The sequence below is a fragment of the Pseudoalteromonas sp. TAP-3C genome, from assembly GCF_059888565.1.
In genome coordinates this window covers 2,477,501-2,592,843 of the sequence record NZ_CM187618.1, presented here as the reverse complement: position 1 = coordinate 2,592,843, position 115,343 = coordinate 2,477,501, and the positions used below count along the sequence as shown (strand labels likewise).

General features: G+C 40.4%; 104 protein-coding genes, 2 tRNA genes, 1 other RNA gene and 3 pseudogenes (2 of these 110 running past the window's edge). 76 read left to right on the top strand and 34 right to left on the bottom strand.

Features of this window, described 5'->3' with window-relative positions:
* The 3 genes in view from AC6H44_RS12150 to AC6H44_RS12140 are tightly spaced (each overlapping or abutting the next) and all read left to right on the top strand, a layout consistent with a single transcriptional unit that may run on beyond the window.
* Positions 1-1,280, top strand: the 3' portion of a protein-coding gene (locus AC6H44_RS12150) for a TolC family protein (protein ID WP_500735778.1). 130 nt of this gene lie to the left of the window's left edge; only the last 1,280 of its 1,410 coding nucleotides appear in the window; its start codon lies beyond the left edge, outside the window; its stop codon occupies positions 1,278-1,280.
* Positions 1,277-2,473, top strand: coding sequence for an efflux RND transporter periplasmic adaptor subunit (locus AC6H44_RS12145; RefSeq protein ID WP_500735776.1), 1,197 nt, complete (start codon positions 1,277-1,279; stop codon positions 2,471-2,473). Before AC6H44_RS12150 ends, AC6H44_RS12145 begins: the two co-directional genes overlap by 4 nt.
* Positions 2,470-5,553, top strand: coding sequence for an efflux RND transporter permease subunit (locus AC6H44_RS12140; RefSeq protein WP_500735775.1), 3,084 nt, complete (start codon positions 2,470-2,472; stop codon positions 5,551-5,553). The genes AC6H44_RS12145 and AC6H44_RS12140 overlap by 4 nt, the downstream gene beginning before the upstream one ends.
* 165 nt (positions 5,554-5,718) lie before the next feature.
* On the opposite strand, the gene ssrS is transcribed toward AC6H44_RS12140, so the two are convergent.
* Positions 5,719-5,902: non-coding RNA, 6S RNA (ssrS, locus tag AC6H44_RS12135), on the bottom strand.
* 226 nt (positions 5,903-6,128) lie between these two features.
* Between ssrS and AC6H44_RS12130 the strand changes: the two genes are divergently transcribed.
* From AC6H44_RS12130 to alr, 18 genes are all read left to right on the top strand, one after another.
* A complete protein-coding gene (locus AC6H44_RS12130) occupies positions 6,129-6,692 on the top strand; it encodes a UPF0149 family protein (RefSeq protein WP_500735773.1) in 564 nt (187 codons plus the stop codon).
* Between the two features lie 36 nt (positions 6,693-6,728).
* Positions 6,729-8,051: a Xaa-Pro aminopeptidase gene (gene pepP / locus AC6H44_RS12125; RefSeq protein WP_500735771.1), complete on the top strand. Its 1,323-nt coding sequence runs from the start codon at positions 6,729-6,731 to the stop codon at positions 8,049-8,051.
* Positions 8,052-8,065: 14 nt separating this feature from the next.
* Positions 8,066-9,253 (top strand): 2-octaprenyl-6-methoxyphenyl hydroxylase, encoded by a 1,188-nt coding sequence (gene ubiH / locus AC6H44_RS12120; RefSeq protein WP_500735769.1) that lies wholly within the window; start codon positions 8,066-8,068, stop codon positions 9,251-9,253.
* A complete protein-coding gene (locus AC6H44_RS12115; protein ID WP_500735767.1) occupies positions 9,250-10,416 on the top strand; it encodes an FAD-dependent monooxygenase in 1,167 nt (388 codons plus the stop codon). Before ubiH ends, AC6H44_RS12115 begins: the two co-directional genes overlap by 4 nt.
* A gap of 424 nt (positions 10,417-10,840) precedes the next feature.
* Positions 10,841-11,182, top strand: coding sequence for a 30S ribosomal protein S6 (rpsF, locus tag AC6H44_RS12110; protein WP_008110420.1), 342 nt, complete (start codon positions 10,841-10,843; stop codon positions 11,180-11,182).
* Positions 11,183-11,225: 43 nt separating this feature from the next.
* Positions 11,226-11,543, top strand: a complete 318-nt coding sequence (gene priB, locus AC6H44_RS12105; RefSeq protein WP_008466122.1) for a primosomal replication protein N — start codon at positions 11,226-11,228, stop codon at positions 11,541-11,543.
* Between the two features lie 12 nt (positions 11,544-11,555).
* Entirely contained in the window at positions 11,556-11,783 is a 228-nt protein-coding gene (rpsR, locus tag AC6H44_RS12100; RefSeq protein WP_002962753.1) for a 30S ribosomal protein S18, read from the top strand.
* Between the two features lie 36 nt (positions 11,784-11,819).
* Positions 11,820-12,272: a 50S ribosomal protein L9 gene (rplI, locus tag AC6H44_RS12095; RefSeq protein ID WP_500735764.1), complete on the top strand. Its 453-nt coding sequence runs from the start codon at positions 11,820-11,822 to the stop codon at positions 12,270-12,272.
* A gap of 234 nt (positions 12,273-12,506) precedes the next feature.
* A complete protein-coding gene (locus AC6H44_RS12090; RefSeq protein WP_500735762.1) occupies positions 12,507-12,947 on the top strand; it encodes a type IV pilin protein in 441 nt (146 codons plus the stop codon).
* A 3-nt stretch (positions 12,948-12,950) separates the two neighbouring features.
* Positions 12,951-13,400, top strand: coding sequence for a GspH/FimT family pseudopilin (locus AC6H44_RS12085; RefSeq protein ID WP_500735761.1), 450 nt, complete (start codon positions 12,951-12,953; stop codon positions 13,398-13,400).
* Positions 13,397-13,798 (top strand): type IV pilus modification PilV family protein, encoded by a 402-nt coding sequence (locus AC6H44_RS12080; protein ID WP_500735759.1) that lies wholly within the window; start codon positions 13,397-13,399, stop codon positions 13,796-13,798. Before AC6H44_RS12085 ends, AC6H44_RS12080 begins: the two co-directional genes overlap by 4 nt.
* Positions 13,795-14,319: a prepilin-type N-terminal cleavage/methylation domain-containing protein gene (locus AC6H44_RS12075; RefSeq protein ID WP_500735758.1), complete on the top strand. Its 525-nt coding sequence runs from the start codon at positions 13,795-13,797 to the stop codon at positions 14,317-14,319. The genes AC6H44_RS12080 and AC6H44_RS12075 overlap by 4 nt, the downstream gene beginning before the upstream one ends.
* Positions 14,319-16,064, top strand: a complete 1,746-nt coding sequence (locus AC6H44_RS12070) for a DUF7305 domain-containing protein (RefSeq protein WP_500735757.1) — start codon at positions 14,319-14,321, stop codon at positions 16,062-16,064. The genes AC6H44_RS12075 and AC6H44_RS12070 overlap by 1 nt, the downstream gene beginning before the upstream one ends.
* A gap of 178 nt (positions 16,065-16,242) precedes the next feature.
* Complete coding sequence (locus tag AC6H44_RS12065) at positions 16,243-16,794, top strand: RNA polymerase sigma factor (protein WP_500735756.1); 552 nt, start codon at positions 16,243-16,245, stop codon at positions 16,792-16,794.
* On the top strand, positions 16,781-17,266 hold the full coding sequence (locus tag AC6H44_RS12060) for a hypothetical protein (RefSeq protein WP_500735755.1): 486 nt from the start codon (positions 16,781-16,783) through the stop codon (positions 17,264-17,266). The genes AC6H44_RS12065 and AC6H44_RS12060 overlap by 14 nt, the downstream gene beginning before the upstream one ends.
* 10 nt (positions 17,267-17,276) lie before the next feature.
* The gene (locus AC6H44_RS12055) at positions 17,277-18,215 is read left to right on the top strand and encodes a DUF4097 family beta strand repeat-containing protein (protein ID WP_500735754.1); all 939 of its coding nucleotides are present in this window, start codon (positions 17,277-17,279) and stop codon (positions 18,213-18,215) included.
* A 113-nt stretch (positions 18,216-18,328) separates the two neighbouring features.
* On the top strand, positions 18,329-19,708 hold the full coding sequence (gene dnaB, locus AC6H44_RS12050; protein ID WP_500735753.1) for a replicative DNA helicase: 1,380 nt from the start codon (positions 18,329-18,331) through the stop codon (positions 19,706-19,708).
* Positions 19,708-20,787, top strand: a complete 1,080-nt coding sequence (alr, locus tag AC6H44_RS12045; protein WP_500735751.1) for an alanine racemase — start codon at positions 19,708-19,710, stop codon at positions 20,785-20,787. The genes dnaB and alr overlap by 1 nt, the downstream gene beginning before the upstream one ends.
* A 71-nt stretch (positions 20,788-20,858) precedes the next feature.
* On the opposite strand, the gene AC6H44_RS12040 is transcribed toward alr, so the two are convergent.
* Positions 20,859-21,098, bottom strand: coding sequence for a DUF2960 domain-containing protein (locus AC6H44_RS12040; RefSeq protein WP_004588463.1), 240 nt, complete (start codon positions 21,096-21,098; stop codon positions 20,859-20,861).
* 100 nt (positions 21,099-21,198) lie between these two features.
* Between AC6H44_RS12040 and AC6H44_RS12035 the strand changes: the two genes are divergently transcribed.
* From AC6H44_RS12035 to AC6H44_RS12025, 3 genes are read left to right on the top strand one after another with little or no spacing between them, the layout of a single operon-like run.
* Positions 21,199-21,450 (top strand): hypothetical protein, encoded by a 252-nt coding sequence (locus AC6H44_RS12035; RefSeq protein WP_500735749.1) that lies wholly within the window; start codon positions 21,199-21,201, stop codon positions 21,448-21,450.
* Positions 21,451-21,480: 30 nt separating this feature from the next.
* The gene (gene pnuC, locus AC6H44_RS12030; protein WP_500738430.1) at positions 21,481-22,104 is read left to right on the top strand and encodes a nicotinamide riboside transporter PnuC; all 624 of its coding nucleotides are present in this window, start codon (positions 21,481-21,483) and stop codon (positions 22,102-22,104) included.
* A gap of 3 nt (positions 22,105-22,107) precedes the next feature.
* Positions 22,108-22,911 carry a phosphotransferase gene (locus tag AC6H44_RS12025; protein WP_500735748.1) on the top strand — a complete coding sequence of 268 codons (804 nt, stop codon included), beginning with the start codon at positions 22,108-22,110 and terminating at the stop codon, positions 22,909-22,911.
* Here AC6H44_RS12025 and AC6H44_RS12020 read toward each other — a convergent pair.
* Positions 22,908-23,090 carry a helix-turn-helix domain-containing protein gene (locus AC6H44_RS12020; protein ID WP_500735747.1) on the bottom strand — a complete coding sequence of 61 codons (183 nt, stop codon included), beginning with the start codon at positions 23,088-23,090 and terminating at the stop codon, positions 22,908-22,910. The genes AC6H44_RS12025 and AC6H44_RS12020 overlap by 4 nt on opposite strands.
* 235 nt (positions 23,091-23,325) lie before the next feature.
* Here AC6H44_RS12020 and AC6H44_RS12015 point away from each other — a divergent pair.
* Positions 23,326-23,400, top strand: a tRNA-Arg gene (locus AC6H44_RS12015).
* Positions 23,401-23,630: 230 nt separating this feature from the next.
* Positions 23,631-24,851 (top strand): HD-GYP domain-containing protein, encoded by a 1,221-nt coding sequence (locus AC6H44_RS12010; protein WP_500735745.1) that lies wholly within the window; start codon positions 23,631-23,633, stop codon positions 24,849-24,851.
* Here the strand turns inward: AC6H44_RS12010 and AC6H44_RS12005 are convergent.
* On the bottom strand, positions 24,811-25,134 hold the full coding sequence (locus tag AC6H44_RS12005; protein WP_500735743.1) for a hypothetical protein: 324 nt from the start codon (positions 25,132-25,134) through the stop codon (positions 24,811-24,813). The genes AC6H44_RS12010 and AC6H44_RS12005 overlap by 41 nt on opposite strands.
* 281 nt (positions 25,135-25,415) lie before the next feature.
* Here AC6H44_RS12005 and AC6H44_RS12000 point away from each other — a divergent pair, with 281 nt between their 5' ends.
* On the top strand, positions 25,416-26,717 hold the full coding sequence (locus AC6H44_RS12000) for an outer membrane protein transport protein (RefSeq protein WP_500735742.1): 1,302 nt from the start codon (positions 25,416-25,418) through the stop codon (positions 26,715-26,717).
* Between the two features lie 115 nt (positions 26,718-26,832).
* Here AC6H44_RS12000 and AC6H44_RS11995 read toward each other — a convergent pair whose 3' ends face one another.
* The 3 genes from AC6H44_RS11995 to pepA all read right to left on the bottom strand — a co-directional run bounded on the left by AC6H44_RS11995 (position 26,833) and on the right by pepA (position 31,874).
* Positions 26,833-29,685 (bottom strand): valine--tRNA ligase, encoded by a 2,853-nt coding sequence (locus AC6H44_RS11995; RefSeq protein WP_500735740.1) that lies wholly within the window; start codon positions 29,683-29,685, stop codon positions 26,833-26,835.
* A gap of 58 nt (positions 29,686-29,743) precedes the next feature.
* On the bottom strand, positions 29,744-30,190 hold the full coding sequence (locus tag AC6H44_RS11990; protein WP_500735739.1) for a DNA polymerase III subunit chi: 447 nt from the start codon (positions 30,188-30,190) through the stop codon (positions 29,744-29,746).
* Positions 30,191-30,362: 172 nt separating this feature from the next.
* Entirely contained in the window at positions 30,363-31,874 is a 1,512-nt protein-coding gene (gene pepA, locus AC6H44_RS11985) for a leucyl aminopeptidase (protein ID WP_500735737.1), read from the bottom strand.
* A gap of 303 nt (positions 31,875-32,177) precedes the next feature.
* Between pepA and lptF the strand changes: the two genes are divergently transcribed.
* Together lptF and lptG are read left to right on the top strand one after the other, a co-directional pair.
* Positions 32,178-33,290, top strand: coding sequence for an LPS export ABC transporter permease LptF (lptF, locus tag AC6H44_RS11980; protein ID WP_500735736.1), 1,113 nt, complete (start codon positions 32,178-32,180; stop codon positions 33,288-33,290).
* Complete coding sequence (lptG, locus tag AC6H44_RS11975) at positions 33,287-34,354, top strand: LPS export ABC transporter permease LptG (protein WP_500735735.1); 1,068 nt, start codon at positions 33,287-33,289, stop codon at positions 34,352-34,354. The genes lptF and lptG overlap by 4 nt, the downstream gene beginning before the upstream one ends.
* A 108-nt stretch (positions 34,355-34,462) precedes the next feature.
* Here lptG and AC6H44_RS11970 read toward each other — a convergent pair whose 3' ends face one another.
* The gene (locus AC6H44_RS11970; RefSeq protein WP_500735734.1) at positions 34,463-34,963 is read right to left on the bottom strand and encodes an RDD family protein; all 501 of its coding nucleotides are present in this window, start codon (positions 34,961-34,963) and stop codon (positions 34,463-34,465) included.
* A gap of 271 nt (positions 34,964-35,234) precedes the next feature.
* On the opposite strand from AC6H44_RS11970, the gene AC6H44_RS11965 reads away from it, so the two are divergent.
* A tRNA-Leu gene (locus AC6H44_RS11965) sits at positions 35,235-35,319 on the top strand.
* Positions 35,320-35,537: 218 nt separating this feature from the next.
* Here AC6H44_RS11965 and AC6H44_RS11960 read toward each other — a convergent pair.
* Genes AC6H44_RS11960 through AC6H44_RS11950 form a run of 3 tightly spaced genes read right to left on the bottom strand, consistent with a single transcriptional unit; the run spans position 35,538 to position 38,179 of the window.
* A complete protein-coding gene (locus tag AC6H44_RS11960) occupies positions 35,538-35,894 on the bottom strand; it encodes an ATP-binding protein (protein ID WP_500735732.1) in 357 nt (118 codons plus the stop codon).
* Positions 35,881-36,822, bottom strand: a complete 942-nt coding sequence (locus AC6H44_RS11955) for a sensor histidine kinase (RefSeq protein ID WP_500735731.1) — start codon at positions 36,820-36,822, stop codon at positions 35,881-35,883. Before AC6H44_RS11955 ends, AC6H44_RS11960 begins: the two co-directional genes overlap by 14 nt.
* A gap of 7 nt (positions 36,823-36,829) precedes the next feature.
* The gene (locus AC6H44_RS11950; protein WP_500735729.1) at positions 36,830-38,179 is read right to left on the bottom strand and encodes a sigma-54-dependent transcriptional regulator; all 1,350 of its coding nucleotides are present in this window, start codon (positions 38,177-38,179) and stop codon (positions 36,830-36,832) included.
* Between the two features lie 345 nt (positions 38,180-38,524).
* Here AC6H44_RS11950 and AC6H44_RS11945 point away from each other — a divergent pair, with 345 nt between their 5' ends.
* Positions 38,525-39,775, top strand: a complete 1,251-nt coding sequence (locus AC6H44_RS11945; RefSeq protein ID WP_500735728.1) for an HlyD family secretion protein — start codon at positions 38,525-38,527, stop codon at positions 39,773-39,775.
* Positions 39,776-39,792: 17 nt separating this feature from the next.
* Positions 39,793-40,530, top strand: coding sequence for an ABC transporter ATP-binding protein (locus tag AC6H44_RS11940; RefSeq protein ID WP_500735727.1), 738 nt, complete (start codon positions 39,793-39,795; stop codon positions 40,528-40,530).
* Between the two features lie 21 nt (positions 40,531-40,551).
* On the opposite strand, the gene AC6H44_RS11935 is transcribed toward AC6H44_RS11940, so the two are convergent.
* A complete protein-coding gene (locus tag AC6H44_RS11935) occupies positions 40,552-41,757 on the bottom strand; it encodes an IS4 family transposase (RefSeq protein ID WP_500735106.1) in 1,206 nt (401 codons plus the stop codon).
* Between the two features lie 88 nt (positions 41,758-41,845).
* On the bottom strand, positions 41,846-42,154 hold the full coding sequence (locus AC6H44_RS11930) for a hypothetical protein (RefSeq protein WP_500735726.1): 309 nt from the start codon (positions 42,152-42,154) through the stop codon (positions 41,846-41,848).
* Positions 42,155-42,369: 215 nt separating this feature from the next.
* Here AC6H44_RS11930 and AC6H44_RS11925 point away from each other — a divergent pair, with 215 nt between their 5' ends.
* Positions 42,370-43,359: a fatty acid desaturase gene (locus tag AC6H44_RS11925; RefSeq protein ID WP_500735724.1), complete on the top strand. Its 990-nt coding sequence runs from the start codon at positions 42,370-42,372 to the stop codon at positions 43,357-43,359.
* Positions 43,360-43,410: 51 nt separating this feature from the next.
* On the top strand, positions 43,411-43,662 hold the full coding sequence (locus AC6H44_RS11920) for a TIGR03643 family protein (protein ID WP_500735723.1): 252 nt from the start codon (positions 43,411-43,413) through the stop codon (positions 43,660-43,662).
* Positions 43,663-43,836: 174 nt separating this feature from the next.
* Here the strand turns inward: AC6H44_RS11920 and AC6H44_RS11915 are convergent.
* Positions 43,837-44,121: pseudogene (locus AC6H44_RS11915) on the bottom strand (MFS transporter); the annotation flags it as partial.
* Positions 44,122-44,151: 30 nt separating this feature from the next.
* Here AC6H44_RS11915 and AC6H44_RS11910 point away from each other — a divergent pair.
* From AC6H44_RS11910 to AC6H44_RS11895, 4 genes are all read left to right on the top strand, one after another.
* A complete protein-coding gene (locus AC6H44_RS11910) occupies positions 44,152-44,292 on the top strand; it encodes a VWA domain-containing protein (protein ID WP_500735722.1) in 141 nt (46 codons plus the stop codon).
* 87 nt (positions 44,293-44,379) lie between these two features.
* Entirely contained in the window at positions 44,380-44,643 is a 264-nt protein-coding gene (locus AC6H44_RS11905; protein WP_500735721.1) for a helix-turn-helix domain-containing protein, read from the top strand.
* Between the two features lie 2 nt (positions 44,644-44,645).
* Entirely contained in the window at positions 44,646-45,182 is a 537-nt protein-coding gene (locus AC6H44_RS11900; RefSeq protein ID WP_500735720.1) for a HipA N-terminal domain-containing protein, read from the top strand.
* Entirely contained in the window at positions 45,160-45,684 is a 525-nt protein-coding gene (locus AC6H44_RS11895) for a HipA domain-containing protein (protein ID WP_500735719.1), read from the top strand. Before AC6H44_RS11900 ends, AC6H44_RS11895 begins: the two co-directional genes overlap by 23 nt.
* A gap of 25 nt (positions 45,685-45,709) precedes the next feature.
* On the opposite strand, the gene AC6H44_RS11890 is transcribed toward AC6H44_RS11895, so the two are convergent.
* Positions 45,710-47,779, bottom strand: a complete 2,070-nt coding sequence (locus tag AC6H44_RS11890) for a TonB-dependent receptor (RefSeq protein ID WP_500738428.1) — start codon at positions 47,777-47,779, stop codon at positions 45,710-45,712.
* Positions 47,780-47,834: 55 nt separating this feature from the next.
* On the bottom strand, positions 47,835-48,491 hold the full coding sequence (locus tag AC6H44_RS11885; protein ID WP_500735718.1) for a YoaK family protein: 657 nt from the start codon (positions 48,489-48,491) through the stop codon (positions 47,835-47,837).
* A 290-nt stretch (positions 48,492-48,781) separates the two neighbouring features.
* On the opposite strand from AC6H44_RS11885, the gene AC6H44_RS11880 reads away from it, so the two are divergent.
* From AC6H44_RS11880 to AC6H44_RS11870, 3 genes are all read left to right on the top strand, one after another.
* A complete protein-coding gene (locus AC6H44_RS11880) occupies positions 48,782-49,993 on the top strand; it encodes an MFS transporter (RefSeq protein ID WP_500735717.1) in 1,212 nt (403 codons plus the stop codon).
* A 65-nt stretch (positions 49,994-50,058) separates the two neighbouring features.
* Positions 50,059-51,138 carry an endonuclease/exonuclease/phosphatase family protein gene (locus tag AC6H44_RS11875; protein WP_500735716.1) on the top strand — a complete coding sequence of 360 codons (1,080 nt, stop codon included), beginning with the start codon at positions 50,059-50,061 and terminating at the stop codon, positions 51,136-51,138.
* Between the two features lie 81 nt (positions 51,139-51,219).
* Entirely contained in the window at positions 51,220-51,594 is a 375-nt protein-coding gene (locus tag AC6H44_RS11870; protein ID WP_500735715.1) for a hypothetical protein, read from the top strand.
* Positions 51,595-51,663: 69 nt separating this feature from the next.
* Here AC6H44_RS11870 and AC6H44_RS11865 read toward each other — a convergent pair whose 3' ends face one another.
* Positions 51,664-53,040: an NAD-dependent succinate-semialdehyde dehydrogenase gene (locus tag AC6H44_RS11865; protein ID WP_500735713.1), complete on the bottom strand. Its 1,377-nt coding sequence runs from the start codon at positions 53,038-53,040 to the stop codon at positions 51,664-51,666.
* Positions 53,041-53,240: 200 nt separating this feature from the next.
* Between AC6H44_RS11865 and AC6H44_RS11860 the strand changes: the two genes are divergently transcribed.
* The 6 genes from AC6H44_RS11860 (at position 53,241) to AC6H44_RS11835 (ending at position 60,158) form a co-directional block, all read left to right on the top strand.
* Positions 53,241-54,290, top strand: a complete 1,050-nt coding sequence (locus AC6H44_RS11860) for an NAD(P)H-dependent flavin oxidoreductase (protein WP_500735712.1) — start codon at positions 53,241-53,243, stop codon at positions 54,288-54,290.
* Positions 54,291-54,635: 345 nt separating this feature from the next.
* A complete protein-coding gene (locus tag AC6H44_RS11855) occupies positions 54,636-55,970 on the top strand; it encodes a sigma-54-dependent transcriptional regulator (RefSeq protein ID WP_500735711.1) in 1,335 nt (444 codons plus the stop codon).
* 18 nt (positions 55,971-55,988) lie between these two features.
* On the top strand, positions 55,989-56,201 hold the full coding sequence (locus AC6H44_RS11850; protein WP_500735709.1) for a histidine kinase: 213 nt from the start codon (positions 55,989-55,991) through the stop codon (positions 56,199-56,201).
* 23 nt (positions 56,202-56,224) lie between these two features.
* Positions 56,225-57,709 (top strand): sensor histidine kinase, encoded by a 1,485-nt coding sequence (locus AC6H44_RS11845; protein ID WP_500735708.1) that lies wholly within the window; start codon positions 56,225-56,227, stop codon positions 57,707-57,709.
* On the top strand, positions 57,710-58,171 hold the full coding sequence (locus AC6H44_RS11840) for a response regulator (RefSeq protein ID WP_500735706.1): 462 nt from the start codon (positions 57,710-57,712) through the stop codon (positions 58,169-58,171). It begins immediately after the preceding gene.
* Between the two features lie 25 nt (positions 58,172-58,196).
* The gene (locus tag AC6H44_RS11835) at positions 58,197-60,158 is read left to right on the top strand and encodes a response regulator (RefSeq protein ID WP_500735705.1); all 1,962 of its coding nucleotides are present in this window, start codon (positions 58,197-58,199) and stop codon (positions 60,156-60,158) included.
* Positions 60,159-60,173: 15 nt separating this feature from the next.
* Here AC6H44_RS11835 and AC6H44_RS11830 read toward each other — a convergent pair whose 3' ends face one another.
* The 3 genes from AC6H44_RS11830 to AC6H44_RS11820 are packed head-to-tail and all read right to left on the bottom strand — an operon-like array spanning position 60,174 to position 63,861.
* The gene (locus tag AC6H44_RS11830) at positions 60,174-61,175 is read right to left on the bottom strand and encodes a LacI family DNA-binding transcriptional regulator (RefSeq protein ID WP_500735704.1); all 1,002 of its coding nucleotides are present in this window, start codon (positions 61,173-61,175) and stop codon (positions 60,174-60,176) included.
* Position 61,176: 1 nt separating this feature from the next.
* Positions 61,177-62,511, bottom strand: a complete 1,335-nt coding sequence (locus tag AC6H44_RS11825) for a glycoside-pentoside-hexuronide (GPH):cation symporter (RefSeq protein WP_500735703.1) — start codon at positions 62,509-62,511, stop codon at positions 61,177-61,179.
* Between the two features lie 15 nt (positions 62,512-62,526).
* Positions 62,527-63,861 (bottom strand): GH1 family beta-glucosidase, encoded by a 1,335-nt coding sequence (locus tag AC6H44_RS11820; RefSeq protein ID WP_500735701.1) that lies wholly within the window; start codon positions 63,859-63,861, stop codon positions 62,527-62,529.
* A gap of 249 nt (positions 63,862-64,110) precedes the next feature.
* On the opposite strand from AC6H44_RS11820, the gene AC6H44_RS11815 reads away from it, so the two are divergent.
* The 3 genes from AC6H44_RS11815 (at position 64,111) to AC6H44_RS11805 (ending at position 68,757) form a co-directional block, all read left to right on the top strand.
* Positions 64,111-65,376 carry a sugar MFS transporter gene (locus AC6H44_RS11815; RefSeq protein WP_500735699.1) on the top strand — a complete coding sequence of 422 codons (1,266 nt, stop codon included), beginning with the start codon at positions 64,111-64,113 and terminating at the stop codon, positions 65,374-65,376.
* A 16-nt stretch (positions 65,377-65,392) separates the two neighbouring features.
* Positions 65,393-67,909 carry a glycoside hydrolase family 3 protein gene (locus AC6H44_RS11810; RefSeq protein WP_500735697.1) on the top strand — a complete coding sequence of 839 codons (2,517 nt, stop codon included), beginning with the start codon at positions 65,393-65,395 and terminating at the stop codon, positions 67,907-67,909.
* Between the two features lie 221 nt (positions 67,910-68,130).
* Positions 68,131-68,757, top strand: a complete 627-nt coding sequence (locus tag AC6H44_RS11805; RefSeq protein ID WP_500735696.1) for a fumarylacetoacetate hydrolase family protein — start codon at positions 68,131-68,133, stop codon at positions 68,755-68,757.
* Here AC6H44_RS11805 and AC6H44_RS11800 read toward each other — a convergent pair.
* The 3 genes from AC6H44_RS11800 to AC6H44_RS11790 form a co-directional block, all read right to left on the bottom strand.
* Positions 68,684-69,625, bottom strand: a complete 942-nt coding sequence (locus tag AC6H44_RS11800; RefSeq protein WP_500735694.1) for an ABC transporter substrate-binding protein — start codon at positions 69,623-69,625, stop codon at positions 68,684-68,686. The two genes, AC6H44_RS11805 and AC6H44_RS11800, sit on opposite strands and share 74 nt — an antisense overlap.
* Positions 69,626-69,750: 125 nt before the next feature.
* Positions 69,751-70,803 (bottom strand): aldo/keto reductase, encoded by a 1,053-nt coding sequence (locus tag AC6H44_RS11795; protein WP_500735692.1) that lies wholly within the window; start codon positions 70,801-70,803, stop codon positions 69,751-69,753.
* A gap of 12 nt (positions 70,804-70,815) precedes the next feature.
* Positions 70,816-71,247 carry an acyl-CoA thioesterase gene (locus AC6H44_RS11790; RefSeq protein ID WP_500735691.1) on the bottom strand — a complete coding sequence of 144 codons (432 nt, stop codon included), beginning with the start codon at positions 71,245-71,247 and terminating at the stop codon, positions 70,816-70,818.
* Between the two features lie 386 nt (positions 71,248-71,633).
* Between AC6H44_RS11790 and dinB the strand changes: the two genes are divergently transcribed.
* On the top strand, positions 71,634-72,689 hold the full coding sequence (gene dinB / locus AC6H44_RS11785; protein ID WP_500735690.1) for a DNA polymerase IV: 1,056 nt from the start codon (positions 71,634-71,636) through the stop codon (positions 72,687-72,689).
* A 109-nt stretch (positions 72,690-72,798) separates the two neighbouring features.
* Positions 72,799-74,334, top strand: a complete 1,536-nt coding sequence (locus AC6H44_RS11780; RefSeq protein ID WP_500735689.1) for a M17 family metallopeptidase — start codon at positions 72,799-72,801, stop codon at positions 74,332-74,334.
* Positions 74,335-74,416: 82 nt separating this feature from the next.
* Here AC6H44_RS11780 and AC6H44_RS11775 read toward each other — a convergent pair whose 3' ends face one another.
* Positions 74,417-76,054: a methyl-accepting chemotaxis protein gene (locus AC6H44_RS11775; RefSeq protein ID WP_500735688.1), complete on the bottom strand. Its 1,638-nt coding sequence runs from the start codon at positions 76,052-76,054 to the stop codon at positions 74,417-74,419.
* A 278-nt stretch (positions 76,055-76,332) separates the two neighbouring features.
* Positions 76,333-78,558 carry a S9 family peptidase gene (locus AC6H44_RS11770; RefSeq protein WP_500735687.1) on the bottom strand — a complete coding sequence of 742 codons (2,226 nt, stop codon included), beginning with the start codon at positions 78,556-78,558 and terminating at the stop codon, positions 76,333-76,335.
* Positions 78,559-78,665: 107 nt separating this feature from the next.
* Between AC6H44_RS11770 and AC6H44_RS11765 the strand changes: the two genes are divergently transcribed.
* The gene (locus tag AC6H44_RS11765) at positions 78,666-79,064 is read left to right on the top strand and encodes an HIT domain-containing protein (RefSeq protein ID WP_500735686.1); all 399 of its coding nucleotides are present in this window, start codon (positions 78,666-78,668) and stop codon (positions 79,062-79,064) included.
* A 36-nt stretch (positions 79,065-79,100) separates the two neighbouring features.
* Positions 79,101-79,541 (top strand): protein-tyrosine phosphatase family protein, encoded by a 441-nt coding sequence (locus tag AC6H44_RS11760; RefSeq protein WP_500735684.1) that lies wholly within the window; start codon positions 79,101-79,103, stop codon positions 79,539-79,541.
* Here the strand turns inward: AC6H44_RS11760 and AC6H44_RS11755 are convergent.
* The 3 genes and pseudogenes from AC6H44_RS11755 to AC6H44_RS11745 all read right to left on the bottom strand — a co-directional run.
* Positions 79,446-79,775 (bottom strand): annotated as a pseudogene (locus AC6H44_RS11755) (IS1634 family transposase); the annotation flags it as partial. The gene AC6H44_RS11760 and the pseudogene AC6H44_RS11755 sit on opposite strands and share 96 nt — an antisense overlap.
* Before the next feature lie 18 nt (positions 79,776-79,793).
* Positions 79,794-81,413 (bottom strand): IS1634 family transposase, encoded by a 1,620-nt coding sequence (locus tag AC6H44_RS11750; RefSeq protein WP_500735683.1) that lies wholly within the window; start codon positions 81,411-81,413, stop codon positions 79,794-79,796.
* Positions 81,414-81,520: 107 nt separating this feature from the next.
* A pseudogene (locus AC6H44_RS11745) lies at positions 81,521-82,810 on the bottom strand (IS1634 family transposase); the annotation flags it as partial.
* Between the two features lie 181 nt (positions 82,811-82,991).
* Between AC6H44_RS11745 and AC6H44_RS11740 the strand changes: the two are divergent.
* Positions 82,992-83,150: a hypothetical protein gene (locus AC6H44_RS11740; RefSeq protein WP_500735682.1), complete on the top strand. Its 159-nt coding sequence runs from the start codon at positions 82,992-82,994 to the stop codon at positions 83,148-83,150.
* A 48-nt stretch (positions 83,151-83,198) separates the two neighbouring features.
* Here the strand turns inward: AC6H44_RS11740 and AC6H44_RS11735 are convergent, their stop codons facing one another.
* Positions 83,199-84,902 (bottom strand): DUF8614 domain-containing protein, encoded by a 1,704-nt coding sequence (locus AC6H44_RS11735; protein ID WP_500735680.1) that lies wholly within the window; start codon positions 84,900-84,902, stop codon positions 83,199-83,201.
* 262 nt (positions 84,903-85,164) lie between these two features.
* Here AC6H44_RS11735 and AC6H44_RS11730 point away from each other — a divergent pair, with 262 nt between their 5' ends.
* A complete protein-coding gene (locus AC6H44_RS11730; RefSeq protein ID WP_500735679.1) occupies positions 85,165-86,004 on the top strand; it encodes an HDOD domain-containing protein in 840 nt (279 codons plus the stop codon).
* Positions 86,005-86,186: 182 nt separating this feature from the next.
* On the top strand, positions 86,187-87,800 hold the full coding sequence (locus AC6H44_RS11725; protein ID WP_500735678.1) for an IS1634 family transposase: 1,614 nt from the start codon (positions 86,187-86,189) through the stop codon (positions 87,798-87,800).
* Between the two features lie 42 nt (positions 87,801-87,842).
* Here AC6H44_RS11725 and rdgC read toward each other — a convergent pair whose 3' ends face one another.
* Both rdgC and AC6H44_RS11715 read right to left on the bottom strand, forming a co-directional pair.
* The gene (gene rdgC / locus AC6H44_RS11720) at positions 87,843-88,754 is read right to left on the bottom strand and encodes a recombination-associated protein RdgC (protein WP_008111993.1); all 912 of its coding nucleotides are present in this window, start codon (positions 88,752-88,754) and stop codon (positions 87,843-87,845) included.
* A 74-nt stretch (positions 88,755-88,828) separates the two neighbouring features.
* Entirely contained in the window at positions 88,829-90,595 is a 1,767-nt protein-coding gene (locus AC6H44_RS11715; protein WP_500735676.1) for an ATP-binding protein, read from the bottom strand.
* 377 nt (positions 90,596-90,972) lie between these two features.
* Between AC6H44_RS11715 and AC6H44_RS11710 the strand changes: the two genes are divergently transcribed.
* From AC6H44_RS11710 to AC6H44_RS11645, 14 genes are all read left to right on the top strand, one after another.
* Complete coding sequence (locus tag AC6H44_RS11710; protein WP_500735675.1) at positions 90,973-91,341, top strand: response regulator; 369 nt, start codon at positions 90,973-90,975, stop codon at positions 91,339-91,341.
* A gap of 230 nt (positions 91,342-91,571) precedes the next feature.
* A complete protein-coding gene (gene thrA, locus AC6H44_RS11705; RefSeq protein ID WP_500735674.1) occupies positions 91,572-93,989 on the top strand; it encodes a bifunctional aspartate kinase/homoserine dehydrogenase I in 2,418 nt (805 codons plus the stop codon).
* Between the two features lie 9 nt (positions 93,990-93,998).
* On the top strand, positions 93,999-94,934 hold the full coding sequence (gene thrB, locus AC6H44_RS11700; protein WP_500735673.1) for a homoserine kinase: 936 nt from the start codon (positions 93,999-94,001) through the stop codon (positions 94,932-94,934).
* A 12-nt stretch (positions 94,935-94,946) separates the two neighbouring features.
* Complete coding sequence (gene thrC, locus AC6H44_RS11695; RefSeq protein WP_500735671.1) at positions 94,947-96,230, top strand: threonine synthase; 1,284 nt, start codon at positions 94,947-94,949, stop codon at positions 96,228-96,230.
* Between the two features lie 265 nt (positions 96,231-96,495).
* Positions 96,496-97,752, top strand: coding sequence for a serine hydroxymethyltransferase (gene glyA / locus AC6H44_RS11690; protein ID WP_500735669.1), 1,257 nt, complete (start codon positions 96,496-96,498; stop codon positions 97,750-97,752).
* Positions 97,753-97,859: 107 nt separating this feature from the next.
* Entirely contained in the window at positions 97,860-98,309 is a 450-nt protein-coding gene (gene nrdR, locus AC6H44_RS11685; RefSeq protein WP_500735668.1) for a transcriptional regulator NrdR, read from the top strand.
* Positions 98,310-98,311: 2 nt separating this feature from the next.
* Complete coding sequence (gene ribD / locus AC6H44_RS11680) at positions 98,312-99,439, top strand: bifunctional diaminohydroxyphosphoribosylaminopyrimidine deaminase/5-amino-6-(5-phosphoribosylamino)uracil reductase RibD (RefSeq protein ID WP_500735667.1); 1,128 nt, start codon at positions 98,312-98,314, stop codon at positions 99,437-99,439.
* A gap of 24 nt (positions 99,440-99,463) precedes the next feature.
* Positions 99,464-100,117: a riboflavin synthase gene (locus AC6H44_RS11675; protein ID WP_500735666.1), complete on the top strand. Its 654-nt coding sequence runs from the start codon at positions 99,464-99,466 to the stop codon at positions 100,115-100,117.
* A gap of 28 nt (positions 100,118-100,145) precedes the next feature.
* A complete protein-coding gene (gene ribBA, locus AC6H44_RS11670) occupies positions 100,146-101,258 on the top strand; it encodes a bifunctional 3,4-dihydroxy-2-butanone-4-phosphate synthase/GTP cyclohydrolase II (RefSeq protein ID WP_500735664.1) in 1,113 nt (370 codons plus the stop codon).
* 93 nt (positions 101,259-101,351) lie between these two features.
* The gene (gene ribH / locus AC6H44_RS11665) at positions 101,352-101,816 is read left to right on the top strand and encodes a 6,7-dimethyl-8-ribityllumazine synthase (protein ID WP_500735663.1); all 465 of its coding nucleotides are present in this window, start codon (positions 101,352-101,354) and stop codon (positions 101,814-101,816) included.
* 15 nt (positions 101,817-101,831) lie between these two features.
* Positions 101,832-102,242, top strand: coding sequence for a transcription antitermination factor NusB (gene nusB / locus AC6H44_RS11660; protein WP_500735661.1), 411 nt, complete (start codon positions 101,832-101,834; stop codon positions 102,240-102,242).
* Between the two features lie 46 nt (positions 102,243-102,288).
* On the top strand, positions 102,289-103,263 hold the full coding sequence (thiL, locus tag AC6H44_RS11655) for a thiamine-phosphate kinase (RefSeq protein ID WP_500735660.1): 975 nt from the start codon (positions 102,289-102,291) through the stop codon (positions 103,261-103,263).
* Positions 103,260-103,745, top strand: coding sequence for a phosphatidylglycerophosphatase A family protein (locus tag AC6H44_RS11650; protein WP_500735659.1), 486 nt, complete (start codon positions 103,260-103,262; stop codon positions 103,743-103,745). The genes thiL and AC6H44_RS11650 overlap by 4 nt, the downstream gene beginning before the upstream one ends.
* Positions 103,746-103,775: 30 nt before the next feature.
* Entirely contained in the window at positions 103,776-106,862 is a 3,087-nt protein-coding gene (locus AC6H44_RS11645; protein ID WP_500735658.1) for a two-component regulator propeller domain-containing protein, read from the top strand.
* Positions 106,863-106,927: 65 nt separating this feature from the next.
* On the opposite strand, the gene dxs is transcribed toward AC6H44_RS11645, so the two are convergent.
* The 3 genes from dxs to xseB form a co-directional block, all read right to left on the bottom strand.
* On the bottom strand, positions 106,928-108,790 hold the full coding sequence (dxs, locus tag AC6H44_RS11640) for a 1-deoxy-D-xylulose-5-phosphate synthase (RefSeq protein ID WP_500735657.1): 1,863 nt from the start codon (positions 108,788-108,790) through the stop codon (positions 106,928-106,930).
* 116 nt (positions 108,791-108,906) lie between these two features.
* A complete protein-coding gene (gene ispA, locus AC6H44_RS11635) occupies positions 108,907-109,794 on the bottom strand; it encodes a (2E,6E)-farnesyl diphosphate synthase (protein WP_500735655.1) in 888 nt (295 codons plus the stop codon).
* A 2-nt stretch (positions 109,795-109,796) separates the two neighbouring features.
* The gene (gene xseB, locus AC6H44_RS11630) at positions 109,797-110,039 is read right to left on the bottom strand and encodes an exodeoxyribonuclease VII small subunit (RefSeq protein WP_008110204.1); all 243 of its coding nucleotides are present in this window, start codon (positions 110,037-110,039) and stop codon (positions 109,797-109,799) included.
* A 302-nt stretch (positions 110,040-110,341) separates the two neighbouring features.
* Here xseB and pomA point away from each other — a divergent pair, with 302 nt between their 5' ends.
* From pomA to AC6H44_RS11605, 5 genes are all read left to right on the top strand, one after another.
* A complete protein-coding gene (pomA, locus tag AC6H44_RS11625; protein WP_500735653.1) occupies positions 110,342-111,109 on the top strand; it encodes a flagellar motor protein PomA in 768 nt (255 codons plus the stop codon).
* Positions 111,110-111,111: 2 nt separating this feature from the next.
* Positions 111,112-112,035 carry a flagellar motor protein MotB gene (locus tag AC6H44_RS11620; protein WP_500735652.1) on the top strand — a complete coding sequence of 308 codons (924 nt, stop codon included), beginning with the start codon at positions 111,112-111,114 and terminating at the stop codon, positions 112,033-112,035.
* Between the two features lie 152 nt (positions 112,036-112,187).
* Positions 112,188-112,673 carry a hypothetical protein gene (locus AC6H44_RS11615; RefSeq protein WP_500735650.1) on the top strand — a complete coding sequence of 162 codons (486 nt, stop codon included), beginning with the start codon at positions 112,188-112,190 and terminating at the stop codon, positions 112,671-112,673.
* Between the two features lie 67 nt (positions 112,674-112,740).
* Positions 112,741-114,681: a DNA topoisomerase III gene (locus AC6H44_RS11610; RefSeq protein WP_500735648.1), complete on the top strand. Its 1,941-nt coding sequence runs from the start codon at positions 112,741-112,743 to the stop codon at positions 114,679-114,681.
* 207 nt (positions 114,682-114,888) lie between these two features.
* Positions 114,889-115,343 carry the 5' portion of a tetratricopeptide repeat protein gene (locus AC6H44_RS11605; protein WP_500735646.1) on the top strand. It continues 403 nt past the right edge of the window, so 455 of the gene's 858 nt are visible here — the first part of the coding sequence; the start codon lies at positions 114,889-114,891; the stop codon falls past the right edge of the window.

The following is a 115,343-nucleotide window of genomic DNA, read 5'->3' as shown; positions in this document are numbered from 1 at the left end:
TAGTTGAATCAGTGGTGGCTGTAAATGATACGTGGTTTAATCAGTTAGCTTCAGCAACTATGCAGCAGCTCGTCACGCAAGCGCTTAAAAACAATCAACAACTACTGCAAAACCGCTTCGATGTAGAAATACAAAAACAACAATTAATTGTTACCGGTGCTGCTTTGTGGCCTAGCCTTGATATTTCATCTCGGGTTGGGCGTAGTAAAGACAATCGCCCAGTTAGCTATAATAACTCAAGCTCTGTCTCGCTAGCATTAGACTATGAAATAGATTTATGGGGTAAGCTTTCAGATGCAAAACGCAGAGATAATCTAAGCTACCTTGCTCAACAGGCCCGTTACGAGCAGGCCAAACAACAACTTATTGCCGACGTTGTTACTAATTGGTTTAACCTAATCAGTGCAGAGCAATTACTTGATTTGTTCAAGCGCAGAGAGGCTAACGCCAAACAAAACCTCGAAATTATTGAGTCGGGTTATCGCCAAGGTTTAAATGAAGCGTTAGATGTTTATTTAGCGCGCAATGAGTTAAATAACGAACGTTCTCGTATTGCGACTCAACAAGCAAATTTGTCCCAGTCAGTACGCAGCCTTGAACGCTTATTGGGCGAGTATCCAAAAGGATTGATAGCAGCTAATAATAAGCTACCTGTTATTAACGACGATATTCCTCTTGGTCTACCGTCCGAGCTTATTACCCGAAAGCCTGCGTTACGTGCTAGTTGGTATCAGTTGTTAGCTAGTGATGCTTCGCTCGCTTATGCGCATAAGCAGCGATTTCCCAGTTTAAATTTAGCCGCAGGATTAAGAGACAGTACCAACAGGGTGAGTGACTTACTTTCTCCATCAAGTTTAGCGTGGTCGTTAATTGGCAGTATTTCTGCGCCTATTTTTAATGGCGGCCGATTAGCAGCTAACGAGGCAATAGCTAATTTACAAACGCAAAAACAAGAGCAAGCCTATCTGCAATCTTTATATGATGCATTTGCTGATGTTGAAAATGCTATTGCGCAGCAGCAGTCACTCAAAGCCCGCTATCAAAGTACCATGCAGGCACAAGAAAACGCTTTAGCGGCAGAGCAATTATCGTTTGAACAATACCAAAGCGGTCTAGTCAGTTACACCACGGTACTAGACGCACAGGCACGCTCGTTTGATGCACAAAGCTCACTTATTGAAATTAAAAATCAATTATTGACTAACCGAATAAATTTACATGTTGCCCTAGGTGGTGACTTTGCCAAATCAATATCCGCACAGGATGAATCAGCAATATGAAACTTAATAAACAAAAAATAATTGTTCCCGCTGTTATTATCATAGTGACTATTTTCTTGGTGATATTTATTAAGGGAAACCCACCTAAAGCGTCACGGTTTGCAGCGCCGCCAAAGGCTAAAATTAACGTGGCGGTAATGCCATTACAACGCGTTGACTATCCGGTTGAAATTGACAGTTTTGGTACGGTTAAACCTCGCACTCAAAGTATGTTGGTGGCTCAGGTTTCGGGGCTGATTATTGATATTAATGAGCAGTTTCGCGAGGGGGGCTTTTTTGCCAAAGGCGATGTGTTATTGCAACTTGACGATCGTGATTTAAAAGCTGAAGTTAAATCTGCACAAGCTAATTTACTCAATGCTGAGCAAAGCTTATTAGAAGAGCAAGCGCGAGGTCGCCAAGCATTAACCGATTGGCAGCGTTTAGGGAATGAGTCGGAGCCGAGTATTTTAGTACTGAGAAAACCGCAGCTAGCAGCCACACAAGCGCAAGTGTTATCAGCCCAAGCGCAGTTAGAAAAAGCGCAACTTAATCTTGAGCGTAGTAAAATAAAAGCGCCGTATGCTGGGCGAGTGTTAAATCGTAGTGTCGATCTTGGTCAGGTAGTATCAAATAATATGCAGCTTGCAACAATATACGCCACCGACAGTGTTGAAATACGTTTGCCAATCAAAAATAAGGACCTGCCTTTTATTAATTTACCAGAGCAATACCGTGATGGGGCTAAAAACCAGCGCGGCTCTGCGGTTAATTTCACTTCAGATTTAATTGGTCAGCAGCAATGGCAAGGTTTACTTATTCGTACTGAAGGCGCTATAGATGAAACTGCTCAGCAGTTATATGTAGTAGCTAAAATCAATGACCCCTATAAATCTACCAGTGATAATCTCTATCCGATAAAAATAGGGCAATACGTAAAAGCTAAAATTAGCGGTAAAATTGCACCTCAAGTATTAGTTATTCCCAATAGCGCTATTTATCAAGGTAGCTATGTTTATGTGGTAGAAAATGGTGTATTGCAGCGTAAAAATATTGCTTTAGCATGGCAAAATGCCCAGCAAAGCATTGTGAGTAAAGGGCTTGAGGCGGGTAGCCAGCTTGTGTTAACACCTTTAGGTCAAGTAAGTTCGGGCACCCCTGTACAGGTCATGGATGATACCACTCAATTACAAACGCAAGGAGAGCACCCATGATTGCTTGGTTTACACGTAACCATGTCGCTGCCAACTTATTGTTAATTAGCATTGTGTTGGGTGGTTTATTCAGCCTATCTTCTAAATTGCCTTTAGAGGTGTTCCCTTCGTTTGTTTCCGATCGTATTAATATTAGTGTCAGTTTACGAGGCTCAACCCCAGAAGATGTTGAAAAAGGGGTTACCATACGCATAGAAGAGGCTTTGCAAGACTTAGAAGGTATTAAGCAAATATCTAGTCGCTCTTCTGAGGGGTCATCACAAGTGAGTGTCGAGGTTGATACCGGCTACGACGAACGTGAGCTATTAGCGGATATAAAAAGCCGTGTTGATGCGATTAATACCTTTCCGGCGGACGTAGAAAAGCCGGTCATTGGCTTAATTCAGCGTAAGCGAGAAGTAATAGCGGTCACTGTTTCAAGCGACTATAACGAAAAAGAAACCTTAGAGTATGCTGAGCAAGTACGTGATGAATTACTGCGTATTCCAGCTATTACTCAAGTTGAGCTCAGTGGCGTACGTAACTATGAGTTGGCTATTGAAGTAAGCCAAGACACTTTGCGCCAATACGATTTAACCCTAGCGCAAATATCCAGTGCCATTGCCAATTCAAGTTCTGATATTTCAGCGGGTAACCTTAAAACAGAAGGCGGTGACGTACTTATTCGCTCAAAAGGGCAAGCTTACCGTAAAGATGAATTTGCTAATATAGTGATAAAGAATCAAGCCGATGGCACTATTATTCGCTTAAGTGATATTGCCAGCATAAACGATGACTTTGAAGAAACGCCAGTACGTACTCGCTTTAATGGCAAACAAGCGGCCTTTATTGATGTTTATCGTATTGGCCCGCAAAGTGCGATAGAAGTGGCTGATGCAGTGAAAAATTTTATTACTTCACGACAAGCAAGCTTACCGCAAGGGTTTTATTTAAGTTACTGGGATGATGACTCAGAAGTAGTAAAAAGCCGTATTGCAACGCTCACTAGTAATGCTTTACAGGGCGGTATTTTAGTACTGGCTCTGCTTACTTTATTTTTAAGACCTGCCATCGCATTTTGGGTATTTATTGGTATTCCAGTTTCATTTATGGGGGCATTTATGGCAATGGCTGCCTTTGGCGTGACCATAAATGTGATTAGTTTATTTGGTTTTATACTGGTGCTAGGTATTGTGGTGGATGATGCCATTGTCACTGGGGAAAACGTGTATACCCATTTAAAAACCGCCAAGTCAGGGAAAGAAGCCGCTATAAAAGGAACCCAAGAAGTGGCCACACCGGTTACTTTTGGCGTGCTTACTACCGTGGCCGCTTTTTTACCGTTAGGTTTTATAGAAGGCGCGCGAGGCGCTATTTTTGCGCAAATTCCGGTGGTGGTTATTCCGGTGTTGTTATTCTCATTGATTGAATCTAAATTTGTGCTGCCTGCGCATTTAAAATATATCAAACTGCGCCAGCAAAAAGGCGAAGGTTCTAAATTAGAGCAACTCCAACAACGTTTTGCCGATGGTTTTGAGCATGCTATTTTAAGATATTACCAGCCTGTATTAGGGCTCGCGCTTCGTAATAAGCTGGCTACGGTAAGCTTATTTATGGGGGTGTTTTTAATTATCTTAACCATGATCACCAGTGGTTGGACAAAGTTTATTTTCTTTCCGCGTATCCCTAGTGAAACCGTACGCGTTAATTTAACTTTTCCTGCAGGGACACCGTTTGAAGTCACTAATAAATACATTATTGATATATCGGATAAGGCAACAGAGCTGCAGCGTAAGTATCAAGATGAAGAAACGGGTGAAAGTATTATTCTTAATATTTTAGCCAGCACTGGCGGGCGAGGGGGGGCAGCCAATTCAGGTAGTGTACGCTTTGAAATCACCCCAGCAGAACAACGAGAGTCTGATATTGGCTCGCGTGAGTTGGTAAAAGAGTGGCGACAATTAATTGGTGTGATCCCTGGCGCTGAAAGTGTTACGTTTAGGGCTGAAATAGGTCGAAGTTCAAACCCAATTGATGTGCAATTATCGGGAAATTCAATTGCAACACTGCAAACGGTAGCCGAGCAAGTTAAACAACGATTAGCGACGTATCCAAGTGTATTTGATATTGCCGATAGTATGTCTGACGGTAAAGAAGAGCTTCAAATAGAGCTCACTGAGCAGGGGCTTGCGCTTGGTTTAAACAGGGTTGATGTATCGAGGCAAGTACGTAACTCGTTTTTTGGTGTGCAAGTGCAGCGTATTCAACGCGGCCGTGATGATGTGCGTGTGATGGTACGTTTACCTATAGATGAAAGGCGCTCGGTTGCTGATTTAAAGGATATATTAATACAAACGCCGAGCGGCGGACGAGTCCCCTTATCGCATATCGCCGCGTTAGTGCCAGGACAAAGTCCCTCAACGATTACGCGTATAGACCGTTACCGCACACTTAATGTATCGGCCGATGTAGAAAAAGCCGACACCAATATGACCGTACTGCAAGCTGATTTAAAGGCTTATTTGGATGAGCTAGTGCAACAATACCCGGGTGTTAGTCACTCACTTGAAGGTGAAGCCAAAGAGCAGCGCGAATCATTTGGTTCGTTATTATGGGGTATGATATTTGTATTCTTTGTAATTTATGGGCTACTTGCCATTCCGTTTAAATCATACTTGCAACCACTTGTGGTAATGAGCATTATTCCGTTTGGCATGATAGGCGCGGTTATCGGGCATTGGATCATGGCAATGGAGCTTACCATTATGAGCTTGCTAGGCATGCTGGCGTTAATTGGGGTAGTTGTGAATGACTCGTTAGTATTGGTTGATTTTATTAATAAAAAGCGCAGTGAAGGGCTTGAACTATTGGAAGCAGTTAAAATCGCTGGTGTTGCGCGTTTTCGCCCCGTTATGTTAACGAGTTTAACCACCTTTATTGGGCTAATGCCGTTATTATTTGAAAAGGCCACTCAAGCGCAATTTTTAATTCCTATGGCGGTTAGTCTAGGCTTTGGAATTATATTTGCTACTTTTATAACCTTGTTGCTAGTGCCTGTTAATTATATGTTGATGGAGCGATTTCAAGGCTGGTTTAAATAAGTGTTAGATATTAGAAAGGCAAAGATTTAAAAGCGATTAGGCGCGAGGAATAAAATTAAAAATCGGGCTGTGGAAACGCAGTTCGATATATTTAAAGAGAAAAAGTAAGGATAAATTTAGTTATAAATAAATGCTTGAGAACCTAGAACCTAGGTTTAAAAGAAAGTGTTCCCCGAGCATGCGGTGCTCGATGTCAGTCCTGAAACCTTTAGGTTTCAGGGCGGAAATCTGCGGTTTACCGTAGGCTTCTCGGTACATGCCAAGCTTGCACAATAGTAGACGAACAGAAATCCTAGTATAAAATTTATCGGCTCAGGGACTTAATCAAGTTCCTGCACCCCAGGGAACAAATTAAGTATATAAGACATATTCTATTTCTTAAACCCCAAACGTAAAAAATTAAACTGCTTGCTCAGTTTTCCTACAAATTTAATTCTGTATTTACTTTTGAGGTTACCTTTTGAGCGTGAATAACTTTTTCAATAGCTTGCTTTTGACCTCAGTCATAGAATTTATTGGAGTTGCTTTTTATCCAGTGGTAGCATTGCCTTAATTAGCAAAGCGAAGACACCATTATGAATAGCCTACCGGATTATGAAAAAGCCCAACTTCTTTTAGAAAAAAACGAAATATTTGTATCACCCGCTGAGGCGCACGGCGTTATTAGTGGCTTACTTGCTTGTGGGCTAAGTATTGACGATAAAGAATACTTAGGTTTACTAAGCGATGTATTCAATGATGGCGAGTCGTTTAGTAACGATTTAAAACAGTTTTTTGGCCAAGTTTATCAACAAGTTGTTGAGAGCTTTAATAATGAAGAGTTTCAATTTGATTTGTTTTTACCCAGTGATGATGAAACACTCATCGATCAAGCTAATGGGCTCGTATCATGGGTAGCAGGGTTTATGTTGGGCTTTGGCTTAAAGCAAAAAGACTACGGTAAGCTGTCGGCAGATGTAAAAGAAGTGATCAGTGACTTTAGCGAAATTACGCGTCTTGACACCACATTTGAAGAAACCGAGGAAGACAGTCAAGCTCTCCATGAAGTGATTGAGTACGTACGTGTATCGGCGCTGCTGTGCTTTGCTGAACTAGGTAAAGAGCAAAACCCACAAAGCAACAAAAAAACACTGCATTAATTTAGCAACACAACATAGGTAATGGGTTAGTTATTAATGGTAGAAATACAAAAGTCAGAGTTTAAAGCGCGTCGAGAACGTTTACTTGCAAAAATGGATAATAACAGCATTGCGCTTATTCCTGCTGCAAGCGAAGTAACGCGAAGCCGTGATACAGAATACGCTTTTAGACAAGACAGTGACTTTTTTTACTTAACCGGATTTAATGAGCCCGATGCCGTGTTGGTGTTATGCAAAAATAGCGATTTACCCAGTACGTTATTTTGCCTTGATAAAGATAAGCTCGCTGAAATTTGGCACGGTCGCCGAGTTGGTTTTGATAAAGCAAAAAGTGACTACTTATTAGATGAGGCTTACCCGTTAAGTAAGCTAAATGATGGGCTATTTGATATGTTAAACGCCCAAGATACACTTTATTTTGCTCAAGGCGCGTGCCCTGCATTTGATGGCATAGTGTTTTCGTTATTAAATTCACTGCGCTGTGCACCTAAAAAAGGCAATAACGCACCAAATACCATTAAAGATATACGCCCGTTATTGCATGAAATGCGTTTATTTAAATCGCCAAGCGAAATTAATGTTATGCGTAAAGGCTGTGAGATAAGTGCCCAGGCGCATATCCGCGCCATGCGCTTTTCTCATTCAGGTGCCAGCGAGTTTCAATTAGCAGCAGAGCTACATCACCATTATGCAATGAATGCTGCGCCACATGCTGCTTACGGCACCATTGTGGGCAGTGGCGATAACGCCACTATTTTACATTACACCCAAAATAGTGACGTATTAAACAATGGCGACCTAGTACTGATAGATTCAGGTTGTGAGCTGCAAGGTTACGCGGCTGATATTACTCGTACTTTTCCCGTTAATGGTAAATTTAGTACCGAGCAAGCTGCGCTTTATACTATTGTCCTCAAAGCGCAAGAAGTGGCATTTAGCCAAGTAAAGCCCGGTGGCTACTTATCGCAGGCTAATAAATTAGCCATGCAAGTGCTGACTCAAGGGTTACTCGATTTAGGTATTTTAACCGGTGACTTTAATGAGCTGATGGCGCAAGGAGCCTGTAAAGACTATTACATGCATGGTATTGGGCACTGGTTAGGACTTGATGTTCACGATGTAGGCGATTACCGAGTAAATAATGAAGAACGTGCATTTGAGCCTGGTATGGTACTGACCATTGAACCTGGGCTTTATATTAGTAAAGACTCAAACGCACCTAAAAAATATCAAGGCATAGGTATTCGTATTGAAGATAACCTGCTCGTTACTGAATCGGGCCACGACAATTTAACGATTACTGTGCCTAAAACAATTAGCGAGATAGAAGCGTTGATGCAAAGCGCTAAAAACCCATAAGCTTGGAGATAAAAGTGGCTAAGCAGTTTGATATTGTAGTGATTGGTGGTGGTTTAGTCGGTGCAAGTTGTGCCCTGAGTTTAAGTAAAAAAAATTCTAACCTAAATATAGCCGTGGTTGAAGCAAATCAAGTAACCACCGATTACCACCCAAGTTTTGATGACAGAAGCATAGCGCTTGCACAGCAATCAGTGGAGTATTTACAAAACTTCAATTTATTTGAAGCACATGCTTTTTATGCCACTGCAATAAGAAAAGTGAGTGTTTCTGATAAAGGGCATGTTGGTAAAACCCATATACAGTGTGATGAGTTTGCTAAACCCTCACTAGGGTACGTGGTTGAAGTAAACCCATTTGGCCGAGCGCTGCATCAGCATTTAACGCAATCAAATATATCGCTTTTTTGCCCTGATAGCGTAACGGCGATAAAACAAAACGCCGATGGTAATGAACTTACATTGCAAAGCAATGAAAAACTCAGTGCTAAGTTGTTAGTGATTGCTGATGGTGCACAATCGGCAACTCGCAACTTACTAGGTTTGGGTTTTAATACCCAGCCTTATGAGCAAGGCGCGATTATTGCCAATATAGAAGTGGCTGGTGGGCACAACCATCATGCGTTTGAGCGTTTTACTCAAAATGGCCCAATGGCTTTATTACCTATGAGTAATAACCGTTATTCGTTGGTATGGTGTATGCGCCAAGAGCAGATTGAGCAGCATATGGCATTGAGTGAGTCAGACTTTTTAACTGCACTGCAAACAGCCTTTGGTTATCGTGCCGGGCAATTTATTAAAGTTGGCATGCGCGCCAGTTATCCACTGCTTTACGGGCAAGTAGAGTCGTTAACGACGCACCGAACTGTGATTATAGGCAATGCGGCGCATGCCATTCACCCTATTGCAGGGCAAGGCTTTAATTTAGGTTTGCGTGACGTACAAGTGCTAAGCGACTTAATTGCAAACAGTGAACATGATTTAGGCAGTTATACTTTTACCCGTCAATATTCAATTAAGCGCAGTGATGATATACAAACCGTAATGACATTGACCGATGCTCTGGTTCGGCTGTTTTCAAACTCATCACGGGTATTGGCGCTTGGTCGCAGTATTGGGTTATTTTCGATGGATTTATTCCCCGCATTAAAAGCCCCATTAGCAAAACAGTTAATGGGGCAAGTTAAACAAGGTACACGTTTATGAAACAAGTACAGGTTTGTATAGTGGGTGGTGGCTGCGTAGGTTTAACGCTGGCGCTAGGGCTTGCTAAAGCAAATATTAGCGTGATTGTGTTAGATGCAGCACCAAAACAAGCGCCCCCAAGTGATGATTATAGTTTACGTGTAAGCGCACTCAGTATTGCCAGTCAAACCTTACTTGAGCAGTTAAATGCATGGCCACACATAATAGCTGAGCGCGCTTGTGCGTATACGCATATGGATGTTCGCGATGCTGATAGCTTTGGAAAAATCGCCTTTAATAACGAACAACTAGAACTTGAACATTTAGGCCACATAGTTGAAAACGATATTATTCGCTTTGCGCTTATAAAAGAGCTTGAGCAGCAAAGTAGTGCCACACTCATGTTTGATACCGAGTATCAGCAAATACACCAAAGTGAGTCTGACGTGTTTATTAATTTAAAAACAGGTGAGCCTATTATTGCTAAACTGCTGGTGGCAGCAGATGGCGCAAACTCCGCGATTCGTAAGCAGTTTAATATGGCGCTGAGCTTTAAAGACTACGATCACCATGCACTGGTAGCAACAGTTAAAACTAAAGAGCCGCACGCAAATACCGCACGCCAAGTATTTTTACCCACAGGGCCGCTGGCATTTTTACCATTGAGCGATGAGCATACGCATTCAATTGTATGGTCTACTAGCCCAAATCATTGCGATGAACTCCTTGCGATGGACAATAACAGCTTTAATAAAGCGGTGATGGCTGCAATAGATGGCCAATGCGGTTTATGCGAAGTGCAAAGTAAGCGCGTCGCGTTCCCACTTAAAATGCGTTACGCCCAACAATGGATAAATGGCAAGGTGGTATTAATGGGCGATGCAGCACATACTATTCATCCGCTGGCAGGGCTTGGCATGAACCTTGGACTAAAAGATGCTGCTTATTTAATTGAGCTTTTAAGCAAAGACGCAGAAGAATTTGCAAGTACTCGCACACTGCGTGATTACGAGCGTACCCGCAAGCTCGACGCACAAAAACACATCGCCATGATGCAAGGGCTAAAAGAGCTATTTGAAGGCGCAAACCCAGTTAAAAAACTGATTCGTGGAGTAGGGCTTTCATTAGTTGATAACCTTGGGCCAATAAAACACCTGTTCGCCAAAGAAGCGATAGGAAAGTGATAAAGACAAGCGATTAGTTTTTAGCTGTCAGCTTTCAGCAAAGAAAAACCGATGTTTAGTTTAAACGTCGGTTTTTTTGTTTATAGACTTTAAAAGCTACGCTTTTCACGCGAGCAAGCTCAGCGTCTACATCGAAAATATTAAACACTTATTTTTATTTTATTTGTTGATATCAAGGGATCGTTCAGTAATCTATTCCCGAAACCCGAAACCCGAAACCCGAAACCCGAAACCCGAAACCCGAAACCCGAAACCCGAAACCCGAAACCCGATACCCTATCTATCAAAGCTTAAAAAACCTGCTTGCTTAATTATCCTACTAAGCGTAAAATGCGCGCTCATTTCGGCTTTTAAACTATTAATTCCTTGCCTTAAACCGACCGGCCGAAACGGTAAAAGGCTCTATTAACCGTAAGGAATATCCATGCGTCATTACGAAATCGTATTCATGGTTCACCCTGATCAGAGTGAGCAAGTATCTGGTATGATCGAACGTTATACTGGTTCTATCACTGAAGCGGGTGGTACTATCCACCGTCTTGAAGACTGGGGCCGTCGTCAATTGGCTTACCCAATCAACAAGCTTCATAAAGCTCATTATGTTCTTATGAACGTTGAAGCACCTACTGAAGTAATCAGCGAGCTAGAAACTACTTTCCGCTACAACGATGCAGTGCTTCGTAACTTAGTTATGCGTACTAAAAACGCGGTAACTGAAGCGTCTCCTCTTGTAAGAGAAGAGAAGAAAGAAGCACCAGCTGCTTAATTGTTTTGAGTCCTAGCATGGCACGTAATCAGCAGTTACTATAATGGTTAGCCCATATACAAATCAGCTGGTTATATCGGGGGTTGTTTGTAAAACACCCAAGTTTAGCCAAAGCCCCGCGGGCATACCGCATTGTATTTTTGTTGTAGAACATAAATCAATGCAAGTTGAAGCAGATCTTAACCGTAATAGTTATGTCAGGCTTCAGGTGGTCGCCAGTGGTAAGCAAATGCAACAACAGACTCAACATTTGCACGTTGGGCAGGCATTGCAAGTGAGTGGTTTTTTAAATCGCCACGAAGGTCGTAACGGCCTTAGCCAGTTGGTTTTGCATGCTCAGCATATAGAAAGAATTATTTGAGGAATTAATCTCATGGCACGTTATTTCAGACGTCGTAAGTTCTGCCGCTTTAAAGCGGAAGGCGTACAACAAATCGATTACAAAGATCTAGCTACTCTTAGAAACTATGTTACAGAAAGTGGCAAAATCGTACCTAGCCGTATTACAGGTACTAGCGCTAAATATCAGCGCCAGCTAGCAACTGCTATTAAGCGTGCTCGCTACTTAGCCCTTCTTCCATACACTGACTTACATAAGTAAGCAGCGGATTAACACGTTTTTAAAAGGTGTAGAAACATGCAAGTTATTCTACTAGATAAGATCGCTAACCTAGGTGGCCTAGGTGACCAGGTTGTAGTTAAATCTGGCTTCGCACGTAACTTCCTTTTCCCGCAAGGTAAGGCAGTTCCTGCAACTAAAGCAAACATTGAAACGTTTGACGCACGTCGTGCAGAACTAGAAGCTAAAATTGCTGATCAGTTAACTGCTGCACAAGCGCGCGCTGAAAAACTAGAAGCATTAGCAGAGGTTACTTTAGTATCTAAAGCTGGTGACGAAGGTAAGTTATTCGGTTCAATTGGTACTCGTGACATTGCTGATGCTATTTCAGCTGTGGGTCTTGAAGTTTCAAAATCAGAAGTTCGTTTACCTCTAGGTACTATCCGTGAGACTGGCGAGTTTGATGTTGCAATCTCAGTACACTCAGAAGTAACGGCAACTATTAAAGTTATCGTTATTGCTGAAGCTTAATTTTTTAAAATTAAGAAAAAACCGCGCTTTTAGCGCGGTTTTTTTATGTGCGATATTTATTTTTATATTATTTGAACAAATACCAAAGCCTAAAAAGTTGATTAGTATCAAAAAACATTAATTCTTATTACAGTCAAAGCCTTTGATTTTGCGTAGACTTGTGGTAAATTTTTAGTCAATGACAGCGTTGTCAAATTGATTTGTATTTACTAGACATTAAAAAGGTTACTCAACGTGCAAGAGCAAAGTAATGCGAAATCATGGAATGAAAAAGGCTTTACACTATTAGAAATTTTAATTGTTGTCGTAATATTAGGAATATTATACAGCGTAGCTTTACCCTCATACACAGCGCATATGCAGCACAGTCGACGTGCTGATATTCAGCATATTATGCTGCAGTATGGCGCATCTTTAGAGAGGATTTATTCGCGTAATGGGGGCTATCCTGCTTCAAGTAAATTTAGTACACCTGATACGCCTTACTATGCTTTTACATACACGCCTTCAAAACCAATGTCTGGTGTTAGTGCGAGTGCCGAATTTATACACAGAGCTTTTATGTTACAGGCAACGCCAAAGCGTGGCTCTGCACAAGTGAGCGATCGTTGCGGGGTATTAACGATAACTCATAACGGAACACATTCTGCCAACTCAGATAATTGTTGGAATTAATAAATGGCTAAAAATATAGGGTTTACACTCATAGAGCTTGTGATTGTGCTGGGTATTATTAGCATAATGGCAGTGATTGCTTTTCCTTCATTTAGCCAGCAAATTATGCAAGAGCGAGTAGTAACTACCGCGAATCAACTCAATAGTGTGTATAAATTCGCACGCAGTGAGGCTGTTAAGCGTAACCAACAAACAAAACTAATTATTAATGACTCACAATGGCAAGTAAAAGCGATTATTGATGGTGTTGATACCGAGTTAAAAACGTTTGCTATTGCATATCAAAATGTCAGTGCGCAACTTGTTAATTTAACTCTTTGGCCAAGTGGTGAGGTATCAGCAGCGCATCAAATATTAGTTAAGAGCAGCAATAGCAATACGATAAACTACTACTTATGTATATTAAAAAGCGGCCAAAATTGGCTGGCTGAAGAATCACAAGGATGTGTATGATAAACGAACAAAAAGGATTTTCATTGTTAGAGGTAATGCTTTCTGTGGTGATTGCAGGTATTGCTTTACTAGGGCTTGCTGCAGCACAACTTAAATCACTTCAGTTTGCTGGTAATAGTTTTAATTACACTGTGTCCCTAGTGCAAGCACAAAACACACTGGAGCGATTATGGCCGCATTTGTGCCAATTACAAACAATGCCAATACTGTTAAGTGACGCTAATTTTAAAGATGCATTATCCCCACAAATAAAAGATTACTCGCTTATATTACCTGCCACTTATGATCATGAAATGCAAATTTCAATTGCCTGGGTGGATGAGCGCATGACAGATGATGCTGAAAATCAAGTGTCGATTAACGCCAGCTTCCCTGAACTTCCTGGCTGTGTTTTATGAATATTCGTTTTAATATACAAGGTTATACCTTGGTTGAACTCATGGTCGCGTTAGCCGCAGGCGCATTTTTATTGGCGGGTGTGAGCATGTCTTACTCGGCAATTAAAAGCACCATTTTAGTTAGCAAAGAGCTAGAAAACGCACAAGAAGTCATTCGCTATACCAGCAAAGTATTTACCCGTAGCCTAAAACAAACACCAGAATTACCAACACTGAGCGAAGACAAACTTAGGCTCACTATTAAGCAGCCTGCTGGGGTTATTAGTTGCACCGGTGAGCTGACAACCAACGAGATAAATGAAATATATTATCTTGATGATAACAATTTAATTTGTGCTTTGGGCAATAATTCCCCTCAAAGATTATTAACTGGCGTTAAGGGATTAAATTTTAGTATTAATAACAATTTAGTGTCGATTAAGATAAAACCACAGCATTTACCTGAGCCGTTTGCAGCAGGATTAGTAATAGATGTTGCCGTCTCTAATGTTATTTTAAATAATGCATTGGGTGAAGTGTAATGGCTAAACAGCAGTGTGGATTTACTCTGGTAACGGTTCTTATTTTAACCAGTATGGCAAGTTTAATTGTACTTAGTTCTTTACGCGAAAACATTGTGCAAGAGCGTTTAAGTGGCAATTTTCAAAAGAAAATGAATAGCCGTTTGCTTGCAGAAAAAGGTGTGTTTGCAGAGACCAAATTATTACAGCAAGCTTTAGCTGCAAATAGCGCACTAGATATAGATGGGCTAATTAACGCAGCTGGTAATGCATCAGGGTATGGTGTGATTGGTAGCGATGCTAAATACACTGCACGTGTTTTAAAAAATGCCGCTAACGAACTTGAAATAATTAGTGTGGGGCAGCGTTATGACGGTGATGCACAAAGTAATTTAGTTGCGCGTTATAAATTGATCCCCGGTATGGCTAGCTCAACGTTTAATAATGCATTAGTTGGTTGTAAAGGGGTCACGTTATCCGGCAGTGGTACTATAGACAGTTACGATTCAAGTAAAGGTACATATGAAGAGACTAAGTCTAACCAAGGCGATGTTTCAACCGTTGATAGTGATGCTGATGTAACACTAAGTGGTCATTCACCTATTAAAGGTGATGTTCGAGCATCAGGAATTGTTTACTTGATTGGCTCCTCCCCAGTGGAAGGCAATATATACGCTAACGGTGGGGTCGATATTTCTGCAGGCGGTGGTGTTCGTGTTCAAGGGAGTGTTTATACACAAGGCAATTATAAGCATAAAGGCGGGCGTGTTTTGGGTGTCGTCCGCGCTAATGGTAATGCAGAAATGGATTCGGGTGCGCTAATTGAAAATAATACTGCTAATGGCTTAGATATTCAATATGGTGGACTAGGCGATTTTAAAAATATAAATAATCACCAACAAAATGGCGATTTTTACAGTGAACCGCGCTTTAATGTTAATCCACACGTTGATCCTGTGGCCATAGCAAGTGCAGAGTCTTTAACAAGTAATACTGCGTTGTTAGGGGCAAGTTGCGATCCGATAAGTTTACCCAGTAAAGTAAGTGACTTAATTAAAGATCAAGCATTTTTATCGTTGTTGGAGGTTGATGCAACTCAAGCCTATAAACTGACTACGAAACAAGGAGTGTATACCGCAAATGGTAATGGCACGTTAACTCCAACTCTTGGCGATGTTTTTTCATTTAGTAGCCGCTCTCAAAATCATTTAAATACAGTATCGAATAAAGAGTATATATACTCGCTTAGTGGTGTAACACTTAGTAGCAACGGGGAAATGGAAATAGCGGGTGGGGATGTCATTATGGTTATTGATGGCGATTTTAAAATGACAGGCGCTGCTAAATTAACAATAAAAAAAGACAGTAGCTTAACCATATTAACAACAGGTAAGATAAATGTAGGCGCAGGGGCACGTATTATAACCGAGCAAGAGGGGTTAACCCTAAGTGGCCACCCATCGTTATCATTTTATACCTCGTTTACGGGTACTGACGGCGTGATTTTAAATGGAGCTTCGCGCATGTATGCCGCAATTTATGCACCTTTAACAAAAGTTGAGTTAGCCGCAAGTGGTGAGTTATTTGGCACTGTGCGAGGCTCTGAAATAATCGTCACAGGCGCTGGTAATATTCATTTTGATGCGGGTTTACTAAATGCACAAAATGGTGGTGAGCTGGCATCACCTAGCCGTATTGCTTTTCTTGGTTGGTTTTACAAAGTACCAGAGAACATTAATGAAGAGCCCAACAAGCCTAGTTTTTAACTCAATAAAGTAAAAACTAGTTTAGCTTTTTTGTAAAAATATTTTTATTTCATTTAAACCTTTCAGTTACATATTACGTCTAATTAGCCAAGAAACTTAAAATTCTCAAAGATCGTATTTTCTGGGTGTTTGGGTATACTCATTTGAGAATAATAATTATAAAGGTACAACATCAGCGATGTTGATTGATGCGCAACAGGTTTTTTTACAACGAAGTGAAAAAACGTTAATAGCTAAAGTAAAAAAAGGTGATCAACACGCATTTAACGAGCTGTATACGCGGCATGTTAAAAGGGTTTATGGTTTGTGCCTTCGATTACTTGCGGATGAAGAGTATGCTCAAGATACTACTCAAGAGGTATTTGTGCAGGTTTGGCATAAAATAGCGCAATTTGATGAGCGCGCTCAATTTTCTACTTGGCTTTACAGTGTTACAAGTAATACAGCTATAGATTATCTGCGTAAGCAAAAAAGCTGGTTACAAAAAGTAATTAGTATTGAACAAAGTGGTATGGATGAGCAGTCAGCTAAAGATTGCCATGGTTTAAATGATTTAGACAAGCTAATTATTCGGCTGCCTGAGCGAGCACGTATAGTGTTTATTTTATTTGCTATTGAGGGTTACAGGCATCAAGAAATAGCAGAAAAATTGGGCATGGCTGTAGGTTCAAGCAAGGCGCAATATCATCGCGCTAAGCAGTTATTAAAGCAGTGGTATGAAAATGAATAAACTTAATTTTGATACTTATTTAAACGAGTCACTCCACACTTTGGATAAGGAGATAACCCCACAAAAAGATTTATGGACTGGCATTGAAAAGGCGATTATAAATACGCATCATCCAGTTCAAGCTCGCGCTTCACTATGGCCTAAACTTTCAGTAATGGCTGGGTTTGCAGTGATAGCATTAGTCATGGCGCAGCTGTTTATTGTGACTCCAAAGCAGCAACAAATAACACGGATGAGCGAGCAGTTTGCACAGCAAAAACAACAATTACTCGTTCAATACAAAGATAAAAGCGCACTTACTGATAATTGGCAGGTGCAACTACAAGAGCTTGAAGAGGCTGAACAAGCTATAAAACAAGCACTTAAAAGTCAGCCCCAAAACCAAGCGCTATTTTCTATGTTAGCGCAAGTATATAAACAACAACTCGATTTAATTAACAAGGTGCATGCACCGCGTTGGCAACATATTTAGGAGAAGATAAATGAAAGCAATAATAGTAGGGATCGCTTTATGGCCTATGGCGGTATTAGCGGGTGAAAAAATAGATCAACAAATTGAAGTGCCAAATAGCGGCGTTATCCATATTGAAAACCAGCGTGGTGATATTAAAATAACTGGCTGGAATCAAAATCAGTTTAAAGTGAGCGGTGAGCTTGATGATAAAGCCCAAGGCTATACGCTAAAAACACAGGACAATAAAACCCAGTTTATTGTAAAAATGCCTGAGCTTTCAAATTGGGATAATAATAATAATGGCTCAACACTAACCATTTTTATGCCAGAAAGCAGTGCATTGGAATTTGTCGGTGTTAATGCATCAGTAACCGCTAATAAATTGCAAAAAGGCACTCAAATTGATGTGGTCAATGGTGCCATTACAGTAAATGATTTAACCGGTGATATTCGCCTTACTAGTGTTAACGGTAACATTAAGGCAAAAAATCTTAATGGCAAAGTTCAGTATGAGACTGTAAATGGGTCGATTGACGATCAACAATCTAGCGGGGAAATTGGTTTTAATGCGGTAAATGGCGATATAAAATCAAATTCAATGGCTGACAATATTCGCTTAGAAAATGTAAATGGTGGGATAGACCTTACTCTTGATGCCATTAAAGAGTTGCAAATAAGTACCGTCAATGGCGAAGCTGCAGTGCGTATTAACCGCCTTTTAAGTGCCGCTGATGTGAGTTTTGAATCAGTAAGTGGCAATGCTGAGTTTTATTTTCCTGCTGATTTATCTGCTCAATTTGAGGTCGAAGCGCATGCGGGTGGTAAAATTGTAAACACCCTTACCAACGATAAAGTGCAAAAAGCTAAATACGGTCCAGCAAGTGGGGTTAAATTTACAGTCAATGCTCATGATGCCAATGTAGAAATTAATACAATTAGCGGTAACATAGCGCTTAAGAGTCAATAATCACTCATTTTAATTTAAGTTACAAAAAGCAGGAAAAGATTTCCTGCTTTGCTATTTGCACAGCCTCGTCAAGTCGATAGAATAGAGCCATTAAATTTTAGTACTGTGAAGTTATGGCCAAACCAGATAAGCAAGTCGATACTCTTAAAGTTCCTCCCCATTCAATAGAAGCTGAACAATCTGTTTTAGGTGGTTTAATGCTTGATAACCAAGCATTTGATCGCGTTGCTGAACTGGTTGTAGCACAGGATTTTTATACCCGCACTCATAAGCTTATTTTTGAGGCGATGACCACACTTGCTGAAATTGGCGATCCGATAGATTTAATCACTATTTCTGAAAGTTTAGAAAAAAATAATAAGCTTTCAGGCATTGGTGGCTTTGCCTATTTAGCTGAAATCGCTAAAAATACCCCCAGTGCTGCCAACATTGACGCTTACGCCAGTATCGTGCGCGAGCGTGCAGTAGTACGAGAAATGATTGGCGTTGCTAATGAAATTGCTGAGGCGGGCTTTAATCCTGAAGGGCGCACCAGTCACGATTTACTCGATTTTGCCGAAAGTAAAGTATTTAAAATTGCAGAGCAGCGCACAAAAAGTAGTGATGGTCCGCAAAGCATCCATAATATCCTCGAAAGAACGGTTGATAAAATCGAAGAGCTTTATCAATCACCACAAGATGGTGTTACAGGGGTAAGTACCGGTTACGCCGATTTAGATAAAATGACCACAGGCTTGCAGCCTTCTGACTTAATTATTGTCGCTGCGCGTCCGTCGATGGGTAAAACCACGTTTGCAATGAACCTTGCAGAGCATGCCGCAATGACACAAGATAAGCCTGTACTTATTTACTCATTAGAAATGCCCTCAGAACAAATAATGATGAGGATGCTGGCATCCCTTGGTCGTATTAACCAAACTAAAGTACGTACCGGTCAGTTAGATGACGATGACTGGGCGCGTCTTTCATCAACCATGGGGCTGCTCATGGAAAAAGGTAAAATGTATGTGGATGATGCATCTGGCTTAACCCCCACTGATGTACGTTCACGTGCGCGTCGTATTGCCCGCGATCATGGCGGTATTAGTATGATCATGGTCGATTATTTGCAATTAATGCGTGTACCTAGCTTGTCAGATAACCGTACCTTAGAAATTGCCGAAATTTCCCGCTCACTCAAAGCATTAGCAAAAGAATTACAATGTCCGGTTGTTGCCCTATCGCAGCTTAACCGTACGCTTGAACAACGTGCCGATAAGCGCCCAATTAACTCAGATTTACGTGAATCGGGCTCTATTGAGCAAGATGCCGATTTAATCATGTTTATTTATCGTGATGAAGTCTATAACGAAGACAGTGCCGATAAAGGCGTGGCAGAAATTATAATAGGTAAGCAGCGTAACGGTCCGATTGGTAAAGTACGTTTAACCTTCCAAGGTCAATATTCTCGCTTTGATAATTACGCGGGGCCTGCTGTAGATGATGATTACTAATGCGTTTAGCCACGGCAGAAATTAACTTAACTGCACTTGAGCATAATTTAGCACAAGTAAAACGCTTTGCCCCTAACAGCAAGGTGATGGCAGTACTAAAAGCAAACGCTTATGGCCACGGTTTAGTGACCATTGCGCAGCACTTAAATGACGCTGATGCATTTGCTGTTGCGCGTATTGACGAAGCGTTAGCATTGCGAGCTGGTGGCTTGACTAAACCAATAGTGCTGCTTGAGGGATTTTTTCATCAAGATGATTTGGCAATTTTACTGGCAAATAATTTTCAAACCATTATTCACGATGAAACTCAGCTGAAAATGCTCGAAAGTGCACAGCTGGATGCTCCACTCAATTGCTGGCTAAAAATAAATACCGGCATGCATCGATTAGGGATCGCGCCTGAACAATTTGATTGGTTTTATCAGCGGCTAAAAGCGACCCCGAATGCACAAAATAAAATAAACTTAATGACTCATTTTTCGTGTGCCGATGATGTAAAAAACACAAAAACGATGCAGCAAATTGCCTTATTCGATAATTTAACGCAGGGTATTGAGCAAGCGCATTGCTTATCGAACTCTGCGGGGATTCTTGCATGGCCGAAAAGCCATGGTGATTGGGTCAGACCTGGGCTTATGCTTTATGGTGTTTCACCTATGGCCGAACATATAGGTAAAGACCACCAATTAAAGCCTGTGATGCGTTTAACAACCAAAGTCATAGCTATTCGTAATGTAGCGGCTTATGAGCAGGTGGGTTATGGTGGGCGTTGGCAAAGTGATAAACCCACAGTATTGGCAGTGGTTGCAATGGGTTATGGTGATGGTTATCCGCGTCATGCAAAAGAGGGCACGCCAGTAATAATCGATAATCATCGCTATGGCATTGTCGGCAGTGTCGCCATGGATATGATCACTATTGATATAGGTAATAATTCGCATAATGTGCAAGTCGGTGATGAAGTCATTATGTGGGGGCCAGAGTTACCAGTAGAAGAGATTGCACAATGTGCTGATACTATATCTTACGAGTTATTATGTAATATTACACCGCGCGTAAGTTATGAGTATCAGCGCTAATATTTATTTTTAAAATACGGATTAACTTTATAGTTGTTACAATGAGTGTGATGCTAATTTAATCGGTATGGTTATTCTTTTATAAAATAAATATCGCTAAAGCCCATACGCGCAAATTCTTGATCACGAAAGTTACGTACAGCCGATGAGCCCTTAGAGGTCATTTCTATTTGGCGTACCATGTTTAAGTAATTAGTTAAATCGATGCCTTCGGCAGCCGCAATAGCTTGATACATATCGTGATATTTGTCTTTAGCGAAGTTAATCTCGCGCGGTTGGTTTTTAAAAGTGTAGGTAATTCTGCGTGCCATAATAAGCTCAGTTAAATTGAGTGTGAGTGTAATTTTACACTGTATTTAAGCTGCGTTGAATGATTAGTTGAAATCAAATAATTAAAAAGGTGAGTTTAAAATGAAATTATCAGTAGAGATCAGTAAATATCCGCTCCATCAAGATTATATCCCTTTTATTAAAGGATTTATCGACAGAATTAATGCTTATGAAGAACTTAAAGTAATTACTAATACCATGTCTACCCAAATATTTGGTGATTACGATTTAGTAATGCAAGTGATCAGCACAGAAATTAAACACTCGTACGAGCAATTTGGTAAAGCGATATTTGTGTGTAAATTTATCTCGGGCGATTTATCTCCTAAATAATCCCTTAATAAACACGGTCGTTCTGTAATGATAGATTTTATAACGCAAATACTCAGTGGTTTTACTGCCATGTCGCATTGGGAATATATTGCGGTTGCTTTGTCGATGGCGTATTTATTACTGGCCATAAAAGAAAGTTTATGGTGCTGGCCCGCGGCATTTTTTAGTACGCTTATTTATACCATTATGTATTGGAATGGCGCGTTATTAATGGAGTCACTACTCAACTTTTATTATATGTATATGGCGGTGTTTGGTTGGCTTGTATGGCGTAAAGGTAAAGCGAGTCAAGCACAGCGATTAATTACATCTTGGCCGGTAAACCAACACGTTATTTTAATTGTATTAACTACGTTAGCCTCATTAGCAATTGGTTATGTAATGCAAAACTATACGCATGCAGATTTTGCGTACCTTGATAGCTTTACTACTTGCTTTGCGGTAGTAACCACTTACTTGGTGGCTAAAAAAGTACTTGAAAATTGGCTGTATTGGATTGTGATTGATGCAGCATCTATGTATTTGTATTACGAAAAGGGCTATTACCCAACATTGGTGCTTTTTATATTTTATACCGTTATGGCAGCCTGGGGATTTAAAACCTGGTACCAAGAATATGAGCAAAGCCAAGCTAAACCAATGGCACAATTGTAGTTTATGAACCAACATCCTCAGCTAGTAAATATTTGCAATGCGTTTTTAGCACCAGAGACAATAATATCAACCCAGTACTTAGTTAACGGCTTAAGTAACGATAACTTTTTAATACGAACTAATTTTCAATCTTATTTATTAAAGTGTTATAAAACCTCTTGGCCAAAAACAGGGTTGTGTGCTCAATATCAACTTAGCAAGCAACAAGTTTGCCCTACACCCATTTGGCTGGATGAGAAAAATAAGCGGGCTGCCTTTAATTACATCGAGGGCGAGGTTGCACTGTCTTATTTGGCTACTCCTTTACTTACTAAACTGGTTAAAGTACATACATATATCACTGATGCTCAAACAATGGATATAGCCAAGGAATTACAAGCCTATGAGCATTTATTGGTATTTAAACAGTATGATAAATATATAAAAAGAACACTTAAAAGTATTGCCGATATGCCTGTAGATATTGGCTTTTGCCATAACGATTTAGTGAAAGAAAATATAGTGGTAAACTCGCAAGGCGTTTATTTAATCGACTTTGAGTACGCCCAGAAAAATGATGTCTATTTTGATCTTGCTGCGCTGGCGGTTAGTTTTAAGCTAGATACTTTAGCTAAGCAGGCCTTGCTAACACACTACCAAGCACTTAGGGTATCAGAGTCATTTTATCTATCTATGCATAAACTTAACTGCTATCAACTAGTGTATTTATCGTTATGCATTGGTTGGTATGAGCGACGCGCCATAAACAAAAAAGTTGTTGTATTGCGCGCGCAACTGGATGAACTTATAACATTAATGGGTATTTAAAGCCCACCAAAGCGTTCCGCTAGTTCTTTGTATTTTGCTACTTCATCAGCGTCAAATTGCAGTTCACCCTCTTCATCTTCAGATTTTGCGATTAATAAGCTCTCTCTTACAAGGCGTTTAACGCGCTCTGCTTTTACACCTAAAAACTCCGCAACTTGCTCTGTTGACATTAACTTCATAATTATTTCCTCGTGTTTAATCGTTCCGTACAGTGACAATAATAGATAATATGTGTCTAAAGCGTTACTGTTTTTTTACATAATATAAATAAATAGCTTTTTTTTACGTTTTGTTAAGCGATTAGTTTAAATTATAGACATGTAAACGAATCATGCTGGTATTTAGGTGAAGATATCTTTATTATTGCACCGCTGACGCATTGATATCGCGAGTTGATGTGGCGGCAACAAATGTGCTCTCGTGGTGAAATGGATATCACGTGGCCCTCCGGAGGCTAAGTTGTAGGTTCGATCCCTACCGAGAGCGCCATTTGCTTTTAAAGTTTTACTTCAATTACTGCGTTAAACTAGCGGCTATTTTTAAACAATCAGCTCCATAGCAATCTACTTTACCCTATCGAACGTAAGTTTATTATTAATAACTCGTATGATTATCAGCGTTAATCATTTACTATTATCTAGCACTCAAAAACTAGACTTTTATAGCTAAATAATGCTATTAAAAGTATATATTAATTAATTATAGAATCCCTCATTTTTATGCTAATAACCTTACCCATATCAGAACTTACTCCAGGCATGTACGTCAATAGCGTTACTAAGCAGCAGGAGAGTGTGGATGGCATAAAAATTAAAACCAGCGGCTTGGTTCGTGATAAATCAATTATTCAACGTCTGATCAGTGAAGGAGTGCTTGAGCTTCTCATTGATTTTACCAAAAGTGATGTCGCCATCCCCGCTAAATATAAAGTAAAAGATAAACCGCAAGTCGCTACCGAAAAAGAACAGCTAAAACCATCAAAAACTAAGCTAGCAATTAGTTTACGACAAGAGTTTGCAAAAGCCAGTGTTAGTTACGATGCGCACAATAGAAAACTACAAAATATTTATGGTGATTTAACCTCAGGCTTTAGCGTCAATATTAAAGCGCTTGATGAGATAAGTAATGAAATAGTCAGCTCGGTTTTTCGTAACGAGCATGCGATGACCATTCTGACTCGTATTAAAGATAAACATAGCTATAACTGGCGGCATATGATCAATTGCACCATATTTACGGCTGTGTTTGCTAAATACCTAGGTTACAAACAATCTGCTGTACACGAACTAGCAATGGGGGCATTGCTGCATGATTTAGGTCAAGCTAAGTTACCGCAAGGTATATTTTCAAAGCCCGGAAAAATTACGGGTAACGAGATGACGGCAATAAAAAAGCATGTTGCACAAAGTTTAGGGTTGTTAAAAGGTGAAAAGGGTATTACCCCTTTAATGTTAGATATGATTGTGAATCATCATGAGCGTCTTGATGGCTCTGGTTACCCGCGTGGTGTCAGTGGTGATAAATTGAGTCGTGCTGCGCGTATTATCGCTATTGTAGATGTTTATGATGCACTAACTGCAGACAGGCCTCACCAAGAGGGTGATGAGCCCATTAATGCCCTGCGTTACTTACTGGCCAATAAGCAGTTATTTGATGCTGAATTAGTGCAGTTATTTATAAAATGTTTAGGTGTTCATCCTGTTGGTACTATTGTAAAGCTGACTAACGAGCGACTCGCTTTGGTACTTGAAGGCAATCACAGCAACCCTATTAAGCCTAAGGTTAAACTATTTTATAATGCCAAGCATAACCACCATGTTACCCCAAAAGATATTGATTTGAGCTTAAATAATAATGAGATAAAAATACAGGCAAGTGTAAAACCTGCCGACTATAAAATTAATTTACCTCGGCTTTTAAAAGAGCATTTGCTCCTTTAGCTTTGCTGCATCTGCTCTTTTTATTTGTTTTAACGCCGATAAACCCGCCTAAAAAACAATTTCCCATTAACGTTAACCATAATAGTGTGCCTAACTCTGCATGTAATGCTAAGCAGCAAAAGCCTAAAGAAATAAGCGCCATGCTTATTGCCGCTAACCAATAATGATTAACGGGATTGTCACAGTTGCCTGCTTGGGTACATGCACAATAATTGGCTTTAAAAAAGAAATAAACGCTCACACCGCAAAAAATAAGCCCAGTAATAATAAGTAAAATAATCACCGTTTTCTCCCTTAGTTATTATATCTGCAGTTTAGATTGCAAAACATTTCAAGTCAACGCAAATGAGAATTAATTGCATTAGAGTATATACTCTAATAGCATACTTCTGCTCCGATGAGTTTTAAATAGTTGTTAAAATGTCGTTAAAAAACGTGTTTTTTGGCCTTTTTTAACGTTTTAGTAGAGTTTTTTATAAAAAATTAAGGTAGGGTACGGTGGTTTGAAACTCTAATAACAACACACATAGTTATCCAAACAGTAGTTTGGTTAAGGACACAACAATGAAATTTACTAAAACTCTTCTCGCAGCGTCACTGGCATTAGTTTCAGCGGATACGTTTGCAGCCGCTTTTCAACTTGCTGAGCAAAATGTATCTGGTTTAGGTCGTGCATACGCAGGTGAAGCGTCTGTAGCAGACGATGCGTCTGTGGTTGCGCGTAACCCTGCACTAATGACATTATTTAAAGAAAAACAACTCAGCGTTGCCGCTATGGCGGTAATCCCAGATGTTAGCCTTAAAGGGACAGGTAATGCCTACGGTTTAGATAACAGCGTACTAGATGATGACAGCATCGCACCTAGCGCGATTATTCCTGCGGGTTATTTCACTATGCCAGTAAACGATAAAGTATCGGTTGGTTTTGGTGCTTTTTCTAACTTTGGCCTAGCGACTGAATTTAATGATGATTACGCAGCAGGCCAAATTGCCGGTGAAACTGAAATTGTTACTGTGAATATGAATGCAAGCGTTGCTTATAAAGTATCAGAGCAGTTTAGTTTTGGTGTTGGTTTAAATGCAATTTATGCAGAAGCGAAGATTATTCGTAAGTTTGGCGTAGTACCTCCTGTAAACCCTGCTATTGCATCTATTCCTGCAAGTGCTGATGCTGTTCACCTTGAAGGTGATGACATGGGCTACGGCTTAAACGTTGGTTTAATGTACCAATTAGATGAAAATAGCCGTTTTGGTTTTAATTACCGTACAGAAACAGACATTACTTTTGAAGGTGAGTACTCGAATGAGCTACCTTCATTTATTCCTGGTGGGTTAAACGGTCAAGTTGAACTACCTGGCTCAGTTGAAATTACACTACCAGCAATTGCTGAGTTTTCAGGTTCTCATCAGTTAGATGAAAAACTAGGCGTTCACTACAGCGTATTATGGACAGGTTGGAGCAGTTTTGATTCTTTAGAAGCACAAGTAACAGCACCTACAGGTGATAAGTTTAGTGCATTTAAAAAAACCGAAGACTTCTCTGATGCCATGCGTTATTCAATGGGTGCTGATTACCAATTCAGCGAAAACTTAATGTTACGTGCTGGTGTTGCCCTTGATGAGTCGCCAGTATCACAACCGCATTTGTCAATCTCTATTCCTGATACCGATCGATACTGGTTTTCATTAGGTGGTAACTATGCGATTGATCAAAACTCAAACGTTGATTTAGGTGTGAGTGTATTACGTGGTAAAACACAAAACTTTACTGAAAAAGTAGAAAGCGAAACACTACCACAGCAATGGTCTTTTGAATCAAAAGGGCATGCAGTGCTTATTGGTGCTCAGTATAACTACACGTTCTAATTCTGCCTAGAGCCTAGACACAAAAAAGCCGCTTACTTCAAATGAAGTAAGCGGCTTTTTTTATACTTATAAATTACATGTTTACGGATAGCATAAGCCATCCGTAACGGTTTAATTATAAGCTTGCTATTTTAACTTTTTGCTCAAGTAGCTTGGTTTTAGCATCGGTGAATTCAGCTAACTTGTCATTTTCTTTAGCCAGTACCGCTGGCGGTGCGTTGTTAACAAACTTTTCGTTAGCCAGTTTGTTTTGCACTTGCGCTAGCCCTTTCTCTGCTTTTTCAAGCTGCTTATTAATACGTGCAAGCTCGGCTTCAACGTCAATTAAGCCCGCCATGGGGATCATAATTTCAAGGTTGCCAACATAAGAGGTCGCACAGGCTGGGGCGTCGTCTTTATTTTCAAGTAGGGTAAACGCTTCAAGCTTAGCCAGTGATGCTAAGAACGATTCATTTTCGTTAATTCGGCGCACATCGTCGCTCGATGCATTGGCGAGTAATACCGATAGCGGTTTGCTTGGGCTAATATCCATTTCGCCACGAATATTACGAATGGCTAAAATAAACTGCTTAACCCACTCTAAATCGTCCATTGCTTGTGCATCAACATTGGCTTGGTTATAAACAGGGAAGCCTTGGACCATAATACTGGTACCCACTGTTTCAAGCCCTGCAAGTGGCGCAACACGTTGCCAAATCGTTTCTGTGATGTAGGGCATCATTGGGTGCATTAAGCGTAATAAACTTTCAAGTACGGTAATCAGTGTATGACGTGTACCGCGCTGTTGTGCTTCATTGCCTTTAAATAATACCGGCTTAGTTAGCTCTAGGTACCAATCACAAAATTGGTTCCAAGTGAATTCGTACAGTGTATTAGCCGCTAAATCAAAACGGTAGTTATCAAGGTGCTCGGTGTAAGTTTTAACGGTTGCTTCATATTGGCCTAAAATCCAACGATCAGCTAATGAATACTGTTTTTCACTGTCGTTAAAGCCACAGTCTTGCTCTTCGGTGTTCATTAATACGTAACGACTCGCGTTCCATAATTTATTACAGAAGTTACGGTAGCCTTCAAGGCGGTTCATATCCCAATTAATATCACGACCGGTTGATGCCATGGCTGCTAAGGTAAAGCGCAGTGCGTCAGTGCCGTGGGCTTCAATCCCATTTGCAAATACTTTGCGGGTATCTTTTTCAATTTTAGCGGCAAGTTTTGGCTGCATCATGTTACCAGTACGTTTTTGTACTAGCTCTTCAAGGCCTATGCCGTCAATCATGTCTAGTGGGTCAAGTACGTTACCTTTAGACTTTGACATTTTATCGCCGTTGTCGTCACGTATAAGGCCAGTAACATACACGGTTTTAAAGGGGACTTGTGGTTTGCCATTTTCATCTTTTATAAAATGCAACGTCATCATGATCATACGCGCAACCCAGAAGAAGATAATATCAAAACCGGTTACTAACACGTCTGATGGGTGGAAGGTTTTTAAATCATCGGTATTTTCTGGCCAGCCTTGGGTTGAAAACGTCCAAAGTGCAGATGAAAACCAGGTATCAAGTACGTCTTCGTCTTGGCTAAGTGTTACGCTATCGGCAAGGTTGTTATCGCGGCGAACCTCGTTTTCATCACGGCCAACGTAAACGTTACCTTCACTATCGTACCAAGCTGGAATACGGTGCCCCCACCAAAGCTGGCGTGAAATACACCAATCTTGTATGTCGTTCATCCACGAAAAGTACATGTTTTCGTATTGCTTGGGTACAAATTGAATGTCGCCATTTTTAACCGCGTCTTTTGCAGGTTCAGCCAGTGGTGCAACACGTACATACCATTGGTCGGTCAGCAGTGGCTCAATAACAACACCAGAGCGATCGCCATAAGGAACAGTTAGGCCATGATCTTCAATTTTTTCAAGTAGCCCTAGCTCTTCAAATTCAGCAACAATGGCTTTACGTGCGTCAAAACGGTCAAGGCCATGCAGACGCTCAGGGATTGGCGCATCAAATTCAAGTTCTTTACCGTCAAAGGTGTAGGTTTCACCTTTTGTTAAAATAGCCGCGTCTTTATCGAAGATATTAATCATCGGCATTTGATGACGTTTACCCACTTCGTTATCGTTAAAGTCGTGCGCAGGGGTGATTTTTACACAGCCCGTGCCTTTGTCTTTATCGGCATGTTCGTCAGCAACAATCTTAATTCGACGATTAACAATCGGCAGTAAAATCTCTTTACCAACTAGATTTTGGTAGCGTTCGTCATCAGGGTTTACTGCCACGCCTGAGTCACCTAGCATGGTTTCTGGACGCGTGGTTGCTACTACAATATAATCTTTACCGTTTTGCGTTTTAACGCCATCAGCCAGCGGGTAACGCAAGTGCCACATATGGCCTTGCTTATCTTTGTTTTCAACTTCAAGATCGGAAATTGCGGTGTGTAATTTTGGATCCCAGTTTACTAAACGTTTACCACGGTAAATTAGGTCTTCTTTGTGCAGGCGTACAAACACTTCTTTAACGGCTTCAGATAAGCCATCGTCCATGGTAAAGCGTTCGCGATCCCAATCAACAGAGGCACCAAGGCGACGAAGTTGTTTAGTGATAGTGCCACCCGATTGGTTTTTCCACTGCCAAATTTTATCGATAAATGCATCACGGCCTAAATCGTGGCGCGTTTTACCTTCTTCAGCGGCAAGTTTACGTTCAACCAGCATTTGGGTGGCAATACCGGCGTGGTCAGTACCTACTTGCCATAATGTATTGTTACCTTGCATGCGTTTAAAACGCGTTAAGGTATCCATAATGGTATCTTGAAACGCGTGGCCCATGTGTAAGCTACCCGTGACATTTGGCGGCGGGATCATAATCGAATAGGGGGTGCCTTGGCCAGATGGTTTAAAATAGCCTTTTTGTTCCCAGTCTTGATAGAGAGACTGTTCAATATCTTGCGGATTGTAGGTTTTATCCATTACACAGAACCTTAAATAAGTACTTAAATGAGTTAGTTAGCTTTGTACGCAGTGAGCGTTAGCAATTAATATCTTGCGTGGTGATGTTGGCACCGAGTTGGCGTAGCTTTTTAAAACGCTCACGAGCGGCTTGTTTGGCGACGGGCTCTACGGGTACAAAATCAAAAACTTGGTTAAACCGACGAATAAAATCCGGTAAGTGATTGGCCAAGTTAATTAATACTTTACGATTACCAACAGGCGGTGTTGTGCCTATTTCTACAGGTGCGCCGCCTTTTGGGCCTTCGCCTTGCAAATTATGAGGTACAAAACTGTCGGCATCAAATGTCCAAATCGTTTCGTCAATGCTGTTGGCGGTTGCTTCGCTATCTACAAAAATAAAGATGCGTTGACCAAGCCGATACTGTTGCCCAGCTATTTGAGCTGCTAAAGCAAAATGATCGTCAGCTTTTGCTTGTGACTCATCTTGTTGCTTTAAAATGAAAAACTGGGCGTTGATGTTCATTGTATCGGGGTTTCCCATGACATTGATTGTGCTGTTATTAAATATACACAAATTAAGAGGCAGATTTTGCCATATAACGGGGTTTGCTTCAATTAATACCCAATAAATAAGGCGCTTTAAAAGCGCCTTATTTTATACTCTACATTGGGCTGTAAAGCCTTTTACAGGTTTGTTAGTCGTGAGTTGCTTCGTTAATGCCAGCTCGGTTTAATAAATATTGCGTAAGCATTGGCACAGGGCGACCTGTTGCGCCTTTTTTAGCGCCGCTGCGCCATGCAGTCCCTGCAATATCTAAATGTGCCCAGTTATACTTTTTGGTAAATTTAGATAAAAAACACGCAGCGGTAATCGTCCCTGCAGCGCGTCCACCTAAGTTTGTAAAGTCGGCAAACGGGCTTTCAAGTTGATCTTGGTAATCGTCCCAAAGTGGCAATTGCCAAGCACGGTCGCCACTTTGCTCTGATGCTTTTAATAAATCATGAGCAAGCGGGTTATGATTTGATAATAACCCAGTTGCATGCGCGCCAAGTGCCACAATACAGGCACCAGTTAAGGTGGCTACGTCAATCACGGTTTCAGGTTCAAAGCGTTCAACATAGGTCAGTGCATCACATAACACTAAACGGCCTTCGGCGTCAGTATTAAGCACTTCAACCGTTTGCCCCGACATGGTTGTTAAAATATCACCTGGGCGGTAGGCGTTTGAGCTTGGCATATTTTCACAACCTGCCAAAATACCAATCACATTAATAGGTAATTGCATTTGAGCAAGCGCGCGCATAGCACCAATAACCCCTGCTGCGCCTCCCATATCATATTTCATTTCATCCATACCTTCGCCGGGTTTTAATGAAATACCGCCTGAATCAAATGTTAAGCCTTTACCAACGAGCACAATCGGCGCTTGGTCATCGCCTGCACCTTTGTAGTTAATAACTGACATTACCGATTCATTATCACTACCACGGCCTACCGCCAGATAGGAGTTCATGCCCAGCTCTGCCATTTTTTCCTCGCCAATTAGCTCAACAGTGATGTTGTTAAAGTTTGCCTCAAGCTCTTTGGCTTGCTCACCAAGGTACGCCGGGTTACAAATGTTAGGCGGCATATTAGCAACGTCTTTACACAACTTACTGCCTGCTGCAATGGCTAAACCATGCTCAATGGCACTTTCACCTATGGTAAGTTCGCGGCGAGTAGGGACGTTAAATACCATTTTACGCAGCGGGCGACGGGGGTCTACTTTTTTGCTTTTTAGCTGATTAAACGTATATAAACAATCTTGTGTTGTTTCTACTGCTTGACGAACTTTCCAGTAGGTATCACGACCTTTGACATGTTGCTCAGTTAAAAAGCATACCGCTTCCATTGAGCCTGTTTCGTTTAAGGTGTTAATGGTTTTTGAAATAATTTGTTTGTATTGTTTATCGTCAAGTTCGCGCTCTTTGCCACAACCAACAAGCAAAATACGTTCGCTTAAAATATTGGGCACATGATGTAATAGTAATACTTGCCCTGGTTTGCCTTCAAGGTCGCCACGGCGTAATAAATTAGAGATATAACCATCGCTGATTTTATCAAGTTGTTCGCCAATGGGGGATAACCGGCGTGGTTCGTATACGCCCACAACAATACATGCACTGCGTTGTTTTTCTGGGCTACCACTTTTTACGTTGAATTCCATTGTCACTCCTGATTTTGAGTCATCTATAGCAACTAAGTTGGGACTAAAAATGTGTTTTCTAGTCTTTGGACCTAAATTTTTAGGGTTAGCACTAATATTAGTAAATTTTACTCGACTCTTACTGTGTATTTGAACTTTATATGCTTAAGGGCTACTAATGCAACATTATATCGTGATGTTAGGTAGGATAATTAATAGTGATGGCTTATAATATCTGCTTAATACGCATTTAAAATGAGTCAATTAACTCGTTTTCAATTTATTGTTACCATATTGAAATTCCATGTTTAACAGGGGCGAACATTGCTAATTTTCCGTTACTTGACCACTGAGGTTTTAAAATCGCAGGTCGCCGTATTTTTAACTTTGATGACAATATTTTTATCGCAAAAGTTTGTTGTAATTCTTGGTGATGCCTCCGAGGGCAGTATCCCAGCGAAACTTGTTTTCGCCATGATTGCACTGAAATTACCACAACTAGCCTCATTAATTTTACCGTTGAGTTTATTTTTAGGGATTATTTTAGCTTACAGCCGCATTTACGCCGACAGTGAAATGACAGTACTTAAAGCGTGTGGCGTGAGTGAGTGGTACGTGGTGCGCATTACGCTCATCTCTAGTGTGATATTGGCATTACTCGCCGCGGTACTTACTTTGTATATTGCGCCGTGGGCCAGCGAGCAAGAATATCAATTAAAAGAGCAAGCAAAGGCTGACGCAGGTTTATCGGCGCTTAGGGCAGGGCGTTTCCAGCAAACCGGTAACGAAAAAGCCGTGGTGTTTATTCACAGTATTGAAAATGGCGGCAAAGAACTCAATAAAGTATTCGTCGCGCAACTGCCTGACAGTGAAAAAGGTGACTTAGCCCGTTTGGTATATGCAGAGCAAGGTGTTGTTATTGAAGCGCAAAATGGTGAGCAACAGTTAGTCCTTACTGACGGTAAGCGCTATGAAACCAATGGTGAAGCGCCCTCGCTTAATCTAACTGAGTTTGATGGTTACAGCGTACAAATTCGTGAGCAAGAAATAGAACACCAACGACGTAAACTAGAAGCCGTGCCAACGCGTGAGCTAATGACAATTGACACCCCTGAAGCCATTGCACAATGGCAATGGCGCTTGGCTATTCCGTTGTCTATCCCATTGTTAACTTTGCTTGCTGTGCCCTTGAGTGTAGTAAACCCTCGCCAAGGTAAATTTGCCAAATTAGTACCTGCTATCAGCCTGTATTTAGGGTATTTCATTTTATTAAATGCAGCCAAGTTTGCAGTCGAAGATGGTAAAATACCGCCATCAATTGGGCTATGGTGGATTCATCTAAGTGCGTTGTTTATTGGTAGCTTGTTAATTATTAAAGGCCGGCCGGTAGGGGTTTGGCTCAAGGCTGTTGTGACTAAGCGGGAGCAACATGTATGATGAAAACACTGGATTGGTATTTAGGGCGTAGCATTTTACAAACCACCGGGTTTGCACTCATGGTGCTGGTGGGAATAAGTACCCTAATTAAATTTATAGAGCAGCTTAAATCGGTTGGGCGTGGAAGCTACGATATAGTAAGCGCCTTGCTGTACACTATTTATAGCATGCCAGGGGATTTGGTGGTGTTTTTTCCTATGGCGGCGTTAATTGGTGGCTTAACTGGGTTAGGTGCATTGGCCTCTAATAGTGAACTGGTAGTAATGCAAGCAGCTGGTATGTCGCGCTTACAAATTATTGGCTCGGTAATGAAAACCGCTATTTTTATGGCGCTGTGTGTAATGGCATTGGGGGAATGGGGCGCACCGGCGGCTCAATTGCATGCCAAAGAAATGCGTAATCAAGCAATTTATGGAGGAGATGTGTTTAACGCGCAGCAAGGCGTATGGGCTAAAGACGGTAGCAACTTCATTAATATTGAAGATGTTGACCAAAATGGCATGTTACGTGGCTTGAATATGTACCATTTTGATAAATCGCTAGCGTTAACGCAAATAACTAAAGCAAAAGAAGCCGTAGGGCGCGATAGTGGCTGGCTGCTGCGCGATGTAAATAAAGTCATTATTACTGATGAGTTGATTACCACTGAACAACTAGATGAAGAGTTTTACCCATCACAGCTTACTGCTGAAAAGCTCGGTGTGGTATCAGTAAAACCAGAGTCATTGTCGTTTTCAGGGTTATGGTCATATTTAGCTTATTTACAACAAAATGAGCAAGACACTAGTAGCTACGATTTAGCATTATGGCGCAAATTTATGCAGCCAGTATCTATTGCGGTAATGCTGTTAGTCGCTTTGTCGTTTATATTTGGTCCGCTGCGTACTGTGACTATGGGGGCACGCATTATTATGGGGGTTGTAACAGGAATTGTATTTCATTTAACCAATGAAATATTTGGCCCTGTGGTAATGGTGTATCAAATCCCAGCCATTGTGGGGGCGATTTTACCGAGTATTTTATTTACCGGATTTGCTGCTTATTTAATGAATAAGCGGGTGTAATTTAAGTTTTAGCTTTAATAAAAAAACGCGGCCTTTGTAAAAAGCGCCGCGTTTTTTATTCTTTAGCTTGAGATTATACCAATTCGCTTAATTAAGTATTATTGCGGATTAATCTAGTTCGCGATAAACGCGTTTATTTTCTTCTTTGGTGAGCGTAACTACTTCGGTTTTTGATAAGTAATCTTGCAGCGCTTTTTTATTTTTAAAGTCGACTAATACCACTAAATTCCCTAAACCAAGTAATGCGCTGATACTGCGTATAACGGCTTGTGGCCAGCTAATTAAACTTCCTTGGTTGGTTTGTACTTTTAAGCGCCATGCGCGCATACCAATTGTTTGCCCACTTTTCGTCCAAAAATAGCCAAAAAAGACCAAGCTAACAAGCACCAGCAGCGAGCTGCGAATACCAGAAAGTAATAGTGAATCCTGAATACGTGCAGATACATCTTCAGCGCCATTAAGGGCAATAACATCAAGGGAAATAAGCCCTTGGATAGCAAATAAATACAATACCACCGTTAGCATCGCAAAAGCGATAATAGCTAATGTGTCGTACACCAATGACGCAAAACGACGCCAAAACCCTGCTCGTGGAAACTCAGCCGACATAAATATACTCTCACTGTTAATGTGCGCGATAGTTTAGCAAATAAGCCGTTAAATACTACCTATTACGCTACGTGCTTAACTCGGCATTGGCTCAAATGTTAATGGTTGCCTAAATGTTAAGCGGTCGATCACGCTTAATACATAAAACGCTTGCCGCTTTGCTCATTGTTTGTATAATGCTAGGCAATGAGATGGAAGAGGGTACATAATCTTTCACTCTTAAGTGGTTTTTCTTTATCTTCTCGTGCTTAGAAGGTTAAAGAAAAATGATGCCAGCGTGATGAAATTGGTATACATGGGGGATTCAAAATCCCCTGCCGAAAGGCGTGCCGGTTCAAGTCCGGCCGCTGGTACCACTTTTTATAGCCCCTGCTAGATTTAGCGGGGGTTTTTTTATGCCTAAAATTTGAGCTGCCGGATTTGAGCGGCACGTGAGGTGCCGCTGTTATAGGTAAAAGTCCTGCCACTTGGTAATACTTTGTTTTTTTAATAGGTTTTCTAGGGTGGTAACTGCTTTTACAAAATATTCACTAGTTAAGCTAATTATTCTTGCGAGTATTTCTTTCGAGGCGAGCTAAACAGGTAACAACATTGTCGCGATTACGCCTTGGTGTTTTTCTTTATTCGCTATACTTAAACTACCATGATGCTGCTCTATCACGTTACGACAAAAGCTTAGACCAATCCCTTGCCCTTGTTGTTTGGTAGTGTAAAACGGTACGAAAATATTGTTGGGGTTGGCAAGGCCTTGCCCATTGTCGTCAACGGTGATGCAGTTTACTTTGCTTTGCTTGAGTATGCTTAGCGCAATTTTCACCGGTGGAGTGCTTGCTTCAATAGCATTTTTTATCAAGTTGATCATAACTTGATGCATAAACGTGCGATCGGCTTTAAAGGTTTTGGCGTTAGCAACGCAGCTAAATTCTAACATCAGGGTAAATTTCACAGACTTGTTTTAAAAATGCAGCTGTGTCTATTTCAACTATGTTGAGTGCCAGTGGTCTATTTATATCACCGTAGCGAGTGACAAATTCATTAAGATAATTACAGCGCTCACTTATTACGTTAAGTGCTTGTACTTGTCGTGGTTCGGTGAGCTTCACGGCGAGATTTTCAGCCATTGCAGTAACTGGAGTGAGTGAGTTTCGAATTTCGTGACCGAGTACGCGAATAATTTGCTGCCATGCTTGTAGTTGGTTTTCTCGAAGTGCAGAAGTGATGTCGATCATAACAATAAGTTGATGGCAGCTGCCTTGCTCTATAAATTCACTATGGCGTATTTGCCATTGCTGAGCTGTAATAACATCGCTAAATTGCCAATGCGCGTCTTGCTTTGTAAGCCCTAATTGTTCAGCGCTTGAATAGCGTAAAGTTTGCCATTGAGTCTGTTTAAATTCGTTAAATGCATTATTGGCATAGCTGAGTTTATTATGTTGATCGAGCACCATGATAGGCACATTAAAATGTTCAATTAATTGGTACACCAAAAAAACATGCTGATCATATCGCGATTTCTTTTTTAACAACTCTTCACTTAGTGAAATCAAACTTTGTTGTAATTGGTTAATACTCCCTGCCTGATAACTGGGCTTAACGAGCTGGTTATAATCTTCGTTTAAAATGGCATCTAAGTGGGCGTGATTGCGGTTAAAGCTGTTGATTACTTTTTTGTAGGTACGAATAAACAGCTTAAGGTAAATACCTAAAAATAAGATTGAGAGCCCAACTGAAGTAACAATAGATAAAGCAAAATACTGGCCAATCAAGTAGCAGCCTAATGCGGAAAAAAGAGCACTCAATAGCGCAAAGCCAATTAAGCTGCGCTCAAGCGACGATTGATAAAGGCAATTCGGTTTCATCGTGTTTTCATCCAGTAATACCGTATTTTTCTAGGCGACGATACATAGATGATTTACCTAAACCTAATAACTTAGCGGCATTAGGGATATGTCCTTGAGTTTGCTTAAGGGCTAGATCAATTAACTGGCGCTCTGCGTGCTCTAGTGTCATAAGTGGTAACGCGTTATTGTTTTGACTGTTTTGCAGGTTTAAGTCATCGACAGTTAATATCTCGGTTGTTGATAATAATATTGCGCGTTCTATCACATGGCTTAACTCGCGAACATTGCCGGGCCAAGAGTAGTGGTTTAATGCCCGTTTGGCGCATTCACTCAATGTAAGTACAGTACTTGAGTATTTTTTAGTGTGTAAATTTATAAAGTGCTCGCATAAAGGGATTATGTCTTCAATGCGCTCGCGAAGCGGCGGGATCACAAATTCCGAGGTATTGACGCGATAATATAAATCTTCTCTAAACAGGCCTTCGGCTATTAGTGTGAGAATATCGCCATTGGTAGCGCTTATTAAACGTACATTAGTTTTTTTTGTTTGACTCGAACCGACCATTTCAAACTCTTGGCTTTCGAGTACCCGCAATAGTTTTGCTTGTTGAGGCAAAGGTATATTGGCTATTTCATCTAAAAATAAACTGCCGTTATCGGCCAGCTCAAAACGGCCAATACGCTCACTTTTAGCATCGGTAAATGCGCCTTTTTTATGGCCAAACATTTCACTTTCAAATAAAGACTCAACAATTGCTCCCATATTTACTGCGATAAACGGTTGTGTATGACGCGAAGACTGCTGATGAAGCCATTGTGCTAGCTGGCTTTTACCTGTGCCATTTTCACCTGTCAGTAAAATATTAGCATCGGTTTTCGCCACTTTAGTTAACTGGCTTATTAGTTGTTGCATAGCGCGTGACTGATACACAAATGCAGATGTGTCATGATCGCTAAGCTGTTGCTGCAATTTTTGGTTTTGTTTATTTAACTTTTTAAGCGTGAGTTGTTGATCAACTAGTTTTAATAAGCGCTGGTTTTGCCATGGTTTTTCAATAAAGTCACACGCACCGTGTTGCATAGCGCGCACTGCTAGATCTACGCTCGACCATGCCGTCATTGCAATGACGGGGATATCTAATTGTTGTTTATGTAAGTGCTTTAAAAACGCCATACCTTCGTCACCCGAGGTTGTGTCGCGAGTAAAATTCATATCAAGCAAAATAAGGTCAATTGTCAGGCTGTCTTCAATCAGAGTATGTGCTGTAAAAGGCGAGTTGCATTCGAGTACCTGATAGCCGTTATCCTCTAATATAAAACGCGCGCTTAGGCGAATTTCAGGGCTATCTTCGATGATCAAAATAGTGGCAGACATAAGCTTCCAAATAGGTGAATAGGCGCAGGGTGATTGTAGCGTATAGCGATTTCTATGCCAGTGATTTTATTATTGTATTTCAGCTTGTTAGTTATTAAAAGATGGTTGTATGAGGTGTTTTATTTCGATTTCGGACTATTTGAGTCCGATTTTGAAGTTGCAGTATTAAGCATAGTGAAATCGTTAGTGCCTGAGCAGTTTCAAACTGGCACTGAGCAGTCCGGTATCGCCGCTTTATAAGATTTTTTAAACAGTTAACATCTTTAATTTATTGTATTTGTTAGATTTTAATGTTGGCACGTGTTTCGCTAATGCTTAGGTATACAAAGCATAATACGGTGCAAGATGGACATAGTAAAAACAAAAGTAGTAAAGCAGTTATCGCTCTGGCATAAGCTCGTTTTATTACTGGCTGTTATTTTAATTGTAGGAGTGATTTATCAGCGCAACAGTCAAGGGGGGGTGTCTGTATCGCGCAGTAATATAATTATTAGTGATGTACGTCAAGGCGCGCTTTCAATTACAGTTACAGGTTATGGTGAGCTTAAATCTGCGCAGCAGCAATTATTAACGGCAAAAACTCCCGCCACAGTACAGGCTATTTTATTAAAGCCTGGTGCCATTGTGAGTAGTGATTCTGTAATAGTGCAATTAGCCAATCCAGCGCTTGAACAACAGCTCGAAAGTGCGCAGCAAGAACTTAATAAACTCAATGCTAATTTACGCCAGTTAAGATTAAACAATACCCGCGAGAAATTAAACGAACTTTCTCATATGGCACAAAGCCATGCCGCTTATGAAAATGCCAAACTAAAATTAAAAGCTGAAACTAGTTTAGTTGAACAAGGGATCGTCTCAACACTTAATTATCAGCGTAGTAGATTAGACGAGCAACAACTAAGTCAGCAATTAGCGATAGCGAAGCAACGTGCAGAGCAACTAGAAGCTGTGCACATAGAATCTGAAAATATTCAGCTTGAGCAAATTAAACAACAACAAGGGGTCGTGGCGATGGCACAAACCCAGCTAGCTAATCTATCTGTTGCAGCGGGAATCGATGGCGTACTCCAGCGTTTGCCGGTTGAGCTTGGGCAAAGTGTAAACGCAGGGCAAGAAATTGCGCTTATCGGCTCGGTTGATTCACTCATTGCGATAATTCAAGTACCACAAAATCAAGTGGATGATATCCGATTAGGGCAGCTTGCCCATGTCGACACCCGTCGGGGGGTTGTTAAAGCAAGAGTCGTGCGCATTAGCCCTGTGGTGGTCAACAATACCGTAGAGGTCGAGTTATCGCTGCCTAAAGAGCTCCCAGAAAATGTTCGTCCGCAATTAACAGTTGATGCCAATATTGAGGTCGCACAGCTAAAAGATGTTACTTATATCGAGCGCCCAGCAAACGTAAAACCGCACAGTGTAAGAGATCTGTATCAGGTAAACTCACAGCAGCAAAGCGCACACTTGGTTGATATCAAATTTGGTCGCGAGGCTGGACGCTTTATCGAAATACTAAGCGGTGCACAGTTAGATCAGCAATTGATTATTTCAGATTTAACCAACCTTACTCGCAGCAATAGCGAAATTCTAATTAACTAATAAACAGGACAAAAATAATGACAGAGCAAAAAATAACGAACACCCAAGCCGATGTCGTATTAGCAATGAACGGAATTAGTAAGGTATTTGAAACACAAGAGCTGCAAACATATGCACTGCGCAGCATTGATTTGTGTATTTATCGCGGTGAATACTTGTCGATATCGGGGCCCTCTGGTTGTGGTAAATCAACATTACTTTCACTTTTAGGTTTACTTGATATGCCAACTAGCGGCGAATATTTTATTGAAGGTACAAACGTGTCTTCACTTTCGCTAAATCAGGCTGCTGATATTCGCAATTCAAAAATAGGGTTTATTTTTCAGTCGTTTAATTTAATCGACGAGCTGAGTGTGTTTGACAATGTGGCATTACCACTGCGTTACCATCACACGAAACCGAGCAAGCAAGTTACTGCTGAAAAAGTAAAGGCGTGCCTTGAAAAAGTGGGGCTTGGGCATCGTATGAGTCACAAACCTAATCAGTTATCGGGTGGGCAGCAGCAACGCGTGGCGATCGCTCGGGCATTAGTTACAGAGCCTGCAATACTATTAGTTGATGAACCAACGGGTAATTTAGACTCAAAATCGGGCGACCAAGTAATGCAAGTTTTAAGTGAGCTACACGCCGCAGGCACCACTATTTGCATGGTGACACATGATCCGCGTTACTGTGATATGGCTACAAGGCAGCTAAAGTTGCTAGACGGTGAGATGTTAGGTGCTTTGGGTATAAAAGAGCAGTTAAGTGCTTAAATCTGAGAGATCCCCACGAATTTAGCCTAAATTATCAATTTGTATAGTCAGAAGTGACAACTGGCTATACACATAAATAATGAACTGCCCATCAGGCTCATACCTAGGATCATCAACCACTTCTTTGCCAAGATAAATATAGGACAATACTCGTCGTTTTTTCTCTGTATTCGCTTGTAATGCCGCATCCCCTTGTTGTGCCGACACGGTGTACCCTATGCACCATAAGACAAACAACATTAACGCCGCTATGAGCAATAAATTATCAAACCTTTCTGCGCTTCTTGAATTTGCAAAGGCTAAACTAATGCCAAGTTTTGCATTCTTAGTGTCTCTGAAACTTTCTTCTATTTGCATACGTTGTTTATATAAAGTCACAATCCGTTGAGGCTTATCTGTAAATTGTGTAGGTAAATTAAACACAAGTAGCCAAGGCTCTTTGGCCTTTTGTTGTTGGTATTTAACCGTTGTACATTGAGATTGCCCACCCCGTTTTTTGATTTTTTTACGTCCCTTGTTTTTCCCTCTAAACAAAACACCTTGGCACGCGAAACGAACTGTTTTTCCGTAGTAAATCTGTGTCAGAAGGTGTGGTTTATCTGTTGCTTGCTCAAACCATGATTTACAATTTCGCCATGTCTCAAGGTCGCTAGATAAGGTCACATTGCCTCTGACGCGCCCAAGCCAATACCAGCCTTTATCTTCTATGGCTTTAAACCATGGCGTTCTAAAAATAGCATCAGATAAAATAATAGGCTGACAATCTGCAGGTAAACACTGTGCCAAGCTATCGAGTAAGTGTTGATGAGCCGCTTCGGTATTTAATTCGCTTTCAGGATACACTTTTTCATAGAGCGTTAACGCTCTTCCCCCCATTGGTATGCTTGCCCTGAGCACTTGAAATATTTCGCCGCCATTAATAGGTGACCAGTCAACGATAATAAGTGGGTGTTGTTGCTGGCCTACTAAGCATTCGGTCATATGCTCATAGAAACAAAGACGTTCTTGATGCAGGTTAGCATTACCAATCAAACGGTCTGCGCGTTTAATATCATGTTTTTTATCGGTATTAGAAAATGATTTTAATCCGCGGCCTAGGTAAGTGACAGTAACGCGCTGGTCACGCAAGCCTGAGTTAACAAACGTAAAGACTGTATTTAAACGTGTTTTATGAATTTCAGGGTAGGCAATGGCAATATCTTTGTGTAATATTTCGGTGGCTTTCATGATTATGAGTGAGTTTTTTTATAGTGAAAAAATTTGATCACAAATAATCATGAGAGTCTACCATTAATTTTTATTTTGTGGGGATTCGTCAGTACTCAGTAACTAAATAGCCAAGTTTATCAACAAGCGTACTTTCAGCTGACTGTGTAAAGTTATTGTCTACCCATTGGTGAATATGAGTATCATTTGCGATTGTATTAGCCAATATTTTCATATTGCTGACACGTTGGTCGATATGAGTTGCAATATTTTCAATCGTTAATTCAACTACTTTATCTGGATGAACCATATTTTGGGTATTATTTGGCGCGGCCATAGTGGCTGAGCAAAGCATTAAACTTGCTATTATTAACAAAACTTTACTGTGAGTGTTATTAATTATGTTTATATTTTTCATATACTAGGCACTTATTTTATTTGGAGTAAAAGAGTCATTTTTGCTTTTTTTAACAGCGTTTTTTGATCTAAAACACCTTAGTTAACGTTATTATTACTAAATTAAACAGCTATCATACCCTAGTTACATTTACTGCTGATAGTTTTGTATTTTGGTGTGAAATATGTTTTTACTCGGGTACTATACTCCCCATCTTAATTGCGAAAAAAAGTATCATGACTCAATTAACTGCAAAACAAAATATCCAAGCTATTGTTAAGGCGATTAAAGCGGAGGAACTAAAACTGCGTCAAAAGCATCCGCTACTTGCTCATCAAAATACTCTTGGAATGGCCATTTTATTATTATCACTTGGGGCGTTAATTGGAGTTGGTGCACTTTATTACTTTGCCATTATTCCCGCGTGGTTGTGTATTATTTTAGCGGCCATCGCTGCATCAATTTCTCATGAGCTTGAGCACGACCTGATCCATAAACAGTATTTTAGTAACCAACCTTTTTTGCATAATTTTATGATGCTAACGGTGTGGCTGATGCGTCCCAACACCATTAGCCCCTGGTATCGTCGTAAAATGCACTTGCATCATCATAAAACCTCAGGTACAGATCAAGACCTTGAAGAACGCTTAGTAGGCAATGGCATAAAAAGTCCGTTTTTGCGCGCCTTGGTGATTGTTGATGGTTTACTGGGCTTATTAATTAATGCAAAACGTTTTAGCAAAGAAATCAAAGGGTTTAGCTTTTTTAAGGTATTTAACGCAGGATTTCCGGTTACCACAGCATATTTTGTTATTTTATACAGCGTAATAATTTTTCATTTAGTGAATCTTTTCACGCCAGTTGCAGCAAATTCACCGGCGTTATTGCTTAATATAATGACTTTGTTTGAGTTTTTAATGGTGGTGTTGATTGTGCCTAATATTGTACGCTCTAGCTCGCTTAACTTTGTGACTTCGTCAATGCATTACTACGGCGGCGTTAATAACATGCTGGAGCAAACCCATGTATTAACCAGTCGCTTGTTTGCACCGTTTAACTTATTTTGTTTTAACTTTGGCCATACCCATACCATTCACCATTTTGTGCCAAATCAGCCTTTTTATTTACGCCAAATGATCAGCAAAAAAATTCTTGAAGTAATGAAAAACCATGGGGTGCGTTTTAATGATTTTGCTAGCATTAAACAAGCAAATCGTTATCAATAATTAGGTTCACTGTGAGTTAAAAAAATACATATAGATAAACTTAGGTGCAATATGCAATTAAACGATAGTGAAGTTTCTCGGATTATTGAAATGGCGTGGGAAGATCGCACGCCATTTGAAGCAATAGAAAATTTATATGGCTTAAACTACACCCAACTTGTTAATTTTATGCGCAGTCATGTTTCTAAAGGCAGCTTTAAAGTATGGCGCAAGCGCCATGCTGGGCGTACTACTAAACATTTAAAATTACGCGATCCCGCTATTATGCGCAGCCACTGTAAAACCCAGTATAAAAACCGTTAATGACCTAAACGTTTGTTGAAATTACAAGGGAAGTTGGCGTAAAGTGATACCACTTTAGTTAGTTAAAACTCTATGTAGGTAGCTTAAATGCAAATTACCGGACGTTGTCATTGTGGTGAAGTTACTTACCATGCAGAAGTTGATGAAAGTAAAGTAATAAATTGTCATGGTGATATTACGGCCACCTTCAATCAAAATGCTCGGCAACCAGCCAATCATGATATAGGTAAAAAATGAGTTTAAGCCAAGCAGTAAAGTTATTTGCCAGCCGATACTTTTATATTCAGCTAAAGGAATAATAAGCGCGGCATAACTATCCCCAAAAACACCCATCGCCAACACATAAGTAGAGGTCATTACCGCCACTTTATGCGGGAAGTCGCGTTTAATTAAACTCGGTGGCAACACATTACCTATCGCGATACCAATGCCTATGATGGCGGTGCCAAGATACAACATAGCAGTAGCAATACCCGACGTATGTTGAATATGGGGCAGCTACCACCAAGTGATGCGGTACGCGAAGAAGCCTTTATAAACTATTTCGATTATGATTACAGTGCCCCCGAGAGTATTAGCTCGTCATTTAAGGTGCACTTAACGCAGCAATATAAACAGCTATTACAGTAAAAGGTAATCTAGTTATGTTCGCTATATAGCTATATTTTTTGTTTTATACTACCATGTTCGCTATATGGCGAGTTTTTGGTGGCTTCGATGAATAGAATTGAAATAGGAAAAGCGCTTGCTCAGGCGCGCAAAACAAAGCAACTCACACAACGAGAAGTGCAAAAATTGACGAACATTAATAAAAGCACACTATCTGAAATTGAAAACGGTAAATTTACAGGGTCATTAGATATCCTTGAGCGTTATACTCATTATTTAGATTATGAATTAGCAGTAGTACCTAGGGCTTCGTCTAAACCACGGTTACCTCGTTGGGATGAATTAAACGAGCTTTTTAGTGAGGATAGCTAGTGATGGCTTTTAACCTACCTGAAAAAGTACAAAAGTTGACAGTGTGTATAGATGACAAAGAGCTGGGCGTGCTAACCCATGATGCAATACACGATTATAAGCAAACGCAAAATGAGTTTAATCTATCATTAACTATGACTGAAAAAGGCATGGATGATAGTTACCGCTCTGGCGCATTGCATCCTATTTTTGCGCAAAACTTACCAGAAGGACATAATCGTAGATACATTGCACAAAGGCTTGCTCGTTATGCCAAAGTTAACGACATGTACTTATTAGCTTTGCAAGGAAGTGATGGTATTGGCATGTTATCTTACCAAGGTGACTTTGAATTACCGCAAGTTGATAGTGTGTCACTTAATGATATTCTTACGTATTCTGACGCAAAGCCTTTATTTCCGCAGTTATTAGAAAAATACTATCTTAGAAATACCTTATCAGGCATGCAACCAAAAGTAAGCATTCCCAGTGTTGAGCGAACAGTTCACCAAAAAGATCTGATCGTAAAATCATTTGATGAAGCGCTCTTCAGATCCTGATGAAAAGTACCGAGGAAGTTACGAAACCTTATTGAAAGCAACTTATTTATACACGAATAATATGATCGAAGTTGAAAAAATGTATAAATACATCGTTTTCAGTTGTTTAATTGGTAATGGTGACGCTCATCTTAAAAATTTTGCGCTGCAGTACACGCCAGATATGAACAATATTTTTGTTTCTCCACCTTTTGATATCACTCATACATTAATCTATCCAACCATCAATAATAAAATGGCACTCAATATTTGTAAGAGCAAGGAGTTCCCAGACTGTGAGCACTTAATTAAGTTGGCTAATCAAGGTCATACCGTAATTAGGAATGCGCAAGAGATTGTTGAATCGTTAGCACAAGGGATTATCGAGTATGTTTCAAGCTCACAAGAAGTCTTGCTCTTAAGTGGTTTAAAAGAGTCGATTTTAGCTGGCGTTGATAAAGTGATGACTGCAACTTACAGCTCAAAATCATATCGCCATGACAAAAAGAAAAAGTTTGAGTAATAGCATAAACCATTTAATTCAATATTTACCAAGCGTAACTTGCTGAGAACATGATATTACGTGGCCGGCCAGGGAAGTAACGGTCGCCAGTAAAGCTGGTGTAATCGGCGCGTTCGGCATAAGCGGTATCAAATAGATTATTAATTCGCGCAGTGAGCTTTAGTTGCTCAGTGAGCTGCCAAGCTCCGCGTAAATTAATTAAATCATGACCGTCATAGCTGTGTAAGTTTTCAGGGTCGGTAAAATAGTCACTGACATGATGCCATTCAATGGCAACGAGGACGTTGTTAGTGATTTGCCAGTTAGCTTGTAGGTTGGCGATATTGCGCGGTGCTGTGTCTATGTCGTTGCCGTTAATGTTTACCCCAGATAAAACTTGCTCATGGTCGTAGGTGTGTTTGGCGTGGCTTGCCGCAAGAGCGAGTTGTATTGATTGAGTAAGCTGATAATCAAGCTCAAGCTCAATACCACGATGTCGAGTTTGACCATCATTAACAGTAAAAAAGTCACTGTCACGATAGATGGTGTTGTCCTTACTCATGGCATAAACTGATAAACCGTAGCGAGTATTGTCATACACGCCTTTAATGCCAAGCTCAGCATTGTTAGCAATTTCAGCATCTAGCTCGGCGGTGCTTTGCTCACGTTGTAATTGATACAGTTCTGCCGCTTGGGGAGCTCGGTAGCCTCTTGAAAGGTTGGCGTATACGGTATTATTAGTATTAAGCTGGTAGCTTAGCCCTAGTTTAGGCGAAAGATTGCTAAAGCTGTTTTTGGTGCTTTTTGGGCGGCTATATCGACATCCGCCAAAACCACATTCACTGCCATCTTCTTTTGTACGCCCCGCAAGCATATTATTTTGATAGTCATATTGCATATACTCATAACGTACACCTGCGGTTAAAAGCCACTTATCCAGTTGCCAATCAATAGCGGCAAAGGGGGCATATAAAGAGGCATTTACTTGGTAATTGTAATGCGTGCCTTGAGGTACGGTTGCTACTAAAAATGCAGAGCCCTGAGTGGGTTTATCTTGCGTTTGTAAAAAGTCAGCTTGGGTAAATTCACCATCAAAGCCAGAGTTAAGTTTAATATTGTCGTTTACGTAATACTGATAAAGCGATTGCAAGCCAAATCCTGTTTGGCTGTTTTTTTCAAGCGGTGTGCCGGGTAAAAAATGTTTAAAAAAATCCATGCTTTGATCGCGAATATAAGGCGTTATGGTCAGCGTGTTTTTTCCTATTTTCCAGCTAGCTTTGCTCCATGCTCGTAATGAACGAGCCTTTCTAAAAGCATCAGGATCAAAGTTTTGCTGAGCTATTGCTTTGTCTTTATAACTTTCAAAGCCATTAATGTATCCGGCAGTGTGTTGGTCTAAATTGGTATATGTAATCCCCGATATCACATTTAGGTTGTTGTTAGTGTATCGATGGCGTAGGTTTATTTTTTGTTGTTTTACGCTTTCATCGTCTCGGTAGCCGCTATCATCAGTAAAACTGGCATTAATGCCTACTCCTGAATTATCCATAGCATGGCCTGCGCGTAATTTATAACGAGTATAACCGTATGAGCCATAATCAAAGCCAAGTAAACCGACATCTTGTGTCGTATCTGGGGTGATCACGTTGATTACGCCATGCACCGCATTAGAGCCATAAAGTGCAGAGCCAGGGCCTTTTAATACTTCAATACGCTGCGCAATTTCGCTATGCGCTTCAAACAGCTCGTTAATGTTACAAAAGCCTGCTGCACGCAAGGGAATGCCATCTTCAGCCGTTAAAATACCGCCACAAGCTCCCGACCCTGAAAGCACTTGTGAGCGCAGTGCGGGTAAATACTCTTGACCATTACCACGCTGTAGATTGGCACCGGCTACGCGTTGCAGTGCTTCTTGTACGTGGGTTGGGGCAATAAGCTCAAGCTGTGATTCGCTCAACACACTGATCACTAAAGGTAATGGGGTAGAAAGCGCTTCACTGCGTGACGCTGTTGTAGTAATACGTTCAATTGATTGCGCGGTGTCTTCAGCAAAAGCGCTATTGATTAAACTTAATTGGCTACATAACAATAAGGGAGATAAGTAATCACGTTTCATCATTTTCCAGTATTAACGACTTAATGTGCTTAGAGTAAAGTGTTTTACCAATACCTTAAAGCACATTCAACCTATAAACCCGATAGATAATCGATAAAACAATACAAAAAATGCCAGGAAAAACTAAAGTGAGCACTGAGTAATGCTTAAATAGCAGCACGCCAGCGACTCCCCCTGCCAAAAAACCGGCGATAATTAATATAAATACCAAACACTTTCTGCTGTCAAATGCTTCTCTCTTTAGTGCTTTACCTATCATTAAACCTAAGTCAGTAAAAATACCGGTTAAATGCGTAGTACGCACAACAGCACCACTGTAGTTTGTAGCTAAGGCATTTTGTAAACCACAGGCGGCAGAGGCCAGTGTAAGTGCATAAGGATATGAATGCGTTAATAACAGTGAGCTGGTGAGCAGCAAAACGCCTTCAATAAATAATAAAGTGTCATAGTGTCGGCCTAGCTTAAGTGACTCTCCCGATAGCATGAATCCTGATAGCGCTGAGCCAAACATAAAGCTCAGTACTATCGCAATTAAAAACGACGCCGAATTTATATCAGACGTTAGCTCAATAGCCAATGAGGTAACTGACCCTGAAACGTGAGATATTGCTTGATGCTCAAAACCTAGTAAAGCAACCGAATTCACTATACCCGCAATAAAAGCAAGGGTAAACGCGCCATACTCTACCCATTTGGGTAATTTTGTAAACATTTTATGCTCTTTCAAAAGTTAAAGACTAACCAGCAGTGCTTGTTGGTATAAATCAGGATAATAATCCAAATACCTACCTCGAGACCCAACGCTTAGCTCAATGACATTACATTTAAGCAAAAATGTACATCATTTAATACTACACTCATCTTTTATTCTAAATTTAAAATTTATTCAGTCGATAAAAAATAGAAATGGCGCTTACAAGGAGATGTTATCTTAAATAACTAATAACGTACTGAAATGTTATACTTATGTCGATTATTTTTTTATTTTTTCATAGGAGTGATATGCAGTCATATTGGCGTTTTGTTAAACAATATTGGCCTTTGCTAAGTTTTGGTTTTATCACTATTTTTTGGGGGAATTTAGGTCAGTCTTTTTTTATCAGTTTTTATGGTGCGAGTATTCAAAATAGCCTTGCTATTAGCGCGGCAGATTATGGCTTGATATATGCCCTAGCAACACTGAGCTCTGGGTTAACTTTAATGGCTGTTGGTGGCAAAGTTGATAAGTATCCGTTAAAGCATTTTACTTTAGTGGTTGCGCTGGGTTTAATGTTTGCCTGTGGGATTATGTGGTTAACTAATTCTGTTTGGTGGTTAGGGTTGGGCTTTTTTTTACTGCGTTTGTGTGGTCAAGGGCTTTTGCCGCATATAGGCCAAACAACGATGGCGCGCAGTTTTGAGCAAGACAGAGGTAAAGCGATTAGCTTATCTGCCAGTGGTGTGCCAGTCGGCGAAGCTGTTTTACCATTAATAGCGGTGGCCTTGATTGCATGGCTCGGTTGGCAACAAAGTTGGTTTTGGTTAGGTTTAAGTATTCCTTTAATTTATATTCCACTGAGTCGTAAGCTACTCAATAAAGCGGCGCTAAAACCTATTGAAATTACAGTAACGGCGAATTCAGCTCCACACTTTAGTCGTCGTGATGTTTTAAAAGATTGGCGTTTTTGGCTTTCATTACCTGCGATGCTGGCTGGCCCGTTTCTTGTTACAGCTCTATTTATTCAACAAAATTATGTGCTAACACAAAAAGGCTGGACTACCGCTTTATTAGCGAGTAGCTTTTTAGTGTATGGAGCCACACATTGGGCAGGGTCTATGTGGTCGGGTGTGCTGGTTGACAGATATCGTGCGAAAAAACTAGTTCCCTTTATTTCGTTACCTTTATTGTTGGCAATGGTGTTATTAATGCTCGGTTATGGCCCTTGGTTGGCTCCCGTATTTATGGCTGCTCTTGGGCTTGCTATGGGAGTTGTTAGTCCGGTGTTTAATGCGTTATGGGCTGAGGTTTACGGCGTTACTCACCTAGGCGCTATAAGAGCCATGGCAACGTCATTAATGATTATTGCCACTGCTAGCTCGCCTTGGTTATTTGGTTTACTAATTGACAGCGGCATAAAAGGCGATATTTTGTTTGCTGGCTGTGCAGTTTTAATGCTTGTTGTTGCTCTGGCTGTGTTTATTGCTTATTGGCGTCCATTAAATCAACGGACTTAAATGCTTTTGCATATTGTACATTAATCACCTAATTAGGAGATTAATTTGTTTAAAAGGACTCATTAATGTTAATAGCATTGCTAGTTTATTTATTATTGCTGTTATTACTTACCTTACTACCTATGTTGTATAGCCAACACTATCTTGTTCGCAGTTGTGATTTTATTCGTTTACAAGTGTTTTATTTAGCCTGTATAGGCGGGTGTATCGCAGGTTACTTTGTATATTTAACACTCAGTGCGCCAAGTATAGCAGCCATTATTATTGTCGGTATCGTTTTAGCCATTCAAGGTAAATGGATTTACCCCTATACGTGGTTGGCAGCTAAAGAAGTCGCGCCATCGGCAAAAGGGGCTGCTCACAGTATGCGTATTATGTCGGCCAATGTATTAATGTCGAATAACAAATACAAGGTATTGATCGATTTGGTTAAAAAGCACCAACCCGATTTGCTGATCACCTTAGAAACAGACATTAATTGGCAGCAGCAATTAAGTTGTTTAGAAAGTACCTACCCTTATCGCGTTTATTGCCCCAAAGATAACCGTTATGGCATGCATTTATACAGTAAATTTAACATACTGGATGCGCAAATATGTGAGCTAATAGAAGACGATATTCCCTCTATTCATATTTTATTTGAAAACCATCAAGGCTTAAAAATGCAAGGGCACTTTATTCACCCTGCGCCGCCAAGTCCGACTGAAAAAGATTCATCACGCCCACGTGATAGCGAGCTTATAATGGTGGCAAAAGCGGTTAAAAACCCTGTTCGGCCAACTATTGTTGCCGGCGATTTAAACGATGTTGCTTGGTCACGCAGTACCCGTTTGTTTATGCAAATAAGTGGTTTTTTAGACCCACGTAAAGGGCGGGGCTTTTATAACACTTTTCATGCTAGTTATTTTTTCATGCGCTGGCCGCTCGATCACTTATTTCACTCTACAGGGTTTACTGTAAAGCGCATCAAGCGCCTTGCAAAATACGGCTCCGATCATTTTGCATTACTCACTGAGCTGGTTTACGATGATGTAAACCAAACATCATTAGAAACAAAATCCACAGCGCTTAAACAGCAAGAAATTGAAGAACTTGCCATCAGCAAAGCTGACAAACGCAAAGTCCCGAGGTTTGAGAAGAACTAGGATATTAGCAGCCAGATAAAAAATTAAAAAAGCTTCTTATTATCCGAATTTAAGTATTTTAAAAACGACAAGGATCAATCCATGACAGAGAACAATAACACCCCAGAAAATACTTTATACATAGAGGTGTCTGGTTCAGGCTTACCTGAGGTTGATGGTCTGTATGTTCCTTCAACAGCTCCACCTGCTAAATCAGAGGCGAACGTTATGTCGAGCCTAGGGTATTGGAATGGTAAAATGGCGTGGGATCGTGCTGATGGTAAAGCAGCCAGAAGCCCTGCAATATCTTACTCAATTGGATTTAAATCATGGCGAATTTGCCGCTTAGACGGGCATTTAGCTTACGAAATTACCTGTGAAGATGAATTACCGCCGACAGAACGGCAGTGGAACGTATATAAAATGGGCGTTGCGCCTGCTCCAAAAGTAGTGATTCATCACTGCGATCCACGCTAAACCACGGATAAAAAACACCGCGCTTGTAAACAGCGCGGTATTTAATTTTACTTACCTAACACCTAACACCTAGCTATAAATCATAATGCTTTTAACATTTACGAATTCGCGAATCCCAAAACCACCATGCTCTCGGCCATAGCCACTGTTTTTAACACCGCCAAAGGGGAGATTCGGTTGTGCTAGGCCATAACCATTAATGTTGATCATACCGGTATCAAAATATTTTTTAGCCAGTTCAATCGCTTTTTTCTCATCTTTGGAGAAAATGCCGCCACCTAATCCATAACGAGAATCGTTGGCGATACGCATAGCGTCGTCGTTGTCTTTGGCTTTAATTAATGATGCTACAGGGCCAAATAATTCATCGTCGTACGCAGGCATACCTGGCGATAAATTTTCAAGTATGGTTGGCGGGTAGTAATAACCCGTTTGCTCAGGGATTTCGCCGCCCACAATTATTTTTGCACCCGCATTAACCGAATCTTGTACTTGTTGATGAATATCATCGCGTAAATCTTTACGTGCCATTGGACCAAGTTCGGTGTCTTTTTCCATCGGGTCACCCATTTTTATGGCTTTAAATTGTTGGCTTAGTGCTTCTTTAAAGTCATTGTAGAGTGAGTCAACCACCACAAAACGTTTTGCTGCTACACACGTTTGCCCGTTATTAACGAGACGACCTTGTGTACAAGTTTTAACTGCTAAGGCTAAGTCGGCGTCATCAAGTACAACAAATGCGTCGTTACTGCCAAGTTCCAATACGGTTTTTTTAACATGGAGAGCGGCTTGCTCTGCTACTTTTTTACCTGTGCCATCACTGCCAGTGAAGGTAACGCCACTAATATATTGATGAGAAATAAGTGCGCTGGCAGTTTTGCCATCAACCAGTAAGTTACTAAAACAATGTTCAGGAAAACCAGCTTGTAAAAATAGCGTCTCTATTTTTTCGGCCATACCAAATACATTACCAGCATGCTTTAACACTGTAGTGTTGCCTGCCATGATATTTGCGCCACTGTACCGAATAACTTGATAAAGTGGGAAGTTCCATGGCTGAATACCTAGCAATACGCCGGTAGGGCGATAACTTATAATTGCTCGCCCACCTTGCATGTCGCGTTCTTCGTCGCTGAGCATATCGGCGCCATGTTCTGCAGTATAGCGGCAAATATCTGCACAAAGCTGCACTTCTTGAAAGCCTTGTTCGTATACCTTGCCCATTTCTTCGGTCATCAATTTAGCAAGCGCTTGTTTTTGCTCTTCAAATATAGAGGCTAACTTATTAAGGTATTTTGCGCGCTCAGTAAATGAGGTTAATCGCCATGTTAAATATGTTTGGTGAGATTTTTCGATCACTTGTTCAGCTTGAGCTTGAGAAAGCAGCGTATAGCTATTAATGACTTGCTCGGTTGCGGGATTGATCGTATCAACTGTGTTGCTCATTTTATCTCCTAACAAATTATGTATTTAATTAGGTGCAAAACTAAAGCCAGTTAGGTTAATGGCTAATAAAAATTATAACCTGCTGTTAATAATGGTTTTTATATCGATTATCAGTAAGATTTTGATGTTGTTTGTTGGTTGTTTTTGCTATGGTTCTGTAAATACTGCACGTTGTTGAAAAAGTTACAGAGAGTAGTTAGATGATACAGTCATTGTTTAATATTAATTTACCGATAGTTCAGGCACCTATGGCGGGTGTTCAAAATGAGCAGCTTGCTATTGCTGTGAGTGAGGCTGGTGGACTGGGTTCGTTGCCTTGCGCTATGTTATCGTTATCACAATTAGCAGAGCAACTTGACTTACTAATTGAAAAAACAGATAAACCATTTAATCTAAACTTTTTTTGTCACACGGTTGCTGATTACACCAGTCAACAAAAGCAGCAATGGCATAACCTGCTAGCACCTTATTTTGCAGAATATAAAATTGACCCGCAAAGTTTAACTGCAGGATCGTCTCGTCAGCCTATAAATCAAGCCGTTGTTGATATTATTGCTCCTTATAAACCAGCGGTTGTGAGCTTTCATTTTGGTTTACCTGATCCTGCAATAGTTACACAGATTAAAAGCTGGGGCGGTAAAGTGATTTCTACTGCGACTACTGTTGATGAAGCAAAGTGGTTAGAAGCTAATGGGGCCGATGCTGTTATAGCGCAAGGTTTAGAAGCGGGCGGTCATAGAGGGCACTTTTTATCAATGGATTTAAGTTTGCAGCAGCTAACGGCGGTATTGGTTGAACAATGTATCGGTGAGCTAAATATAGCGGTCATTGCTGCTGGTGGTATAGCAAGTGCTGAAGATGTTAAATATTACTTACAGTTAGGCGCGGCAGCTGTACAAGTTGGTAGTGCCTATTTACTGTGCCAAGAGGCAACAACGTCTGCGCTGCACCGCGATGCTATTTTACAGCAGCCAGCGAACAGCACGGCGCTGACAACGGTTTTTTCTGGGCGCGCTGCCCGAGGGATTGAAAACCGTATTATGCGTGAGCTTGGCACTATGCCACAGCAAGCCCCTGCATTTCCATTTGCGAGTCTTGCGCTAAGTGCATTGCGTACTAAATCTGAAGCGCAAGGAAAAAGTGATTTTTCGCCTTTATGGTGCGGGCAAAAATACATTGTTAGAGATGCTGTTAGTGCCGCTGACATTACCGATGAATTGATGTCTGAAAACCCGAAGCCCACCGTTTAAGCACATTACCAGAATAGGGCTATACCGTTGCCGATTTCCTCTTGACGATAAGTCATTACACCCCGCTAGGTTAGGCACTAAATCATAAGGGTTGTTATACGCACCGCAATAATTTTTAGCCCCGTACTGCGCGCGACCCATTTTGCCTTGCTAGCAAGTGCACTAAGCTTGACGAAATAACTTGACGCAGTCGTTGCATTAAGCAAAGCCCCTAAACAATAATCGATCGTAACAAAGTTTGCGCTGTTGATAGGAGAAAACATGGGTTTTTGGCGCTAATTTTTTAATTGCTTTATTTTGCTATTTTTGCTGCGTAGAATGGCAAAAAACACACAGGGAATTAAAATGTTAAATATACTTTTGGTTGATGACGACACCGAATTTAGTGATGTTATTTGCCATATTGTCGAATTTCTTGGCCATAATATTAATACAGCCGCCAGTTTAAAAGAAGCACATCAATGGTTTGATAATAATACTTTTGATCATGTACTGTTGGACTTTATGCTGCCCGATGGCAGTGGTTTGCATTTGTTAGATCATTTAAAAATGATTGGCCAATCACCTAAGGTCACGCTTATTTCAGGACATCCTTCGGTTAAAGGAATTTTAGCTGATATGTGTGAGCCTAACGTGTCGCATTTATTAAAACCGTTGCAACGTGAAGATTTAGAATTAGTGTTAAACGGGTCGAAAAAAACCACTAAAAAAACTAAAAAAGCTGAAATAACACATCATTTTGATACTTTAATTGGTGAGTCTGCCCCCATGCAACAGCTTTATACTATGATTGAGCGTGTGGCAAAAACGAATGCCAACGTGATGTTAGTAGGTGAAAGTGGAGTAGGTAAAGAGGTCGTTGCACAAGCCATTCATAATGCCAGTAAATGCGAAGGGCCAATAGTAGCAAGTAACTGTGGTGCATTATCGAGTGAATTGATTGGTAGCGAGTTATTTGGCCATGAGAAAGGCGCATTTACTGGGGCGATTGCACGTAAAGAAGGCGTGTTTGAACAAGCCAATAATGGCACCTTATTTTTAGATGAAATAACCGAAATGCCCATTGGCATGCAACCAAATTTACTTCGCGTGCTGGAAACTAAAAAAGTAATACGTGTGGGCGGTAATCAAGAAATTCCGACTAACTGCCGTGTTATTTCTGCGACTAATCGTTCACTTACCGACTTAGCAAGAAATAATATTTTACGCGAAGATATTTATTTCAGACTGGCTGTTTTTCCTATTAACATTCCGCCACTTCGAGATAGAAAAGACGATATTCCATTGCTGGCTAAATCGTTTTTAGGGCAGTTAAACGATGAAAATGGCACTGCTTTTAGTTGGACGAGCGAGCAACTAAAAGAGCTAAAAACATACCAGTGGCCTGGTAATGTGCGTGAGTTACGCCACGCTATTCATCGCGCTTTTATTATGAGCGACTCGCAAACGAGCACGATTACTTTACCAGATAATTTAGAGTCGCCTTTTTCGCGCGTTAATAATCAAGCGGAAAAAAGACAGGTATCAGCAGGGCAAACAATTGAAGAGGTTGAAAAGGAACTTATTTTTGCCACGCTCGATAAAGTACAAGGTAATAAAACATTAGCAGCACAAATGTTAGGGGTAAGTACAAAAACGCTTTATAACCGTCTTAATGCTTATGGCGGTATTGGTGAATAAAACAACGAGGGGGACTTGATGGGATCAACTAAACCACAGGCAAAGCCTATTAATGAATTAGTGCATGATGCCCGCGCACCGTTAAATCATATTTCAATGAATGCTGAACTTATCAAGCTAGTACTTGAAAACGATATGCCCGTTGAAAAAGCACTCGATGCACTTGATAAAATAATTGTTAATTGCCAAGCATGCAGCGATAGTTTACAACTTATCTCAGATTCAAATTGATGTTAAACGATGTAGGAAGATAAATGATTAAACGCAAACAGCAAGGCAAAGCAAATGTTATATGGGCGTTGTTTATTTTTGTTGTGTTATGCATCATTGTTGGTAATGCGTTTTTAGCAATAAAAACCATTGGAGGGTTAACGCGTACTCAGCAAAGTTTAGATAACACCCATATGCTAAGTACTGCTGTTCAACGGCTTCATCTATCTATTGTACAGGCTGAATCGGGTCAGAGGGGGTTTTTACTAACCCAAAGTGATGATTATTTAGCGCCCTATTATGATGCACTAGCGCAAATTGAATCACAAATCAATCATGTAAGTTCTTTGCGTTCAGAAATTGATGGGCAGGCTCAGCGTATAGCCGCACTTTTACTGCTAGTTGAAAATAAAATAACCGAGCTAAAAAAAACGGTAAACTATGCATTAAACGCTAAAGAGCAAAGCGCATTATTAATACTTAACTCTCATGAGGGGCTTGATTTTTATCGAGATATTCGTATTTTGGTGAATGACATTCAAGATCGCGAATTATTATTTAAAGTAAGCCATTTTTCTAAATTAGCGCAAATTAAAAAGGAAGCAAAAATTACGTTTGGTATAACGGCTGTCACGAGTACCTTATTAATTGTGGGCATGTTTTTACTTACAAGGCTAAATTTAAAAAATGCTGCTGCGTACCGTGCTGAACTTGAAATGCAAAATGAAACGTTAGCCAGTAAAGTAACCGAACGTACCCAAGAGCTTACTTTGTATTCTGATGAGTTGAGTCGCAGTAACCGAGAGTTAGAAGAGTTTGCTTTTGTTGCCAGTCATGATTTACAAGAGCCGCTTAGAAAAATTCAAGCATTTAGCGACCGACTTGAAAGCATGTTTAAAGATGAGTTAGGTGAAAAAGGGACAGATTACATTGCGCGAATGAAAAATGCTGCACAGCGAATGTCTAATTTAATTAATGATTTATTAGAATTTTCACGAGTGACAACGCGGGGTAAAGACTTTACTGATACCGATTTAAATCGCGTATTTAATGATGTTTTAAGCGATTTAGAAATAGCCATTTATGAGTCGAATGCGCAAGTTATTATTGGTGAGATGCCTATAATACAAGCGGATCCGAGCCAGATGCAGCAGTTGTTTTTAAATTTAATCTCCAATGCGGTTAAATTTAGGCACCCAACCGTGGAGCCAATTATTAACATTGATTTTGAGCGGCTAAATGAATTTAGTGACGATCTTAATCGTGAAGTGAGTTGGCATATTATTACCGTTAAAGATAACGGCATTGGGTTTTGCGCTGACTATGTAAATAAAATATTTGTGCCATTTCAGCGATTGCATGGTCGTTCGCAATATAAAGGCACTGGCATTGGTTTGTCTGTATGTCGAAAAATTGTAGAGCGTCATGGCGGCATTATTAGCGCAACAAGCACCCCAAATGAGGGCGCAACCTTTATGGTTAAACTCCCAGTGGATGCTGAACTATTCACATTACAAGCAGAGGCATAAATGTCGTTAACCAACGTGAAAAAAATTACTATTTTAATGGCTGATGATGATGAAGACGATCGCTTATTAGCACAAGATGCACTTGCTGAAAGTCGCGTCCTAAATGAATTACATTTTGTCGAAGACGGTGTGGAGCTTTTAGAATATTTAGAGCGTAGAGGCAAGTTTAAAGACAAAAGTTTATCGCCCAGACCTGGCTTAATTTTGCTTGATTTAAACATGCCACGAATGGATGGCCGCGAAGCATTGCAAGCGATTAAAGCAAATCCTAACTTAAAGGGCATTCCAGTAGTGATTTTAACTACCTCTAAACAAGAAGAGGATATGATAAAAGGTTACAACCTTGGTGCTGCGTCCTACATTACTAAGCCAGTCACTTTTGATGGTTTAGTTGATTTGATGAAAACACTGGGTAAATACTGGGTAGAGTTTGTAGAGCTACCAAGCACATTTAGCGATTAAGATTATTATCAGAACAGGAAACACTATGTTAGCAAAGGCGACAAAACTGCTACTTGTTGAAGATGACGAAGATGATTATATTTTAACGTGTGATTACCTAGAGCAGCTTAGTTCTCATGTGTTTGACATAGAATGGATAAGCTCACCTGGACAGGCAATTGAGGTGTTGAGCAAAAATCAACATGATATTTGCCTGCTTGATTATCGCTTAGGTGCTTCTGATGGCTTAAGTGTATTAAAACAAGCCATTAAAAATGGTTACTGTGGGCCTATTATTATGCTAACTGGGCAGTCTAATGATGCCCTAGATTCGGCCGCGTTAGACGCTGGGGCTGTTGATTACTTAGTTAAAAGCGAAATGAGTGGTGGCCGATTTGCTCGTTCAATTCGTTACGCACTAGCGCGTCGAGATGTAGAGGATGAGCGAGTTGAACGTTTAAAAGCAGAGGCAGAAAATCGTTCAAAAGACCGTTTTTTAGCACATTTAAGCCATGAATTACGCACCCCTTTGACTTCTATTTTGGGTTATACCGAACTCTTAATGTTAAGTGATTATAATAAACAGGCTGAAAATGAACTTGGTGTTATATACCGTAATGGCAAACATTTGCTTAGTTTATTAAATGATGTATTAGATTTATCAAAAATTGCTGTCGATAAGCTTGAGCTTAACCTTAGCAAAGTCAACCTTAATAGCTTAATGGCCGATGTTTTTAGCTTAATGCGGGTCGCTGCATTAGATAAAGGTTTGTCATTGAAGTTTGAGTCGTTAGCGCCTCTGCCATTAGTGGTTTGTGTTGACGCTACACGGCTTCGACAAATTCTCATAAATCTGATTAATAATGCTATTAAGTTTACAGAGCAGGGCGAAATTACTGCCAATGCTTGGACTGAGGTAGTGGCTGAACGAGAAATGCTATTTTTTAGTATTAAAGATTCAGGGCTAGGTATTGCGCCAGAAAAGCAAGCATTAATATTTAAACCTTTTGAGCAGATAGCCGATGTAGAATCGCGCTCTGTTGGCGGTGCAGGCCTTGGGTTAGCAATTTGCTCTGAGTTACTTAGTCGTATGCAAGGTAATATTTCTTTAGACTCCCATGTAGGTAAAGGCTCAACCTTTACCATTTCGCTGTATCCTGGCGATATAAAACAGGTAGAGCGTAATGTATTAAAGCTTGATTTAACTCCCAATATGCAACAAAAAACAACGCCGTGTCATGTTAGCGGTCAAGTATTGGTGGTCGATGATTTACGCGACTTACGCGTGTTAGTTGGTCATTTAATTGGCTCAGCAGGCGCTGATGTAGAGTATGCTGATAACGGCAAACAAGCGCTTGATAAAGTCAAAAAGCGCCTTGCACAAGGGCATGCAGCTTACGATATTATATTTTTAGATATCCATATGCCGGTAATGGGAGGTAAAGAGACGGCCATTGAGCTAAGAAAAATGGGTTATCAGGGCGCTATTATTGCCCTAACTGCGGCTACTATGAAAGGCATCGATACTGAATTATCGGCATTAGGGTTTGATGATGTTATTGCTAAACCAGTTGATTCTCTTCTATTGTATCAGTGTTTAGAGTCGACGTTAGGCAAAAAAGCTCCTTCAATGCCTGCTATTCAAACTTCATTAAAGGGCAGCAATAATAAAAAACGTTTTTTACTCGTAGAGGATGATGCCGATGCGGCGCAAATAACGCAGTTATTATTAGAAAGCCTCAACGTACATACTGATATTGCCACAAGTGTTGAAGATTGTTTGGCAATACTGAAAAAAAATACTGATTACCATAAAGTATTGCTCGATATGCATTTACCTGATGGTACCGGTTTAGAATTAGCAGCACATTTAAAAGCGCATTACCCATCAATCGAACGGGTTATTATTAGTGGTATGGAACCAGATGCTGTACATATCAGGCAGCTAGAAATCGAGCAAGTACTGTTAAAGCCGATCAACCTAGCGCTATTGAGCAAGCTAGTTTAATAACCCGGCGCTTTTTTAGTTTATATCTACCACTGATTGACGAATTACCAGTGCAGGTTCGAACAGTGTTTGAATGGGTTTAACGCTCTTTTGGTACACATGACTAAGTACCCACTGTGCTGCTACTTTACCCATTTCATCTATAGGGTAATTAATGGTGCTTAACGGTGGATAAACATGGCGGGTAAAAAATACATTATCGTAGCCTATGATTGAAAGTTGTGTGGGAAGCGCAATGCCATGCTCCCTGGCACTGACCATAGCACCGGTGGCCATTTCATCATTGGCACATACTAAAGCTGTGATGGTTGGATTTTTTTTATAAATTTCAGTAAACCCTCCATAGCCGCTATCTTCTACAAAGTCACCTTCATAGAAACTGTTTTCATCAAACTCAATGGCGTGTTCAGTAAGCGCTTGTTTATGCCCGTCTAAACGCTCTTGGGCATCTTTTTTCCACAGTGGACCGCTAATATAAGCAATATTTTTGTGACCAGATTCAAGAATATATTTAGTCGCTAAATATCCACCTTTGACATTATCAAGGATAATACAACGATCTGCCAGTTCAGGAATATGTCGATTCAGTAAAACAAACGGTGTTTTGCCTTTGCTCAGCTTTATTAAGTATTCATCACTAACGGCTTCTACGTGCAGAATAAGCGCATCACAATTACGGCTAATTAAAAATTCTATGCCTTGCTGTTCTTGTTCTGCGTCACTGTGCCCTGCGGTAATAATAACGTGTTTGCCTTGGTTTCTAAGGGTGTTTTCTATGCCACTCATCATAGGGCCGTAAAATGGACCCTTTAGCTCAGACACCAGTAAGCCAGCACTATTAGAACAATTAGAGGCAAGTGATTGGGCAATTGAGTTGGGACGATAACCTAACGCTTGCATTGCTATTGTAACCTTTTTTCTGGTTGCATCACTGACGTTTGCATTGTTGTTCATTACTCTTGAGACTGTGGCTAATGATACGCCTGCGAGTTTCGACACCTCATAAATGGTGGCCATGCTATTCCTTGTTACACATTTTTTTTGTTAAATCGGCAGTTATTTTTTTTATAGTATTATTATCTAGGCTGTATTTACTCATTATTAAGGCAACAAGTACACTGCCAATAGCAGGATAGAGAGTAAATGAAGTTAAAATACCGGTTTTAGTCGCTTCACTTAGCTCTAAATTGGGCTGGTATTGATAATAAGCAAGCAACCACCCGGCGATAGCTCCGCCTAATGCCAGTCCTAATTTGATAAAAAATACGATGCTAGCGTAAACTAAACCGGTTAGTCGCCGTCCTGTTTGCCAGACTCCATAGTCAATTGTATCAGCCATTTTTGCCCACAATAGGGGAGTCGCCATTTGGGTGAAAAAACACCATAAAAAATACACTAAAAACGCGAGTAAAACGTGTTCATTAGGAACAAAAAAAGCAAAGCAGCTAAGTATGGCAGACATATATTGCAGATAAATATAAGCCGCTTTTTTATCTAGGCGTTTACTTAAAGGCTGCGCACAAGCGCAACCTAAAATATTACCGACCATACCTAAGGTCACAAATTCGGTGATTAGGTCTTCTTTGCCAAGTACGTACTTTACGTAATAAATAGCTAAGGTGGTGCGAAGAACCATACTCGTTAATAAGACTAATGCAGCCAAGCAAAGAATTTTAAACGGCTGGTTTTGCCATAAAATAGTTAGTTGGTTTTTTAAAGATAATTTATGCGGCGGGTTAGTTACTCGCTCTTTGGTATAACGAAAGCAGATTAAAAATAAAACGACTCCTAGGCCACTCATAACCAGCATAGTGAGCTGATAGCCCAGCTCATTGTTGCCGTCACCAAACCATTCAACCAAAGGTAAAGTACAACTAGTAACCAGTAAGCCACCCAGCATACCAAATACAAAGCGATATGATTGTATAGAAACTCTTTCGTTAGGGTTGCGGCTCAGAACGCCACCAAGTGCCGAATAAGGAATGTTAATTGCGGTATAAACCAGCATAAGCAGCGTGTAAGTGACAAACGCATAAATAATTTTATGCGTGTCATTCAATGCAGGCGTAGTAAATGTAATTACACTAATAACCGCAAATGGCAGTGCAAGCCAGAGTAAATAAGGGCGGTAACTACCATATTTAGTATGAGTTGCATCAGTCAATGCGCCCATTAGCGGGTCTGTAACGGCATCAATGACTCTAACAACTAAAAAAAGAGTACCCACAACAGCCGGTGAAATACCAAAAATATCAGTGTAAAAAAAAGTTAAAAATAGCATCACGGTTTGAAAAATAATATTGCTGGCCGTGTCACCTAGGCCATACGCTATTTTTTCTTTTTTACTCAGCATAAAAGCCACTCATTATTATTTTTGGCGCTGTTTAAGAAAGTCGCGGTACGCAATTGCGCTTTGCTTTAATATTCGTTGTTGGGTTTGATAATTTACATAGACTAGCCCAAAGCGCTTTTCATAGCCATAGGCCCATTCAAAATTATCCATTAAGCTCCATGCAAAGTACCCTTGTATATCAACACCTTGTTTAACTGCATTATGAACGGCATTAATGTGAGTATGGTAGTAATCGATACGTTGTATGTCATGTATTTTACCATCAATTAACACATCAGCCATCGCGGCGCCATTTTCAGTTATATATACTTTGGGTAAAGTGTAACGATCATTCAATGAAAGTAGTAATTCATATAACCCGTGGGGGTAAATTTCCCAGCCCATATCCGTGGTTTCAATATCTGTTAAAGGAGCTTCACTAAACCAGTGTTCAGGTGTGTTTTTGTAATGAATACGAGTATAGTAATTAACCCCTAAAAAATCGATTTTTTGGCTGATAATAGCCATATCCCCATCTACAATATCGGGTTTTGCATCACAGGGTAGATCGTTAATTAACCCTGGGTAATGTCCTTTTAGTATTGCTTGGATATACCATTGATTGTGGTAATCATCGGCAAGTTCAGCGGCGCGTTTATCCGCTGGAGTTAACGGGTATGCAGGGCTAAAATTAAGTACAATCCCAGCTTCTGTCGCAGGGCAGTTTTTGCGTATCACTTGCATGGCTAAGCCATGAGCAAGTAATAAGTGGTGCGCTGCTTGACGTCCTGCTTGTTGGCTTTTTATACCGGGTGCATGCACGCCTATTTCGTAGCCTAAATAGGCGCTACAAAATGGTTCATTTAATGTCGCATAAGAGTCAACCAGTCCCTTTAACTGCTTCGTTACTGTATCTGTGTAATGAGCAAACTGATAGGCGGTATCGCGGTTCAGCCAACCCCCGTTGTCTTCTAAGTATTGAGGGAGATCCCAGTGATATAAGGTGACATAGGTTTTAATATTGCGCACTTTGAGCGCCTGTAATAATGATTTATAAAACCCTATGCCTTGACTATTCAAACTGCCATCTTGGTGCATAACGCGAGGCCAAGAAATTGAAAGTCGATAGGCATCAACAGCTAAATCAGCAACCATTTGCACATCTTGTTGCCAGTGTTTTACATGTTCGCACGCTTGGTTGCCGTTACTGTTATCTGCAATGGTATTTGGTTTGCTACAAAAAGTATCCCAAATACAGGGTAGACGTGAGTGATGGTCTCCCTCTATTTGAAAAGAAGCTGTGGCAACACCAAAAATAAAGGGGGGTTTTAAAAGAGTTGACGTTCTTGGTAACGAAATTGTTTTAAACACAATGAGACACGTCCTTAAATTTACAGTAAAAGAGCACATTACTGTGAACCGCTAAAAAATAAAAATCACGGGAAATAGCAATGTAAGCGCTTACAATAATTTTGTAAATAAATTGATAAATATTATTTGTATGTTATAAATGTAAGCGCTTACATTTGGTGTTGCAACTATTATCTGCGTTTTAAGGTTTACTGACTACGATAAAATAGAGGTAACAATCTGATAATTATAAATAATTAGAGATTTACTATGGCACATATCACACCGCCACTACCGGCAACAGAAAACAGCCAAAAACCAGGGGGTACACACACCTTTGCGTTAACATCGCTGACGACTTTATTTTTTATGTGGGGTTTTCTTACTTGCTTGAATGATATTTTAATTCCGTATTTAAAAGGGATGTTCTCCCTTAATTATACTCAGGCAATGTTGGTACAATTTTGTTTTTTTGGTGCCTATTTTGTAATGTCAATTCCAGCAGGGAAACTGGTCAGTAAAATAGGTTATCAATTTGGTATTGTTGTTGGGTTAGTTGTTGCAGCAATAGGCTGTGCACTATTTTACCCAGCTGCAGAGGCGCATGTTTACGAGTTATTTTTACTTGCTTTGTTTGTGCTTGCTTCAGGGATCACTATTTTACAAGTTTCTGCTAATCCTTATGTCAGTGTGTTGGGCCCTGCTAAAACAGCGTCTTCACGTTTAACCATGACTCAAGCTTTTAACTCTTTAGGTACAACGGTAGCGCCATTATTTGGTAGTTGGTTAATTTTATCTGAAATTAGCCAAGCTACGGCGGAACAAGTCAAATTTCCGTATTTAATGCTCAGTGCAAGTTTACTGGCATTGGCGATTATTTTTGCCTTTTTAAAGCTACCTAAACTCGGTAAAGCCATTGATAGTGAGGCTGAAAACCAAGGCGACAGTGAATTTGAAGATTTAGGCAGTGTTTGGAAGTACCGCCATCTTATTTTAGGTGCAATTGGTATCTTTGTGTATGTTGGCGCAGAGGTTGCGATTGGCAGCTTTTTAGTGGGCTTTTTAACCCTTGATCATATTGCAGGCTTACCAGAGCAACAGGCTGCCCATTATATTAGCTATTATTTTGCAGGTGCGATGGTAGGGCGCTTTGCTGGTGCTGTCATCATGCAAAAGTTGAACGCGGCCAAGGTATTAGCTTGTCATGGTATATTAGCGGGTTTGTTAGTTTTAGTTGCTATGACGGGACAAGGGACTCTCGCTATGTGGGCTATTTTATTGGTGGGATTATGTAATTCAATAATGTTTCCCACTATTTTCAGTTTAGCGCTTCAAGGCTTAGGTAAATACACCTCGCAAGGGTCGGGTATTTTATGTTTAGCAATAGTAGGCGGTGCAATTATCCCGCTATTACAAGGTGTACTAGCAGATAACATTGGCGTACAGCTAGCGCTGGTAATTCCTATTGGCTGTTATTTATATATTACTTATTTCGCGCTGTTTGGTGCAAAAAAAACAACGTTAACTCGTCTTTAAGCTTTAGGTGAATATTATGATTATTAAACGAACTTTTTCAGTTACAGCACTGATGCTAGCTGCAATAACGAGTAGTGGTTGCTCGCAACCCCTTAATAATGCAAACGAGGCGGTAGCCAAAAAAGAAATTTGGCCAACGATCAAAACGGGTATAAAAAGCGATGCTCAAATGGAGCAAAAAATCGCTGATATGCTAGATACCATGACATTAGAGCAAAAAATTGCACAAATGATCCAACCTGAAATTCGTCATATCACGGTTGAAGATATGCGCAAATATGGCTTTGGTTCATATTTAAACGGCGGTGGCTCGTTTCCAAATAATAACAAACATGCAACCCCTGAAGACTGGGTTGATTTAGCGCAAAAGATGTACCAAGCGTCTGTTGATGATTCTCTCGATGGTAGCACAATTCCGACAATGTGGGGTACTGATGCGGTACATGGCCACAACAATGTTATTGGCGCGACTTTATTTCCGCATAACATTGGTTTGGGGGCGGCGAATAACCCTGCACTGATTGAAAAAATTGCTGCAGCTACGGCGCGCGAAGTCATGGTGACTGGTATTGACTGGGTTTTTGCACCTACGGTTGCAGTCGTTCGAGACGACCGCTGGGGCCGTACTTACGAAGGGTACTCAGAAGATCCTGAAATAGTGAAGGCATATTCAGCTTCTATCGTTAAAGGACTGCAAGGTGCTGTAGATGAAGATTTTTTATCAGATACGCGCGTAATCAGTACGGTGAAGCATTTCCTAGGCGATGGCGGCACTGAGAGCGGTGACGATCAAGGTAACAATATTGCTAATGAAGAAGAGTTATTTGCACTTCATGCTCAAGGCTATATTGGCGGGTTAGGTGCTGGTGCACAAACGGTAATGGCCTCGTTTAATAGCTGGCATGGTGAAAAAATTCACGGTAGTAAGTATTTATTGACTGATGTGCTAAAAGACAAAATGGGCTTTGATGGCTTTGTTGTTGGTGATTGGAATGGTCACGGGCAAGTAAAAGATTGCTCAAATAGCAGTTGTGCACAAGCGGCAAATGCAGGTTTAGATGTATACATGGCCCCCGATGAGTGGAAGCCATTGTTTAGCAACTTAGTTGATCAAGTGAACAAGGGTGAAATTCCTTTAAGCAGAATTAATGACGCCGTTACACGTATTTTACGCGTTAAAATGCGTGCCGGTTTATTTGATAAACCAAGCCCTGCACAGCGCCCACTTTCAGGTAAAACTGAAATTATTGGTAGTCCTGAGCATCGTGACATTGCAAAGCAAGCAGTGCGTGAATCGCTGGTATTGCTTAAAAATAAACAGCAATTATTGCCATTATCACCTAAAGCAAACGTATTAGTAGCAGGTACAGGCGCTGATAATATTGGTATGCAATCAGGTGGCTGGAGTGTTACATGGCAAGGTACAGGTAACATAAACAGTGACTTTCCTGGTGGAAGCTCTATTTATGATGGTATTAAAGAAACCGTTGAACACGCAGGTGGCCGTGTAAATCTTAGTGTTGAGGGGCAATTTACTAATCGTCCAGATGTTGCGATTGTTGTTTTTGGTGAGCAGCCATACGCAGAGGGTAACGGTGATGTTGATAATCTTGAATATCAACGCGGTAGTAAAACAGATTTAGCGTTACTGCGTAAGTTTAAAGATGCAGGGATTCCGGTTGTTTCTTTATTTATCAGTGGCCGTCCTATGTGGGTAAATGCAGAGCTTAATGCCAGTGATGCGTTTGTTGCTATTTGGTTGCCAGGCAGTGAGGGTGATGCAGTTAGTGATGTATTATTTAAAAATGTAGACGGTTCAGTTAATCATGATTTTAAAGGTAAATTATCATTTTCATGGCCAAATAATTCAATAGATAATGAAAATCGCTATGATGAAAATTACAGCCCACTATTACCATATGGCTTTGGTTTAACTTACAGTGATAGCAATGTGCTTAAAGATGACTTGGTAGAGCAGACTCAACAGGCAGAACAAATTGATGATTTAGTGTTATTTGAACGGGCAGTTAAAGCCCCGTGGTCGCTGGTATTAAAAAGTGGCGATCAACAAAAGACAGTGGCGAGCAGTCGCGAATCATTGGGCGCTGTGAGTGTGCAAACATTTGATAAAGAAGTTCAAGAAGATGCCCGTGCTATTGGTTTTAATGGGCAGGCATTGGCAGGAATTAATTTAGCCACTGCATTTCCATCTGATTTACGTTCATACGTTGAAAACAACGGCCAACTGCAAATGCAAATTAAAGTAGATAAAGCAGCAACTAATCCATTATGGGTTGGTATGGGCTGTGGTGAGAGTTGTCAGGGCAAGTTTGATATTACTGATAAACTTGAAAAACAAGGTCAATGGCACACACTTAATATTGATTTGAGCTGCTTTGCAGAGCAAGGTGTTGACTTAGCACAAGTATTTTCACCTTGGCAGTTAAGTACACAAGGCGATTGGCATGTATCTATTACTAAACTAGCTATAACAGCAAATGCTTCCGAGCAAGGTCGTGTTACCTGTAAGTAGTCAATAATTTATTAATAAGCAGGTATTTAGCGTACCTGCTTATTATTTCAGAGTGCTGCACGACAACCCGCCTAATTATACTCTCCCTACTTTTTATCTCAGCCTATATAATTGATTATATTTAGCTTTGTCATAAAAACATGATAAAAATGCATTCGCTTTTGCGTTAATAATCTGAGAGTATGCCAATTAAATCCAAAGTGTAATTAATTGGTGAGTAAATGAGACAAATAAAGTTAGCTTCGCAGCACTTACACCCTTCAAAAATAGTTTGTGTGGGGCGCAATTACAGTGCCCATATTGCTGAATTAAATAACGAACACCCCGAGCAAATGGTAATTTTTAATAAACCTAATAGCGCGATCACCAATATCTTACTTGCCACTCATAACGATGATACATTGCACTATGAAACAGAGTTATGTTTTGTGATTAAAAATAAACAGCTTGCTGGCGTGGGAATGGGGCTTGATTTGACTAAACGCGCTTTGCAAAGCACCTTAAAAGAAAAAGGCTTGCCATGGGAGCGTGCAAAGGCATTTGATGGCTCCGTGCTATTTAGTGATTTTATTGAGTTAACGCCTACTATGTCATCATTTAAATTTGAATTACAGATTGACGGCAAAGTGGTTCAACAGGGTGACACAAGCCTGATGTTACATCAACCGGAACAAATACTAGCTGAAGTAAGCCAATTTATGAGTTTAGAAGAGGGCGATATTATTATGACAGGCACCCCAGCTGGCGTGGGGATGGTTAAGGTCGGTCGAGAATTCAAAGTTGCTCTTTATTGTGATTCTGGCCAGCAATGCTTATTGGAGCATCGCTGGTCTGTGGGTCAAATTTAAGCACATATTGATAATAAAGTATGTCAAAGTTTTCAATATGTTTATCTAACCAATAGCGTTGGCTTTGTTGGTATGCTGATGAGCTTAAAATACTGCTTTTTAATACCGCATTAATTTTTGTGATCGCTTGGCTTGCAAAGTTATTTGGGGCGTTAGTTGCACAACCTACAGCCCCTTGAATTAAACTATTCTTACTTTTTGCAATCGGTATACTAATAATTTCTTTTGGATTTAGTTGTTGATTAAAGTAGCTCGCCATAAAAGGGTAATCGAGCGAATAATCTAAAAAGCCATGCCTTAATCGATTGATCACCGCACCACTTTCATTATCGCTATTCCAACTTAGTGACACGTTCTGATGGGTTAAAGAGTTTTCAATAATAGTATTGAGATCAGCAGAAAATAGCCGCGCTCCTGCTTGACCGTAGGTAAAACTCTCATCTGTAAGCAAGCTGATTAAATCAATGGGATTACCATGTTTTTTAGAAATTATATCAGCCTTACTTTTCGTAGCAATAACACTAAACGCCGGGTAAATTGCAGTAGGGTTTGAGTAAATATACGTTTTATTTGCGATTTTTTTATGAATAACACACGGGAAGCAGACATTTCTTCCTTCTTGAATATATTTATTGATTCGCTTTTGTGGCATGACTAAGTGAGTGTGTTTTACACCTTCAATAGCACTAATTAATTGCTTGGTTAAGTTGTCACATAAACCTGATTGCAATTCATCGGGCTGCAAATGAAAGGGGGGAGTGTTACTTTGCAGCCAGGTTATTTCAAAAATCGGCTTTTCTGGCTGACTAATACAATAATTTGAAAAGAGCAGTAACAGGGTAAGACATAGATAACTAATTTTTAACATAAAAAAGCCATGCGCGCTTAGATAAAATCTAATGTCAGTATAGCTTTAATGTTCAAAAATAAAACATAAAAAGGGCTAAAGAGTAAATATTACTATACCAACTATTTACTCTGGTTAAACTTTATTTAAAAAGGCATAGGATTACTTCTGAATATAGTATCAATTGCTGATAATACTTCATCGCTGAGGGTTAGCTCAAACGCATCAATATTTTCTTGCAATTGCGCCATAGTGGTAGCACCTATAATTGATGAAGTAACCCCATCCACTTGATTACACCAAGCCAGCGCGAGCTGTGCAGGGGTAATGTTGTGCGCATGCGCAAGCTCAACATACGCTTTAGTGGCTTGGTGTGATTGTGGTGTATCGCGAAAAATACCGTTACGCTGCATAAACGTCCAGCGCGAGCCTTCAGGGCGCGCTCCATTTAAGTACTTACCGGTTAAAAGCCCTGCAGCCAACGGTGACCAAGGTAAATAAGCAATATCCTCATGCACACATTGCTCTATTAAATAAGGCCAGTCCTTAGCGTGCGCTAAACTAAATTCGTTTTGAATAGACACCATTTTTGGCAAGTTATACGCTTTGGCTAAATTTAAAAATTGGCTAATTCCCCACGGGGTATCGTCAGAAAGCCCACAATGCTTAATTTTACCCGCCTTAACACACGCATCTAAGCCCTCTAAAATATCAAGCATATCAGCGGTGTGTTGAGTTGCATCCACCTCAGTAAATTTAAGCATACCAGGCCATTGCCTAGCAAAATGAGGTGTGCGGCGATTAGGCCAGTGTAGCTGGTATAAATCAATATAGTCGGTTTGTAGACGCTTTAGAGAGTGATCAACCGCGTCAATAACAGCTTGGCGAGTAATATCATTGCCACCACGTATCCACGAAAGTCCGTTACCGGCAATTTTAGTCGCTATAACAATGTCTTTTCGTTTATGCGTATTGCGCGCAATCCAGTTTCCTATGATTTGTTCTGTTTTACCGTAGGTGTCAGGAGAGGGAGGAACTGCGTACATTTCTGCCGTATCAATAAAATTAACACCACGCTCAAGCGCATAGGCTATTTGTTGATCGGCATCGTGCTGGGTGTTTTGCACCCCCCAAGTCATGCTGCCTAAACAAACCCTTGAAATGCTAACATCACTGCTGCCTAATTGACTATATTGCATTATTAATCCTAATTATTCGTTTTGAGAGTGTGCTTTTAAAGCCGACAACAAGGGCTCTGTGATTATCGCTTTTTGCCCTGTTTTAAAATCAAACATCACCACTTTTGACATGCCAGTGGTTGTTATCGCGTTTTGCGCATGACTAAATACACTGTAATTCATTATAAATCGGTCAGATTTGATGTCACTGATGGTAATACCTACGCTTAATGTATCGGGAAATGTCACCGGGCGCTTGTAGCGAATATTATTTTCACTGATCACAGGGCCTGTGGCTTGGGAATTAATAGTATCAAATAAATTTAATTTATTTAAAAAATCAATTCTGGCTATTTCGAAATAACGAAGGTAAACACAGTTATTAACATGCTGTAGGGCATCCATATCGCCCCATGCTACAGTGATATCAGTATGAATAGGGTGTTGTTGTTTAAACGTTTCCATGTATTTATAGCTCTTAGTTTGAAAGCATCTAGATTAGCAACATGGTCGGATGAGCTCAAGGGAATTATAACTGAGCTTAAAATTGTAGCTCTTTGAATTTAGCACTATAGTAATTATGAACACACGAGGAGATAACGATGCAGAATATAATTAATTGGTTATTAGCATGCACTTTTTTGATAGCTTCATTTACGTGTTACGCGATGGGCAATCAAGTGGGCGCAATTATTTTGATGTTATTAGGCTTTTTTTTAGAAGTCCTGTTTTGGATGTACTGTTTTAATAAGCCGAAAAAAAGTAAACGCGCTTTTTAGATACTAACAAGCTTGCTAATTAAAAACGCTTCCGTAATAATGGCTGTATAAATAAACAGTTGTTATAGTGTAATGAAAAAGTTTATTCATATAGATATGGACTGCTTTTATGCAGCCGTTGAGATGCGCGACAATCCCAAGCTTGCACATGTACCGCTTGCAATTGGTGGTAACAGTCGCCGTGGAGTGCTCTCTACTGCTAATTACATTGCCAGAAAATACGGTGTGCGCTCTGCCATGTCTAATTACCATGCCAAACAACTGTGCCCTGATTTAGTTATAGTGCCTGGCAGAATGGCTATTTATAAGCAAGTATCAACACAAATTCGCGCTATTTTTAACCGCTACACTCACTTAGTAGAACCCCTCTCACTGGATGAAGCTTACTTAGATGTGACCCACAGCAGCGCATTTAAAGGCAGTGCAACCTTAATCGCTGAGCAAATCCGCACCGATATTTTTAATACCACCGGGCTTACTGCATCTGCGGGGATTGCGCCAATAAAATTTATAGCCAAAATAGCCAGTGATGAAAATAAGCCCAACGGTCAATTTGTGGTTTTGCCTGAGCAAGTGGATGACTTTTTAGCGCAATTACCATTGGGTAAAATTCCTGGCGTTGGTAAAGTAACCCTTGAAAAACTTAATTTAAAAGGGTTATACACAGGCAAAGATGTACGCGAAAAAGGCGCTAATTGGATGCAGCAGCATGTGGGTAACTTTGGCGTGTCGTTATACCAAAAGTGTATAGGTGAGCATATAGGGCAGGTTTCAACCGAACGAGTTCGTAAGTCATTAAGCGTAGAGCATACTTATGAATACAACAAAAATAGCCTAGCAGAATGCCTTGAGCAATTACCGCAATTGTTAGATGAGCTCATTGTTAGGTTAAATAAACAGCAGTTGCAAAATAAAATTAATAAGTTAAGTGTTAAGGTTAAATTTGCAAATTTTGTCGTCACTTCAGCAGATCAAGCCGCTCATCAATTAAATTTGACTATTTTTAAAGAGTTGCTCGCTAAAGCATATCAACGTGGATTGCAGCAGCCAGTTCGTTTACTGGGTATTGGTGTAGGCATTAAAAATCAACCTGCGCATAATTTGCAACTGAGTATTTTAGAGCTGTAAAAAGCTGTAACTACAAGTTGCCAGTGAGTATGCAGATTATCGCAGTTCACTGGTTATAAATTGCTAAATAAATAATAATAGGGGCTACGTTTTTTAATCGGAGCCTTTTATGGCATACCCAAAAGCAGTAATGGCTCAGCCACTAAGTGCAAGCCTAGATTGCACATCACATGATGCACTTATTATTATCAGTGATGACTTTTCTCGTTTACCAAATACGCCATTGCGTGATGCAATTTTAACGCAAGCACAAGTTGATTCACGCATCGGTCAGCAGGTTACCTTGTTAGTGATTAACGCTAAGCGTGTTGTACTCGCACCTACAGGACCGTTAAACAGAGATTATGACGACGTTCGTCGTTATTTTGATGCAGCCAAACTAGCCATCAATGAAGCAAAAGCATCGGGCAGTGTAAACCCGGCTATTTATTTACCGACCTTAAATAGTGATAGTCGCTATCAACATGCGCTAGAAGTGGCCTATTTAGGCGCATGCCAAGCGTTATGGCAACCTCTTGAAGCGCGTGAATTTCACGGACAATGCATTGAACCTGTTACTCAAATAGGCTTAATTGATGCAAGCGAGCAAACGATTAAAGCCGTTAATGCACTGGCCGCAGGGCAATATGCTGCACGTGACTTATGTGGTACTGAGCCTGAACGCATGGCGCCCCCTCGTTTTGCAGATTACTGTGTAGATTTATTTAAAGGTAGCTGTGTTAATGTTGATGTTATTGCTGATTTAGCCGCGATTGATAAGCACTATCCGATGCTCAGCACTGTTGCTCGCGCATCGTATGCGGTAGAGCGCCATCATCCTCGTGTTGTTAAGCTTGAGTATGTACCAGAGGGCGAAATAAAACGCACACTAATGTTTGTTGGTAAAGGCTTGGTGTATGACACCGGCGGTGCCGATTTAAAAGTAGGAGGCTTTATGGCGGGTATGAGCCGCGATAAAGGCGGCGCGGCATCGGTCGCTGGGTTTATGAAATCAGTGGCAGATTATCAGCCTAGAGGGGTTAAAGTGATTGCCTTTTTAGCGGTTGTGCGTAACTCCATTGGCTCAGACTGTTTTGTCCCTGATGAAATTATTACTAGCCGTGAAGGTGTGCGAGTGCGTATTGGTAACACGGATGCCGAAGGACGTTTGGCAATGGGTGATTTACTCAGCGAAATGAAAGATATAGCTAAAAACGAAATAAACCCAACGCTGTTTACTGTCGCGACCTTAACAGGGCACGCCGCGCGTGCAGTGGGCCCTTATGGTGCCTATGTTGAGAATGGCCCAGCGCGTAGTGCGAATATTTCACGTCAATTAGCTGATTGTGGTGATTTATGGGCAGACGGTGGCGAAGTATCGCGTTCACGCCGTGAAGATTATGACTTTATAAAACCTCGTACGTTAGCCGATGATGTACTCTCTAGTAATAATGCGGCTTCTGCTGTAACAGCGCGCGGCCATCAATTTCCTATGGCGTTTTTAGCTGTGGTCAGTGGATTAGACAAACATGGCAATGAATCTGCGTTACCACTTCCTTATGTACATATGGATATTGCTGGGAGTGGTGTTGAGGGCGGTGATTGGCAGCACGGTAAACCAACCGCAGCGTCAGTAAGCAGTTTATTTGCTCGCTATTGCTTATAACTTTAGCCTAAAGTAAACCTAAAAAGCCCTGAGAATCAGGGCTTTTTAATTGGTGAAAGGTATTTATTATCCGCAGTTCAGATTAACTAAGCTTAAAACGCGATACCACAGCTGATAATTCAACACTGCTTTTTTTAAGTTTGTCGCTGGCAAGGGTTAAGTCTTTAGTATTGCCCAGCGATTGTTCAGTTGATTGCGATAAGTCGTTAATTCTTAAATTTACCTCATCTGCGGCCGATGTTTGTTGTTCAGTGGCACGGGCAATTTGCCCATTCATATCGGTGATCACCGAAACGAGTCGCTCTATCTCATCTAGCGATATATTAGCTGAAGAGGCTTGTTCAACCGTAGAAATAGAGATTTCTTGACTTGATTTTACCGCGTCTACCGCAGCTTTAGCCCCTTCTTGTAGTTTAGCTATCATGGTTTGAATTTCATCGGTACTTTTACCAGTTCGGCTTGCCAGCGTTCTTACTTCGTCAGCCACCACGGCAAAGCCTCTACCATGTTCGCCTGCTCGTGCCGCTTCAATGGCTGCATTGAGCGCTAAGAGGTTGGTTTGCTCAGCAATGCTTCTAATTACATCAAGTACTGAGCCTATATTGTTACTCTCTTGCGCAAGGTCTGCGGTGACTTTGCTCACCGTTTCTATATTGCTGGAGAGAGTTTCAATGGCGGTAATGGTTTTAGATACCACATGTTTACCATTTAATGCATTACTGGCCGCTTCGCTTGCAGCTTGTTCAGCAGCTTCCGCATTACGACTCACATCATGAATTTGATGCGTCATTTGCTCCATAGCCGTAGCTACTTGGGTTGAGCTGTCGTTTTGATGTTCAATGAATGATTGACTTGTTTTGCTGGATTCGTCGACAGTGTGGGCATGCTCGTCTACATCATTAGCGCTTTTGGCAACCAGTATCAAGGACTCTCTAATTTTAGAAACAAATAAATTAAATGACTGGGAAAGCTGAGATATTTCATCATTACCATCTTCGTTTAAGCGACGAGTTAAATCTCCTTCACCTTGTGAAATATCTTTCATCATCTCGGCCGCTAAACGAGTAGGGATTAAGATACTACGGCCAATGAAGTAGCTAAATAGCACCACGACAATAACCATAATTATGACATTTATAATAATTATGCTGCGTTGCTGCGAAAAAGCACTGTCTATAGTGTCAAGGTAAACTCCCGAGCCAATGATCCATTGCCATTGCTCAAAGCCTTTCACAAAAGCAACTTTATCAACTGGTTGGTCTTTATCAGGCTTAGGCCATTTATAAGGCACGAATCCTTCCCCCGATTTTTTTACAACAGTAACCATTTCAATAAAGAGTGCTTTGCCATCTGGGTCTTTGTTGTTGGTTAAATTTTTGCCATCAAGAGCCGGTTTTATTGGATGCATTACCATTGTAGGTTGATAATCGTTAATCCAAAAATAGTTAGTCTCATCGTAACGTAATGAACGTATAGCATCCATTGCTTGAGATTGCGCCTGTGCGCGAGTGAGTGTTTGATTTTTCTCAAGGGCACCATAGTGCGTAATTATACTGTATGCGGTTTCGACAACATGTTTAGTTTTAAGGTATTGCTCATTTTTTAGTGCTTGGTATTGATTACTTAAGCTAGAAACACTCAATACAATCAAGCCAATAATCACAATGGTTATCAATATAGCCAGACGTTGAAATAGAGTAAAACGGCGAAGATTTGGCATAGATTTGTTCCCGTATCAGAGTATTATTTCTCTTAAATAAGCATAGTTAATATAGGCTAATACTGCTTTAATTTCCTGCTATTGGATTTTTTATATTTACATAGTGGTTAGTGAGTTCAAATAGAGCAAAAATGCAGCGTGAGCCTTAATTTTTTTATTCGGCAATACTTAAGGTTATTTTAATTTATTGTTTTATTAATGATTCAATATAGCTTATTTACACAAAAAAAGGCTGATATTTATATCAGCCTTTAGTCGAATAATTAACCCAGTTTTAGTTAGTTTGTATTAAAATTACGGTTAAAGAAGTTTGTAATAGTGTGATGTAAGTGAGTTTGCACGTGTTTACCGCGAAGGCTATGTTTTGAACCTGGGTAAGTCATCATTTCAAACTGTTGATTGTTATCTTGCAGCTGTTTAAATAACTTAGTTGCGTGGGTAAACAACACGTTGTCATCGGCCATACCATGGTAAATCATTAATGGGCCTTTTAAGCCATCAGCGTAGGGGAAAACAGCACTGTCGGTATAACCTTGCGCATTCGTATCAGGGTGGCCTAAATAGCGCTCGGTGTAGTGAGTGTCATACAAGGCCCAGTCGGTAACAGGCGCACCAGAAACGCCAGCACTAAAATAATCGCCGGCTTTAAACATAGCCATTAGTGCCATGTAGCCGCCGTAGCTATGGCCATAAATACCAATGCGAGCAGGGTCTACGTAATCAAGGGTACGTAAAAACTCAACCCCTTTAATTTGATCGGCGACTTCTACAACACCTAAATTTTTATAAATTGCATCTTCAAACTTTTTACCGCGATTGTAAGAGCCTCGGTTATCAAGTTGAAAAATCACATAGCCCTGTTGCGCCATATATTGAAAGTATAAGTTTTTACTGCGCCAGCTATTTGTTACTCGTTGAGCATGAGGGCCGCCATACACATTAACAATAACCGGATGCTTTTTACCCTTAGTCATGTTTGCTGGTTTAAATAACCGGTAATGCATAACTTGGCCGTCTTCAGCGGTAATAGTACCGTACTCAGGCTGTGCTAAATCGGTTAAAAAGGGGGTTAGTGGGTGAGAGTCATCAAGCTTATTCTCTTCAAGCCACGTAATAAAGTCACCGTTAATTTTGCGCAGTGCTGCAGAATTTGGTTTGTTAACCAATGAGCTAGTGTCAATAAAGGTTTTATTATCTTTTGCCAGAACGATATTATGGTATTGGCCTTTTTCAGTAAGGCGCTTAATGTCTCCTTCTGCAAATAAGGGCGCACTGTATAAATGGCTCTCCAGAGCGGTATCTTTACGTGCAGCAAAGTAAACTACACCATTTTTTTCATCCACGCCTTTTAAGCTATCAACAACCCAATCACCGGCGGTAATTTGACGAATAAGTTGACCATTGTTGCGATACAAATACAGGTGTTTGAAGCCATCACGCTCTGAAGCCCATACAAAATGCTTTTTATCTTTTAAAAACTCAAGGTCAAAATGCAAGTTGATCCAGGTATCACTTTTTTCAGTTAGCGCAATACTTTGTTTTTTCGTTTTACTGTTATAAAAACGTAACTCTAAATTGTGTTGAGAGCGATTTTGCCATTGATAAGACAGAGTTTCGTTGTCGTTTAGCCATGTAGCGCGGGCAATATAAATGTCTTTATCTTCACCTAAATCAATCCAGTCAACCGTTTGCTCATTGAGCTTTACAATGCCAAGTTGAATGTCAACATTGTTGGTGCCAGTAAATGGGTAACGCTGGTTAAATAGTTTTACTTCATCAGCATAAATTTCGTTACGAATCGCTTCTTGAACAGGGCTTTCATCAACGCGAGTAAAGGCGATTTTAGATTCATCATTTGCCCACCAATAACCGGTCATACGGCTCATTTCTTCTTGCGCCACAAATTCAGCCATGCCATTTTTAATAACGCCACCGCCATCTTTACTTAATTGAATTTCTTTGCCAGAGGCCAGCTCTAATGCGTAGAGATTTTGCTCACGAATGAATGATACAAAATTTCCTTTTGGAGAAAATCGAGCATCGGTTTCAAATGCGTCGGTGTTAGTGAGTTTTTTACTGTTTTTTGTGTTTAAGTCATAGTAATAAAGGTCGCCATTTAGAGGGAACAGCAATGCTTTACCGTCTTTTGACCATTTATATTCAAGGATGCCTTTGCCAAAAATACGTTGACGTTCACGACGCGCTTTTTCTTCATCGGAGAGGTTTTCTGGGCCTGAAAATAACTGCGCCGAATCGACTAACAACCGGTTAGTGTTGTCTTTTAAATTATATTCCCATAAATCGTAGCGGTTATAGTCATCTGTTTTACCTTGTAAATAGGTGACCCGACTGCCATCGGGAGAAAACTTAAGTTGTACCGGAGATTTACCCGCTAAACTTGGATCATCAAATATACGTTCAAGGGTTAACGGCTTTGCTGCTACGCTTAATGTGCCCACCATCAGGGGAAGTGCCAGTGAGAGGTGTTTTAGTTTTTTTAACACAGGATTGCCTTTACTTACATAAAATTATCTCGATGGTAAAGCACAAGCGTGTGCAACTGCAACTAAATGCTATAAAGTATGCAGTATAATAACCTAAGGATTTTAACATGAGCGACACAGTATTTACTTTAGCATTAGAGCTAAAAAGAGATTGTATTGAAATGGCTGATTGGCCGTTGTGCAAGGTGTTACTATTAAATGATAGCCAATATCCTTGGTTTGTATTGGTCCCCAGAATAGCAGGCTTAAAAGAGATTATTGATTTAACCGAGCAGCAACAAATGACCTATTTACGCGAGTCGGCTAAGCTCAGTCATTTGTTAATTGAGGTGTTTAATCCTGATAAATTGAATGTGGCTGCCTTAGGGAATATGGTGCCGCAATTACATATTCATCATATAGCGCGTTTTACGCATGATATAGCGTGGCCTGCGCCGGTATGGGGCAAGTTCCCGAGTGTCCCTTATACTAATGCTCAAATTGAGCAATTAAAAACGCATTTTTAAAAGCTAAAATACATAGTGCTATTTCCAGGAGAGCGTATGAAATTAATAAAACAATGGTGTACCAGCATATTTATTGCTGTCATTTCAGTCTCAACAGTCAGCGCGAACGAGCATCCTGTTGCCATCGATGTGTTAAACGGTGCCAATATTAAAAATTTTGCAGCACATGACAACTTGGTTTTTTCTGCGGCGCAACCTAGCAAAGAACAATTTAAACAATTGTCAGATGCAAAAATAAAACACGTTATTAATTTAACTGGCGCTAATGAGCAAAATTGGAATGAAGGTGAATTAGTCAGTTCATTAAAAATGAGCTATCACACTATTCCTATTGCTGGCGATCAAGATATTAACGCTGATAACCGACATTCCGCACCTATTTTAAGAATAAATCCTCTGATATTTTTCACCCAAACAATCAATGATGGTGTGATTACGCGTTTCCAAATTGGCAACGACAGGGGGATTGTCTGGTAAATATATAATGCTTATTCCTTCGAAACACTGAAATACCCAACGTGCTGTGGGCCTTTGATCAGGTTTGTATTTCATACTTGGGAAGTAACAATCTTTCTCGACTAAGGTTTTGCGAATTTGATGCTCTAACCCCGCGTACACCATTAGGCAGCAAGTCATTACCATGAGTAACGCTTCAATGCGCTCAGGCTTTTTCAGGTAAATAGCGCTCGTAAGGAAGTCGGGACTTTTCAACAGACATTGATCAGACCCCTATGCCACTTTTTCTATTTTATATAAATGCATAGCGTGACCGCCAATGAATCTTATTATTTTTTCTCGTAGCTCATTAAACCCATCTAAGTAGGTTTTATCTCCATGCTGAACTAAATTGATACCTTCAAAACATTGAAATATCCACCTTAATGTGGGTCTTTCTATTGGCTGATTAATTTGGTTTGGAATGGTTGCTTTTACTTTCTCCATGTTCGCCCTTAATCGTCTTTGAGCTATTGAATATACTAATAAAGAGAGTGTCATTATCATCAACAGTGCATCTATTCGGCTTGGCTTTTTTATAAATAATGATGAGACAAAAAATAACGGATCTTTTAAAAATCTAAAGCCTTTTTCTACTTCAGACTGTGCTTTGTAATGTGTGAGTAAATCTTCTGGACTTAGGTCTTTTTCATCTGCATTTGTTGCTAATACAAAGCATGATTTTTGCTCTATTGCCTTTTTAATTGTAATGTCATTTTCTTCAATCTCTGCGTTTACTTGCCATTCTATACATTTCACTGGCGCACCTTTTTTAGGTCGGCCTTTCTCTTCGTATACTTTATGTTCAGTGAACTGCATCGCTGTCACTTTATGATATTTAAATTTTTTCGTTAACTTATTAAGTTCACGTTGTGCATCGGTTTGACATGCAAACCGCTGTGCTTGTAGGTGATAAAGGGCTTTTTTAATCTGGGTATGCGCACGTTCGACTTGTCGCGCGATGCTTTTTACTGCACGATTATTTGCTGCATTTGAGTAAACAACCATCCATCGCTGATTTATTCCCATGTGCTCAATATTATTAACAACATAGTGATAGTTATCATCAATTTTTATCCAACTGTCATTTTTAATAGCGGTTGAGATGGAGGATTTCTCGAGCGAAATTGTCGAAGGAATAAGTGTTATAAATCGAATTTTAGATAAAAACTCGGCGTTATTTTGATGATATAATTTACAATCAGCGACAAGAAATTTCGGGGTCTTGCTTTTCTTGAACTCATTAACAAGGGCTTTGCTGCGTGCTTCAAAAATAGCGGTATCAGCACTATTACCATCCCAGTTTTTACACGCAAGTGGCACACCGCCATCTTGGCTGACGATAATTTCTTGTACTACTTGTTTCAAATCAGGACGATGAGCTTTGCTATAGCCGTGCGTGATTCTTATTATATTTTCATCGGTATCTTCTTCGTCAACGGCATATTCACCAGTAAGAGAATGACTCTTTGTATCTAATGATTCAAATGTACGATCAACCTGTTCAAGTTGACATGCTTGCTCTGAGACGAGTGAAAATAAGCTTTCACAACCAAAATCAAAGCATTGGTCGAGTGTTCTTCCCAATTTATGACGATTAAAATGCGATGCTTGAACACCTTTACGGAACAAATGTTCAAGAGGCAAATTAGTAAAAAACTGAGGACTGAGAGATAAAGGACGATTGGCAAACCCAAGGCCGTTCATAATCATGCCTTTAACCGCTTCACCTGGGGTAATTTCTTGCTTTTCATCTTGAGGTAAATATTGGTCTAAAAGGGACACTATTTTTAAGTCTGCAATGACACCTGAAACAATACCATGATGATCTAACCGTTTGATTTTTAAGTTCATAAACACCTCGAAGTTGAGGTGTTATTGTATCAAATTACAGCAAATTTAGGTTTTTTTTTAACCTAACATTAAATAAAAGTTTATGAATTTGGTCTAATCAATCTCTGTTTCAAGAATCGAAAGCCTTTTTCTACATTCTGCTGCGCTTTGTAGCTGCTCAGCAAGTTTGCCATGTCAAGATGGTCGCTAACATCATTGGTGGCAATAATGAACAAACCCAGTTATTGTAAAGCGGCTTTTCTGGATGCCAGTGGTGTGCATAATGCACCCGTAATCTGGTATTTGATACGCTCAGGAGATTGTCCGAGTTTAGGGCGTCCTGCTCCCTTAAAAATGGCTACTTCAACAACATGTGCATCCACATCACAGACCGTTTGTTTGCCACGCCATTTGACAAGGGCTGCTTGAGCATCTTTTTCGCAAGCAAAGCGTTGTTGGCACAGCTTTTTAAAGCTTTTGCGGGCAACTTCTCCGGCTTTTAGCATACGCTTGTTCAGGTTATGCTGCTCTCGCTTATACGCCTGCTCACTGCGAATGAGTAGCCATTTTTGTTTCACCCCCCCGTATTCACTGTCATAACTCACGCCTTCATAGCCTGCTGAAATCGGCGTAAAATTCAAGTTAGGCGCTTGCTTAACAAGGGTTTTGGCTTCTTTGAGGGTTTGCGGTACCCGCGTAATGAACAGTTGGCCTTGAGTATGTAAATCTACAATCGTTTCTTGCACATACAAGGCGGCATCGGCCACCAAATAGCGGCTGGCTTGCGCGGCTTTTAAACTGCCAATATGCGCCTTTACAATCTGTTTAAAGCCTTCCATATCATTGCTGTTGCCACTGGCAGGTTTCATATAAACCGGTATGCCTGACTGGTTCTCACAGATAAGATTGAGTATCACTTGGTTGAGCTCAGGGCGATGGTCGCGCGAATAACCTTTAGCGATACGGATAGATTTTGGTTCACCATCATCAGGCTCGCTTGTCGCCTTGCCATCGTAATGAAAGCTTGTCGAATCAAGATGTAAGGCTTGGGTTTGCAACCCTAATTTCTCTACCACTGCCTCACCCAATTGCTGATACAGCTTCGATACGCCGTATTCATATAAGGTGTCTAAACAGCGACCAAGCGCATCGTCGTTGATGTGCTCAGGTAATACGCCTTCACCAATGAGCTTATCGACGGGCTTGTTTCTAAAATATTCGCTATACATATGAAGGGTTCGCCCCGTGAAGCCTAAACCGTTCAATACCATTGCCGTCACCAACTAACCACAACTGATTTTACGCTCAGGTGCAGCACCATTTAAGGCACTATCGATGATGTCGACAAATCCTAGGTCGTGACAAAAGCCAGCAACAAGTCCGAGATGGTCAAGTATTTTAGAAGAAGGAACAGGCATAAAGTTAGGCTCTCAAAAGAGAGTAATAGATCAAACCTAGGGAGCTGCGTCAAGCTTTTATTTAAAAAAGCAAATCAAACGCCTATTTTATAAACGAATCTAATTCAAATTAGGGGTGCGGAACAACAGTGATAATGCACAACAACTAACTAACCTTTTAAAGCAGCTCAAAGGTGAACCCGTGTTTGTTCATTGTTCAAGTAGTAATCGTGTTGGGTCACTTATGGCTATTTCAGCTCATCAGCAAGGTGCTAATATTGAATCGGCGTTGAAAATAGGAAAAAAATGGGGGATGACAAGTTCAGAGCCCGCGGTACGAAAAGTGATCAGCGCTCAGTAATAAAAAAGCGTTACAGTCGCACTGTAACGCTTTGCTAATTAGTTTAAATTAATTAAGGCCAAGTACATCTTTGCCTTGCTTAAAGGTAACATCTACAGGGATGTTCGCTTTGCTTAACTTTTCTAAATCTTCTGCAAGTTCCGCTTTAATATCGCCATGAGTGGCAATGAGTTGGTCTACTTTTTCATAATCACCGTCACCTTGCAAGGTTAAAATAAGGCGCGATAGTTTTGCCATTGCATCCCCCATTTTATCCATGTTGACGCTGTAAAGCCCGTTTGCATTTTTAGAAAAAGCATCTTCTTGAGCAAAAAAGTTAAAGCGGATCATATTAGCTTTACCGTGCGCACTTGAAGCACCAAAACGTACCGAACGGAAAATACCCGCCATAAAGGTGGTGTAATAATCCTCCAAGGTGCCTTCGGTTATTTCACCTTTTTTAAGTAGCTGTTCAACCATGTATAAGCCAAGAATGTCAGCTTTACCTTCTTCTAAGGCACTGGCGTGCTCTTGCAGTGATTGGCGAACCGTACCTTTACCTGTTAGGGTGTTTTTAATTCCTAAGCCGTGAGCCACTTCATGAAACATAGTATTGGCAAAAAATGCGTCAAAGGTAATATGCTTGCGTTGCTCGGGTACAATTAACTGCTCTGCAATAGGGACTAAAATTTTATCAAACTTCGCACGCATTGCATTTTTAAGCTGTAAGCGACGTGTGCCTTTTTCTAGTTGCACTTGCTCATCATTGGGTAAATTAATTGCAATGGTTTTGCTGCCAGCATTTGAGTGCCCAGCATAGTAAACAACATCGTAGGCATTTAAATCAGCATCAGACCCTGGTACTTCTTGTTTGTACTTGCTATCTACAGGTAAGCCTTTTTGCAGCTCAGGTAAAAACGCCGCAAATTTAGCTAGGCGTTCGCTCCATTTTAAATCTTTAATAAGCACATACGATTCATAGGCGGCACGGTAACCAAATAGTTGATCTTCGTAGTTTTCAATTGGGCCAATAACGACATCAACTGGATTATTTTTCATATCCATCCAAGCAAAGTCAGAAGCTTGAAAATCATCATTTTGTATTGCATCAGCGCGCAAGTTTAAGTAATTGGCAAATTCTTTGTCGTCAGCTAATTTGCTAGCTTCTCTCAGTAACTCAGCGGCTTGGGCAAGTTCTTTTGCATATTCTTGTGAATAAGGGACGCTGTATAAATTACCTAGTTCATCACGTTTAATGAGTGAGTAAAGCCCTGTTTTATCTTTTATATCCGCGTTATTTAACTCTTCTTTGGTGATGTCGGCTGGGTAAAAACCAGCGCCCAGTGGCTTTTCTTTGTAGCCTGATAAAAATACTTCATCGCCATTTAAGCGATCCCAAGGGCCGTAGTTAATATCAGCAAATTGGCGTACCTTTTCATCATTCAGTTGTGCTAAAAAGCGTTGTTTATCTTCACCAAATGCTTGCTTCCAAAATAAATCATCCATAATTTTTGAAGCATCTATAAGCTTAGCAACCATGGCTTTTTGGTTATTAGATAAATGCGATAAATCGCTTTGTAAGCTAAAATCTGTGTATATGTCTAAACGTTGACGGTCAATATTAACCAGTGTTGGTCCTGATTGCGTTTGAGAGGCCGTAGGCGCTGAGCTTTGTGGTGTATTGTTTGAAGAAGAAGGTGCTTGCTCAGAGCAGGCACTAAGAAAAACGACGCCAGAGAGTAATATTGCTTGGCTAATTTTATTTAAAATCATTATGTTACCTATTTAAAAGTCATTTTTTTATCGCCCATGTACTGTCAGTTAAAGTACTGGATGAATATGAGAGTGCCTTAGCATGGTTGCATTAAAGCAAAACACACCAGTAAATAGCAAGTGTTAGGCGTTAGAGTGCGTGAACTAGAAAAATAAACAATAATTACCTATAACTTCTATTATTTTGAGTATATGTTAAGTGTTGAAAAAATTAATATAAGACTTGCTATGAAGTGTAAGTCATCAAGCGAAGGAATATTGTATGTCTACAGAAAATGCCTTACTCACTATTTTGGTCGATAGGATCAATAATGACACCTTGGTGCTACCAACATTACCTGAGGTAGCGATTAAGGTTCGCCAAGCCGCAGATAATCCAGATGTTAATTTGATGAAAATGTCAGATGCGATAGCCCACGATCCAGCATTATCTGCACGGATGATAAAAGTGGCTAATAGTGCAATTATGGGACGTGCTGTAAAAGTATCTAATTTACACCAAGCAGTGACACGCATTGGCTTAAGGCAAATAAAAAATATAACGACGGCTATGGCAATGGAGCAGTTATTTGTCTCCGATAATGAGTTAATAAAAGGCTATATGGGAAAAGCGTGGCAAAAAACAATCAATGTTGCTTCGCATGCTATTTCTCTTATGGAGTTTTACTTAAAAAGTAATACTCATACCTCGCTAAATCGCGATGCGATTACTTTAGCCTCACTCGTTTATAATATTGGGGTGTTGCCCATTTTAACAGAAGCAGAACGCCATCCTGAAGTGTTTGCCAGCCCTAGCTTTTTAGCGCATGCGATTCAGCGCCTAAGTGGTAAAATTGGTGGCTCAATTATGAAAGCTTGGGAATTCCCTGAGGTGTTTGTAAACGTTTCTCAGCACTGGGCAGATGCTAATTATCGCTCTGCTGGAGTGGGTTACATTGACTTTATTCGCATAGGCGCAATACTTGAAGGCACGCTGCAAGTATCCGATAAATCAGCGGCACTGCAAACCTACATTGACAAAGGTATTATTCCCTCACTTGAGTTACTCCAAAGCGATGAGTACCTGCATTTGGTTAAAGATGTAAAAGAGATGTTTAGTTAAACTGTTTTTTTGCGCAATAAAAAGCACGATTTAATCGTGCTTTTTAGTTGTAACTGTCATTCCGCACCCTAAATCTGAATTAAATTAGTTCATTAAATGAGCGGTTGATCGAATTTTGTTAAAAAACACTTGACGGCGATCCCCATATTTGATCTATTACTCTCTTTTGAGAGCGCGTATTTATGTCTATCCCTTATGCCCAAAAACTCGAACACCACGGCTTAGTTGCTGGATTTTGTCACGATCTAGGTTTTGTCGATATTATTGATAACGCACTCGGTGGCGTGGCGCCTGAGCGCAACATCAGTTGTGGTCAATTAGTGTTGGCTATGGTGCTAAACGGCCTAGGTTTCACTGGCCGCACACTGCATATGTACAGCGAGTATTTTCAAGGCAAGCCGCTTGATAGATTAATTGGTGAAGGCGTAAAGTCCGAGCACATCAACGACGATGCGCTTGGTCGCTGTTTAGACACCTTATATGAATACGGCGTATCGAAGCTGTATCAGCAATTGGGTGAGGCGGTGGTAGAGAAATTAGGGTTACAAACCGAAGCTTTACACCTTGATTCAACAAGCTTTCATTACGATGGCAAAGCGACAAGCGAGCCTGATGATGACGAACCAAAACCTATCCGTATCGCCAAAGGCTATTCGCGCGACCATCGCCCTGAGCTCAACCAAGTGATACTCAATCTTATCTGTGAGAACCAATCCGGCATACCGGTTTATATGAAACCTGCCAGTGGCAACAGCAATGATATGGAAGGCTTTAAACAGATTGTAAAGGCGCATATTGGCAGTTTAAAAGCCGCGCAAGCCAGCCGCTATTTGGTGGCCGATGCCGCCTTGTATGTGCAAGAAACGATTGTAGATTTACATACTCAAGGCCAACTGTTCATTACGCGGGTACCGCAAACCCTCAAAGAAGCTAAAACCCTTGTTAAGCAAGCCCCTAACTTGAATTTTACCCCTATCTCACCAGGCTATGAAGGCGTCAGTTATGACAGTGAATACGGGGGTGTGAAACAAAAATGGCTACTCATTCGCAGTGAGCAGGCGTATAAGCGAGAGCAGCATAACCTGAACAAGCGTATGCTAAAAGCCGGAGAAGTTGCCCGCAAAAGCTTTAAAAAACTGTGCCAACAACGCTTTGCTTGCGAAAAAGACGCACAAAGCGCCCTTATAAAATGGCGAGGTAAACAAGCTGTATGTGATGTGGATGCGGGTGTTCTCGAGGTCGCTGTTTATAAAGGCGCAGGACGCCCTAAAGCAGGGCAGCAATCTGAGCGTATCGAATACCAGATTACGGGTGCATTATGCACACCACTGGCATCCAGAAAAGCCGCTTTACAACAACTGGGGTTATTTATTATTGCCACCAATGATGTTAGCGACCATCTTGATATGGCCAGCTTGCTGAGCAGTTACAAAGCGCAGCAAAACGTGGAAAAAGGCTTTCGATTCTTGAAAAGTCCCGACTTCCTTACGAGCGCTATTTACCTGAAAAAGCCTGAGCGCATTGAAGCGTTACTCATGGTAATGACTTGCTGCCTAATGGTGTACGCGGGGTTAGAGCATCAAATTCGCAAAACCTTGGTCGAGAAAAACTGCTACTTCCCCACAATGAAATACAAGCCGGGCCAACGCCCCACGGCACGCTGGGTGTTCCAGTGCTTCGAGCATATCATCATCATGTACATACCAGATAAACCACCCATAGTGGCGAATATGCAACCGCGCAATCAAACCATTGTTGATTGCTTGGGTGAAAAATATCAGCGGATTTATTCTTAAAATGGGTGCGGAAGATCGGTTGTAATGTTATTTAAAAAGGCTTTACGCTAAATCGTCAGCATCACCTAAACCTTGGGTGAGTTCTTCTAGTAGTTGCTTAATTTCTTCAGATGCAAGGATAAAATCGGCATCTAGCTTAACCGCCATATCTTCTTTGGGGATGTCTGCGTTTTCTTCTTTGAGTGTTTCACTGTAGCTTAAACGTTTGATTGAACCATCGTTTTGTAGCATAAATTTAACACGTTCTTGCCAATCAAGCGCTAATTTAGTGACGCGTTTACCACTTTCAAGGTGCGATTTCACTTCGTCACACGATAAGTCATGGCCTTTGAGCTTAACCTGCGCACCACTGTCATCGGCTTCTTCAAGTTCAGCATCTGAGCCAATAGCAAAGCCCTCTGGAGTACTAAAGTTGGTAAGCCAATCAGTTAAAAATACATCTAAATCGTAGTTAGCAAACGCAGGAACAACCGGTAATGTACCTAATGACTTACGCAATAAAGCGAGAAGCTCTTCTGCTTTATTAAAGCTTGCGCTATTTACCACAACCCAGCCATTTTCTTGGTCTATAAATGCAAACTGTAGGCTTGACTTTTTAAATGCCTGTGGCAATAAAGTATGTAAGATGTTTTCTTTTAATTCATCTTTTTCTTTTTTCTTTACTGGGCGGTTTTCTTCGGCCTCAATTTGATCAACTTTCTCAGCGACTAGTTCATTTATAACAGAGGCTGGTAATACTTTTTCTTCTCGCTTCGCGCATACTAAAATGCTTTTTTGTGAAAAATGAGAGAGAGTTTCACCGTGCTTACCAAATGCTTTTGTCCATCCAAAGGTTGCTAATTCTTGGCCTGTACACGGGCGAAATAGATCCTGTTCTAACGCCTTATCAAAGTCTTCTTGAGTGTATGAAACGTCTTGTTTGAAGCGGTAACATATAAGGTTACTAAACCACATAGGGAAATGATCCATTTAAAAAATTTTGTGCAATCATAGCAACAAAAGCCGTTTCTAGAAATGGCTGATTTAGCTTAATCTTGTTTAAACAGCGGTAGCGGAGAAGGTATCTCTTTAGGAAACGAAATTCGATAGTGTAGCCCTTGATTTGGCTCACTATTAACTTCTATTTCGCCATTAAGCGTTTGTTTTACTAAGTTGTAAATAATATGAGTGCCTAAGCCACTGCCACCTTTGTCGCGTTTGGTGGTAAAAAATGGATCAAATAAACGCTTGAGTTGGGCTGGTTTTAAACCAGCGCCGTTATCTTGATAATTAATGATTAAGTCGTTTTCATCGGTATTTACATCTATAATGATCTGCCCACTGTTTATATTTTCAAAACCATGCAGTAGCGAATTCATAATTAAGTTAGTAAATATTTGACTTATTACACCCGCAGGTAAGTTAATAATTAAATCATCAGGGCAATGAAGTTGAATGCTATGTGATGTTTTTTTTATTTTCGGATGTAGGGAGCGTATCACTTCATTAATGTAGTCTTTAAAGTTAATCGTTCTTAGTGCTTCACTTGCTTGATCCACTGCAATTTGTTTAAAGCTAGCGATTAGCTCAGACGCACGCTCTAAGTTATGAGAGAGTAACTGAGTGCTTTGTGCTGCATCATTAATGAAGTTTTCAAGTGCCGTAGAGGACAATGATTTATTTTTGTAGGCTGTTTCAATTTCATTTAGCCGTTCTTGTAAAAATGAGGTCGCAGTAACGCCAATGCCAATTGGGGTGTTAATCTCATGGGTGATCCCCGCGACTAAGCCGCCTAGTACTGCCATTTTCTCTGAGCCTACAAGCTGCTCCTGCGCAAAGCTCAATTCATCGAGTGAACCTTGTAACTGATTTTGTTTACTTAACAGTTCGTGTTCAGTTTGCTTTCGTAAATCCACTTCTTCAGTGAGTACTGCTTTTTGGCGTTCAAGTTCATATTTTTGTTGTTGTAAATCAATCATAGCTTGGCTTAGATTTGATGTTTTACGTGCTACGTCTTGTTCAAGTTGTAAATTTTGCTGATCAAGCTTTTGATTGCTTTCAATTAGATCTTGCTGTGTTTGTTTTAACTCTTTTTTGTATTCAACAACTTTTGATATAAGGTTGTTAAAAGAGCGTTCCATTACTTTAAGTTCGTTATTTTCATCGGTGACAACTTTAACGTGATGGTCTTCGAGATCATCTAATTCAAGGTATTCAATTTGTTCGGTTAGCTGAGTGAGCGGGACAGTGAGTAGTTTTTTAAACGCGATTGAAAATAAAATGATTAAAAATGTGGTTTTAATCATGGCATTGCCAATTAAAAAGTAGATAGAGAGCATAATGCGGCTAAAAATAACATCGCGACTAGAAAATAAAGTAACATCACCGACTTGGGTGGCGCGTCCTGAAAATTCAAAAATAAGGGGGAAGGTATAACCAAACAAACCAGTTGTAGTGTCCTCTACAATCACGTCTTCTTGCACAAGTTGTTGGCTGTAAAGATTATTAATGTTTAACGAGCGCCCTAATTGAGTAATAACCGTACCATTATCGTCGCGAATAATTACTCCCTCGACCATGGGTATATCTACCAAGCCTTCAGCTGTGGTAGTGGTTTGTTTTATATTCAGCTCCCAAATAGCGCGCGTTAAACTACGACCAAATGTTTTTTGTAATGTGCCGAGTTCATTGCGTATGTAGTCTTTAGTATTTACATATTCTGCGAAAATTTGTCCACAGGTCACTACAAAGGTCAATATAAAATAAACCGATAAAACCCGAGTGAGTAACTTTGCTGAAAGACTTTTTTGTGGCATAGCGGATATATTTTCCTTTAACAATACAACTGTTAATGTACGACTATAAACATTAGTTAATAAATGATTAAAAATAAACATATATTTTACTCTGTTTCATTTATAGCTATAGCTAATTATTCTTCAAACATGGCATGAGTTCTCAATTTTTTTAAGTTGGTTGATGAAAGAAATATTAGCGTTAGGTACGATTTGTTTGTAAATTTTTACTGTGCAATCATGCATTTTGTTGATAATGTTAATAAAAGCTTATAATGATCAGTCTGCTCGCTGTTTATTTGGTTATAGTTTTGGCTTTGGCTTTTTACAAATTGAACGACCAAATTAACTTTAAAGTGAGTTTTAGGTGTTTTTTATGAATGTAAATTATTAATACTATGTTGCGTTTTTCTATTTTAGTTTGCGATGACTCTACCGTTGCTCGAAAACAAGTCATACGTTGTATAAATGAATGTATTGATGCTGATATTCAACAGGCTGTTAATGGCAAAGAAGCCCTAGAGCAATTGCGTCAAACTCAATTTGATCTTGTTTGTCTCGATTTAACTATGCCAGAAGTTGACGGTATTGAAGTACTAGAGCAGATCAAAGCCGATAAAATAGAGTCTTATGTATTAGTTGTTTCGGCGGATATTCAGCAAAAAATGCAAACCCGCGTAGCGCAACTCGGCGCAATTGATTTCATTCATAAACCCATTAATAAAACGCAACTGCATGCCGTTTTGCATAAGTTTGGCATTTATTAATAAAATTCATCATAAAAAAGACTGTTTTATCTTCTCGTTTAGGGTTGACAGAATAGCCTTTATTGAGGCAGTCTTAAAGCTATGAAAACATTTAGTCTTGCAGTGACCATTATTATTACAACCACCATTCTTACTGGATAGTGGCATAGGTCGGTGCAACAAATTTAAAGGCCTGTGTTCACTTAGAACACAGGCCTTTTTTCGTTTTATGGAATGAGGAAACATAAACAATGCGCGTTTTAAAATTTGGCGGTTCATCGCTTGCTGATTTTGCTTGCTTAGAGCAAGTAGCCGCTCTCGTTAGGGCTCAATTAAAAGATGAAATGTTATTGGTGCTTTCTGCGCCTGGTGGTATGACTGACTCACTTGTTGCGCTAGCCAATGCTGCAGAGCAAGGGCTTAATTTTAGCGAGTTATGGGATTCGCTAGTCAGCCGATGCAACGTTCTTAAAGAGGCGGTAAAGCATAAGCAAGGTGTGGTTGAAAACTGGCCTGACTTTAAAGAACTGAAGAATAAGCTCGATGGCGTTGCACTGATAAAGTGCTGCCCCGATTCAGTAAGGGCATTTATTATTAGCTTTGGTGAGCGTGTTAGCGTATCGCTGATGCAAAGCTTATTAGCCGATCTTAACGCACATTATTTACACGCAACAGAGTGTATTGTTTCAACGGGCGGATACATAGATGCAGAGGCTGATTTAGTTGCCAGTAAAGCCCGTTTTCAGGCCGTGTTAAAAGAATTTCCCGCTACGGTTTATATCATGCCGGGCTTTACTGCCAGTAACGATAAAGGGGAGCTGACAACGCTTGGTCGTAATGGGTCTGACTATTCAGCGGCAATCGCAGCGGCGTGTTTAGAGGCGCAAGTGTGTCAAATTTGGACTGATGTTGATGGTGTTTACAGTGCTGATCCGCGTTATATTAAAAAAGCCACTAAGGTAGATTTTCTATCCTATAAAGAAGCGATGGAACTTTCTTATTTTGGCGCTAAAGTATTGCACCCTAAAACTATCCTACCGTGTGCAAAAGCGGGTGTGCCATGTGAGATAAAAAACACGCATAATCCTGATGCACAGGGATCACTAATTAGTAATGACACTGTGTCTGATGAACCCGTTAAAGCACTGTCGAGCTTACAAAACTTAGCCATGCTGACGGTTTCAGGCCCAGGTATGAAAGGCAAAGTGGGCATGGCGTCAAAAGTATTTAATGCATTAGCGCATGATAATGTGTCAATTGTTCTCATTACCCAATCATCATGTGAATTTAGCATTAGCTTTTGTGTGCATGAAAGCGATTTAAATTTAGCGCTTAGTGCACTGCAAGTGGCCTTTGATTTAGAGTCAAAAGCGGGGCTTATTGAGCCGGTTAATGTGCAACGTAATTTAGCGATAGTGACTTTAGTGGGCGATAATATGCGTGCTCACAAAGGGTTAGCGGCTAAGTTTTTTGCATCACTTGCCCAAGCGCAAGTAAACATTGTTGCAATCGCGCAAGATTCAACAGAAAGCGCTATTTCAGCGGTTATTGATGGTGAGCTGTGTAACGATGCAGTTAAAATTTGCCATGAAAACTTTTTTACCCATGTCCCTTCAATTGATGTGTTTTTATTGGGTTGTGGCTTAGTCGGTCAGGAGTTAATTAATCAGCTTGAACGTCAACAAGCATGGCTTGAAAAGCGTAATATCAAATTAAACCTATATGGCATTGCTAACTCTCGCCAGTTACATCTTGACGCTGAAGGGATTGCGTTTGATGATTGGCAACAAAAACTAGCCTCAGCAGAGCAAGTATTTGATTTAAAACTGGTAGAGCAGTTTGTTAGGCAAAATCATCTAGTTAATCCTGTGTTAGTTGATTGTACTTCATCCGATGCGCTCGCTGCACAATACGTCGACTTTTTAAATGCAGGTTTTCATGTTGTGGCTGCAAATAAAAAAGCCACAACCAGCTCGTATGCGTACTACCAAGATTTAATTGCAGCAACGCATAAAAATAATCGCAAGTTTTTATACGAAACTAACGTAGGCGCTGGCTTACCTGTCATTGATAATCTTCAATCGCTGTTTGGTGCCGGTGATGAATTACTAGAGTTTAGTGGTATTTTATCAGGCTCGCTTTCATATATGTTTGGCGCTCTTGAAGATGGCTTGTCATTATCGCAGGCAACAATTAAAGCTAAAGAGAGCGGCTTTACAGAGCCCGACCCACGTGATGATTTATCGGGAACTGACGTAGCACGTAAATTATTAATAATTGCCCGAGAGTCAGGCATGCAATTAGAGCTTAGCGATATTGAAGTGGAGTCGGTTTTACCGCCAAACTTTGCCCAGGGTGACAGCGTTGATGAGTTTATGGCAAAACTACCAAGTCTTGATGCGAGTTTTGGCGACCGTATTCAAAGTGCAGCAAATGAAGGCAAAGTACTTCGTTATGTTGGCACAATTAAAAATGGCCACTGTAAGGTCGGAATCGAAGCGGTGGATTCATCACATGCATTGAATGTTATTCGTGATGGTGAAAATGCGCTGGCTATTTTAAGCCAGTACTATCAGCCGCGTCCGTTTGTTATTCGTGGTTATGGGGCGGGCTCTGCAGTAACGGCTGCGGGTGTATTTGCAGACATTTTAAAAACATTATCTCGCTAGGAGTCAGTAATGATTGAAATATATGCGCCGGCGTCTATTGGTAATTTTGCCGTTGGTTTTGATGCGCTGGGCGCTGCACTTGCCCCAATAGATGGCAGTTTGCTCGGTGATGTGGCGGTTGTTAGTGCCACATCGAGTGATGAATTTACGTGTACTGGCGACTATGCACATAAACTACCCAGCGATGCGCAAGAGAATTTAGCGTATCAGTGTTTAGTGCATTTTAGAGCGCATGTTGCGCCTGATATGCCTGCGGTAAAGCTCGAACTTAGGAAGAATTTGCCGATTGGTTCAGGATTAGGTTCAAGTGCCTGCTCTGTGGTGGCAACATTTGCAGCGCTGGATAAATTTGCCAACACTAACTTAAGCCAAGTAGAGCTGATTGAACTTATGGCAGATTTTGAAGCTGTTGTAAGTGGAGGGCGTCATTACGATAACATTACACCGTGTTATTTAGGTGGCTTACAGTTAACCGGTGATTTAATTCCTGATAAATCGATTGCTTTACCCGTTGCTGAAAATTGGTATTACGTGGCTGCATTTCCGGGTTTTTCGCTCAATACTGCAAAAGCGCGCGCTGTTTTACCAAAAACGCTAAGTATGCATGCAGGGGTTGAGTTTGCTCAACGTTTATCGGCATTTAGCAGCTTACTGCTAACAGGGCGTTTTGATGAGGCGTTAAGCATTATGCAAGACGAAATAGCAGAGCCATATCGTGCGCCTTTAATTAGCGGTTTTAGTGACGCCAAAGCAAACTTACCCGCACTAGGCGCTGAAGTAGTGAGTATTTCAGGCGCAGGGCCAACCTTGTTTAGTGTCTGTAAAACACTTGAAGCGGCAGAGCGATGCGCGCAGTGGCTAGAGGACAATTACATCAACGAGCAAGGCTTTTGCCATATTTGTAAATTAGATAACGTCGGCACGCGTCAATTAAATGTTTTATAGGATAAAAAAGTCATGCAATTACATAATTTAAAAGAAAGTTCACAAAAAGTGTCGTTTGTTGAAGCTGTAAAAATAGGGCTTGGGCGTAACCAAGGCGTGTTTTTTCCAGAGTCGTTAGCACCGTTAACTAAAGTTGATGCATTACTCGATATGGATTTTGTTACGCGCAGCGGCAAAATTTTATCGCATCTTATTGGTGATGAGTTACCAAGCGATACAGTTGCTCAGATGGTTAAAAATGCGTTTAACTTTCCGGTTAAGCTGGTGGAAGTTGAAGACAACACCTACTGCTTAGAGCTATTCCATGGCCCGACGCTCGCATTTAAAGATTTTGGTGGCCGCTTTATGGCGCAGTGCCTAGCGCAGTTTAACCAAGGTGAAAAGGTGACTATTTTAACTGCAACATCGGGTGATACGGGGGCGGCAGTGGCACATGCTTTTTATAACAAGCCAAATATTGACGTGGTTATTTTATATCCTAAAGGCAAAATTTCACTCGCGCAGCAAAAATTATTTACAACGCTTGGCGGCAATATTCATTGTTACGCGATTGAGGGCAGCTTTGATGATTGCCAAGAGTTGGTTAAAAAGTCATTTTTAGATGAAGAGCTAAAATCGAATTTAGGTTTAAACTCAGCAAATTCAATTAACATTAGCCGTTTAGTTGCGCAGGTGTGTTACTACTTTGAAGCAATAGCACAGTTACCTAAAGAAAAACGTGCTACCGCGCATATTTCAGTGCCTAGCGGTAACTTTGGAAATGTGTGTGCGGCTATGATTGGCGCTGTTATTGGTATGCCTGTAGGTAAACTGAGCGCCACTACAAACCAAAACGACACAGTACCGCGCTTTATGCTTGATAAAAATTGGACACCTAATGCGACAATTGAATCGCTTTCAAATGCAATGGATGTGAGTAAACCTAATAACTGGCCACGTGTACAAACCATGCTAGATAATAACTGGTTTAGTTATGATAACTTTTATTCGGTGAGTGTGGATGAGCAAAACACAAAAGCGGTGATGAAAAAAATTCAACAGCTTGGCTACATTGCAGAGCCGCATACGGCCATTGCTTATCAAGGTCTTGTTGAAAATAAAGCAGCTAATGTCGCAGGTGTATTTTTAGCAACGGCACACCCTGCCAAATTTAAAGACAGTGTTGAAAATGTGTTAAACACTCAAATAAGCATGCCAAAACCGCTTGCTGATGCACTCGCAAAGCCCTGTTTAGCTATTGATATGCAAAATAATTACGATGATTTACGCAGTGAGCTATTTGCTAAACTCGGTTAACATTACGAATACAAAAAAGCGGCATAGGCCGCTTTTTGTTTGTTTAAATCGGCTTTTGGTACAATGTATAAGTTAAACAAATGTAATAAACAAAATTCATTTAAAATTGTTATTGATTTATAAAAAAATATCATCATTAAAAAGCTGTGAAATAGTTTCAATCCCTGTTTAAATATCCTCAACTTAAGAGCATAGGCAAAAAGTCGTTTTAAGCGTACAATAAAGCCTCTTAAAAATACCCATACACGTTGCCCAGGAGACCCCAATGTTAGAACGTAGCATGAATATTTCGGACTTTGATCCAGAGTTATTTGACGCGATGAGCAAAGAAACATCACGCCAAGAAGAACACATTGAGTTAATTGCATCTGAAAACTACTGTAGCCCACGCGTACTTGAAGCGCAGGGGTCTCAGCTTACTAACAAATACGCCGAGGGTTACCCGGGCAAACGTTACTACGGTGGTTGTGAGCACGTAGACGTGGTTGAGCAACTTGCCATTGACCGCGCAAATGAATTATTTGGTACAGATTACGCAAACGTGCAACCCCATGCCGGTTCACAAGCCAATGCCGCTGTTTTTCAAGCACTATTAAGCCCACTCGATACGGTATTAGGCATGAGCCTAGCGCACGGTGGCCACTTAACACACGGTTCACACGTCAATTTCTCAGGAAAAACATACAACGCAATTCAGTATGGCCTTAATGAAGAAACGGGTGAAATTGATTATGCACAAGTTGAAGCGTTAGCACTTGAGCACAAACCAAAAATGATTATTGCGGGTTTTTCTGCCTACTCAGGTATTGTTGATTGGGCTAAATTCCGTGAAATTGCAGATAAAGTAGGTGCTTACTTATTTGTTGATATGGCGCACGTTGCGGGCTTAGTTGCTGCGGGTGTTTATCCAAGCCCGGTTCCTTTTGCGCATGTTATAACAACCACAACTCACAAAACACTAGCGGGCCCGCGTGGCGGTTTGATTATCTCTGGTTGTGGCGATGAAGAAATTTATAAAAAGCTAAACAGTGCTGTTTTCCCAGGTGGTCAAGGTGGTCCTTTATGTCATGTTATTGCTGCTAAAGCGGTTGCATTTAAAGAAGCACTTCAACCTGAGTTTAAAACATACCAAGCGCAAGTTGTTAAAAATGCACAAGCAATGGTTGCAGTATTACAAGAGCGCGGCTACAAAGTAGTATCGGGTAAAACTGACAACCACTTATTCTTACTTGATCTAATCGATAAAGATATCACCGGTAAAGATGCGGATGCTGCACTTGGTAACGCGAATATCACGGTTAACAAAAACTCAGTACCAAACGACCCTCGTTCACCATTTGTTACCTCTGGTCTGCGTATTGGTTCACCGGCCATTACTCGTCGTGGTTTTAAAGAAGCAGAGTCAAAAGAGCTAGCAGGGTGGATTTGTGATGTACTAGACAACATCAACGATGAGTCAGTACAAGCGCAAGTAAAAGAAAAAGTAAAAGCAATTTGTGCAAAATTACCTGTTTACGCTTAACCTAATAGTAAAACAGTAATTTAGATCACAACTGCACACATTTTTGTTATGATAATGGTCGCTATGATAGCGGCCATTTTTTGTTTTTAAAACGGAAACACACAGTTATGCATTGCCCATTTTGCACCGCCAAAGATACTAAAGTTATTGATTCTCGCCTTGTCGGTGGGGGACACCAAGTGCGTAGACGTCGTGAATGTAATGAATGTCACGAACGATTTACCACCTTTGAAGGGGCTGAATTAGTGATGCCACGGGTTATTAAACAAGATGGCAGTCGGGAACCGTTTAATGAAGATAAGTTATTAAACGGTTTAACTCGCGCCCTGGAAAAACGCCCAGTAAGCACCGAACAAGTTGATGAAGTAGTCAATATTATTAAATCAAAGCTGCGCGCCACTGGCGAGCGCGAAGTCTCTAGTCATCTAGTAGGCGAGTGCATTATGGAAGCACTTAAAAAGCTAGATAAAGTGGCTTATGTCAGGTTTGCTTCAGTGTATCGCTCGTTTGAAGATATACGCGAGTTCGGTGAAGAAATAGCCCGCTTAGGAGAGTAACAATGAGCATGCAAAACTCGTTTTCAGAGGATGATAAACGTTATATGGCCCGTGCCATTGAGCTGGCAAAAAAAGGACGGTTTACGACCACACCTAACCCAAATGTTGGCTGCGTACTGGTAAAAAACAACCAAATAATAGGTGAAGGGTTTCATCAATTAGCAGGACAAGGTCATGCTGAAGTAAATGCATTGGCTATCGCTGGTGAAAATGCCAAAGGCGCAACTGCCTATGTAACACTTGAGCCTTGCAGTCATTATGGTCGGACACCGCCATGTGCTGAAGCTCTAAAAGCAGCGGGTGTTAAAAAAGTGATTGCCGCCATGGTTGATACCAACCCGCAAGTTGCAGGCAAAGGCCTGAAAATTTTAGCGGATGCTGGTATAGACGTCGCTTACGGGTTGCTTGAAGCGCAAGCTCGCGCATTGAACCTCGGTTTTTTTAAACGCATGGAGCAAGGGCTTCCATTTGTAACCTGTAAAATGGCCGCAAGTATAGATGGCAAAACGGCGCTTAAAAACGGCCAAAGTAAATGGATAACCGGCCCCGCTGCGCGTCAAGATGTGCAATTATACCGAGCACAAAGCTGTGCAATTTTAACCGGTGCCGATACGGTATTAATGGATGATGCAAAATTAAATGTGCGCCCAGAAGAGTTACCGCATTCTTTACCAACTGACTTACCACTGCGCCAACCAGTTCGGATTATTATTGATTCACAAAATAGACTTACCCCTGATCTTGCCTTATTTTCAATTCAAAGTGAGGTGATAATATTCACCACAAAGGTTGATAAATCACATCAGTGGCCTCATTTTGTTAAACAGATTGAAGTGCCTAAAAATAATAATAAAGTAGATTTACTGGCCGTGTTACACACGCTAGCTCAATTACAGTTTAATACTGTGTGGTTAGAAGCAGGAGCAACATTGGCCGGTAAGATGGCTGAGCTTGATTTAATTGATGAATTTATTTTTTATATTGCCCCCAAATTAATGGGCAGCGATGCCAAAAGTTTACTGAATTTCCCAGAGTTAATGAGTATGCAAAATACCATTAATTTAACTTTTAATGAGTGTGTGCCAATAGGTGATGATTTACGTATTACAGCACTAAAAAAAGCGCATTAATCATTTTATATAAAGAGTAGCATTATGTTTACTGGCATAGTTGAAGCAATAGGTAAAATTGCGTTATTACAAAAAAAACAAGGTGATTTAGCTATTCGTATTCAAAGTAAAAACCTTGATATGAGTGATGTTAAGCTAGGTGACAGTATTGCAACCAATGGCGTTTGCCTAACAGTTGTTGATAAGCACATTGATGGCTTTAGTGCTGACTTATCAAATGAAACGATTAGTTTAACGGGGTTCGCCCACTATACCTTAGGGCAAACGGTTAACCTTGAAAAAGCGATGCAACCAGTTTCGCGCCTTGGTGGTCATTTAGTGTCTGGCCATGTAGATGGTATTGCCACTATTACAGCAATTAATACCAATGCGCGAGCCACGGAATATTGGTTTGCCACCGATGAGAGTTTAATGAAATACATTCCTTACAAGGGTTCGGTGTGTATTGATGGTATTAGCTTAACGGTCAATGCGGTTGAAGGTAATAAATTCAAGCTGACTATTGTGCCGCACACCAAGGAACAAACGACCATAGCTGACTTTAAAGTGGGCACCCAAGTTAATTTAGAGGTCGACCAAATAGCACGTTATTTAGAGCGCCTAGTTAAAGGGGCTGAGCACCCAGCGGGTTCAGATATTTCGATGAGCTTACTCGCTAAAGCGGGCTTTATAAAATAACGACATTGACAACTTATACGAGCAACTTATGAATTTAAACAGCGCACAAGAAATAATTGATGACATTAAAGCCGGTAAAATGGTTATTTTAATGGACGATGAAGACAGAGAAAATGAAGGCGATTTAATTATTGCTGCTGAACACATTAGCGCACAAGCCATTAATTTTATGGCAACGCATGGCCGTGGTCTAATTTGTTTAACCATGACGCAAGAGCGTTGTTCGCAGCTTGATTTACCATTAATGGTAAAAAATAATGGTGCCGCATTTTCAACTAATTTCACTATGTCGATAGAGGCGTCAAAAGGAGTTACAACAGGGATTTCTGCAGCCGATCGTGCACGCACAGTGCAAGCTGCCATTGCCAAAGGCGCGGTGCCAGATGATATTGTACAGCCAGGGCATATTTTCCCTATTATGGCGCAACCGGGCGGTGTGCTAACTCGTGCAGGACACACAGAAGCAGGGTGTGACTTAGCGCGTTTAGCGGGGCTTGAACCATCATCAGTGATTGTAGAAATTCTAAATGAAGATGGCACTATGGCACGTCGCCCTGATTTAGAGGTGTTTGCGAAGCAACATGATATTAAAATTGGCACCATTGCTGATTTAATCGAGTACCGAAACCTAAACGAAACGACTATTGAGCAAGTTGCAAAATGTAAATTGCCCACCGAACATGGTGAGTTTGATTTAGTAACTTATAAAGATACTATCGATGGCCAACTTCACTATGCATTGCTTAAAGGTGAAATAAAACAACAACAACCGACCTTAGTGCGTGTTCATTTGCAAAGTACGTTTAACGATATTTTACTCTCTGATCGCAGCGCTGACCGCAGCTGGGGATTATCGCAAGCGATGGCCTACATAGCACAGAATAACGGTGTTTTAGTTATTTTAGGTAAGCAAGAAACTACTGAAGAATTAGAAGCCACAGTAAAAGCATTTGCCGCAGCTGATGCGGGTGAAAATGTAACGCCACATAAATTTCAAGGTACTTCACGCACAGTAGGTGTAGGTTCACAAATTTTAGCTGACTTAGGCATTCAAAAAATGCGTTTGATGAGCTTACCGAAAAAGTACCATGCATTATCAGGATTCCATTTAGAGGTTGTTGACTACGTAGAGCCGCAGTAATTACGCGTTAGGTTATTATTTTATTTATGTGGTATAATGCGCAGCAATTTTTGCGCAACTCAAATCGCTTAAACTTATTTTTAGGGTTATCAAATGAAAATTATTGAAGGTAATAAATACGCTCCTGGTAAAAAGTTCGCCATTGTCATTTCTCGTTTTAATGACTTTATTGGTAGCAGCTTGCTTGCAGGTGCTGTTGATGAGCTAAAACGTACTGGTGGCGTATCAGAAGATGATATTACCGTGATTTACGTACCCGGTGCCGTTGAATTACCTTTGGTAGCGAAACGCGTTGCGGCGAAAAAAGAATATGATGCAATTATTGCTTTAGGTGTGGTGATCAGAGGGGGCACGCCTCACTTTGAATTAGTCGCAGGTGAATCAAATAAAGGGCTTGCACAAGTATCATTTGAGTATAATATCCCGGTTGCGTTTGGCGTATTAACCACTGAAAGCATTGAGCAAGCAATTGAGCGCGCAGGTACTAAAATGGGTAACAAAGGCGGTGAAGCTGCCTTGAGTGCGCTTGAAATGGTTAATGTGTTAGATAAAATTTAAGTTTAAGGAATTTTTGTGAAACCAGCAGCAAGACGTAAAGCACGTATCTTAGCACTTCAAGCCGTGTATTCATGGCAATTAAGTGGCAATGCTATTGCCGATATTGAACAACAAATGTTGATCGAAAACGATGTGACTAAAATTGATGTTGAATATTTTAAAGATTTAGCCCGTGGAGTTGCTGTAAATTTCCAGCAATTAGACGACGCTGTGTCGCCTCATTTAACTCGTCCATTTAATGACTTAGACGAAGTTGAACGTGCTATCTTACGTTTAAGCAGCTACGAGCTTAGATTTCGTGAAGATGTTCCTTATAAAGTGGCTATCAATGAAAGCATTGAATTAGCTAAAATGTTTGGTGCTGAAGATAGCCATAAATTTGTAAACGGTGTACTTGATAAAGCAGTTAAACAGCTACGTAAGTAATCTACCCGTTAAAAAGGAGAGCCGGCATAGGCCGGCTTTTTTGTGTATGAAGGAATTTGAATTAATTAATCGCTACTTTAAAGGTCGAGGCGTTACTCGTCGCGATGTTAATCTAGGGATTGGTGATGACTGTGCGCTTGTGACAGTCCCTGCGAATTGTCAGCTTGCAGTAACAACAGATACATTAGTTGCAGGGGTGCATTTTTTTAACGATATTGCTGCTCGTGCACTTGGGCATCGAGCACTGGCAGTTAATTTAAGTGATTTAGCCGCCATGGGGGCAGAGCCTACATGGGTATCGGTTGCACTTACTCTACCGAGTATCGAGCAACAATGGATTGCTGAATTTACAGAGGGAATGCATGAAATTGCTGAATACTTTAATGTACAAATTATTGGTGGTGATACGACTCAAGGTCCGCTAAGCATTACAATTTGTGCAAAAGGGATAGTGCCTGAAGGTAAAGCACTACGCCGTAGTGGCGCAAAAGTTGGCGACTGGATCTTTGTAACCGGGCCGCTTGGTGATGCAGGACTGGCTATTGAGTGTAAAAAACAAGGCTTAGCAATAGCTGCAGAGCATTTAAAGCACTTTAATAAATGTTTAAACTTTCCAACACCACGCGTGGCCGCCGGGCAAGCATTACGTGGTTTAGCATCATCTGCAATCGATATCTCAGATGGTTTACTTGCTGATTTAGGGCATATTTTAGACTTATCACAAGTAAGCGCAACGGTTAATATTGATCACGTACCCACTTCAGCTGCTATGCAGGCAAGTCTTAATTTTGAACAGCAACTTCCTTTTATTCTTAATTATGGTGACGATTATGAGTTACTTTATACCGTCCCAGACAGTAATAAGAGTATGTTAGATATTAAGCTGCGCCAATATGGTGTGGAAGCTAAGTGTATTGGGCAAATAAAAAGTGGTGACGGACAGATAGACTTATTATACCAAGGTGAAAAATTTGTTTTTGAGCACAATGGCTTTGAACACTTTTCAAAGGAGCAGGTTTGAATAAAAACCGATTATTTAATTTAAAACGTCCACATCAGTTTTTTGGTTTGGGCTTTGGTACCGGACTTGCTCCCAAAGCGCCGGGTACATTTGGTACATTAGCAGCCTTACCATTTATTTTTATAACCATGTATTTTCCGTTATGGTTACAAATAGTATTTGCGGTGGTCATTAGTATATTTGGTATTTGGGCGTGTGGAAAAACAGCTGATGATCTTCAAGTACATGACCACCCAGCGATTGTTTGGGATGAAGTTGCTGGTTATTATATTACTATGCTTGGTGCTGCACTCAGTTGGCAAACATTGTTAGTTGGCTTCTTACTTTTTCGCTTTTTTGATATAGCAAAACCCGGGCCTATTCGCGTGCTTGATAAACGTGCGCATGGTGGGTTTGGTATTATGGCTGATGATGTATTGGCAGGTATTTTTTCACTTATTTGTTTGCAAGCACTGATAAAAGTAGGTTTACTACCCTTTTAATTTATTATTTTTTAACTAGGTGGCAGTTATATGATGCGATTTTTACTGGTTTGTGTGCTGATGCTCTGTGCCATGCCAAGTACGGCTTCAATTACTGATTACGTAGTTAAACAATGGAATATTAAAGACGGACTTCCCTCACAATCCCTAAAAAGTGTGGTGCAAGATAATCAAGGCTATATGTGGCTGGGTACTCAATTTGGCTTAAGCCGTTTTGATGGTAATACCTTTACTAACTACAATACCCAAAACAGCCTGTTTTTGCCTAATAATGGCATTAATAAACTGCTTATTGATGGCGAAGGGTTGTTATGGGTAGGCACTAAAAACGGCCTTGTAGTCCTCAACCCTGAAAAGTTAACTGCACAAGAGTTTAATATTAAGGGCCCCGTTAGGGATATTCTTGAAGACTCTCAAGGGAATATTTGGATAGCCGCTAATGGGCTTTACTACATAGACAGAGGCCAAATAGAACTACGCGACCAATTAAATAACCCCAGCCCTATTATTAATGCGACGGCGATCACCCAAATAGTGGGATCAGTCAGTCAAATGGCACTCTCACCAGAAGGTATTTGGTTAGTTAATGACCGTAATTTATTGCGTTTAACGCAAAGCTCGTCTGATTTTTCTAAATTACGGCTGGAACTTACCGCTAAAGTTGCATTGCCTGATCGCCTTGCACAAACAATTGTCCATGATTTATCTTTTTTAAGTGGCAATTTATATTTAGCTTCTGAGCTAGGCGCTTACTTTTTAGATTTAGATGATGAGCTGCGTCCATTTCCACTGCCTAATGCTAATAATTCAGCCGTTTATAAATTTATGAGTGATGGCAATGGTGGGCTATGGGTATCGACCTATGGACGTTTATTATTTCGAGGAAAGTCTAATGATTGGCAGTGGGTTGAACCAAGTCAGCTTGATCAAAGTATTTGGTTTGCCGATATATTTAGGGATGATGAAAATAATATATGGTTAGCCAGCTTTAGTGAAGGACTATGGCTTGCCCATGAGGGAAGAGTAGAGCGACATTCTGCTATTTCTAAAATGACTGAAGCTGTTATGGCTATTAGTAAATCACCCGATGGCAGGTTGTGGATTGCTAATAAAAGTGGCGTAGGTTATTTTGATGCAGACAAAACGTTTATCAATATCATTAACAGCGCAAAGTATGGCAATGCTTCAGTTCATGACTTGCAGTTTGATGGTGAACGTCTTTATTTAGCAACGGGTAGGGGCTTATTTTTTTATGAGTCGAACACGTTATATAGCTTCCCCGCACGAGCGCTCAGTGACAACCCTGTATTCGCTATCAGCGCTTCTAGCAAAGGCGGTTTTTGGGTAGGCACGGGGCGTGGTTTATATCGTTTAAATTACAACGGGTTAAACCCTTTCGCCTATAACTCATTTTTAGGCAGCAAGTTTATTACCTATGTACTTGATAAACCTAATTTTGGGGTCATTGGGACCAGTAAAGGCGCGTATTATTTCACTAACCGAGGAATTGAAAAAATAGGCGATCAAACCACTTTAGAAAGCGCTTATGTCACTAGCATCTTACATATTAAAGACGTGGGGATTTTAATTGGCTCGCTTAACGATGGTTTATTTTATCGAAGTGGCCAAGGTCAATGGCAACAATTAGACGCCGCTAATGGGTTGCCATATGGCTCTATATTTAGTTTAGAGTACGATAGTAACTCTAAACGGATTTGGGTAAGCACCATGAAAGGCGTTTATCGTATGCCGGTTGAGCAATTTAAGGCGAATATTGAAAGTTTAAAAGTAGAAGAAGTGATCTCCTCATTTGATCGCCAACTTGATGGTAAAGCCAGCCAATGCTGTAACGGTTTAGGTCATGATGCTGTGGTTGATATGGATGATTCTATCTGGTATCCAAGCTTACAAGGTGTTGTAGAAATTCCTAAAAATGTAAAACTATTTGGATTGCGTTCACTCAAACCTAAGATAGAAACGTTAACCACGCCATCACGTAAGCTTACAGCTGCTGCGCTAGGTAAAAAGCCTGTACTTGAAACCGATGAGCGAGATTTAACACTTACCTATACTGCAATTGATTATTACGCCCCGGCAAGCATAGAGTTTAGGTATAAACTTAATGGATTAGATAGTGACTGGCGCTATGCGAATACCCGCAGAGAGGCTATTTACACTAATTTACCAGCGGGTATGTTTTTATTTGAATTAGAAACAAAACGCCAAGGTGAAGATTGGAATAAAGCGCAATCGGCTGAATATGCTTTTGTGGTGCCCGAGCGATTTGGCGAAACTATTTACTTTCGATTATTGATCACCAGTGGTTTTGTTTTGTTATTTTATTTAGTTTTTTGGGTGTTTAAAGTTCAAGAACGACGAAAGCAGCAAGTACTAGAAGGGCTTATCACTGAACGTACCCTAGAGCTTCGCCAAGCAAATGATAAATTGAATCAAGTTAACTCTCAGCTCAAACTTGTCAGTCATTCTGATGAACTAACTGGACTGAGAAGTCGGCGTTTTTTGTTTGATCAGCTACCCAAAGATATTGAGCATTTTCAGCGTAACTCTCAGTCGTTGCAGGCTCAGGGCAAGTGCTTAGTGTTATTAATTATAAATTTAGACAATTTTAGCCGTATTAATGACGCCTATGGTCCGATTGCTGGAGATAGCTGCTTACAACAAGTGGCAGCACTATTAAACTCACGTACTCAAGGCTCAGATTATGTTGCGCGTTGGAGTGGCGATGAGTTTTTACTCTTATTACGCGATTTTAAATGTAATTTAATCGACAGCTATGTATCTGAGTTATGTCAAGCAATTGCAGATTACACCTTCCAGCTTCCAAATGGCGAAACAACGAATATTATGGCATCGATTGGTTGGTCTTTTTATCCATTACCGCTGTTAGGTGGGCAAGTTATTAGTTGGGAGACATCCATTAATTTAGCCGATATAGCACTACATCAAGTTAAAAAACGTGGGGGTGATGGGGTTGCAAATATTACTTTTGATCAGCAGTTGGATGCATTTGAATTTGAGCAAAATCCGAATGTTGAACAGCAGATCAGCGTGTTGCAAAGCAATGGTTTAGCTGACATTAAAATATGGATGCGTTAAAAATTTCATTTTATAAATAAAAAAGGAGCCATGTTAAGCTCCTTTTTCATTAAACAGTCTAAGTGTTAACGCATAAATGCTTTTACTGAAGCTAAAATACCGTGCTCACCTAACCCCATTTCATCATGCATTTGCGCTTGTGTGCCGTGTTTAATAAACTCATCAGGAATACCTAAGTTAAGCACTTTGACACTTGCTTTTTTAGTGGCTAAATACTCATTAACCGCCGAGCCTGCACCACCGGCGATGGCATTATCTTCAAGCGTTACAATGATAGCGTGATTGCTAATAAGTGTGTCAATTAATGCCGTATCAAGTGGCTTAATAAAGCGCATATTAACTAAAGTCGCATTGAGCTCATTAGCTGCTAATTGCGCATTTTCCAATAATGTACCAAATGACAATATGGCCAGCTTGGCACCTTGCTTAACAATATCGGCTTTTCCAATCTCAAGAAGCTGCATGGTGCTTTGAATTTCTGCAGTGCCTGCGCTACCACGTGGGTATCGCACTGCAACAGGGCTGTTGGTATGATAGCCTGTGTAAAGCATTTGACGACATTCATTAGTATCGCTTGGCGCCATAATAATCATATTCGGTATGCAGCGCATAAAACTTAAATCATAGGCGCCTTGATGGGTTTCTCCATCAGCACCAACAATACCAGCGCGGTCAATAGCAAATAATACCGGTAACTTTTGCAACGCAACGTCATGAATTAGCTGATCGTACGCACGTTGTAAAAAGCTTGAATAAATTGCGACAACCGGTTTTAAGCCTTCACAAGCAAAGCCTGCAGCAAGAGTGACGGCATGTTGTTCGGCTATGGCGACATCAAAGTATTGATCTGGATACTCTTTAGAGAAACGTACCATACCTGAGCCTTCACGCATCGCTGGCGTAATTGCCATTAACTTATTATCTTGTTTGGCCATATCGCAAAGCCAATCGCCAAAGACTTTAGAAAACGTAGCTGCACATGGCTTAGATTTTGGTAGGCTAGATGTTGCAGGATCAAATTTTGGTACCCCATGATAACCAATAGGATCGGCCTCTGCAGGTTTATAACCTTTGCCTTTTTGAGTTTTAATATGCAGTAGCTGTGGGCCTTTTAAGTTACGCATATTGCGTAGCGTATCAACCAACATGTTTACATCATGGCCATCAATTGGGCCAATGTAGTTTAAGCCAAGCTCTTCAAAAAAGGTGCCTGGGATCATCATCCCTTTAATGTGTTCTTCCATACGACTAGCAAGCTCTTTTACCGGTGGCACACCTGATAATAACTTTTTACTGCCTTCGCGAATATTAGTATAAAAGCTACCTGATAAAATACGTGCAAAATGATTATTTAATGCCCCTACATTTTCAGATATTGACATTTCATTATCGTTTAAAATAATCAGCATATCTGAGTTAACATCACCTAGGTGGTTCATTGCTTCAAATGCCATACCCGCAGTAATTGCACCATCCCCTATAACGGCAACAGTTTTGCGTCCTTTACCTTCTTTTTGCGCTGCAATAGACATCCCTAGCGCAGCCGAAATAGATGTGCTTGAATGGCCAACGCTGAATGTATCGTATTCACTTTCTTCTCTGAATGGGAAAGGGTGCAGCCCATCTTTTTGACGGATTGTATGCATTTGGTCACGACGCCCGGTTAATATTTTATGTGGGTAAGCTTGATGACCTACATCCCAAACTAAACGGTCTTCAGGTGTGTTATAAACATAATGTAATGCAACGGTAAGTTCTACGGTTCCTAAACCAGACGCTAAGTGACCACTACTTTGCGATACCGAGTTGAGTAAATAGTCACGCAATTCATGGCTAAATGCACAAAGCTTGTCTTGTGCTAAGTCTCGCAAGTGGGCTGGTTTGTTCACCAAATTAAGTAATGGATACTTGCTGCTATCAAGTGTCATGGTTTTTTATATATCCTTCGCTAATATTAACCCCTTTTAAAACGAACAAGGTTGTTAAAGGCGGTTTAATATTTAGTAATAATTTTGTACTAAGAGTTAATACGTTTTAGCCATGTTTAATGGTCACGTTCAATTAAATAGTTTGCTAATGCCGTTAAATCTGTTGTGTCTGCGTCAATGTTGGCTAACGCGTCATGGGCTTGTTGTATTAAATTTTGTGCTTTTTGCTTTGCGCCTAGCATACCTAATAAAGCAGGGTATGTCGCTTTATTCGCTGCAATATCTGAGCCTTGGGGTTTGCCTAAAGTAAGCGTATTGCCCTCAACGTCTAAAATATCGTCATGGACTTGAAAGGCAAGCCCTACAGCATACCCAAAAGTTGATAAGTTATCTAAAGTTTGTTGGTTTACATTAGATGCGCAAAGCGCGCCAAGGGTAATAGCACAATTTATTAATGCGCCGGTTTTTAGTTTGTGAATACGTTCTAATTCATCAACTGTAATAATTTTATCGGTTGCTGCAATATCAAGACCCTGCCCGCCAACCATACCTTGCAACCCAGAAGCGTGGGCTAATTCGGCAATCATTTTTAATTGTGCTTCATTTGAGCACTTAAATTTATGCTTAGCTATAAGCTCAAATGCTAGAGCTTGCAGGGCATCACCCGCTAAAATAGCTTGCGCTTCACCATAGACAATATGACAGGTCGGCTGACCACGACGTAAGTCATCGTCATCCATGGCGGGTAAATCATCATGAATTAATGAATAGCTATGAATGCACTCTATAGCTGCTGCGAGTACGTCTAAATCATGCTTTTCGGCACCGAGCATTTTACCTGTAGTGTAAACTAAGAACGGGCGTAGTCGTTTACCGCCATTCATTAAACTATAATGTGTGGCTTCTTTAATGGTGATGGCGCTATCAAGGGGCTGATCAAAATAAAGGTTAAGGGTGTTGGCTACATCATCTTGAGCGCGTTTAATTTGTTCTTTTATGCTCACAATTATTCCATATCGTTATCAAACTGGGTAAGCGGTGCTTTTTCATCATTACCCATTAATATCGACACCTTTTGCTCGGCTTGTTGAAGTTTTCCAGAAGAGGCACTGGCTAATGCAATGCCGCGTTCAAATTGTTTTAAAGACTGCTCGAGCGATAAATCACCTTGTTCCATTTCACTGACAATTGTTGTTAGTTCTTCTAGTGCTTGTTCGAAACTTAAATTTTCAGGTTTTTTAGTCGCCATCTTTATTTTCAACTTACATAATAAATTTAGACGCTAATTTTAGGGGGAATGCTAAACTAGGTCAAAGAATGATGTGGTTTTTTAATAGATAAATGACGTTAAGCAGATTTTATAGCTTATTAGCGCTATATTTTTAGAATGTTAATTTTGATTATTAGATAGATAAGCTTTGTTGATTTAAAATGAGATGGGTTTGGATTTTTTTGTTATTATAAAAAATCACTTAAGTATTTCAGTGCCTTGCCGATAAATATCTAATATCAACGCTTGCGAATAAAAAATATAAAACCTTTGGAGGGAATGTGGATTTAGCAACCATTATTGGGATTCTTGGCGCAATTGGCTTAATTGTCATGTCCATGTTTATGAGTAGCAGCGGTGAAGTTGCCATGTTTTACAATACCCCGTCGGTGATTATTGTATTTGGTGGTTCACTTTTTATCGTTTTATCTAACTTTACTCTTGCACAATTTTTCGGTATTGGCAAAGTCTGTGCAAAAGCGTTTATGTTTAAAATCGAACCTCCGGAAGAGTTAATTGAAAAAGCCGTTGAACTAGCAGATTCTGCTCGTAAGGGGGGGTTTTTAGCCTTAGAAGAAGCTGAAATACCCAATCCTTTTATGCGTAAAGGCGTGGATATGCTGGTTGATGGCCATGATGCCGATGTTGTAAGGGCTACATTACAAAAAGATATTTCACTCACTACTACGCGCCATGATATGGGGGCACGTCTTTTTAAATCATTAGGTGATATAGCGCCTGCAATGGGCATGATAGGGACTTTAATAGGCTTAGTTGCAATGCTCTCAAATATGGATGACCCTAAATCAATCGGACCGGCGATGGCGGTCGCGTTGTTAACCACATTATACGGTGCGTTTTTGGCGAACGTAGTTGCAATTCCTATCCAAGTAAAACTTGAACTGCGAAAAGATCAAGAAGCGATGAATCAGCGATTAATTTTGGATGCTGTCCTCGGTATTCAGGATGGTCAAAACCCAAAAGTAATAGAAGGGATTTTGAAAAACTACCTAGCTGAGTCAAAACGTGCAGTGAACACTGAGGAATAACTATGTCTGATGAAGAAGAGTGTAAATGTCCTCCCCCAGGACTACCTGCATGGATGGGGACATTTGCTGATCTAATGTCGCTATTAATGTGTTTTTTTGTACTCTTACTGGCATTTTCTGAAATGGACGTGCTTAAGTTTAAACAAATTGCAGGGTCTATGAAATTCGCCTTTGGTGTACAAAATAAAATAGAAGTTAAAGATATACCAAAAGGCACCTCCGTTATAGCTATGGAATTCACCCCAGGGAAACCTGAACCCACCCCCATTGAAACTATTCAGCAGCAAACGGTAGAAATGACCCAACAAACGCTAGAGTTTCAGGCCGGTGATGAAAGCTCAGCTGGTGGCCGACAAGAGCAGCGCGGCGAAAAACGAGGGGGAGAATCGAGTAGTACTTCTGAAGAGGTTGCTGCAGCGACCTCTGTTTCTGCTGCTGATCAAGAACAAATAAATGATTTAGTTAAAAAAATTGCGCAACAGCTTGAAAAACAAATTATTGATGGTGCAATTGAGCTCGAATCACTAGGGCAACAAATTATTATCCGTATTAGAGAAAATGGCTCGTTCCCCTCAGGTAGCGCCTTTTTACAACCACAATTTAAACCTATTATTCAAGATATTGGCCGATTATTAAAAGATGTTCCGGGGGAAATCACAGTGTCGGGACACACGGATGATTTTCAAGTATCGAATGAGCTTTATATTAATAACTGGGATCTGTCTTCCAAACGAGCTGTTGCCGTTGCAAGTGAATTACAAAAAGTTGCTGGTTTTGATAAAACCCGAATGATGGTAGTAGGGCGTGCAGAAACCAGACCTTTAGTGCCAAACGATTCCCGCGAAGATCGCAGACGTAATCGCCGAGTGGAAATATCAATCTTACAAGGGAAGGCGAAAGAGTCAGCCCCTATCGATGTGAGGTAGAATAACTTGGCTGTGTCCCTTTTTTAGCATAGAATGCACTTTTTTAACAGATGTAATTAAAGTGGAGTGAGTATGTTAGATAAATTTTGTAGTATGCCTGGTAATGGCGATGGTACAGACGAAGATAAAAAAGTTAAGTAAGGTTTTTTAGTTTGCCTGAATGGTTTTTGTACTTTGTCAGTATATTAAGTAAAAGCTGGGTTCTTATTTTGAGCCCCGCTATTTTATTATTTTTTATCCTTAAGGATTATTTAGCCCTTAGGTTTGCTGCTATTACCGCTGCTTTTTTCTTATTTGGTACTGTAACTTACTCAAGTTTAATGGCGTTCGATGATGGTATTTATATATACCGTTATCTTGTATGGGCATTAACTGATATTACTTGGATGGCACTAATCGCTTATTGGGGCCTTAAAGATAAAGTGCATTTGTGGCAGTGCGTACTTGGCCAACTTGTGGTTATTAGCGCGCCTATTCTGCAATTATTTCGTTTAGTTGACCGTCATCTTTGGGACTTATCTTATAGCACTGTTATGTATCAAACATTTATGCCTTTAATAAATATTGCGACTGTTGTCGTATGTTATCTACCTCTTTTATATATTTTTGTTAGTAAGCGAAATAAAGCTCTAAGCTAAAAAATATCCCCTGTTTTAAACTGATATGCTAAAATACTGTTTATATGAACAGTGTTAGGGCTTGATTATGAAACTTTATATTGCTGAAAAGCCTTCCTTAGGACGCGCTATTGCTGATGCGCTTCCAAAGCCCCATAAGAAATATGATGGCTATATTGAGGTGGCGGGCGGTGATTGTGTATCTTGGTGTATAGGTCATTTGCTCGAGCAAGCAGAGCCAGATGACTATGACGAACGCTTTAAAAAATGGCAATTTGAGCATTTACCTATTGTGCCTGAGCAGTGGCAATTAAAAGCAAAGCCAAAAACTCGAAAACAACTCACTATTTTAAAAAAGCTAATTAAGCAAGCAAATACACTGGTACATGCTGGCGATCCCGATAGAGAAGGCCAGCTACTAGTTGATGAAGTAATAGAACAAGCAAAAATTAGCCAAACTAAAAAACAAAGTATTCAACGTTTACTTATTAGTGATTTAAATTTAGCCGCGGTAAAAAAGTCGCTCAGTAATACACGCCCTAATTGTGAATTTATTCCACTGAGTGTATCGGCTTTAGCACGCTCGCGTGCTGATTGGCTGTTTGGCATGAACTTAACCCGTGCTTACACATTAGCAGGGCAAAAAGCGGGGTTTGGTAATGTACTGTCAGTTGGGCGCGTGCAAACACCTATTTTAGGTTTAGTGGTAAATCGTGATAATGAAATCGCAAACTTTGTATCAAAACCATTTTATGAAGTACTTGCTCATCTTGTTACACCTAAGCAGCAATCATTCACTGCTAAGTGGATACCGAGTAAAGCGTGTGAACCATACCAAGATGAAGAGGGCAGAGTGCTTAATAAAGCCTTAGCTGAAAATGTGACTTCACGCATTACTAATCAGCCTGCAAATGTAACAGCACTTGAGCAAAAGCAAAAAAAACAAGTTGCGCCTCTTCCTTATAACTTATCTGCTTTACAAATAGATGCTGCTAAAGCTTTTGGGATGCCTGCACAAAAAGCGCTCGATATTTGCCAGATTTTATATGAACGTCATAAATTAATTACCTACCCGCGCTCGGATAACCGTTATTTACCGAAAGATCATCACCAAGATGCAGCTGCTATTTTAAAAGCGATAGCCGTAAATGGTGGGCAAAAAGCTGAATTTGTTAATGGAGCCGATGCACAGCAATGTAGTAAATGTTTCAATGATTCAAAAGTGGCTGCTCATCATGGCATTGTGCCGACGGCTAAACAGTTAAAAGGTGCGAGTTTAGCCAGTGATGAGGCAAAAATTTACCAGTTAATAAGTCGACATTATTTAATCCAGTTTTATCCTGACTACATATACAATGAAACCAAAGTAGAGATAACTATAGCGGGTGGCTTATTCAAAGCGAATGCAAAGCAAGATGTAAGCTTAGGCTTTAAATTGCTTATGGGTAAGTTAGAGCTTAAAGAAGAGTCGACTTTACCTTATTTAGAAAAAGGCATGGCGCTTACCTGTACTAAGGGTGAAGTGGTAGAAAAACAAACTTCTCCTCCAGCTCATTTTACCGATGCAACCTTACTTGCAGCTATGACTGGGATAAGCCGTTATGTAAAAGACCCACAAATCAAAAAAATATTAAAAGAAACAGATGGCCTCGGTACAGAAGCAACGCGTGCAGGCATTATTGAGTTGTTATTCAAACGTCGTTTTTTAAAGCGTGAAGGGAAAGCAATCAAAGCAACAGAAACAGGCCTAGCACTTATTAGTGTATTGCCTGAGGGATTATCAAGCCCCGATTTAACGGCAAAATGGGAGTCGAGTTTAGGTGATATTGCACAGCAAGCAATGAGTTATCAGCAGTTTATACAACCTTTGTTAGCCGATTTAACTAACTTTGTAAACCAAGCGGCGAACTGTAATAGTCAGGCATTTGCGCTATTACCTAAAACGTCACCTAAAAAACGCTTTGCTAAACGTACAAAAAAAGCGCCGTATAAAAAATCGAGTTATAAAAAAAGCCCTGCGGTAAATTAATCGCAGGGCTTACATGTAGCGTTGAAGGTTACTGATTGAATAGTGCCACAGCGGCGTTACTCATTGCCTTTATTCCTGTAGGCAGTGCTACTTTATAATCAGGCGCAAATTTACTTGAATGTATTTAAATGATTTAAACAGATGACTTGTAATTATTATCTTCATCACCATATAAAAACCTAAATAGATGAACATGGCAATGATTCAATGAGCAATATAGTTAGTCTTAACGCACAAAACCTTCAGCAAGTCTTGGGTGAAACATCACAACAAAAGTTAGTACTACTTAACTTTTTTTCTCCACAAAGCCCAGAGTGTATTAGCCAAGCAGCTATTTTAGATAAGTTAGCGGCTGAATATAGCAACTATATAGTAGTTGCAAACTTAGACTGTGATGCAGAGCAGGCACTTGCCTCTCAACTTGCCCAACAAGTTGGATTGCAAACCTTGCCTACTTTAGTGCTATTAAAAGATTCAGCCCCTGTTGATGTTTTAGCAGGCGGCCAAACAGAAAGCCAAGTGCGTGATGCATTATCTAAACATCTACCAGCCCAACAAGACTTATTATTAGAGCAGGCTAAGCAAGCACTTGTTAATAGCGACTTAAATGCCGCGTTTACTTATGCCAAACAAGCGTATGAGCTTGATAGTGGTAATGCGCG

Excerpts from the sequence above, each read along its gene's own strand:
- AC6H44_RS11750 (WP_500735683.1), bottom strand. The coding sequence starts at position 81,413 with ATGAACTTAAAAATCAAACGGTTAGATCATCATGGTATTGTTTCAGGT.
- xseB (WP_008110204.1), bottom strand. The coding sequence starts at position 110,039 with ATGGCGACTAAAAAACCTGAAAATTTAAGTTTCGAACAAGCACTAGAA.
- priB (WP_008466122.1), top strand. The coding sequence starts at position 11,226 with ATGGTTAGCCCATATACAAATCAGCTGGTTATATCGGGGGTTGTTTGT.
- AC6H44_RS12075 (WP_500735758.1), top strand. The coding sequence starts at position 13,795 with ATGAATATTCGTTTTAATATACAAGGTTATACCTTGGTTGAACTCATG.
- AC6H44_RS11775 (WP_500735688.1), bottom strand. The coding sequence starts at position 76,054 with ATGCCAAATCTTCGCCGTTTTACTCTATTTCAACGTCTGGCTATATTG.
- AC6H44_RS11620 (WP_500735652.1), top strand. The coding sequence starts at position 111,112 with ATGTCTGATGAAGAAGAGTGTAAATGTCCTCCCCCAGGACTACCTGCA.
- AC6H44_RS11735 (WP_500735680.1), bottom strand. The coding sequence starts at position 84,902 with ATGATTTTAAATAAAATTAGCCAAGCAATATTACTCTCTGGCGTCGTT.
- AC6H44_RS11815 (WP_500735699.1), top strand. The coding sequence starts at position 64,111 with ATGGCACATATCACACCGCCACTACCGGCAACAGAAAACAGCCAAAAA.
- AC6H44_RS11610 (WP_500735648.1), top strand. The coding sequence starts at position 112,741 with ATGAAACTTTATATTGCTGAAAAGCCTTCCTTAGGACGCGCTATTGCT.
- thrB (WP_500735673.1), top strand. The coding sequence starts at position 93,999 with ATGATTGAAATATATGCGCCGGCGTCTATTGGTAATTTTGCCGTTGGT.
- glyA (WP_500735669.1), top strand. The coding sequence starts at position 96,496 with ATGTTAGAACGTAGCATGAATATTTCGGACTTTGATCCAGAGTTATTT.
- AC6H44_RS11920 (WP_500735723.1), top strand. The coding sequence starts at position 43,411 with ATGCAATTAAACGATAGTGAAGTTTCTCGGATTATTGAAATGGCGTGG.
- rdgC (WP_008111993.1), bottom strand. The coding sequence starts at position 88,754 with ATGTGGTTTAGTAACCTTATATGTTACCGCTTCAAACAAGACGTTTCA.
- AC6H44_RS11845 (WP_500735708.1), top strand. The coding sequence starts at position 56,225 with ATGATTAAACGCAAACAGCAAGGCAAAGCAAATGTTATATGGGCGTTG.
- AC6H44_RS11790 (WP_500735691.1), bottom strand. The coding sequence starts at position 71,247 with ATGGAAACGTTTAAACAACAACACCCTATTCATACTGATATCACTGTA.
- AC6H44_RS11955 (WP_500735731.1), bottom strand. The coding sequence starts at position 36,822 with ATGAAACCGAATTGCCTTTATCAATCGTCGCTTGAGCGCAGCTTAATT.
- AC6H44_RS11850 (WP_500735709.1), top strand. The coding sequence starts at position 55,989 with ATGGGATCAACTAAACCACAGGCAAAGCCTATTAATGAATTAGTGCAT.
- thrA (WP_500735674.1), top strand. The coding sequence starts at position 91,572 with ATGCGCGTTTTAAAATTTGGCGGTTCATCGCTTGCTGATTTTGCTTGC.
- AC6H44_RS11935 (WP_500735106.1), bottom strand. The coding sequence starts at position 41,757 with ATGAAAGCCACCGAAATATTACACAAAGATATTGCCATTGCCTACCCT.
- AC6H44_RS12040 (WP_004588463.1), bottom strand. The coding sequence starts at position 21,098 with ATGGCACGCAGAATTACCTACACTTTTAAAAACCAACCGCGCGAGATT.
- rpsF (WP_008110420.1), top strand. The coding sequence starts at position 10,841 with ATGCGTCATTACGAAATCGTATTCATGGTTCACCCTGATCAGAGTGAG.
- AC6H44_RS11805 (WP_500735696.1), top strand. The coding sequence starts at position 68,131 with ATGAGACAAATAAAGTTAGCTTCGCAGCACTTACACCCTTCAAAAATA.
- AC6H44_RS12020 (WP_500735747.1), bottom strand. The coding sequence starts at position 23,090 with ATGAAGTTAATGTCAACAGAGCAAGTTGCGGAGTTTTTAGGTGTAAAA.
- AC6H44_RS11930 (WP_500735726.1), bottom strand. The coding sequence starts at position 42,154 with ATGAAAAATATAAACATAATTAATAACACTCACAGTAAAGTTTTGTTA.
- AC6H44_RS12055 (WP_500735754.1), top strand. The coding sequence starts at position 17,277 with ATGAAAGCAATAATAGTAGGGATCGCTTTATGGCCTATGGCGGTATTA.
- AC6H44_RS11675 (WP_500735666.1), top strand. The coding sequence starts at position 99,464 with ATGTTTACTGGCATAGTTGAAGCAATAGGTAAAATTGCGTTATTACAA.
- AC6H44_RS11990 (WP_500735739.1), bottom strand. The coding sequence starts at position 30,190 with ATGAACATCAACGCCCAGTTTTTCATTTTAAAGCAACAAGATGAGTCA.
- rpsR (WP_002962753.1), top strand. The coding sequence starts at position 11,556 with ATGGCACGTTATTTCAGACGTCGTAAGTTCTGCCGCTTTAAAGCGGAA.
- AC6H44_RS11830 (WP_500735704.1), bottom strand. The coding sequence starts at position 61,175 with ATGGCCACCATTTATGAGGTGTCGAAACTCGCAGGCGTATCATTAGCC.
- AC6H44_RS11865 (WP_500735713.1), bottom strand. The coding sequence starts at position 53,040 with ATGAGCAACACAGTTGATACGATCAATCCCGCAACCGAGCAAGTCATT.
- AC6H44_RS11810 (WP_500735697.1), top strand. The coding sequence starts at position 65,393 with ATGATTATTAAACGAACTTTTTCAGTTACAGCACTGATGCTAGCTGCA.
- AC6H44_RS11900 (WP_500735720.1), top strand. The coding sequence starts at position 44,646 with ATGGCTTTTAACCTACCTGAAAAAGTACAAAAGTTGACAGTGTGTATA.
- thiL (WP_500735660.1), top strand. The coding sequence starts at position 102,289 with ATGAAGGAATTTGAATTAATTAATCGCTACTTTAAAGGTCGAGGCGTT.
- AC6H44_RS11995 (WP_500735740.1), bottom strand. The coding sequence starts at position 29,685 with ATGGATAAAACCTACAATCCGCAAGATATTGAACAGTCTCTCTATCAA.
- AC6H44_RS11880 (WP_500735717.1), top strand. The coding sequence starts at position 48,782 with ATGCAGTCATATTGGCGTTTTGTTAAACAATATTGGCCTTTGCTAAGT.
- AC6H44_RS11710 (WP_500735675.1), top strand. The coding sequence starts at position 90,973 with ATGTTGCGTTTTTCTATTTTAGTTTGCGATGACTCTACCGTTGCTCGA.
- dinB (WP_500735690.1), top strand. The coding sequence starts at position 71,634 with ATGAAAAAGTTTATTCATATAGATATGGACTGCTTTTATGCAGCCGTT.
- pepA (WP_500735737.1), bottom strand. The coding sequence starts at position 31,874 with ATGGAATTCAACGTAAAAAGTGGTAGCCCAGAAAAACAACGCAGTGCA.
- rplI (WP_500735764.1), top strand. The coding sequence starts at position 11,820 with ATGCAAGTTATTCTACTAGATAAGATCGCTAACCTAGGTGGCCTAGGT.
- AC6H44_RS12070 (WP_500735757.1), top strand. The coding sequence starts at position 14,319 with ATGGCTAAACAGCAGTGTGGATTTACTCTGGTAACGGTTCTTATTTTA.
- AC6H44_RS12080 (WP_500735759.1), top strand. The coding sequence starts at position 13,397 with ATGATAAACGAACAAAAAGGATTTTCATTGTTAGAGGTAATGCTTTCT.
- ribBA (WP_500735664.1), top strand. The coding sequence starts at position 100,146 with ATGAATTTAAACAGCGCACAAGAAATAATTGATGACATTAAAGCCGGT.
- AC6H44_RS11645 (WP_500735658.1), top strand. The coding sequence starts at position 103,776 with ATGATGCGATTTTTACTGGTTTGTGTGCTGATGCTCTGTGCCATGCCA.
- AC6H44_RS11795 (WP_500735692.1), bottom strand. The coding sequence starts at position 70,803 with ATGCAATATAGTCAATTAGGCAGCAGTGATGTTAGCATTTCAAGGGTT.
- AC6H44_RS12025 (WP_500735748.1), top strand. The coding sequence starts at position 22,108 with ATGAACCAACATCCTCAGCTAGTAAATATTTGCAATGCGTTTTTAGCA.
- AC6H44_RS11925 (WP_500735724.1), top strand. The coding sequence starts at position 42,370 with ATGACTCAATTAACTGCAAAACAAAATATCCAAGCTATTGTTAAGGCG.
- AC6H44_RS12035 (WP_500735749.1), top strand. The coding sequence starts at position 21,199 with ATGAAATTATCAGTAGAGATCAGTAAATATCCGCTCCATCAAGATTAT.
- AC6H44_RS11870 (WP_500735715.1), top strand. The coding sequence starts at position 51,220 with ATGACAGAGAACAATAACACCCCAGAAAATACTTTATACATAGAGGTG.
- AC6H44_RS11905 (WP_500735721.1), top strand. The coding sequence starts at position 44,380 with ATGAATAGAATTGAAATAGGAAAAGCGCTTGCTCAGGCGCGCAAAACA.
- AC6H44_RS11970 (WP_500735734.1), bottom strand. The coding sequence starts at position 34,963 with ATGTCGGCTGAGTTTCCACGAGCAGGGTTTTGGCGTCGTTTTGCGTCA.
- AC6H44_RS12130 (WP_500735773.1), top strand. The coding sequence starts at position 6,129 with ATGAATAGCCTACCGGATTATGAAAAAGCCCAACTTCTTTTAGAAAAA.
- AC6H44_RS11895 (WP_500735719.1), top strand. The coding sequence starts at position 45,160 with ATGAAGCGCTCTTCAGATCCTGATGAAAAGTACCGAGGAAGTTACGAA.
- nrdR (WP_500735668.1), top strand. The coding sequence starts at position 97,860 with ATGCATTGCCCATTTTGCACCGCCAAAGATACTAAAGTTATTGATTCT.
- AC6H44_RS11890 (WP_500738428.1), bottom strand. The coding sequence starts at position 47,779 with ATGAAACGTGATTACTTATCTCCCTTATTGTTATGTAGCCAATTAAGT.
- AC6H44_RS12140 (WP_500735775.1), top strand. The coding sequence starts at position 2,470 with ATGATTGCTTGGTTTACACGTAACCATGTCGCTGCCAACTTATTGTTA.
- AC6H44_RS11800 (WP_500735694.1), bottom strand. The coding sequence starts at position 69,625 with ATGTTAAAAATTAGTTATCTATGTCTTACCCTGTTACTGCTCTTTTCA.
- ribH (WP_500735663.1), top strand. The coding sequence starts at position 101,352 with ATGAAAATTATTGAAGGTAATAAATACGCTCCTGGTAAAAAGTTCGCC.
- AC6H44_RS11765 (WP_500735686.1), top strand. The coding sequence starts at position 78,666 with ATGAGCGACACAGTATTTACTTTAGCATTAGAGCTAAAAAGAGATTGT.
- AC6H44_RS11945 (WP_500735728.1), top strand. The coding sequence starts at position 38,525 with ATGGACATAGTAAAAACAAAAGTAGTAAAGCAGTTATCGCTCTGGCAT.
- AC6H44_RS12000 (WP_500735742.1), top strand. The coding sequence starts at position 25,416 with ATGAAATTTACTAAAACTCTTCTCGCAGCGTCACTGGCATTAGTTTCA.
- AC6H44_RS11840 (WP_500735706.1), top strand. The coding sequence starts at position 57,710 with ATGTCGTTAACCAACGTGAAAAAAATTACTATTTTAATGGCTGATGAT.
- AC6H44_RS11960 (WP_500735732.1), bottom strand. The coding sequence starts at position 35,894 with ATGTTAGAATTTAGCTGCGTTGCTAACGCCAAAACCTTTAAAGCCGAT.
- AC6H44_RS11835 (WP_500735705.1), top strand. The coding sequence starts at position 58,197 with ATGTTAGCAAAGGCGACAAAACTGCTACTTGTTGAAGATGACGAAGAT.
- AC6H44_RS11855 (WP_500735711.1), top strand. The coding sequence starts at position 54,636 with ATGTTAAATATACTTTTGGTTGATGACGACACCGAATTTAGTGATGTT.
- AC6H44_RS11875 (WP_500735716.1), top strand. The coding sequence starts at position 50,059 with ATGTTAATAGCATTGCTAGTTTATTTATTATTGCTGTTATTACTTACC.
- AC6H44_RS11950 (WP_500735729.1), bottom strand. The coding sequence starts at position 38,179 with ATGTCTGCCACTATTTTGATCATCGAAGATAGCCCTGAAATTCGCCTA.
- AC6H44_RS11910 (WP_500735722.1), top strand. The coding sequence starts at position 44,152 with ATGGGGCAGCTACCACCAAGTGATGCGGTACGCGAAGAAGCCTTTATA.
- dxs (WP_500735657.1), bottom strand. The coding sequence starts at position 108,790 with ATGACACTTGATAGCAGCAAGTATCCATTACTTAATTTGGTGAACAAA.
- AC6H44_RS12010 (WP_500735745.1), top strand. The coding sequence starts at position 23,631 with ATGCTAATAACCTTACCCATATCAGAACTTACTCCAGGCATGTACGTC.
- AC6H44_RS12115 (WP_500735767.1), top strand. The coding sequence starts at position 9,250 with ATGAAACAAGTACAGGTTTGTATAGTGGGTGGTGGCTGCGTAGGTTTA.
- AC6H44_RS11940 (WP_500735727.1), top strand. The coding sequence starts at position 39,793 with ATGACAGAGCAAAAAATAACGAACACCCAAGCCGATGTCGTATTAGCA.
- AC6H44_RS12060 (WP_500735755.1), top strand. The coding sequence starts at position 16,781 with ATGAAAATGAATAAACTTAATTTTGATACTTATTTAAACGAGTCACTC.
- AC6H44_RS12065 (WP_500735756.1), top strand. The coding sequence starts at position 16,243 with ATGTTGATTGATGCGCAACAGGTTTTTTTACAACGAAGTGAAAAAACG.
- dnaB (WP_500735753.1), top strand. The coding sequence starts at position 18,329 with ATGGCCAAACCAGATAAGCAAGTCGATACTCTTAAAGTTCCTCCCCAT.
- ribD (WP_500735667.1), top strand. The coding sequence starts at position 98,312 with ATGAGCATGCAAAACTCGTTTTCAGAGGATGATAAACGTTATATGGCC.
- AC6H44_RS11780 (WP_500735689.1), top strand. The coding sequence starts at position 72,799 with ATGGCATACCCAAAAGCAGTAATGGCTCAGCCACTAAGTGCAAGCCTA.
- AC6H44_RS12145 (WP_500735776.1), top strand. The coding sequence starts at position 1,277 with ATGAAACTTAATAAACAAAAAATAATTGTTCCCGCTGTTATTATCATA.
- pepP (WP_500735771.1), top strand. The coding sequence starts at position 6,729 with ATGGTAGAAATACAAAAGTCAGAGTTTAAAGCGCGTCGAGAACGTTTA.
- AC6H44_RS11760 (WP_500735684.1), top strand. The coding sequence starts at position 79,101 with ATGAAATTAATAAAACAATGGTGTACCAGCATATTTATTGCTGTCATT.
- alr (WP_500735751.1), top strand. The coding sequence starts at position 19,708 with ATGCGTTTAGCCACGGCAGAAATTAACTTAACTGCACTTGAGCATAAT.
- AC6H44_RS11730 (WP_500735679.1), top strand. The coding sequence starts at position 85,165 with ATGTCTACAGAAAATGCCTTACTCACTATTTTGGTCGATAGGATCAAT.
- AC6H44_RS11885 (WP_500735718.1), bottom strand. The coding sequence starts at position 48,491 with ATGTTTACAAAATTACCCAAATGGGTAGAGTATGGCGCGTTTACCCTT.
- thrC (WP_500735671.1), top strand. The coding sequence starts at position 94,947 with ATGCAATTACATAATTTAAAAGAAAGTTCACAAAAAGTGTCGTTTGTT.
- AC6H44_RS11860 (WP_500735712.1), top strand. The coding sequence starts at position 53,241 with ATGATACAGTCATTGTTTAATATTAATTTACCGATAGTTCAGGCACCT.
- AC6H44_RS11825 (WP_500735703.1), bottom strand. The coding sequence starts at position 62,511 with ATGCTGAGTAAAAAAGAAAAAATAGCGTATGGCCTAGGTGACACGGCC.
- lptG (WP_500735735.1), top strand. The coding sequence starts at position 33,287 with ATGATGAAAACACTGGATTGGTATTTAGGGCGTAGCATTTTACAAACC.
- AC6H44_RS11725 (WP_500735678.1), top strand. The coding sequence starts at position 86,187 with ATGTCTATCCCTTATGCCCAAAAACTCGAACACCACGGCTTAGTTGCT.
- AC6H44_RS12085 (WP_500735761.1), top strand. The coding sequence starts at position 12,951 with ATGGCTAAAAATATAGGGTTTACACTCATAGAGCTTGTGATTGTGCTG.
- AC6H44_RS11715 (WP_500735676.1), bottom strand. The coding sequence starts at position 90,595 with ATGCCACAAAAAAGTCTTTCAGCAAAGTTACTCACTCGGGTTTTATCG.